General features: G+C 67.0%; 129 protein-coding genes, 3 pseudogenes and 1 riboswitch (1 of these 133 only partly in view). Of the genes and pseudogenes, 47 read left to right on the top strand and 85 right to left on the bottom strand.

Going from position 1 to position 109,359, the window contains the following annotated elements; genetic code table 11:
* Together ACFYW9_RS19715 and ACFYW9_RS19710 are read right to left on the bottom strand one after the other, a co-directional pair.
* Positions 1 to 69, bottom strand: the 5' end (the start) of a protein-coding gene (locus ACFYW9_RS19715; protein WP_351862590.1) for a hypothetical protein. 1,449 nt of this gene lie to the left of the window's left edge; 69 of the gene's 1,518 nt are visible here — the first part of the coding sequence; it begins with the start codon at positions 67 to 69; the stop codon falls past the left edge of the window.
* Positions 70 to 567: 498 nt separating this feature from the next.
* Positions 568 to 1,272 carry a GntR family transcriptional regulator gene (locus ACFYW9_RS19710; RefSeq protein ID WP_351862589.1) on the bottom strand — a complete coding sequence of 235 codons (705 nt, stop codon included), beginning with the start codon at positions 1,270 to 1,272 and terminating at the stop codon, positions 568 to 570.
* A gap of 202 nt (positions 1,273 to 1,474) precedes the next feature.
* Between ACFYW9_RS19710 and ACFYW9_RS19705 the strand changes: the two genes are divergently transcribed.
* The 5 genes from ACFYW9_RS19705 (at position 1,475) to ACFYW9_RS19685 (ending at position 5,982) form a co-directional block, all read left to right on the top strand.
* Positions 1,475 to 2,794 carry an MFS transporter gene (locus ACFYW9_RS19705; RefSeq protein WP_389151655.1) on the top strand — a complete coding sequence of 440 codons (1,320 nt, stop codon included), beginning with the start codon at positions 1,475 to 1,477 and terminating at the stop codon, positions 2,792 to 2,794.
* 56 nt (positions 2,795 to 2,850) lie between these two features.
* A complete protein-coding gene (locus tag ACFYW9_RS19700) occupies positions 2,851 to 3,645 on the top strand; it encodes a putative hydro-lyase (RefSeq protein WP_351862619.1) in 795 nt (264 codons plus the stop codon).
* Positions 3,646 to 3,674: 29 nt separating this feature from the next.
* On the top strand, positions 3,675 to 4,433 hold the full coding sequence (locus tag ACFYW9_RS19695; RefSeq protein ID WP_389151652.1) for a LamB/YcsF family protein: 759 nt from the start codon (positions 3,675 to 3,677) through the stop codon (positions 4,431 to 4,433).
* 65 nt (positions 4,434 to 4,498) lie between these two features.
* On the top strand, positions 4,499 to 5,116 hold the full coding sequence (locus tag ACFYW9_RS19690) for an allophanate hydrolase subunit 1 (RefSeq protein WP_389151722.1): 618 nt from the start codon (positions 4,499 to 4,501) through the stop codon (positions 5,114 to 5,116).
* Positions 5,113 to 5,982 carry a biotin-dependent carboxyltransferase family protein gene (locus tag ACFYW9_RS19685; protein WP_389151649.1) on the top strand — a complete coding sequence of 290 codons (870 nt, stop codon included), beginning with the start codon at positions 5,113 to 5,115 and terminating at the stop codon, positions 5,980 to 5,982. The genes ACFYW9_RS19690 and ACFYW9_RS19685 overlap by 4 nt, the downstream gene beginning before the upstream one ends.
* Positions 5,983 to 6,106: 124 nt before the next feature.
* Here ACFYW9_RS19685 and ACFYW9_RS19680 read toward each other — a convergent pair whose 3' ends face one another.
* From ACFYW9_RS19680 to ACFYW9_RS19660, 5 genes are all read right to left on the bottom strand, one after another.
* The gene (locus ACFYW9_RS19680) at positions 6,107 to 6,961 is read right to left on the bottom strand and encodes an SGNH/GDSL hydrolase family protein (RefSeq protein ID WP_389151646.1); all 855 of its coding nucleotides are present in this window, start codon (positions 6,959 to 6,961) and stop codon (positions 6,107 to 6,109) included.
* Entirely contained in the window at positions 6,958 to 8,112 is a 1,155-nt protein-coding gene (locus tag ACFYW9_RS19675; protein WP_389151643.1) for a glycosyltransferase, read from the bottom strand. The genes ACFYW9_RS19680 and ACFYW9_RS19675 overlap by 4 nt, the downstream gene beginning before the upstream one ends.
* Positions 8,109 to 9,272 carry a glycosyltransferase family 4 protein gene (locus ACFYW9_RS19670; protein ID WP_389151640.1) on the bottom strand — a complete coding sequence of 388 codons (1,164 nt, stop codon included), beginning with the start codon at positions 9,270 to 9,272 and terminating at the stop codon, positions 8,109 to 8,111. The genes ACFYW9_RS19675 and ACFYW9_RS19670 overlap by 4 nt, the downstream gene beginning before the upstream one ends.
* Before the next feature lie 139 nt (positions 9,273 to 9,411).
* Positions 9,412 to 10,830 carry a HEAT repeat domain-containing protein gene (locus ACFYW9_RS19665; protein WP_389151637.1) on the bottom strand — a complete coding sequence of 473 codons (1,419 nt, stop codon included), beginning with the start codon at positions 10,828 to 10,830 and terminating at the stop codon, positions 9,412 to 9,414.
* 300 nt (positions 10,831 to 11,130) lie between these two features.
* The gene (locus tag ACFYW9_RS19660) at positions 11,131 to 11,523 is read right to left on the bottom strand and encodes an ankyrin repeat domain-containing protein (RefSeq protein WP_389151633.1); all 393 of its coding nucleotides are present in this window, start codon (positions 11,521 to 11,523) and stop codon (positions 11,131 to 11,133) included.
* A gap of 260 nt (positions 11,524 to 11,783) precedes the next feature.
* Here ACFYW9_RS19660 and ACFYW9_RS19655 point away from each other — a divergent pair, with 260 nt between their 5' ends.
* The gene (locus tag ACFYW9_RS19655) at positions 11,784 to 11,978 is read left to right on the top strand and encodes a hypothetical protein (protein WP_103549671.1); all 195 of its coding nucleotides are present in this window, start codon (positions 11,784 to 11,786) and stop codon (positions 11,976 to 11,978) included.
* 38 nt (positions 11,979 to 12,016) lie between these two features.
* Positions 12,017 to 13,594: an ATP-binding protein gene (locus ACFYW9_RS19650; RefSeq protein WP_389151629.1), complete on the top strand. Its 1,578-nt coding sequence runs from the start codon at positions 12,017 to 12,019 to the stop codon at positions 13,592 to 13,594.
* A gap of 213 nt (positions 13,595 to 13,807) precedes the next feature.
* Here the strand turns inward: ACFYW9_RS19650 and ACFYW9_RS19645 are convergent, their stop codons facing one another.
* Entirely contained in the window at positions 13,808 to 15,307 is a 1,500-nt protein-coding gene (locus ACFYW9_RS19645; RefSeq protein WP_351862579.1) for a PLP-dependent aminotransferase family protein, read from the bottom strand.
* A gap of 63 nt (positions 15,308 to 15,370) precedes the next feature.
* Here ACFYW9_RS19645 and ACFYW9_RS19640 point away from each other — a divergent pair, with 63 nt between their 5' ends.
* The 4 genes from ACFYW9_RS19640 to ACFYW9_RS19625 all read left to right on the top strand — a co-directional run bounded on the left by ACFYW9_RS19640 (position 15,371) and on the right by ACFYW9_RS19625 (position 18,878).
* Positions 15,371 to 16,093 carry a hypothetical protein gene (locus ACFYW9_RS19640; protein ID WP_351862578.1) on the top strand — a complete coding sequence of 241 codons (723 nt, stop codon included), beginning with the start codon at positions 15,371 to 15,373 and terminating at the stop codon, positions 16,091 to 16,093.
* Entirely contained in the window at positions 16,090 to 16,857 is a 768-nt protein-coding gene (locus ACFYW9_RS19635; protein ID WP_389151625.1) for a glycerophosphodiester phosphodiesterase, read from the top strand. Before ACFYW9_RS19640 ends, ACFYW9_RS19635 begins: the two co-directional genes overlap by 4 nt.
* 41 nt (positions 16,858 to 16,898) lie before the next feature.
* Positions 16,899 to 18,248, top strand: coding sequence for an MFS transporter (locus ACFYW9_RS19630; protein ID WP_389151622.1), 1,350 nt, complete (start codon positions 16,899 to 16,901; stop codon positions 18,246 to 18,248).
* 255 nt (positions 18,249 to 18,503) lie between these two features.
* Positions 18,504 to 18,878 (top strand): RNA polymerase-binding protein RbpA, encoded by a 375-nt coding sequence (locus ACFYW9_RS19625; protein WP_003977404.1) that lies wholly within the window; start codon positions 18,504 to 18,506, stop codon positions 18,876 to 18,878.
* A 182-nt stretch (positions 18,879 to 19,060) separates the two neighbouring features.
* Here ACFYW9_RS19625 and fxsA read toward each other — a convergent pair whose 3' ends face one another.
* The 4 genes from fxsA to ACFYW9_RS19605 all read right to left on the bottom strand — a co-directional run bounded on the left by fxsA (position 19,061) and on the right by ACFYW9_RS19605 (position 23,352).
* On the bottom strand, positions 19,061 to 19,624 hold the full coding sequence (gene fxsA, locus ACFYW9_RS19620; RefSeq protein WP_351862575.1) for an FxsA family membrane protein: 564 nt from the start codon (positions 19,622 to 19,624) through the stop codon (positions 19,061 to 19,063).
* Between the two features lie 210 nt (positions 19,625 to 19,834).
* Positions 19,835 to 20,629 (bottom strand): polyprenol monophosphomannose synthase, encoded by a 795-nt coding sequence (locus ACFYW9_RS19615; RefSeq protein WP_351862574.1) that lies wholly within the window; start codon positions 20,627 to 20,629, stop codon positions 19,835 to 19,837.
* A gap of 540 nt (positions 20,630 to 21,169) precedes the next feature.
* A complete protein-coding gene (locus ACFYW9_RS19610; RefSeq protein WP_389151617.1) occupies positions 21,170 to 22,786 on the bottom strand; it encodes an amidohydrolase in 1,617 nt (538 codons plus the stop codon).
* A gap of 125 nt (positions 22,787 to 22,911) precedes the next feature.
* Positions 22,912 to 23,352, bottom strand: a complete 441-nt coding sequence (locus ACFYW9_RS19605) for an Lrp/AsnC family transcriptional regulator (RefSeq protein WP_351862572.1) — start codon at positions 23,350 to 23,352, stop codon at positions 22,912 to 22,914.
* A 270-nt stretch (positions 23,353 to 23,622) separates the two neighbouring features.
* Between ACFYW9_RS19605 and ACFYW9_RS19600 the strand changes: the two genes are divergently transcribed.
* A complete protein-coding gene (locus ACFYW9_RS19600) occupies positions 23,623 to 24,057 on the top strand; it encodes a hypothetical protein (protein WP_389151613.1) in 435 nt (144 codons plus the stop codon).
* Positions 24,058 to 24,426: 369 nt separating this feature from the next.
* Entirely contained in the window at positions 24,427 to 24,828 is a 402-nt protein-coding gene (locus tag ACFYW9_RS19595; RefSeq protein ID WP_389151610.1) for a hypothetical protein, read from the top strand.
* Here the strand turns inward: ACFYW9_RS19595 and ACFYW9_RS19590 are convergent.
* The 6 genes from ACFYW9_RS19590 to ACFYW9_RS19565 form a co-directional block, all read right to left on the bottom strand.
* Complete coding sequence (locus tag ACFYW9_RS19590) at positions 24,791 to 25,312, bottom strand: acyl-CoA dehydrogenase family protein (protein WP_389151607.1); 522 nt, start codon at positions 25,310 to 25,312, stop codon at positions 24,791 to 24,793. The two genes, ACFYW9_RS19595 and ACFYW9_RS19590, sit on opposite strands and share 38 nt — an antisense overlap.
* A gap of 258 nt (positions 25,313 to 25,570) precedes the next feature.
* Entirely contained in the window at positions 25,571 to 26,230 is a 660-nt protein-coding gene (locus ACFYW9_RS19585) for a TetR/AcrR family transcriptional regulator (protein WP_351862570.1), read from the bottom strand.
* Between the two features lie 135 nt (positions 26,231 to 26,365).
* The gene (locus ACFYW9_RS19580) at positions 26,366 to 26,512 is read right to left on the bottom strand and encodes an SCO1431 family membrane protein (protein ID WP_351862569.1); all 147 of its coding nucleotides are present in this window, start codon (positions 26,510 to 26,512) and stop codon (positions 26,366 to 26,368) included.
* Between the two features lie 374 nt (positions 26,513 to 26,886).
* Positions 26,887 to 28,239, bottom strand: coding sequence for a peptidase C39 family protein (locus tag ACFYW9_RS19575; protein WP_389151602.1), 1,353 nt, complete (start codon positions 28,237 to 28,239; stop codon positions 26,887 to 26,889).
* Positions 28,240 to 28,437: 198 nt separating this feature from the next.
* Positions 28,438 to 29,979 (bottom strand): amino acid permease, encoded by a 1,542-nt coding sequence (locus ACFYW9_RS19570; protein WP_389151599.1) that lies wholly within the window; start codon positions 29,977 to 29,979, stop codon positions 28,438 to 28,440.
* A gap of 50 nt (positions 29,980 to 30,029) precedes the next feature.
* Entirely contained in the window at positions 30,030 to 30,986 is a 957-nt protein-coding gene (locus tag ACFYW9_RS19565) for a hypothetical protein (RefSeq protein WP_389151596.1), read from the bottom strand.
* Between the two features lie 230 nt (positions 30,987 to 31,216).
* On the opposite strand from ACFYW9_RS19565, the gene ACFYW9_RS19560 reads away from it, so the two are divergent.
* Positions 31,217 to 31,870, top strand: a complete 654-nt coding sequence (locus ACFYW9_RS19560) for a uridine kinase (RefSeq protein ID WP_389151593.1) — start codon at positions 31,217 to 31,219, stop codon at positions 31,868 to 31,870.
* Positions 31,871 to 32,337: 467 nt separating this feature from the next.
* Positions 32,338 to 34,203 carry an AAA family ATPase gene (locus tag ACFYW9_RS19555; protein ID WP_351862564.1) on the top strand — a complete coding sequence of 622 codons (1,866 nt, stop codon included), beginning with the start codon at positions 32,338 to 32,340 and terminating at the stop codon, positions 34,201 to 34,203.
* Between the two features lie 77 nt (positions 34,204 to 34,280).
* On the opposite strand, the gene ACFYW9_RS19550 is transcribed toward ACFYW9_RS19555, so the two are convergent.
* From ACFYW9_RS19550 to ACFYW9_RS19505, 10 genes are all read right to left on the bottom strand, one after another.
* Entirely contained in the window at positions 34,281 to 35,366 is a 1,086-nt protein-coding gene (locus ACFYW9_RS19550) for a hemolysin family protein (RefSeq protein WP_389151589.1), read from the bottom strand.
* Positions 35,363 to 36,694, bottom strand: a complete 1,332-nt coding sequence (locus ACFYW9_RS19545; RefSeq protein WP_351862562.1) for a hemolysin family protein — start codon at positions 36,692 to 36,694, stop codon at positions 35,363 to 35,365. Before ACFYW9_RS19545 ends, ACFYW9_RS19550 begins: the two co-directional genes overlap by 4 nt.
* Before the next feature lie 198 nt (positions 36,695 to 36,892).
* Positions 36,893 to 37,360: a PH domain-containing protein gene (locus ACFYW9_RS19540; RefSeq protein WP_351862561.1), complete on the bottom strand. Its 468-nt coding sequence runs from the start codon at positions 37,358 to 37,360 to the stop codon at positions 36,893 to 36,895.
* A 14-nt stretch (positions 37,361 to 37,374) separates the two neighbouring features.
* Complete coding sequence (gene hisG / locus ACFYW9_RS19535; protein ID WP_351862560.1) at positions 37,375 to 38,232, bottom strand: ATP phosphoribosyltransferase; 858 nt, start codon at positions 38,230 to 38,232, stop codon at positions 37,375 to 37,377.
* 84 nt (positions 38,233 to 38,316) lie between these two features.
* Positions 38,317 to 38,589: a phosphoribosyl-ATP diphosphatase gene (locus tag ACFYW9_RS19530; protein WP_026249121.1), complete on the bottom strand. Its 273-nt coding sequence runs from the start codon at positions 38,587 to 38,589 to the stop codon at positions 38,317 to 38,319.
* A 34-nt stretch (positions 38,590 to 38,623) separates the two neighbouring features.
* Positions 38,624 to 39,109 carry a 6,7-dimethyl-8-ribityllumazine synthase gene (gene ribH, locus ACFYW9_RS19525; RefSeq protein WP_151468514.1) on the bottom strand — a complete coding sequence of 162 codons (486 nt, stop codon included), beginning with the start codon at positions 39,107 to 39,109 and terminating at the stop codon, positions 38,624 to 38,626.
* Positions 39,110 to 39,248: 139 nt separating this feature from the next.
* On the bottom strand, positions 39,249 to 40,586 hold the full coding sequence (locus ACFYW9_RS19520; RefSeq protein ID WP_389151581.1) for a bifunctional 3,4-dihydroxy-2-butanone-4-phosphate synthase/GTP cyclohydrolase II: 1,338 nt from the start codon (positions 40,584 to 40,586) through the stop codon (positions 39,249 to 39,251).
* Positions 40,583 to 41,218: a nicotinamide riboside transporter PnuC gene (locus ACFYW9_RS19515; RefSeq protein WP_389151578.1), complete on the bottom strand. Its 636-nt coding sequence runs from the start codon at positions 41,216 to 41,218 to the stop codon at positions 40,583 to 40,585. The genes ACFYW9_RS19520 and ACFYW9_RS19515 overlap by 4 nt, the downstream gene beginning before the upstream one ends.
* On the bottom strand, positions 41,215 to 41,850 hold the full coding sequence (locus tag ACFYW9_RS19510; RefSeq protein WP_351862557.1) for a riboflavin synthase: 636 nt from the start codon (positions 41,848 to 41,850) through the stop codon (positions 41,215 to 41,217). The genes ACFYW9_RS19515 and ACFYW9_RS19510 overlap by 4 nt, the downstream gene beginning before the upstream one ends.
* A 154-nt stretch (positions 41,851 to 42,004) precedes the next feature.
* Positions 42,005 to 42,135, bottom strand: a riboswitch (FMN riboswitch).
* 444 nt (positions 42,136 to 42,579) lie between these two features.
* The gene (locus ACFYW9_RS19505; RefSeq protein WP_389151574.1) at positions 42,580 to 43,812 is read right to left on the bottom strand and encodes an ROK family transcriptional regulator; all 1,233 of its coding nucleotides are present in this window, start codon (positions 43,810 to 43,812) and stop codon (positions 42,580 to 42,582) included.
* A gap of 131 nt (positions 43,813 to 43,943) precedes the next feature.
* Here ACFYW9_RS19505 and ACFYW9_RS19500 point away from each other — a divergent pair, with 131 nt between their 5' ends.
* A complete protein-coding gene (locus tag ACFYW9_RS19500) occupies positions 43,944 to 45,155 on the top strand; it encodes an MFS transporter (RefSeq protein ID WP_389151571.1) in 1,212 nt (403 codons plus the stop codon).
* Here ACFYW9_RS19500 and ACFYW9_RS19495 read toward each other — a convergent pair.
* Both ACFYW9_RS19495 and ACFYW9_RS19490 read right to left on the bottom strand, forming a co-directional pair.
* On the bottom strand, positions 45,115 to 45,573 hold the full coding sequence (locus ACFYW9_RS19495; RefSeq protein WP_326788961.1) for a hotdog domain-containing protein: 459 nt from the start codon (positions 45,571 to 45,573) through the stop codon (positions 45,115 to 45,117). The two genes, ACFYW9_RS19500 and ACFYW9_RS19495, sit on opposite strands and share 41 nt — an antisense overlap.
* Positions 45,574 to 45,677: 104 nt before the next feature.
* The gene (locus ACFYW9_RS19490) at positions 45,678 to 47,018 is read right to left on the bottom strand and encodes an alginate lyase family protein (protein ID WP_389151568.1); all 1,341 of its coding nucleotides are present in this window, start codon (positions 47,016 to 47,018) and stop codon (positions 45,678 to 45,680) included.
* Positions 47,019 to 47,139: 121 nt separating this feature from the next.
* Here ACFYW9_RS19490 and ACFYW9_RS19485 point away from each other — a divergent pair.
* Together ACFYW9_RS19485 and ACFYW9_RS19480 are read left to right on the top strand one after the other, a co-directional pair.
* Positions 47,140 to 47,301: pseudogene (locus tag ACFYW9_RS19485) on the top strand (nitrate reductase); the annotation flags it as partial.
* Positions 47,302 to 47,396: 95 nt separating this feature from the next.
* Positions 47,397 to 49,175 carry a recombinase family protein gene (locus ACFYW9_RS19480; protein ID WP_389151719.1) on the top strand — a complete coding sequence of 593 codons (1,779 nt, stop codon included), beginning with the start codon at positions 47,397 to 47,399 and terminating at the stop codon, positions 49,173 to 49,175.
* Between the two features lie 168 nt (positions 49,176 to 49,343).
* On the opposite strand, the gene ACFYW9_RS19475 is transcribed toward ACFYW9_RS19480, so the two are convergent.
* From ACFYW9_RS19475 to ACFYW9_RS19360, 24 genes and pseudogenes are all read right to left on the bottom strand, one after another.
* Positions 49,344 to 49,787, bottom strand: a complete 444-nt coding sequence (locus tag ACFYW9_RS19475; protein WP_389151565.1) for a deoxycytidylate deaminase — start codon at positions 49,785 to 49,787, stop codon at positions 49,344 to 49,346.
* The gene (locus ACFYW9_RS19470; RefSeq protein WP_389151562.1) at positions 49,784 to 49,972 is read right to left on the bottom strand and encodes a hypothetical protein; all 189 of its coding nucleotides are present in this window, start codon (positions 49,970 to 49,972) and stop codon (positions 49,784 to 49,786) included. The genes ACFYW9_RS19475 and ACFYW9_RS19470 overlap by 4 nt, the downstream gene beginning before the upstream one ends.
* Positions 49,969 to 50,235 carry a hypothetical protein gene (locus tag ACFYW9_RS19465; RefSeq protein ID WP_389151559.1) on the bottom strand — a complete coding sequence of 89 codons (267 nt, stop codon included), beginning with the start codon at positions 50,233 to 50,235 and terminating at the stop codon, positions 49,969 to 49,971. Before ACFYW9_RS19465 ends, ACFYW9_RS19470 begins: the two co-directional genes overlap by 4 nt.
* Positions 50,236 to 50,376: 141 nt before the next feature.
* On the bottom strand, positions 50,377 to 50,568 hold the full coding sequence (locus ACFYW9_RS19460; protein WP_389151556.1) for a hypothetical protein: 192 nt from the start codon (positions 50,566 to 50,568) through the stop codon (positions 50,377 to 50,379).
* Positions 50,569 to 50,873: 305 nt separating this feature from the next.
* The gene (locus tag ACFYW9_RS19455) at positions 50,874 to 52,670 is read right to left on the bottom strand and encodes a DNA polymerase (RefSeq protein ID WP_389151553.1); all 1,797 of its coding nucleotides are present in this window, start codon (positions 52,668 to 52,670) and stop codon (positions 50,874 to 50,876) included.
* Positions 52,671 to 52,682: 12 nt separating this feature from the next.
* Positions 52,683 to 52,865, bottom strand: coding sequence for a hypothetical protein (locus ACFYW9_RS19450; RefSeq protein ID WP_389151550.1), 183 nt, complete (start codon positions 52,863 to 52,865; stop codon positions 52,683 to 52,685).
* A gap of 349 nt (positions 52,866 to 53,214) precedes the next feature.
* On the bottom strand, positions 53,215 to 53,349 hold the full coding sequence (locus ACFYW9_RS19445) for a hypothetical protein (RefSeq protein ID WP_389151548.1): 135 nt from the start codon (positions 53,347 to 53,349) through the stop codon (positions 53,215 to 53,217).
* Positions 53,346 to 54,044 carry an FAD-dependent thymidylate synthase gene (gene thyX, locus ACFYW9_RS19440; RefSeq protein WP_389151545.1) on the bottom strand — a complete coding sequence of 233 codons (699 nt, stop codon included), beginning with the start codon at positions 54,042 to 54,044 and terminating at the stop codon, positions 53,346 to 53,348. Before thyX ends, ACFYW9_RS19445 begins: the two co-directional genes overlap by 4 nt.
* 62 nt (positions 54,045 to 54,106) lie before the next feature.
* Entirely contained in the window at positions 54,107 to 54,655 is a 549-nt protein-coding gene (locus ACFYW9_RS19435) for a hypothetical protein (protein WP_389151542.1), read from the bottom strand.
* A gap of 79 nt (positions 54,656 to 54,734) precedes the next feature.
* The gene (gene nrdJ, locus ACFYW9_RS19430; protein ID WP_389151716.1) at positions 54,735 to 56,786 is read right to left on the bottom strand and encodes a ribonucleoside-triphosphate reductase, adenosylcobalamin-dependent; all 2,052 of its coding nucleotides are present in this window, start codon (positions 56,784 to 56,786) and stop codon (positions 54,735 to 54,737) included.
* Positions 56,787 to 56,790: 4 nt separating this feature from the next.
* Positions 56,791 to 57,342, bottom strand: a complete 552-nt coding sequence (locus ACFYW9_RS19425) for a hypothetical protein (protein ID WP_389151539.1) — start codon at positions 57,340 to 57,342, stop codon at positions 56,791 to 56,793.
* Positions 57,339 to 58,145: a metallophosphoesterase gene (locus tag ACFYW9_RS19420; protein ID WP_389151536.1), complete on the bottom strand. Its 807-nt coding sequence runs from the start codon at positions 58,143 to 58,145 to the stop codon at positions 57,339 to 57,341. Before ACFYW9_RS19420 ends, ACFYW9_RS19425 begins: the two co-directional genes overlap by 4 nt.
* Before the next feature lie 9 nt (positions 58,146 to 58,154).
* Positions 58,155 to 58,334 carry a hypothetical protein gene (locus tag ACFYW9_RS19415; RefSeq protein ID WP_389151533.1) on the bottom strand — a complete coding sequence of 60 codons (180 nt, stop codon included), beginning with the start codon at positions 58,332 to 58,334 and terminating at the stop codon, positions 58,155 to 58,157.
* On the bottom strand, positions 58,331 to 58,744 hold the full coding sequence (locus tag ACFYW9_RS19410) for a DUF3310 domain-containing protein (protein WP_389151530.1): 414 nt from the start codon (positions 58,742 to 58,744) through the stop codon (positions 58,331 to 58,333). The genes ACFYW9_RS19415 and ACFYW9_RS19410 overlap by 4 nt, the downstream gene beginning before the upstream one ends.
* Complete coding sequence (locus tag ACFYW9_RS19405; RefSeq protein WP_389151527.1) at positions 58,741 to 58,941, bottom strand: hypothetical protein; 201 nt, start codon at positions 58,939 to 58,941, stop codon at positions 58,741 to 58,743. The genes ACFYW9_RS19410 and ACFYW9_RS19405 overlap by 4 nt, the downstream gene beginning before the upstream one ends.
* Positions 58,938 to 59,618, bottom strand: coding sequence for a toprim domain-containing protein (locus ACFYW9_RS19400; RefSeq protein ID WP_389151524.1), 681 nt, complete (start codon positions 59,616 to 59,618; stop codon positions 58,938 to 58,940). The genes ACFYW9_RS19405 and ACFYW9_RS19400 overlap by 4 nt, the downstream gene beginning before the upstream one ends.
* 19 nt (positions 59,619 to 59,637) lie before the next feature.
* Positions 59,638 to 59,829, bottom strand: a pseudogene (locus tag ACFYW9_RS19395) (CHC2 zinc finger domain-containing protein); the annotation flags it as partial.
* Positions 59,830 to 59,845: 16 nt separating this feature from the next.
* Positions 59,846 to 59,983 carry a hypothetical protein gene (locus tag ACFYW9_RS19390; RefSeq protein ID WP_389151521.1) on the bottom strand — a complete coding sequence of 46 codons (138 nt, stop codon included), beginning with the start codon at positions 59,981 to 59,983 and terminating at the stop codon, positions 59,846 to 59,848.
* The gene (locus ACFYW9_RS19385) at positions 59,976 to 60,272 is read right to left on the bottom strand and encodes an endonuclease VII domain-containing protein (protein WP_389151518.1); all 297 of its coding nucleotides are present in this window, start codon (positions 60,270 to 60,272) and stop codon (positions 59,976 to 59,978) included. Before ACFYW9_RS19385 ends, ACFYW9_RS19390 begins: the two co-directional genes overlap by 8 nt.
* A gap of 562 nt (positions 60,273 to 60,834) precedes the next feature.
* Positions 60,835 to 61,581, bottom strand: a complete 747-nt coding sequence (locus tag ACFYW9_RS19380) for a hypothetical protein (RefSeq protein ID WP_389151515.1) — start codon at positions 61,579 to 61,581, stop codon at positions 60,835 to 60,837.
* A 74-nt stretch (positions 61,582 to 61,655) separates the two neighbouring features.
* Positions 61,656 to 61,814: a hypothetical protein gene (locus ACFYW9_RS19375; protein ID WP_389151512.1), complete on the bottom strand. Its 159-nt coding sequence runs from the start codon at positions 61,812 to 61,814 to the stop codon at positions 61,656 to 61,658.
* Between the two features lie 54 nt (positions 61,815 to 61,868).
* Positions 61,869 to 62,651, bottom strand: a complete 783-nt coding sequence (locus tag ACFYW9_RS19370) for a PD-(D/E)XK nuclease family protein (RefSeq protein WP_389151509.1) — start codon at positions 62,649 to 62,651, stop codon at positions 61,869 to 61,871.
* The gene (locus ACFYW9_RS19365) at positions 62,639 to 63,022 is read right to left on the bottom strand and encodes a hypothetical protein (protein ID WP_389151506.1); all 384 of its coding nucleotides are present in this window, start codon (positions 63,020 to 63,022) and stop codon (positions 62,639 to 62,641) included. Before ACFYW9_RS19365 ends, ACFYW9_RS19370 begins: the two co-directional genes overlap by 13 nt.
* Before the next feature lie 371 nt (positions 63,023 to 63,393).
* Positions 63,394 to 63,879 carry a hypothetical protein gene (locus ACFYW9_RS19360; protein ID WP_389151503.1) on the bottom strand — a complete coding sequence of 162 codons (486 nt, stop codon included), beginning with the start codon at positions 63,877 to 63,879 and terminating at the stop codon, positions 63,394 to 63,396.
* A gap of 499 nt (positions 63,880 to 64,378) precedes the next feature.
* Between ACFYW9_RS19360 and ACFYW9_RS19355 the strand changes: the two genes are divergently transcribed.
* The 25 genes from ACFYW9_RS19355 (at position 64,379) to ACFYW9_RS19235 (ending at position 87,433) form a co-directional block, all read left to right on the top strand.
* Positions 64,379 to 64,699, top strand: coding sequence for an HNH endonuclease (locus tag ACFYW9_RS19355; RefSeq protein ID WP_389151500.1), 321 nt, complete (start codon positions 64,379 to 64,381; stop codon positions 64,697 to 64,699).
* A gap of 217 nt (positions 64,700 to 64,916) precedes the next feature.
* A complete protein-coding gene (locus ACFYW9_RS19350) occupies positions 64,917 to 65,285 on the top strand; it encodes a hypothetical protein (protein ID WP_389151497.1) in 369 nt (122 codons plus the stop codon).
* Positions 65,286 to 65,351: 66 nt separating this feature from the next.
* Positions 65,352 to 65,531 carry a hypothetical protein gene (locus tag ACFYW9_RS19345; protein ID WP_389151494.1) on the top strand — a complete coding sequence of 60 codons (180 nt, stop codon included), beginning with the start codon at positions 65,352 to 65,354 and terminating at the stop codon, positions 65,529 to 65,531.
* The gene (locus tag ACFYW9_RS19340; protein ID WP_389151491.1) at positions 65,528 to 65,959 is read left to right on the top strand and encodes a hypothetical protein; all 432 of its coding nucleotides are present in this window, start codon (positions 65,528 to 65,530) and stop codon (positions 65,957 to 65,959) included. Before ACFYW9_RS19345 ends, ACFYW9_RS19340 begins: the two co-directional genes overlap by 4 nt.
* A gap of 290 nt (positions 65,960 to 66,249) precedes the next feature.
* Entirely contained in the window at positions 66,250 to 67,554 is a 1,305-nt protein-coding gene (locus ACFYW9_RS19335) for a hypothetical protein (protein WP_389151488.1), read from the top strand.
* Positions 67,555 to 67,566: 12 nt separating this feature from the next.
* Positions 67,567 to 68,985, top strand: coding sequence for a phage portal protein (locus tag ACFYW9_RS19330; RefSeq protein WP_389151485.1), 1,419 nt, complete (start codon positions 67,567 to 67,569; stop codon positions 68,983 to 68,985).
* A 46-nt stretch (positions 68,986 to 69,031) separates the two neighbouring features.
* Positions 69,032 to 69,556 (top strand): hypothetical protein, encoded by a 525-nt coding sequence (locus ACFYW9_RS19325; protein ID WP_389151482.1) that lies wholly within the window; start codon positions 69,032 to 69,034, stop codon positions 69,554 to 69,556.
* Positions 69,557 to 69,619: 63 nt separating this feature from the next.
* Positions 69,620 to 70,696: a hypothetical protein gene (locus ACFYW9_RS19320; protein WP_389151479.1), complete on the top strand. Its 1,077-nt coding sequence runs from the start codon at positions 69,620 to 69,622 to the stop codon at positions 70,694 to 70,696.
* A gap of 5 nt (positions 70,697 to 70,701) precedes the next feature.
* A complete protein-coding gene (locus ACFYW9_RS19315; RefSeq protein WP_389151476.1) occupies positions 70,702 to 71,091 on the top strand; it encodes a hypothetical protein in 390 nt (129 codons plus the stop codon).
* Positions 71,070 to 71,396 (top strand): hypothetical protein, encoded by a 327-nt coding sequence (locus ACFYW9_RS19310; protein WP_389151473.1) that lies wholly within the window; start codon positions 71,070 to 71,072, stop codon positions 71,394 to 71,396. The genes ACFYW9_RS19315 and ACFYW9_RS19310 overlap by 22 nt, the downstream gene beginning before the upstream one ends.
* On the top strand, positions 71,396 to 71,803 hold the full coding sequence (locus tag ACFYW9_RS19305) for a hypothetical protein (RefSeq protein ID WP_389151470.1): 408 nt from the start codon (positions 71,396 to 71,398) through the stop codon (positions 71,801 to 71,803). The genes ACFYW9_RS19310 and ACFYW9_RS19305 overlap by 1 nt, the downstream gene beginning before the upstream one ends.
* The gene (locus tag ACFYW9_RS19300; protein WP_389151467.1) at positions 71,800 to 72,189 is read left to right on the top strand and encodes a hypothetical protein; all 390 of its coding nucleotides are present in this window, start codon (positions 71,800 to 71,802) and stop codon (positions 72,187 to 72,189) included. Before ACFYW9_RS19305 ends, ACFYW9_RS19300 begins: the two co-directional genes overlap by 4 nt.
* Positions 72,190 to 72,489: 300 nt before the next feature.
* Positions 72,490 to 72,834 (top strand): hypothetical protein, encoded by a 345-nt coding sequence (locus tag ACFYW9_RS19295; RefSeq protein ID WP_389151464.1) that lies wholly within the window; start codon positions 72,490 to 72,492, stop codon positions 72,832 to 72,834.
* 67 nt (positions 72,835 to 72,901) lie between these two features.
* Positions 72,902 to 74,182, top strand: a complete 1,281-nt coding sequence (locus ACFYW9_RS19290) for a GDSL-type esterase/lipase family protein (protein WP_389151461.1) — start codon at positions 72,902 to 72,904, stop codon at positions 74,180 to 74,182.
* An 11-nt stretch (positions 74,183 to 74,193) separates the two neighbouring features.
* Positions 74,194 to 74,517, top strand: a complete 324-nt coding sequence (locus tag ACFYW9_RS19285; RefSeq protein WP_389151458.1) for a hypothetical protein — start codon at positions 74,194 to 74,196, stop codon at positions 74,515 to 74,517.
* A gap of 101 nt (positions 74,518 to 74,618) precedes the next feature.
* A complete protein-coding gene (locus ACFYW9_RS19280; RefSeq protein ID WP_389151455.1) occupies positions 74,619 to 74,930 on the top strand; it encodes a hypothetical protein in 312 nt (103 codons plus the stop codon).
* Positions 74,931 to 74,980: 50 nt separating this feature from the next.
* Positions 74,981 to 75,334 carry a hypothetical protein gene (locus ACFYW9_RS19275; RefSeq protein ID WP_389151452.1) on the top strand — a complete coding sequence of 118 codons (354 nt, stop codon included), beginning with the start codon at positions 74,981 to 74,983 and terminating at the stop codon, positions 75,332 to 75,334.
* Between the two features lie 9 nt (positions 75,335 to 75,343).
* Entirely contained in the window at positions 75,344 to 81,493 is a 6,150-nt protein-coding gene (locus ACFYW9_RS19270) for a transglycosylase SLT domain-containing protein (protein ID WP_389151449.1), read from the top strand.
* A gap of 17 nt (positions 81,494 to 81,510) precedes the next feature.
* Complete coding sequence (locus ACFYW9_RS19265) at positions 81,511 to 82,515, top strand: phage tail family protein (protein ID WP_389151446.1); 1,005 nt, start codon at positions 81,511 to 81,513, stop codon at positions 82,513 to 82,515.
* Positions 82,516 to 82,527: 12 nt separating this feature from the next.
* Entirely contained in the window at positions 82,528 to 83,766 is a 1,239-nt protein-coding gene (locus tag ACFYW9_RS19260; protein ID WP_389151443.1) for a siphovirus ReqiPepy6 Gp37-like family protein, read from the top strand.
* Entirely contained in the window at positions 83,766 to 84,842 is a 1,077-nt protein-coding gene (locus ACFYW9_RS19255; RefSeq protein WP_389151440.1) for a hypothetical protein, read from the top strand. The genes ACFYW9_RS19260 and ACFYW9_RS19255 overlap by 1 nt, the downstream gene beginning before the upstream one ends.
* Before the next feature lie 72 nt (positions 84,843 to 84,914).
* On the top strand, positions 84,915 to 86,315 hold the full coding sequence (locus ACFYW9_RS19250) for a hypothetical protein (protein ID WP_389151437.1): 1,401 nt from the start codon (positions 84,915 to 84,917) through the stop codon (positions 86,313 to 86,315).
* Positions 86,315 to 86,578 (top strand): hypothetical protein, encoded by a 264-nt coding sequence (locus tag ACFYW9_RS19245; protein ID WP_389151434.1) that lies wholly within the window; start codon positions 86,315 to 86,317, stop codon positions 86,576 to 86,578. The genes ACFYW9_RS19250 and ACFYW9_RS19245 overlap by 1 nt, the downstream gene beginning before the upstream one ends.
* 63 nt (positions 86,579 to 86,641) lie before the next feature.
* Entirely contained in the window at positions 86,642 to 87,193 is a 552-nt protein-coding gene (locus tag ACFYW9_RS19240) for a hypothetical protein (protein WP_389151431.1), read from the top strand.
* 9 nt (positions 87,194 to 87,202) lie between these two features.
* Positions 87,203 to 87,433, top strand: coding sequence for a hypothetical protein (locus tag ACFYW9_RS19235; RefSeq protein ID WP_389151428.1), 231 nt, complete (start codon positions 87,203 to 87,205; stop codon positions 87,431 to 87,433).
* Between the two features lie 73 nt (positions 87,434 to 87,506).
* Here the strand turns inward: ACFYW9_RS19235 and ACFYW9_RS19230 are convergent, their stop codons facing one another.
* The 28 genes from ACFYW9_RS19230 to ACFYW9_RS19095 form a co-directional block, all read right to left on the bottom strand.
* Positions 87,507 to 87,758: a hypothetical protein gene (locus ACFYW9_RS19230; protein WP_389151425.1), complete on the bottom strand. Its 252-nt coding sequence runs from the start codon at positions 87,756 to 87,758 to the stop codon at positions 87,507 to 87,509.
* Between the two features lie 8 nt (positions 87,759 to 87,766).
* Positions 87,767 to 88,099: an Lsr2 family protein gene (locus ACFYW9_RS19225; protein ID WP_389151422.1), complete on the bottom strand. Its 333-nt coding sequence runs from the start codon at positions 88,097 to 88,099 to the stop codon at positions 87,767 to 87,769.
* A 347-nt stretch (positions 88,100 to 88,446) separates the two neighbouring features.
* Positions 88,447 to 89,961, bottom strand: coding sequence for a DUF6884 domain-containing protein (locus ACFYW9_RS19220; protein WP_389151419.1), 1,515 nt, complete (start codon positions 89,959 to 89,961; stop codon positions 88,447 to 88,449).
* Between the two features lie 355 nt (positions 89,962 to 90,316).
* On the bottom strand, positions 90,317 to 91,741 hold the full coding sequence (locus ACFYW9_RS19215; RefSeq protein WP_389151416.1) for a DUF3987 domain-containing protein: 1,425 nt from the start codon (positions 91,739 to 91,741) through the stop codon (positions 90,317 to 90,319).
* Positions 91,742 to 91,763: 22 nt separating this feature from the next.
* Positions 91,764 to 92,384, bottom strand: a complete 621-nt coding sequence (locus ACFYW9_RS19210) for a hypothetical protein (RefSeq protein WP_389151413.1) — start codon at positions 92,382 to 92,384, stop codon at positions 91,764 to 91,766.
* An 89-nt stretch (positions 92,385 to 92,473) separates the two neighbouring features.
* Positions 92,474 to 92,776: a hypothetical protein gene (locus tag ACFYW9_RS19205; protein ID WP_389151410.1), complete on the bottom strand. Its 303-nt coding sequence runs from the start codon at positions 92,774 to 92,776 to the stop codon at positions 92,474 to 92,476.
* Between the two features lie 20 nt (positions 92,777 to 92,796).
* Positions 92,797 to 93,153 (bottom strand): hypothetical protein, encoded by a 357-nt coding sequence (locus tag ACFYW9_RS19200; RefSeq protein WP_389151407.1) that lies wholly within the window; start codon positions 93,151 to 93,153, stop codon positions 92,797 to 92,799.
* 26 nt (positions 93,154 to 93,179) lie between these two features.
* Positions 93,180 to 93,518, bottom strand: a complete 339-nt coding sequence (locus ACFYW9_RS19195) for a hypothetical protein (RefSeq protein WP_389151404.1) — start codon at positions 93,516 to 93,518, stop codon at positions 93,180 to 93,182.
* Positions 93,515 to 93,967 (bottom strand): histone-like nucleoid-structuring protein Lsr2, encoded by a 453-nt coding sequence (locus ACFYW9_RS19190; RefSeq protein ID WP_389151401.1) that lies wholly within the window; start codon positions 93,965 to 93,967, stop codon positions 93,515 to 93,517. Before ACFYW9_RS19190 ends, ACFYW9_RS19195 begins: the two co-directional genes overlap by 4 nt.
* A gap of 69 nt (positions 93,968 to 94,036) precedes the next feature.
* Positions 94,037 to 94,339: a hypothetical protein gene (locus ACFYW9_RS19185; RefSeq protein WP_389151398.1), complete on the bottom strand. Its 303-nt coding sequence runs from the start codon at positions 94,337 to 94,339 to the stop codon at positions 94,037 to 94,039.
* On the bottom strand, positions 94,339 to 94,626 hold the full coding sequence (locus tag ACFYW9_RS19180) for a hypothetical protein (protein WP_389151396.1): 288 nt from the start codon (positions 94,624 to 94,626) through the stop codon (positions 94,339 to 94,341). The genes ACFYW9_RS19185 and ACFYW9_RS19180 overlap by 1 nt, the downstream gene beginning before the upstream one ends.
* Positions 94,626 to 94,823 (bottom strand): hypothetical protein, encoded by a 198-nt coding sequence (locus ACFYW9_RS19175; protein WP_389151394.1) that lies wholly within the window; start codon positions 94,821 to 94,823, stop codon positions 94,626 to 94,628. Before ACFYW9_RS19175 ends, ACFYW9_RS19180 begins: the two co-directional genes overlap by 1 nt.
* Before the next feature lie 75 nt (positions 94,824 to 94,898).
* The gene (locus tag ACFYW9_RS19170) at positions 94,899 to 95,219 is read right to left on the bottom strand and encodes a hypothetical protein (protein ID WP_389151391.1); all 321 of its coding nucleotides are present in this window, start codon (positions 95,217 to 95,219) and stop codon (positions 94,899 to 94,901) included.
* A 75-nt stretch (positions 95,220 to 95,294) separates the two neighbouring features.
* Complete coding sequence (locus ACFYW9_RS19165; protein ID WP_389151388.1) at positions 95,295 to 95,855, bottom strand: antirestriction protein ArdA; 561 nt, start codon at positions 95,853 to 95,855, stop codon at positions 95,295 to 95,297.
* A 2-nt stretch (positions 95,856 to 95,857) separates the two neighbouring features.
* Positions 95,858 to 96,085, bottom strand: coding sequence for a hypothetical protein (locus ACFYW9_RS19160; RefSeq protein ID WP_389151385.1), 228 nt, complete (start codon positions 96,083 to 96,085; stop codon positions 95,858 to 95,860).
* The gene (locus tag ACFYW9_RS19155; RefSeq protein WP_389151382.1) at positions 96,085 to 96,318 is read right to left on the bottom strand and encodes a hypothetical protein; all 234 of its coding nucleotides are present in this window, start codon (positions 96,316 to 96,318) and stop codon (positions 96,085 to 96,087) included. Before ACFYW9_RS19155 ends, ACFYW9_RS19160 begins: the two co-directional genes overlap by 1 nt.
* A 4-nt stretch (positions 96,319 to 96,322) precedes the next feature.
* On the bottom strand, positions 96,323 to 96,493 hold the full coding sequence (locus ACFYW9_RS19150) for a hypothetical protein (RefSeq protein ID WP_389151379.1): 171 nt from the start codon (positions 96,491 to 96,493) through the stop codon (positions 96,323 to 96,325).
* Positions 96,494 to 96,502: 9 nt separating this feature from the next.
* Complete coding sequence (locus ACFYW9_RS19145; protein WP_389151376.1) at positions 96,503 to 96,748, bottom strand: hypothetical protein; 246 nt, start codon at positions 96,746 to 96,748, stop codon at positions 96,503 to 96,505.
* An 80-nt stretch (positions 96,749 to 96,828) separates the two neighbouring features.
* Positions 96,829 to 96,966, bottom strand: a complete 138-nt coding sequence (locus tag ACFYW9_RS19140) for a hypothetical protein (RefSeq protein WP_389151373.1) — start codon at positions 96,964 to 96,966, stop codon at positions 96,829 to 96,831.
* 9 nt (positions 96,967 to 96,975) lie between these two features.
* A complete protein-coding gene (locus ACFYW9_RS19135; RefSeq protein ID WP_389151370.1) occupies positions 96,976 to 97,494 on the bottom strand; it encodes a hypothetical protein in 519 nt (172 codons plus the stop codon).
* Between the two features lie 85 nt (positions 97,495 to 97,579).
* The gene (locus ACFYW9_RS19130; protein WP_389151367.1) at positions 97,580 to 97,816 is read right to left on the bottom strand and encodes a hypothetical protein; all 237 of its coding nucleotides are present in this window, start codon (positions 97,814 to 97,816) and stop codon (positions 97,580 to 97,582) included.
* Positions 97,817 to 97,899: 83 nt separating this feature from the next.
* Complete coding sequence (locus tag ACFYW9_RS19125) at positions 97,900 to 98,079, bottom strand: hypothetical protein (protein ID WP_389151364.1); 180 nt, start codon at positions 98,077 to 98,079, stop codon at positions 97,900 to 97,902.
* 23 nt (positions 98,080 to 98,102) lie between these two features.
* The gene (locus ACFYW9_RS19120; protein WP_389151361.1) at positions 98,103 to 98,303 is read right to left on the bottom strand and encodes a hypothetical protein; all 201 of its coding nucleotides are present in this window, start codon (positions 98,301 to 98,303) and stop codon (positions 98,103 to 98,105) included.
* A 65-nt stretch (positions 98,304 to 98,368) separates the two neighbouring features.
* Entirely contained in the window at positions 98,369 to 98,560 is a 192-nt protein-coding gene (locus tag ACFYW9_RS19115) for a hypothetical protein (RefSeq protein ID WP_389151358.1), read from the bottom strand.
* A 93-nt stretch (positions 98,561 to 98,653) separates the two neighbouring features.
* On the bottom strand, positions 98,654 to 98,929 hold the full coding sequence (locus tag ACFYW9_RS19110) for a hypothetical protein (protein WP_389151355.1): 276 nt from the start codon (positions 98,927 to 98,929) through the stop codon (positions 98,654 to 98,656).
* A gap of 50 nt (positions 98,930 to 98,979) precedes the next feature.
* Positions 98,980 to 99,468, bottom strand: a complete 489-nt coding sequence (locus ACFYW9_RS19105; protein ID WP_389151352.1) for a hypothetical protein — start codon at positions 99,466 to 99,468, stop codon at positions 98,980 to 98,982.
* A gap of 1,775 nt (positions 99,469 to 101,243) precedes the next feature.
* On the bottom strand, positions 101,244 to 101,579 hold the full coding sequence (locus tag ACFYW9_RS19100) for a PCC domain-containing protein (protein WP_389151349.1): 336 nt from the start codon (positions 101,577 to 101,579) through the stop codon (positions 101,244 to 101,246).
* Entirely contained in the window at positions 101,579 to 102,340 is a 762-nt protein-coding gene (locus tag ACFYW9_RS19095; protein WP_389151346.1) for a helix-turn-helix domain-containing protein, read from the bottom strand. Before ACFYW9_RS19095 ends, ACFYW9_RS19100 begins: the two co-directional genes overlap by 1 nt.
* Before the next feature lie 62 nt (positions 102,341 to 102,402).
* Between ACFYW9_RS19095 and ACFYW9_RS19090 the strand changes: the two genes are divergently transcribed.
* The gene (locus ACFYW9_RS19090) at positions 102,403 to 102,792 is read left to right on the top strand and encodes a hypothetical protein (RefSeq protein ID WP_389151343.1); all 390 of its coding nucleotides are present in this window, start codon (positions 102,403 to 102,405) and stop codon (positions 102,790 to 102,792) included.
* Positions 102,793 to 102,855: 63 nt separating this feature from the next.
* Here ACFYW9_RS19090 and ACFYW9_RS19085 read toward each other — a convergent pair whose 3' ends face one another.
* Both ACFYW9_RS19085 and ACFYW9_RS19080 read right to left on the bottom strand, forming a co-directional pair.
* Entirely contained in the window at positions 102,856 to 103,590 is a 735-nt protein-coding gene (locus ACFYW9_RS19085) for a hypothetical protein (protein ID WP_389151340.1), read from the bottom strand.
* A gap of 32 nt (positions 103,591 to 103,622) precedes the next feature.
* The gene (locus ACFYW9_RS19080; protein WP_389151337.1) at positions 103,623 to 104,477 is read right to left on the bottom strand and encodes a helix-turn-helix domain-containing protein; all 855 of its coding nucleotides are present in this window, start codon (positions 104,475 to 104,477) and stop codon (positions 103,623 to 103,625) included.
* A gap of 604 nt (positions 104,478 to 105,081) precedes the next feature.
* Here ACFYW9_RS19080 and ACFYW9_RS19075 point away from each other — a divergent pair.
* Positions 105,082 to 106,335: pseudogene (locus ACFYW9_RS19075) on the top strand (uracil-xanthine permease family protein); the annotation flags it as partial.
* On the opposite strand, the gene ACFYW9_RS19070 reads toward ACFYW9_RS19075, so the two are convergent.
* A complete protein-coding gene (locus ACFYW9_RS19070) occupies positions 106,317 to 107,423 on the bottom strand; it encodes a glycoside hydrolase family 6 protein (RefSeq protein WP_389151713.1) in 1,107 nt (368 codons plus the stop codon). The pseudogene ACFYW9_RS19075 and the gene ACFYW9_RS19070 sit on opposite strands and share 19 nt — an antisense overlap.
* 172 nt (positions 107,424 to 107,595) lie before the next feature.
* On the opposite strand from ACFYW9_RS19070, the gene ACFYW9_RS19065 reads away from it, so the two are divergent.
* Both ACFYW9_RS19065 and ACFYW9_RS19060 read left to right on the top strand, forming a co-directional pair.
* Entirely contained in the window at positions 107,596 to 108,270 is a 675-nt protein-coding gene (locus ACFYW9_RS19065) for a DUF5995 family protein (RefSeq protein WP_389151334.1), read from the top strand.
* 92 nt (positions 108,271 to 108,362) lie between these two features.
* Positions 108,363 to 109,359 (top strand): LLM class F420-dependent oxidoreductase (locus tag ACFYW9_RS19060; protein WP_389151331.1); only part of this gene is annotated, 997 nt, incomplete at its 3' end.

Raw genomic sequence — 109,359 nt, 5'->3', positions numbered from 1 at the left:
GCCCGGCGCCGGGCGCCGACCCGCGCTGAACTGGGGCGGAACGCTGTCCGTCGATGCAGGCGAAGTCACGCTGAACAGAGTAGGTCCTCGGTCCGACAACGGTCGAAACGGCGCAGAAGCGACCGCCGTCCCCGCCGGGCCACGACCCCGCCGACCCGACCGGCCCCGCACCCCGCGTCAGGGCCCCACGCCCGCCGCGGCCCCCAGGACCCGGCCCCGCGAGCCATCGCCGGCCCCTGAGCCGGCCCTGCCCCAGCCCCCGCGCTGCCGCGGCTGCGCGGCCGGGCAGCCGCGCACGCCCGGCCCTGATGCGGCCGCCCAGCACCCGCCCTGGCCGCCCCGCCCGACCCGGACGCGCACACCCGCCCCACGTGTCCGACGTCATAACACTCGCCCCACACGCCCGACCCCACAGCACCGGCCCACGGGCCGACCCCGTGACACCGGCCCACGTGGCCGACCCCACCCGTCAGAACCGCACGGGCACACACGCCGCAGGGGCGCATGCCACGCCCACCGCGGGACCGCACGCCTCGCCCGCCGCGCGACCGCACGGCAGGCGCCGCGTCATCCGGTGCCCTCTCCCCCGTCGGCCACGCGGCGCGCGTACACCTCGACGAGGCCGGCGAGCGAGTCGTCGAGATATGCCGCGAGGAGGCGTTCCGCGCCGTCCCGGTCGCCGGCCCGCAGGGTCTGGAGGATCTCGTGGTTGCGCGCGAGGTAGGGCTCGTGGAGCCGCTGGGGGTCGTCCACGACGTGGAAGGCGAGACGCAGCTCCGCGAAGACGCTGCGCATCACCTCGTCCGTACGGGCGCTGCCGGCGAGCGCGACCAGTTCGCGGTGGAAGTGGATGTTGGCGGTCGACACTCCTTTCCAGTCACCTTCGCGCGCCGCCCGCCGCCCGTCGGAGACGGCTTCGGCGATCCCCTCCACGGCGTAGGGCGGAGCGCCGAGCCCGCGGACCACGGCGCACTCGACGAGGGACCGGGTGCGGTAGATGTCCTCGACGTCCTCGACCGTGAGCACCCGTACGAAGACCCCTCGGTTGAGTTCGTGCACCAGCAGCCGCTCGTGCGTGAGCAGCCGGAACGCCTCGCGCAGCGTGTTGCGGGAGACCCCGAGGGCGCCGCCGATGCTGTCCTCCGACAATCGCGTCCCGGGCGGGAAGAAGCCCTCGGCGATCCGGCTCCTGAGGATGTCCGAGACCCGCTCGGCGGTGCTGGTGCGGCCCAACAGGGCGCGATCGTCGGCCAGTTCCGTCAGCTCTGCCATGCCCGGAATTCAACCGCAGACACGAGAACGAAACAACACGGGTATTGAGGGATCGTTCAACGATCCTCTACCTTGTCGGACAGGCGCTCTCCGCACCACCGCGAACCGCCAAGCGCCAAGCACCAAGCACCAAGCACCCAAAGGCTTCCGCACGGCCCGGCTCAGTCCTCATGCACTCTCCGTCCCTCAATGCGAGGTGCCCATGAGCACGACCCCTCCACCCCAGGCCCTGACCCCCGGAACGCAACCCGCCACAGATGAACTCACCGACAAGGAAGGCGCGTTCGGCTGGCTGCGCGCCCTCGGCCCGCGGGGCCGGCGCGCGTTCGGCGGCGCGTTCGGCGGCTACGGCCTCGACTCGTACGACTACTTCACCCTGCCGCTGAGCATGGTCGCCCTCGCGGCGTACTTCGGCCTCGACAGCGGCCAGACCGGCCTGTTCACCACCGTCACACTGGTCGTGTCCGCGGTCGGCGGTGCCGTCGCGGGTGTGGTCGCGGACCGGATCGGACGCGTCAAAGCGCTGATGATCACCGTGATCACCTACGCGGTGTTCACCGTGGCCTGTGGTTTCGCGCCGAACTACGAGACGCTGCTGGTGTTCCGTGCCCTTCAGGGTCTCGGCTTCGGCGGCGAGTGGGCGGTCGGCGCCGTCCTGGTCGCCGAGTACGCGAGCCCCCGGAACCGCGGGCGCACGCTCGGCGCGGTCCAGAGCGCCTGGGCCGTCGGCTGGGGCCTCGCCGTGGCCGTCTACACGCTGATCTTCCAGCTTCTCGACGACGACCTCGCCTGGCGCGTGATGTTCTGGACCGGCGCGCTGCCCGCTCTGCTCGTGGTCTGGGTCAGGCGCCAGGTGCGGGACGCGCCCGAGGCGGCCGCGGCGCGCGCGAGGAGCGCCGACAAGGGGTCGTTCACCGCGATCTTCAGGCCCGGCACGGCCGAGGTCCCGGGCCTGCTGCGCACCACCTTCTTCGCGGTCCTGCTCTCCACCGGTGTCCAGGGCGGCTACTACACGCTGGCCACCTGGGTGCCCACCTATCTGAAGACGGAGCGCGGACTGTCCGTCGTCGGCACCGGCGGCTATCTGACGCTCCTGATCTCCGGAGCCTTCCTCGGCTACCTCACCGGCGGTCTCCTGACCGACAGACTGGGCCGCAAGCGCAACATCCTGCTCTTCGCGGTCCTCTCCGCGGTCTGCGTCCTCGCCTACGCGAACATCCCGAGCGGCGCCAACACCCTTCTCCTGGTGCTCGGTTTCCCCCTCGGCTTCTGCATGTCGGCGATCTTCAGCGGTTTCGGCTCGTTCCTCAGCGAGCTGTACCCGGTGGCGGTGCGCGGCACGGGACAGGGCTTCGCGTACAACACCGGGCGTGCCGTCGGCGCGGCCTTCCCCACCACGGTCGGCTTCCTGGCCGACAGCTGGGGCGTGGGCGGGGCGCTGGTCTTCGGCGCGATCGGCTACGCCCTCGCCGCGCTCGCCCTGACCGGACTCCCCGAGACGCGTGGCAAGGAGCTCCTGTGAACGACACCGTCCAGGTCCGCCCGCCCGCCCTCCCTGGGAACGGCTCACCGGGCCCGCTGAAAACACCCGGCCACGCGCGCGCGTGGACCCCGGAGAGGGCCCGCAGGCGGTTCCGTTCGGGGCTGTCGGTTCCCACCGCCGGGATCGCCGCGGGCCACGCCCAGGCCAACCTCGTGTCGGTGCCCGCCGACTGGGCGTACGAGATGCTGCTGTTCTGCCAGCGCAACCCGAAACCGTGTCCCGTCCTCGACGTCACCGACGCCGGTTCCTGGACCACCGCGCTCGCCCCGGGCGCCGACCTGCGCACCGATCTGCCGGGCTACCGGGTGTGGGAGCACGGCGCGTTGGCGGCCGAGCCCACGGACGTCGTCGGCCACTGGCGGTCCGACCTGGTGTCGTTCCTGATCGGGTGCAGCTTCACCTTCGAGTGGGCGCTCAGCTCCGCGGGTGTCCCGCTGCGCCACATCGAGCAGGGCCGCAACGTCTCGATGTACGTGACGACGCGTCAGTGCCGGCCGGCGGGGCGGCTGCGCGGCCCCATGGTCGTGTCGATGCGTCCGGTGCCGCCCGAGCACCTGGGCACGGCGATCCGGGAGAGCAGTCTGCTGCCCGCCGTGCACGGCAGTCCGGTGCACTGCGGCCATCCCTCGGGGCTGGGCATAGAGGATCTCTCGCGCCCCGACTTCGGCGATCCGGTGGTCGCGGCCCCGGACGACATCCCGGTGTTCTGGGCCTGCGGAGTGACGCCGCAGGCCGCCGTGATGGCATCCCGTCCGCCGTTCGCGATCACCCACGCGCCCGGCCGGATGTTCATCACGGACACCCGCGACGAGCAGTACCGAGTGGCCTGAACGGGCCGGAGGAGGAGGAACGGCAGCCCATGACCCCCATCGATCTCAACGCCGATCTCGGCGAGGGCTTCGGCCGCTGGCGGCTGACCGACGACGAACAGCTGCTGTCCGTCGTGACCAGCGCCAATGTGGCCTGTGGTTTCCACGCCGGGGACGCGGCCACCATGCGGCGGGTGTGCGAACTGGCGGCGGAGCGGGGGGTACGGATCGGCGCCCAGGTCTCCTACCGTGACCTGGCGGGGTTCGGGCGGCGGGCGATGGATGTGCCGCCCGACGAGCTGGCGGCCGAAGTGGCGTACCAGATCGGCGCCCTGGAGGTCTTCGCGCGCGCGGCGGGCTCGCGGGTGGCGTACGTGAAGCCGCACGGCGCGCTCTACAACCGTGTCGTGCACGACGAGGAGCAGGCGGCGGCGGTCGTCGACGGTGTCCTGCTCGCGGGCGCGGATCTGCCCGTGCTCGGTCTCCCGTCCTCGTGCTTCCTGAAGATCGCCGAGGGGGCCGGACTGCCCGTCGTCCCCGAGGCGTTCGCGGACCGCGCGTACACCGAGGAGGGCACTCTGGTGCCGCGTACGCAGGAGGGCGCGGTGATCACGGAGGCCGAGGCCGTCGTCGAACGCTCCCTGGGCCTCGCGCGCTCCGGGGTGGTCACCTCCCGTTCCGGGGAGCGCGTGCAGGTCCGCGCGCGCTCCCTGTGCCTGCACGGGGACACACCGGGCGCGGTCGGCCTGGCCCGCCGGGTGCGCGCCCGGCTGGAGTCCGCGGGCGTGCCCGTGCGGGCGTTCGCGTGAGCGCCCGGCCCGCCGGCGGCGGGAGGGCCCCGGTGCCGGCCGGCGGCGACCCGCAAGGCCCCGGCCTGAGGACCCTGCCCGTCGGCGACCGGGCGCTGCTGGTCGAGGTCTCCTCGGGGGAGGCCGCCCAGGCACTGCACGCCGAGCTGCTGCGGCGCCGCGCGGACGGCTCGCTGTCCGTGCGGGAGATCGTCCCGGCGGCCCGCACGGTGCTCCTGGACGGCCTGGACGACCCCGGCCGGCTCGCGGAGCTGCTGCCCGGCTGGGAGATCCCCCCGCTGACCGCGCGCGCGGACGACACCGTCGAGATCCCGGTACGGTACGACGGTCCCGACCTGGCGGATGTGGCGGCCCTGTGGGGGGTGGCGGTGCGCGAGGTGCCGGAGATCCACGCCGCGGCCGGGTTCCGGGTCGCCTTCTGCGGGTTCGCGCCCGGTTTCGGCTATCTCACCGGACTGCCGGCACGGTACGACGTGCCGCGCCGGGCGACCCCGCGCACGGCGGTGCCCGCGGGCTCCGTGGCGCTGGCGGGCCCGTACACCGGTGTGTACCCGCGCAGTTCGCCGGGCGGCTGGCAGCTCATCGGCACGACGGACGCGTTGTTGTGGGACCACGCGCGCGTACCGGCCGCGCTGCTGGCCCCCGGCGCGCGGGTGCGCTTCGTACCGCAGAGGTGTTCATGAGCGACCGGGCCCTCGCGGTGGTGCGGGCCGGGGCCCTGACCACCGTCCAGGACCAGGGGCGGCCCGGGCACGCCCATCTCGGTGTGCCGCGCTCCGGAGCGCTCGACGCGCCCGCGGCGGCGCTGGCCAACCGGCTCGTCGCCAACCCCGCCGAGGCCGCCGTGCTGGAGACGACGGTCGACGGCTGTGCCCTGCGCCCCCGTTCGACGGTCACGGCGGCCGTGACCGGAGCGCCCTGCCCGGTGCGGGTGGACGGCCGCCCGGTCGCCTGGGGGGCTCCTGTCCGGGTGCCCGCGGGGGCGCTCCTGGACGTCGGTTCCGCGCGCGCGGGGCTGCGGAGTTATGTGGCCGTGTCCGGCGGCGTGGCGGTCGATCCGGTGCTCGGCAGCCGCTCGACCGACCTGCTCTCGGGGCTCGGCCCGCCACCGCTGACGGACGGCGCGGTGCTCCCCCTGGGGAGTCCCGGCACCCTTCACGCGCGCGTGGACGTCGTCCCGCACCGCGCCCCGCCCGCCGAGCTGGTGCTGCGCGTGACGCTCGGCCCACGCGACGGCTGGTTCACCGAGCCGGCCCTGCGGACGCTCACGACGCGCGTGTACCGGGTCTCGTCGGCGAGCAACCGCATCGGCCTGCGCACGGAGGGGCCCTCGCTGGAGAGGGCCGTCTCCGGCGAACTCCCCAGTGAGGGCCTGGTGCTGGGTGCGGTCCAGGTGCCGCCCGACGGCCGCCCGGTCGTCTTCCTCGCCGACCATCCGACCACCGGGGGCTACCCGGTGGTCGCGGTCGTCCGGTCCGCCGATCTCCCGGCGGCCGCTCAGGCGGTCCCGGGAACCCCGGTGCGGTTCCTGGCCGTTCGCCGTCGCTGAGGCCGCCGCGGGCCGTGTGCCGACGAAGGGGCACCGGCCGCTTCGACCGGTGCCCGCCTCGCGCGCCCGCCCGGCCGCGTCCTGCCGTCGAGGCCGCGTCCTGCCGTCGGACTTCCTCCGCCCGTCAGGCCACGTCCGGCCGTTCCGCGACGGACAGGGCCGCCAGGGCGGAGGCGACGGCGTGCGAGGCGCTCAGGTCGAGGCGGGCGCTGGTGCCCCGGGCCCGGTGGCGCACCTCGGACGCGGCGAGGGTGAGCAGCTGGGGCAGCAGGTCCGTGCAGCGCCTGGCCACCCAGCCCGTTCCCGCCGTGGCCAGCCACAGAAGGCTCGCGGTGCGGGTCGGCGCGGGGAACTCGGCCTCGGCCGACGGCGTGATCCCGTCGGCGACGCCTTCCTCGGCGAGCAGCGTGTGGAAGCGCAGGGCCAGCTGACGGTGCCCCAGCTCCCCCGGGTGCAGCCGGTCGGCACTCCACACGGCGCGGTCCTCGAGCCAGTCCTCCTCCGCCGCGTGCAGATGCATCGCCCCGTGCCGCTTCGAGAGGGCGTGCACCACCGCGTTGACCGCGTGCTGACGCCGGGCCAGCGGGCGGGCCAGCGCTCCCGGGAGCCCGAGCATCGAACCGGGGTCCGGGAGGCAGGCCGTCAGCACGATCGTGTCCCGCGCGCGGAAGGCCGCGTACACCGTGTCGAGCCGTTCGGCCACCGAGTGGATGTCGAAGGTGTACCGCAGGGTGTCGTTGACGCCGATCACGACGGAGACGATGTCGGGCTCCAGGGCGAGCGCCGCCGGGGTCTGCCGTTCCAGGACGTCCCGTGTCTGCGCCCCACTGACCGCGAGGTTGGTGAACCGCACGGGCGCGTCCGCCGGGGCGAGTCCCGGAGCGAGCAGCTCGGCCCACCCCCGCCACCGGTCCCCGACGGGGTCGCCCACACCTTCCGTGAGGGAGTCCCCGAGAGCGACGAACCGAACCGGTCTCATGCGACGCCCTCCTGAAGACGCGGCCGGTTCACGGCCGCCGCGTCGTGCGCGGCGAGGAAACCCGTCACGGCGGCGTCCCAGCCGAAGCACTCGGCACGCGCGCGTGCGGCCTGCCTGCGCTCGCCCTCGGCGCGGCCGAGCAACAGCCGTACCGCGTCCGCGAAGGAGTCGCCGCTGTCGCCGGCGGTGGCTCCGGCGGAGCCGACGATCTCCGGCAGGGCGGAGATCGAGCTGGCGACCACGGGGGTGCCGCAGGCCATCGCCTCCAGGGCGGCGAGCCCGAAGGTCTCCGCGGGCCCGGGTGCCAGGCACACGTCCGCCGAGGCCTGGAGCGAACCGAGCAGGGCGCGGTCGGCGACGTGCCCGAGGAAGGTGACGGGCAGCCTCCGCTCCCGGGCGCGCTGTTCCAGCCGGGCCCTGAGCGGTCCGTCCCCGGCGACGACGAGCACGGCCCGCTCGCCGCGCCGCAGCAGAGCCTCCAGCGCGTCGAGCGCCGTACCGGGCCGCTTCTCCACGGACAGGCGGGAGCACATGACGAGCAGGACCTGGTCCGCGCGCGCGTGACGGGCACGCAGCGCCGGGTCACGCAGCGCGGGGTGCCGGTCCACCAGGTCGACGCCCAGGGGGGCTCGTACGACGTTGCGGGCGCCGATCCGCACGAACTCGCGCTCGGCGAACTCCGTGGTGCACACCACGCGCGCGTAGGAGTGCGCCGTGCGGACGTTGAGGGCGTCGGCGGTCCGCCGGGCCATCGCCTCGGACAGTCCCCAGGTCCGCAGCACACCGTCGGCGGTCTCGTGGGAGACCATCACCGCGGGCACCCGGGCCCGTCGTGCCCACACTCCGGTCCAGCGCAGGGTGGTCCGGTCGGAGACCTCCAGGCGGTCGGGGGCGAGTGACTCCAGGAGCCGGGCGACCCGCCGTCTGTCGGTGAGGACGCGATAGCCGCCGGTACCGGGCAGCAGCGGGCCGGGCAGCGTGATCACCCGTCCCTGCTCGGTGTCGCGGTCGCTCGCGCGCTCGCCGGGTATGACGAGGACCGGTTCGTGGCCGGCCGCCCGGTATCCGGCGCCCAGCTCCCGCAGTGCGGTGCGCAGTCCTCCGGAGGAGGGGGCGACGAAGTTGGCGAGCCGTACGATGCGCAGACTCATGCCGCCACCAGCTTCCGTGCGGAGAGCACGTCCTCGTAGTGAGCGATGAGCTGATCGCCCACCGCGGCCCAGGTACGGCCCTCGACCATGGCGTGCCCGGCGGCGCCGTAGGCGGCCCGCACGGCGGGATCGGCGGCCAGGGTGCGCACCGCCTCCCGTACGGCGTCGGCGTCGCGCGGCGGGACGAGCAGCCCGGTGCGCCCGTGGGCGACCAGGTCGAGCGGTCCGCCGGCGGCGGGCGCGACGACGGGCACCCCGCTGGCCATGGCCTCCTGCACGGTCTGGCAGAAGGTCTCGAAGGGGCCGGTGTGCGCGAAGACGTCCAGCGAGGCGAAGATCCGGGCGAGTTCGTCGCCGGTGCGGCGGCCGAGGAAGACCGCGCCGGGGAGCGCGCCGCGCAAGGTGGCCTCGCTGGGTCCGTCGCCGACCACGACGACGCGGACGCCGTCCATCCCACAGACCCCGGAGAGCAGTTCGACGTGCTTCTCGGGGGCGAGCCGGCCGACGTAGCCGACGATCAGCTCGCCGTTCGGAGCCAGTTCGCGGCGGAGCGCCTCGTCGCGGTGGCCGGGGCGGAAGCGGACCGTGTCGACACCGCGCGCCCAGAGCCGTACCCGGGGCACGCCGTGCGTCTCCAGGTCGTGCAGGGCCGCGCTGGACGGGGCGAGCGTCCGGTCGGCCGCGGCGTGCACGGAACGGATGCGCCGCCACGCGGTGGCCTCACCCGCGCTGATGTACGTGCGGGCGTACCCGGCGAGGTCGGTCTGGTAGACCGCCACGGCGGGGATGCCGAGCCGGGAGGCGGCCGCCATGCCGCGGACGCCGAGGATGAAGGGGCTGGCCAGGTGGACGATGTCGGCGCGGTGTTCGGTGATCGCCGCGGCGACGCGCCGGCTGGGGAGGGCGACGCGGACCTGGGGGTAGCCCGGGAGCGGAATGGAGGGGACACGGACGACCGGGCACGGCGCGAGAGCGTCGGGCCCGCTCCCGGTGAGTGCGCCGCCCTGTTCGGAGGAGGCCGAGAACTTGGGAGAGGTGGCCGGGGCGACGACAAGGGGAGCGTGACCGCGATCGACGAGGTGCCGGGCGGTCTGGAGCGCGCAGTGGGCCACGCCGTTCACATCGGGGGGAAAGGATTCGGTCACGATGACGACTCGCATACGGGTGTTCTCGCCCCGCTGGACGTGGCCGCGTCAACGTGGATCTATGCGAGCGATGAACGTCCCGTGAGCGTTGCGCTCCGCACCCGGGCAGGTCAGTCCCCGTCCACGCGCTCCTGACTCCCGGGTCACCGAACGTTCATACGGCCGGCATGTCGGGCCCGATCCGGCTCCGTACGGCTGTCTGGACTTCGGCCTCCTCGGCCGGATCCGCCGCCAGCCTGCGCAGCTGATCGACCACGCGCGCGTCACCGGTCTCGGCATGCCGGGCGGCGATCTCGCGGGTGGTCTCCTCGCAGTCCCAGAGGCACTCGACGGCGAAGCCCGCGGCGAAGGAGGGGTCCGTGACGGCGAGGGCACGTGCGGCGCGCTGCCGCAGATGTGACGACGCGGTCTCGCGGTAGATGTGCCGCAGCACAGGGGCGGCGCAGGCGATGCCGAGCCGTCCGGTGCCGTCGACGAGCGTCCACAGCGTCGGCGCGTCGGGGCCCTCGCCCCGCACCGCCTCGCGCAGGGCGGCCAGGACCGGATCGCGGTCCTTTGCGCCGCCCCGGCAGGCGAGTACGCGGCCCGCGGCGGCGCCGAGGGCGTCGGGCCGGCGCGCCCAGCCGCGGGCCCGGTCGACGGCGGCGGCGCTCCGCATCCGTTCGAAGGCGTCGACGGCGGCCTCGGCGACGGGCGTCGACCCGTCCGCGACGGCCGCCTCGATCAGGTCGAGGGCGTCCGGATCGTCGCCGTCGGCGAGGTAGCGCAGAGCTGTGCAGCGCGCGCCCTCCCCGCCGTGGCGCGCGGCCTCGACGATCTCGGGACGGTCCTCGGGTCCGGCGACGGCGGTCAGGCAGCGGGCGGCGGGGACGTGCAGCGCGGCTCCGCGTTCGATGCCCTGCTGGGCCCATGCGAAGACGGCTTCGACGCTCCACCCGGGGCGGGGCCCCGAGGGTCGCATCTGTCGTTGCCAGCGGTCGAAGGACCCGGATTCCTGGGCGGCGCGCACACGGGTGGCGACGGACGCGCGGGAGTCGTCGGCCCACAGCCGCCACGGCCGCGGCTCGAAGGAGTCGCGCACGACGGCGGCGAGGGCGGCGTCGCCCTCGGGACCGGCCGGGAACCGGGCGAGCACGGGGGCGGCGAGGGCACGCAGGCCCGCGTCGTCGTCGCGCAGGGCCAGCTCGTCCAGGGCCCAGGCCCAGTTGGAGCCGACCGCGGCGTACCGGCGCAGCAGCGCGAGCGCGTCGCGCCTGCCGTAGGAGGCGAGGTGTCCGAGGACCGCGAGGGCGAGCCCTGTGCGTGACTCGCAGTCGTCGAGGATGTCCTCGGCGTCGAAGAGGTGCCGCTCGATCTCGTCGAGCTCGCCACTCAGATCGAGATAGAGACGGGCGTAGTACAGGGAGCGGTTCTCCACCTGCCAGTCGTGGCGCGGGTCCCTGAGGACGCAGTGGTTCAGTGCCGCGAGCGCTTCGGCCCGCGGTGCGGTGAGTGCGTGCAGCGTGCCGTCGCCGCGGCCCCTCTGGAGAAGGCCGAGCAGGGTTCCGCTGGGCGCTATGACCGGATCGAACATGGGAAACAGCCTCACATCAAGCGTCGACGCAACCGGGATCCTGCATTACCTGGCCGCGTGACAACACGTCGGGGCGCCCGCCGTCTCTTGCTTGCTGTAGACCATCTTCCTCTGCCTCTCGTCGGTGGCCCATGCGGGCCGAGTCACGGCCCGCGCGGTGCGGCAACTTCTGCCCAGCCATCGCGTCCGTGAATCACGTCGTCATGATGACTCGGCGGTTCTTCCTGCCGCGACCGTATTTCCGGCGGCCCCGTTCCGCCTCCCTTTTTTCCTGCGTTTCGCCTGGTCAGGGCGTTCGATTCATGACGTGCCGAACAATTCGAGCAGGTCCGTCTTGGCGAACATGCGCGCCGTGTCGACAGCCGACGGGGTGCCCGCGGCCGGATCGGCGCCGGCGGCCAGGAGGGCCCGGATGACGGCCTCCTCGCCCTTGAAGACCGCTCCGGCGAGGGGGGTCTGGCCCCGGTCGTTGACACGGTCGGCCTCGGCGCCGCGCTCCAGCAGGGCGCGGACCGCGTCGGCGTGCCCGTGGTAGGCGGCGAGCATCACGAGCGAGTCGCCGCGGTCGTTGGTGAGGTCGGCCGGGACACCGGCGTCGACGTACGCCACGAGCGTCTCCGTCTCACCGCGCCGCGCCAGATCGAAGATCTTGGTCGCGAGCTCCACGACCTCGGGGTCGGGGGCTTCGCTCATCTGCCGGACCGCCTCTCACTGCAACCGTTCGGGTGAATCGACAGGGTACTGGCTCCGGCGGCACATCACAGGCACCCTCCGCGGCAAAGATCACAAAGCGCACATCGAGCGCAACAGGGCAGCTCAGGCGGCGCAAGACGGCTCCGTCGCGCGGGTGAAATCGGCCGTTTTTCACCCAGTTGCACCTTTTATCGTATGGATACATGCTGTGATCCTGGAACAACTCATGGTGACCGTCCCCACGAACCAGGAGAGCTCAAATGATTCTGTCCATGTCCGGCGTCGTCCTTCTCGGCATCATCGTCTTCCTCTTCTTCAAGAAGGACGGACTGAAGGCGTCGCACGCCTTCGTGGCCGCGCTCTTCGGCTTCTACCTCGCGAGCACGGCCATCGCGCCGAGCATCAAGGCCGGCGGGGAGAGCCTGGCGGGCCTCCTCGGCGGGATCAAGTTCTGACGACGTCCCCACCTCGTACGCACCTCCAGGAGACAGCAGTGGCCCGGCGCCCTCTCCCCCGCATCCTCAGCAACGGCACCGCACAGATCGCCAAGAGCCGGGAGCTGGCCCGGACGGCAGCCGACAGCGCCACCGATGTCCTCCATCCGCTGATCACGGTGACCCGTGGACTGCGCCGGCTGGCAGCCGCCGGACGGCGCAAGTGGGCCGCCACCCCCAAGGACCGTCGCGGGCCGCTGCTGTTCCTGGCGGCCTCGGTGGTCCTGATCGTGGCCCTGGTGCCGTACGGACCTCTGCTCGCCGTCATCACTCTGATGGCGGCGGCGGCCTGGGCCGGTCGCGAGCGCACCCCACCGCCCGCGACCGGCCCGGACGAGGCGCAGACCGAACGCCTCCAGTGCCTCTACGACGCGCTCGTCCCGTACTTCTCCGCGGCCGACGACCCCGCTCCCCTGTACGCCCACGGCGGCGACTGGGAGAAGGCCTTCACCGCGTACGACTTCGACGACGACGGACGGATCTCCCGTCTGCTCGTCCACTACCCCGCGTACTTCACGGACGGCGAACCGGACTCCCGCGCCCGCATCGAGCAGCTCCTGCACGCCAAGTCGGGCCGCGGCCGTGAGTACCACTTCGACTGGGACGAGGAGGGCAACGAACTCACCGTCACGGTCCTCGCGCCCCTGCCCACCGACATCGCCGCCCAGCGCTTCGTCACCGCGCCCGGCGAGACGGTCCTCGGATTCACCGATCCGGCCGACGTCCAGCGCACGCTCCCCCTCACCCACGGCGAGGAGCGGCGCGACGTTCCGCCGGTCGTCTGGCGCACGGGCGCGCGCTCCACCGAGCCGCACCTGCTGATCACGGGCGAACCGGGCGCCGGCACGACCACCCTCCTGCGCTCCATCGCCCTGCAGGCCCTCCAGCACGGCGATGTCGTCGTCGTCGACGGCGGAGGCACCGGCGAGTACGCGTGCCTGACCGGGCGGGAGGGCGTCCTGGCCGTCGAGTGCTCGACCGGCGGGGCACTCGCCAGCCTCGAGTGGGCGGCGCACGAGACCGAGCGGCGGCTGATCGCCGCGAACCGCGCCCGCCAGGCGGGGCATCCCGCCCCCGACGACATCAGGAACCCGCTGTGGATCCTGCTGGACCGGCCCAGCGCGCTCGGCCATCTGGCCGCCGCCGACGGGCGCGAGGATCCCCAGTCGCTGCTCCAGGTCCCGCTGCGGCACGGCCGCGCGGCGAACGTCACGGTCGTGGTCGCCGAGCACTTCGAGAACCTCGACTTCCTCAGCGACGCGGTACGTCGGCACACCCGCGCGCGCGTGGTACTCGGCACCGCCTCGGCCGCTCGGCTGGAAGCGGTCCTGGACGCGCCCCCGCACACCACGCCGACCCGGGACGTGCCCCCCGGCCGCGGCTACGCGCGCCTGGGCACCGGCCCCGTCCTGCGCCTCCAGGTCCCCGCCACACCGGACCCGTACGACGACGCCACGAGCGAGGCGCAGCGGCGGGCGGTGCTCGCCCTGCTGCCGGAGCGCACGACACCGGCGGACGCGGAAAAGGCGCCCTCCGAGGTCGCCGGGGTCGCCGGGGTCGCGGTGGCCGAGGGGTAAAAGTGAGGCACCGGCTCCGAGGTCCACGCGTGCGGGCGGGGCCGGAAACCCAGGCGGTTTCCGGCCCCGCCCGCATCTGTTCCCCACCCGAACGCTCCCCGGCGTCCACGCTCGCGGATGCCGTCACGGACGCGGCGCCCGGGACTCGACTCCTGACTCCGCCCCGGGGGGGGTTCCGCTCCCGAGGGTTCCGCTCCCCGGCCGCCCGTACGGCTACGCCACGAACGTCCGGGGCCCCTCGTCCCCTCCGCTCGCGCCGGTCTCCACCAGCCGGGCCGCCGCCGCCAGCCGCGTCGCCGCCTCGTCCGCGACCGCGCCGCCCACCGTGAACGGCAGCCGCACGTATCCCTCGAAGGCGCCGTCCACGCCGAACCGGGGCCCCGAGGGCACCCGCACACCCACGCGCTCGCCGACCTCGGCCAGCCGCGACCCGGACAGACCGCCCGTACGCACCCACAGGGTGAGACCGCCACGCGGGACGGAGAACTCCCACCGGGGCAGCTCCCTTCGGACGGCCGCGACGAGGGCGTCGCGGTTCTCACGGGCCTGGCCGCGCCGGATGTCGACGGCCTCCTCCCAACCCCCCGTGCTCAGCAGCCAGTTCACCGCGAGCTGTTCCAGTACGGGAGTGCCGAGGTCGGCGTAGGCGCGGGCGGCGACCAGGCTGCGGATGACGTCGGGCGCGGCCCGCACCCAGCCGATCCGCATGCCCGCCCAGAAGGCCTTGCTGGCCGAACCCACGGTGATCACGGTCGAGCCCGCCGGATCGAAGCCGCACACGGGGCGCGGCATCTCCAGATCGTCGTCCAGGTGCAGTTCGCTCATCGTCTCGTCGACGACGAGGACCGTGCCGGCCGAGCGCGCCGCGTCCACGAGCCCGCGCCGCTGGTCCTCGCCGGCGAGCGCGCCGGTGGGGTTGTGGAAGTCCGCGACGACGTACGCGAGCCGGGGCGCGGCGTCGCGCAGGACCTGGCGCCAGCGGTCCATGTCCCAGCCGGCCAGCCCCTCGGCCATCGCGACGGGCACCAGCCGGGCACCGGCCTCCCTCATCAGCTGGAGGATGTTGGCGTAGGAGGGGGACTCGACGGCGATGCGTTCGCCGCGGCCCGCGAAGAGATGACAGATCGCGTCGATCGCGCCCATCGCCCCGGTGGTCACCATGATCTGTTCGGGCATGGTGGGGATACCGCGCGCCGTGTACCGCTCGGCGAGCATGGCGCGCAGCGCGGGGAGGCCGGCGGGGTAGTCGCCGTGCGTGTGCGCGTACGGGGGCAGTTCCTCCAGGGCGCCCTGGACGGCGCGGGTCAGCCACGGCTCCGGCGCGGGCAGCGCCGCGCAGCCGAGGTCGATCATCGAACCGAGGGTCTCGGGAGGAAGGGGTTCCAGACCGCGCGCGGGCAGCGGATTCCCGGCGGGGACCGCGGTCCAGCTCCCGGCTCCGCGGCGCGACTCCAGGAAACCCTCCGCGCGCAGCGCCTCGTAGGCCGCGGCGACGGTCGTACGGCTGACGGACAGGGCCAGCGCCAGTTCCCGCTCGGCGGGCAGCCGCGCGGCGACCGGTACCCGCCCTTCGAGTACGAGCAGCCTGACACCGTCGGCGAGCGCGCGATACGCGGGCGGACGACGGGTGCCCGGGCCCGCGGGGCGCTCCTGCTGGGAATTGAGGAGCCGGGCGAGTTGCGCGGCCCCCACCGCCGAAGTCCACTGCGCCATGATTCCAGTCCACCTTCCCCGAATTGGCCATGGTTGAAGCCACTTCTCAAGCCACAGAGTGTCATGCGCCAGGCCACTACCACCACCGGGGGGCATCCCTTGTCCACACGCTCCGAGTCCGCACCCGCCGAGACTCCCGGGTCCGGGCGGCTCCCCCGCCGTCTCGTCCAGCTCTACGCCGGGCTCGCCCTGTACGGCGCGAGCTCGGCGCTCCTCGTGGAGGCGGGTCTCGGCCTCGAACCGTGGGGCGTGCTGCACCAGGGCCTCGCCGAGCTGACCGGTCTGACGATCGGTGTCGTGTCGATCATCGTGGGGGCCGCGGTGCTGCTCCTGTGGATCCCGCTGCGCCAGCGGCCCGGCCTCGGCACCGTCTCCAACGTCTTCATGGTCGGCCTGGCCATGGACGGCACCCTGGCGCTGGTCCCGGACGCCCACTCCCTGGCCCTGCGGATTCCGCTGCTGGTCGCGGGCGTCGCGCTGAACGGCGTGGCCACGGGCCTGTACATCTCGGCCAGCTTCGGTCCGGGTCCCCGCGACGGCCTGATGACGGGACTGCACCGCCGTACGGGCCGCTCCGTCCGCCTGGTGCGCACGGTCCTCGAAGTGGCCGTCGTCGCGACGGGCTTCGCGCTCGGCGGCACGGTCGGAGCCGGCACGGTGCTCTACGCCGTCGCCATCGGACCCCTGGCCCAGCTCTTCCTGAAGGTGTTCGCCGCCCGTCCGGCACCACTCCGCAGTGCCGTTGTCGCCCCAGGTCAACCCGAGCGCGCCATACTGCCCGGGTGAGCACGCGCACTCTTCACCCCTACCTCGACCACCCCGGTCCGATCCCCTTCGCCCACCGCGGCGGGTCAGCGGACGGCCTGGAGAACACCCTCACGCAGTTCCGGCGGGCGGTGAACACCGGATACCGCTACATCGAGACCGACGTGCACGCCACGGCGGACGGCAGGCTGGTCGCCTTCCACGACACGACCCTCGACCGGGTGACCGACGGCGCGGGCCGGATCGCGGACCTCCCCTGGGCCGACGTGAGCCAGGCGCGCGTGGCGGGCAAGGAACCGGTTCCCCTCTTCGAGGACCTGCTCGAAGAGTTTCCCGAGACGCGCTGGAACGTCGACGTCAAGGCCGAACCCGCGCTCGTCCCGCTGCTCGACCTGATCGGCCGCACCGACGCCTGGGACCGCGTCTGTGTCGGTTCGTTCTCCGAGGCCCGCGTGACCCGTGCCCAGCATCTGGCCGGGCCGCGCCTGGCGACCTCGTTCGGCACCCGGGGAGTGCTCAACCTGCGGCTGCGCTCGTGGGGCGTGCCCGCGGCGGTGCGCCGCTCGGCGGTCGCGGCCCAGGTCCCCGAGACGCAGTCGGGCGTGCCGGTGGTCGACCGCCGCTTCGTACGGGCGGCCCACGCGCGCGGGCTCCAGGTGCACGTGTGGACCGTGAACGAATCGGAACGCATGCACCGGCTCCTGGACCTGGGAGTCGATGGCATCATGACCGATCACATCGACACACTGCGCAAGGTCCTGGAAGACCGGGGCACCTGGTTCTGAGCCTCCTCGCGCGGTCCGTTCACGGAGAAGCGAGGGCGCGGGTGAGCACGGACACCGTGCGGGCGGGGGCGGCCGAGGAGGCCGCGGAGCGCCGGCGAGAACAGCGCGGCTGGTACTTCTACGACTGGGCCTGCTCCGTCTACTCGACGAGCGTGCTCACCGTGTTCCTGGGCCCCTATCTGACGGCGGTGGCCAAGCACGCGGCGGACGCGGACGGGTTCGTCCACCCGCTGGGGGTACCGGTCCGCGCCGGCTCCTTCTTCGCGTACGCGGTCTCCGCCTCGGTGATCGTGTCGATCGTCGTGATGCCGATGGCCGGCGCCGCCGCCGACCGCACGGGCCGCAAGAAGCCGCTGCTCGCGACGGCGGCCTACCTGGGCGCCGGAGCCACCACGGGCATGTTCTTCCTGGACGGCGACCGCTATCTGCTGGGCGGACTGCTGCTGATCGTCGCGAACGCCTCGCTGGCCGTGTCGATGGTGCTGTACAACTCCTACCTCCCGCAGATCGCCCCGCCCGAGGAACGCGACGCCGTCTCCTCCCGGGGCTGGGCCTTCGGGTACGCGGCGGGTGCCGTGGTCCTGGTCGCGAACCTGGCCCTCTTCACGGCCCATGACAGTTTCGGCGTGTCCGAGTCGACGGCCGTGCGCATCTGCCTGGCCTCGGCGGGCGTCTGGTGGGGCGCCTTCACGCTCATCCCCCTGAAGCGGCTGCGCGACCGCCGTACCGCCTCCTCCGGACAGGCGTCCGCACACGGATGGCGGCAGCTGGCCGCCACGGTGCGCGACATGCGCCGCCAGCCGCTCACGCTCTCCTTCCTGCTCGCCTACCTCATCTACAACGACGGCATCCAGACCGTCATCTCGCAGGCCTCGGTCTACGGCTCCGAGGAGCTGGGCCTCAGTCAGTCGACCCTGATCACAGCCGTACTCCTGGTCCAGGTGCTCGCGGTCGGGGGCGCGCTGGGCATGGGCCGGCTGGCCCGCACGTACGGCGCCAAACGCACCATCCTGGGCTCACTCGTCGCCTGGACGCTCACCCTCGCCGCCGGGTACTTCCTGCCCGCCGGCGCGCCCGTGTGGTTCTTCGTCCTCGCCTCGGGCATCGGACTGGTCCTGGGCGGCAGCCAGGCGCTGTCGCGCTCCCTGTTCTCGCACCTCGTGCCGAGCGGCAAGGAGGCCGAGTACTTCTCCGCGTACGAGATGAGCGACCGCGGGATGAGCTGGCTCGGCCCGCTGCTGTTCGGACTGACCTACCAGCTGACGGGAAGTTATCGGGACGCGATCATCTCGCTCGTGGTCTTCTTCGTCATCGGCTTCGTCCTGCTCGCGCGGGTGCCGGTGCGCCGGGCGGTGCGGGACGCGGGCAATCCCGTACCCGAGAGGATTTAGCGCCGGGGGCCAAAGAGCGGTAGTGTACGCGTTTGGCCTGCCTGCCGTACCGTTACTGCGCGTCAATGATACTGAAGCGTTGGGTGACATCTGATGCCAGATGTGACAAACCGGGCGACGGTGGGTACAACAAGGGGCGGCTACGACGGCGACGCATGACCCACAACGGGAATCTTTACCGCCGACCGGACGTTGACCGGATGACGACGACAGCGACACCTGTCCTGTGGGCGACAAGCCCGGGAGGCACGATTCATGAGTGAGCGAGCTCTTCGCGGCACACGCCTCGTAGTGACCAGCTATGAGACGGACCGCGGCATCGACCTGGCCCCGCGCCAGGCCGTGGAGTACGCATGCGAGAAGGGGCACCGCTTTGAGATGCCCTTCTCGGTGGAGGCCGAAATTCCGCCGGAGTGGGAGTGCAAGGTCTGCGGGGCCCAGGCACTTCTCGTCGACGGCGACGGCCCTGAGGAGAAGAAGGCGAAGCCCGCGCGCACGCACTGGGACATGCTGATGGAGCGGCGCACTCGCGAGGAGCTCGAAGAGGTCCTCGAGGAGCGCCTGGCCGTTCTTCGCTCCGGCGCGATGAACATCGCGGTGCATCCGCGGGACAGCCGCAAGTCCGCCTGACCCCTTCGAGGGTCGAGCGGCATACACCGCACGCCGAGACCGCGAGCACCGTACTTCGGGTACGGGGCTCGCGGTCTCGTGCGTTCCGGCTCATTCGGTACGTCATGGGTCCGGGCCCGAAGCCGAGGGCCCGGGGTCCGGCGGTGTGGTCCCCGGGGCCGGGGCGGCGGACCGCGTGTCGGCTAGCGGTTCAGGGGCGGGTAGGTGCCGCCGGGCTCGCGCGGGGTGTCGTCCCTGATGACCTCGCCCTGGACCACCTTGCCGTCCGGGCGGTGCATACGGGCCTGCTGAAAGGCGTCGCCGACGGTGCCGGGCGCGGCCAGCCGCATCTTGCGCTCGAAGGCGCGCTGCGCGAAGCGGCTGACGCCCTTCTGGACCGGCGGGACCAGCAGGAGCAGTCCGATCGCGTCGGAGATCAGGCCCGGGATCATCAGGAGCAGGCCGCCGAGCATCGTCAGGCCGTTGCCCCGGCCGCTGTCGCCGCCCGTCGGCGTGACACCGCCCTGCGCCTGTTGCAGCGTCTGGGAGAGATTCCGGAAGGCACGGCGGCCGGCCCGCTTGATGACCACGGCGCCGAGGACGAACCCGGCGACCAGCAGCAGGAACACCACGAAACCGCTCGTGGCACGCGCGACGAGCGTCAGCAGCCAGATCTCCAGCACCAGCCACACCGCGACACCGAGCGGCAGGAAGGTGCGCAGCCGCGAACGCTGCGGGCGGGTGGGGGTCGAAACGCCTGTCGTCATGCTCCCAGTGTGCCTGGGCGCGCCTCAATTCGGGATAAGCGGACGCTCAACCGCGTCGGCGGACGCCGGTCCCCGTCCCGGTGGCACCGCGCCCGCCCCCTGACTGCCGGCCGGCCGCCGCTCGCCGCGCCCCTCGGGCGTCGGCGCGGCTCACGGGCCCGTCGTGTCGCCCGGACCGACCGGTGAGCCCCGCCTGGTGCCCGGACCGTGTCAGGACTGCTTGCGGCGGGCGGTGATCCGGCCGACCCGCTCGCCCACACCCCAGGTGGTGACGCGCCACAGCGCCTCCACGAGGATGTCGCGGCTCATCTTGGAATCGCCCAGTTCACGCTCGACGAAGGTGATCGGGACCTCGACCACGTGGTAGCCCGCCTTCACCGCGCGGCGGGCCAGATCGACCTGGAAGCAGTAGCCCTGGGAGGCGACCTCACCGAGGCCGAGGCCTTCGAGGGTCTCGCGGCGGAAGGCGCGGTAGCCGCCGGTCACGTCCCGGATCGGCACGTCGAGCAGGACACGGGAGTACAGGCTGCCGCCGCGCGAGATGAACTCGCGGGACTTGGGCCAGTTCACCACGCGGCCGCCGGGCACCCAGCGCGAGCCGAGGACGAGGTCGGCGCCCTTGAGCGCGGTCAGCAGGCGGGGAAGTTCCTCCGGCTGGTGCGACCCGTCGGCGTCCATCTCGATGAGTACGCCGTACCCGTGCTCCAGACCCCAGCGGAACCCCGCGAGGTAGGCGGCGCCGAGCCCTTCCTTGCCCTTGCGGTGGAGGACCTGGACGTTCTCGTCGTCGGCGGCCAGCTCGTCGGCGAGCTTGCCCGTGCCGTCGGGGCTGTTGTCGTCCGCCACCAGAACGTGCGCCTCGGGCACGGCGGATCGCACCCGGCCGACGATCTTCTTGATGTTCTCCGCCTCGTTATAGGTCGGAATGATCACCAAGGCCGTGCCGAGCGGGCCGAACCGCCTCCCCTGGGCTTCCGCCGCGAGGGTCCCGTCGCCGTCGTTCACTGCTGCCCCTTCGTATCCGTACGCAGGGCTCCACCATAGTGCGCCCAGCCTGCGCCATTGCGTCGCGGCGGCCCTACAGGGGTGTCGATTCGCCAAGAGGCGGGTAAGAGCGGACGCGCCGGAGCGGAAATCGCGTCCTTCGGATCGGGGCCCGGCGCCCTTCGGGCCGGCCTGGGACCCGCTGGCTGCGGATCGACCGAAAGCCGTTGTCTACTGGACGTCCGGGCCCCACCCGGGTCGCACCTGCCGACGTGTCGGAACGTTCCCTCGCCTCGCGGCGCCGACGCTGGGCCTGGCTTCCCAGTGGCGGTGCGCCGGTGCGGCGCACCACCCCTGACCCAGCGGCGCCGCGAGGCCGTGCGGAGTTCCCCGGTCGGCCGTCCGGTGGTGGACCCGGCCGAACCTACCCGCCTCCCTCGGCAGGCTGTCAACACTGGCTTGATCTGCACCTTTTCCGACAAAGCCCAGGTCAACGCCGAGGATGCGCAGGTCGAACGACGGGGTGCCGGGCCCTGGAAGAGCACCGGGCACCCCGGGACATCACTCGTTGGGGCGTACGAATACCGTCCGTCCGCCGACCACGGTGCGCAGGCAGACGGGCAGGTCGCCGCCAGGGGTCAGATCCGGGAGTCCGGGTGTGCCGGAGCGAGGGTCGGTGGACCAGCGCGCGACCCGGTCGTCGGGGGCCTGCACCACGAGATGGCCGGTGCGCCACACGGCGTAGTCCGCGGGCGCGCCGGGCACCAGGACGCCCGCGTCGTCGCGTCCGACGGCCCGCCAGCCGCCCCGCGTGTGGGCCGTGAAGGCGGCCCGCACGGACACCCGGTGCTCGGGCGTGCGGTGGAAGGCCGCCGCCCGCACGGTGCCCCACGGGTCGAGCGGGGTCACGGGGCTGTCGGACCCGAAGGCCAGCGGCACACCGGCGCGCAGCAGGGCCGCGAACGGGTTGAGCGTCCGGGCCCGCTCGGCCCCGAGCCGCTGGGCGTACATGCCGTCCTCGCCGCCCCACAGCGCGTCGAAGGCGGGCTGCACGGAGGCGGTGAGGCCGAGTTCGGCGAAGCCCGCGACGGTCTCCGGGGTGAGCATCTCGGCGTGCTCGACGCGGTGCCGGGCGGCGCGCACACGGGCCAGGCCGACCTTCTCGGCGGCGGCGCGGACGCCCTCGGTCACCGAGGCCACGGCGGCGTCCCCGATGGCGTGGAAGCCCGCCTGGAGGCCCGCCTCGGTGCAGGCGACCACATGGGCCGCGACGGCGTCGGCGTCGAGGTGGACGAGGCCCGTGTGGTCCGCGTCGAGGTACGGCTCGTGCAGACAGGCGGTGTGCGAGCCGAGGGAGCCGTCGACGAACAGGTCGCCGGCCGCTCCGATCGCGCCGAGGGCCTGTGCCTTCTCGACATCGCGGTCGGCCCAGTAGCCGACGACCCTCGGTCCCGGTTCCTCGGCGGCGAGCCGCAGCAGTCCGGTGAAGTCGTCCTCGGAGGAGATCTCGGGGCCCGCGCACTCGTGCACGGAGCCGATGCCGAGCGAGGCGGCGTGGGCGAGCGCGGCGCGCTGGGCCGCGGTGCGCTGCGCGCCGCCGATCGCGCCGAGCGCCGCCGCGCGCACGGCGTGGTGGGCGTCACGGGTCAGGGGACCGTCGGGCACGTACCCGGCGAACGCCGTGACGCCGGGGACCAGGTCCAGGAGGGCGGTGGTGGCGACCGCGGAGTGCACGTCGATGCGGGAGAGGTACAGCGGACGTCCGCCGGTCGCGGCGTCGAGTTCGGTGCGGGCCGGGGGGCGTCCGCCGGGCCAGCGGGCCGCGTCCCAGCCGTGGCCGAGCAGTACCCGGTCGGCCGGACGGGCGGCGGCGAAATCACGGACGAGGGCGAGCGCCGCGTCCAAGGACGGCGCGTCGGACAGGTCGAGGCCGGTGAGGGCCAGTCCGGTGGCGGTGGTGTGCACGTGCGCGTCGGTGAACGCCGGGGTCACCAGGGCGCCTTCGAGGTCGACGACCTCGTCGACGCCGTCGGCGAAGGCGTCGGCCGCGCCTTCCGAACCGACCCAGGCGACTTGCCCCCGTTCCACGACCATGGCGGTGGCGAAGGGGTCGGCGGGGCTGTGGACTTCTCCACCGCGCAGCAGCACGGTGTCCGACGGGGCGGTGCTCTCACTCATGGGAACAGTCTCGCGCCTGCGGGAGGCCGGTCGTCGCCCGGGTGGGGCCGACACGGCGTGGCGGCCGGGTGCGCCCGTCCGTCCGGAGGGATCCGCGTGATCGCGCGTCCGGTCCCGGCGGTCCCTCAGATGCGGGGCGGGCGGGATTCGTACGGAGTCGACAGGACGACGGTGGTACGCGTCGACACACCGGCGAGCGCCCGCAGCCGCCCGAGGAGTTCCTCGAGTTCGTGCGGGGTCGAGACACGCACCTTGAGGATGTAGTTCTCGTCGCCCGCAACACTGTGGCAGGCCTCGATCTCCGGGACGCCCGCGAGGCGTTCGGCGATGTCGTCGGGGGCGCTGGGGTCGAACGGCTTCACCGAGATGAAGGCGGTCAGGGACAGCCCGACGGCCTCCGGGTCCACGACCGCGCCATAGCCCCGGATGACGCCGCGCTGCTCGAGACGGCGCACCCGCTGGTGCACGGCGGACGTGGACAGGCCCGTGGCCTTGCCCAGGTCGGTGTAACTCATCCGCCCGTCTGCGACGAGCAGCTGCACGATCTGTCGGTCCAGCTCCTCCATGGCGCAAGAACCTACAGGGCGGCCGATCCCCCCGGATACCTCAGCGGCGCAGGTCATACCCGCTTTGTGATGTGGACGGGCGTCGATCGCGCGTCATCCGGCCGCCAAGTTCCGCGGGGCGCCGGGCACCTGCGGACGGCATGTGACGAACGACACATGAATGCAACCGGGTCGGCGATGTTCACGTGATTACCTCGGAGACCGGACGGGAAGTGCTTGCTGTGGTCGAGGTCGCAGCGCCTTGTCGGCCCACCCGAGGGGGAGAATCCCATGCAGAGTCTTAAGCGCCCTGGTCGTACCGCACCCAAGCGGCAGCAGGCCGTTCTCGAACCCGAGCCGGAGGGCGTCGAATCCGACGACCTGGACGGTGACGAGTTCGACGCGTACGACACGTTCGAGATGTACCGGGTGATCTGCCCGGACTGCGCGCAGCCCATCGCGCTGCTCGCGGACGAGGAGGTCCTGCCGGAGCACGCCCTGTGCGCCTCCCCGTGGAACCCGTTCGGGCTCACCGTCTGTTCGGGCACGGGCCGCGCGGCCGCCGAGGCGCGGTCCGCGGACGACTCCGCGGAACCCCAGCAGCAGGACACCGCCCTCCTGTTGACGCTCCCTCAGGGGCTGGACTGGCGCACGCAGCCGTTCTCCCACGTGGGCGGTCCGGGCTCGGTCCCCATGCGGGTCTCCGAGATGCGGCGCGCGGCCTGACCGCTCCGCACGTTCAGCGGGTGCCGCCCGCTTCGTCCCAGCAGCTGCCCTGCACCATGGCCCGCAGGCCGCCGTGGTGCAGGATCAGTGTGTCCGGATCCGGGGGACGCCCACCTCGCCGAAGCGCACCTGGCGGCAGGCGACGCGCGGCATGACGATCGTCTGCCGCACGTCGCCCGGCAGGACGCGCCCCGGGCGCAGCGGAATCGACGACGCGCCGGACGCGGGCGCCGGACGCCTGCCGGGGCCGGACGCCTGCCGGGGGCCGGACAGCGCGCTTCCGCGGGGCCCTCGCAGGGGTCCCGCCGCGAACACACACCCGATTCCACGCGCGGGTGACCTGTCCGCCCGCCCGCACGTTGCCCCGGCATGAGCCCCACACCTTCCGCGACCGGGCGCCGCCGCCGGATCCTCGTCCCGGCTCCGGCGGAATCGGTTCACTGGGTACCGCCGCCACCGCCACCCCCACCGGCTCAGGATCCGCCCATCTACCGCGCCCTGATGCGCGCCTGGGCCGATCGCGGCCGCACACTGCCGGGCCACCACGACCCCGAGTGGGCGCGCCTGTCGGCGCCGTCGGTGATGTACGGGTACGGGCGGTTCGGCGCGCTCACGGAACCGCGGGGGGAGGAGCGCTTCACCCCGGGCCGGGAACCGCGCGGCGACGGCCGGTTCGACGCGTCCCGGGATCCGCGGAACGAGTTCGGCATGAGCGCGGACCCGCGCGGCGATCTCAGCCCGTCCCGGGACCCACGGGGTGCCGTGCGATGACCATGCGCTGGATCCGGTTGGCGCCCTCGACGATCTGAAGCGCCTTCGCCTCGCACAGGTACCGCTCGGCCGGGAAGTCGGCGGTGCACCCGTACCCGCCCAGGACCTGGACGGCGTCCGTGGTGACCTTCATCGCCCCGTCCGCGCACAGCAGTTTCGCCATCGCCGGCGCGTGGCAGGCCAGGGTGTGGACGCTGACGCCGAGACCCACGGTGAGGCGGGCCATGGCGAGTTCCTCGAGGACCTGGAGGTGGACCTCGTACGGCCGGCCGCCGCCACCGTGGGCGACGTCGTACGGCAGTCCGAGCAGTCCGGACTCCGAGAGCAGTCCGAAGAGCTCGCGCGGAAGGCGCCCGGCGTCCTCCTCCTCGGCCGCGTCCGGGGCGATCTCGCGGCGCGCCACGTCACGGACGAGCGCGATCAGGTCCCGGGCCTCGTCCGTGGGCGGCTGACGGTCCACCGGCCGCGGGGCGGGATCGGGCACGGCGACGTTCCTCCCCGGTCGGGCACATCGGCGTCGCTCCCCCGGGAGCGACGGCGCCGGGTCTCGCCCGGCCCCGCCGATACTCCCGGTCCCGGTCGTGGAACCCGGCGAACGGCGGCCGTGGCGCCGGGAGTACACCCGACAGGAGGACCATCCGCTCATCCGCTCGGATGCCGGCCGGTCGTCGGCCGGTCACCGAGGAGACCTGTCGATTGGTCCAAACCATTGACAGGGTGGTCTAGTCCTCATAGTGTTCCGTCAGTCGTCCCGCCGGGCGTCGGGCGGGGCCGCGTACGCGGGATCGAGTTCTTCGACGGCACGCATCGCGCCCCCCAGCATCTTCACCAGCAGTTCGCGCATGGTGTCGCGCGGCAGCACCGGGTGGCCGATCCAGTCGAGGGTGGCCCCCTCCACGCTGTGCAGCCAGCCGAGCAGGGCTATGCGGGGCAGCGGTCCGACCCTGCCCCTGCCGTACGCCCCCTCGGCGATCGTCGCGACGATCGCCTCGCGCACCCCGTCGCGGATCGCCTGCACTTCGGCGTCGAAGCCCACGCCGCCCGCGATGATCGTGCGGTACGCGGCCTGGTTGTGCTCGGCATAGCGGAGATAGCCGTCGATCGTGCGCTGGACCCGCTCCACCGGAGGGAGATCCCGACCGTCGGCGGCCCGGGAGACCAGATCCGCGACCGAGTCCTCGACGATGGCGAGGTAATAGCCGCGCTTGGACTTGAAGTAGTAGTAGATCAGCCCCTTGGCGACATGAGCCTGCCGTGCGATGTCGTCCATCGACAGGGCGTCGTACGACGTGTCGGCGAACAACTTCCGCCCGATGGCGATGAGTTCGGCGCGGCGCGCCAGTGAGCGGTCGGTGCCCCGCGCTCGGGGGCGGTCGATCTCACGCTGTTGACTATTATTCAATTCCGGCCCTGGTCTCCAACTGCCGACGGAACATCCGCAGTATGGCAGAACCGTGCCGACCGTCATCCGGGGGCGATCGCCGCCCTGGCCGTCATGCGGGGCGGCGCGCCGTGGGCCCCTGGCGCCGGCGCCGTCTCAGAGCAGACCGAGCCGTGTCACCAGCATCGCCACCACCACCACGAAGACCCAGCCCAGGACGTGTTCGAGGATCTTCGGGCCGTTGTCCTCGGGGCCTCCGGTACGGGTGCGGAGACGAGGGGCGGTGGCGGAACTCGCGGTCATGGCATCTCGCTGACGTAGTGGTGCGGTGACGTCCCCCGCCTCCTGCCGGCTCCCCACCGACCCGACCACCTTGCCACCGGAGCCGCCGTCACCGGTAGAGACCCAGGTCACCTCCGCCGGTCCGGCGGCTCCCGATCCCGCCGGATTCCACCCGTCGGGCCCGTGTGTGCGTCTCGTCACACCGCGCCCTGGACGGGGGGGGGGGGGGGGGGGGGGGGGGGGGGGGGGGGGGGCGGGGGCGGGGCGGGGGGCCCCCCCCCCCCCCCCCCCCCCCCCCCCCCCCCCGCCCCGCGGCGGGCTTCGGAACGACTCCGGCCGCCCACGGGCGGGGGTCCGGGCAAGCCCGGGCCCGCCCGGCGGGGCCGCGCCTCACATCAGCGGATGCCCACCGCCGCGAGCGCCTTGCGCTGACGCGGAGAGGGATGTGCCGGGAAGTACAGGTAGCAGACCCCGCCGGTACCGGAGACGACCTTCCCGGAGGCGTTGTAGCGCTTGGTCCGCAGCCAGATGTTCTCCCACTCGGAGCGCTTGTAGATCCTGCGCACCGCGTCGTCGCCGGGCGACGCCGGGTCGTTGGCGATCACGTCGCCGTCCGCGGTGAACCCTATGACCGTCATGAGGTGGCCCGAGGTGCCGTAACCCGCGCCCGTGAGCTCGGTCTTGAGGAACGACTGGGACGTTATGGCCGGGATGCCGGCGGCGATCAGCGTCTCCAGGTCGGTGAGCGAGCCGAGCCGGGTCACCACGCCCTGGAGGTCCTTGTACGTGGCCGCGTAGGCGGCGTTGAAGGGCCAGTTGCCGCATCCGGCGTACTGGTAGTCGTAGGTGGAGCGGGCCGCGAGGCACACCTGTGGGTCGGTGTACGTCGGGTCGACCCAGGCGAGTTGCTCGGCGGTCGGCCTGCGCCCCCAGTACTCGATGATCATCTGCGAGGAGGTGGGGCTGCACCAGGCCTCGCCGCCGTTGTCGTACTCGGGGTACTGACCGGCGTGGATCTCCTGCGAGTAGCGCGGGACGTTCAGCTCCCGGGCCAGGCCCGGGACCGAGGCGGGGACGGTGAAGCGGTCCGGGACGTCGGAGCCCATCGCGCCGAGGCGCCACACGGTGGGCGTGATCCTGGAACCCGGGGTGCGGTAGAGGGTCAGGCGCAGCCGGTACGAGACGAGGCGCAGCCCGGAGGCGGCGTCGTCGATGGAGAAGGTGTCCGTCCAGATCGTGCTGCGGCCGTCGGTCTGGTCGTCCACGGAGGTGCGCCTGATGTCCTGGTCGCCGGAGGCCCAGCGGCCCATCACGTACCAGGGCGTGTCCGTGCCGTCGGAGTAGGTGCCGGTCAGCTCGACCTGGAGCCAGGTGCCGGCCGGGGTGTGCGCGTTCCAGGAGGCGATGACCTCCGTGGAGGGGACGGCGAGCCGGTGGAGCGGCGAGGTCCAGGTCGCGTACTCCCAGGCGGCGGTCCTGCCGGTGTGCGGGTCGGTGTAGTCCGTCGTGCCGGCCGGGGCCGCGATCACCAGCCCGGGGCGGACGCCCGGCACGGCCCGCGCGCCGTGCGCGCCGCCCGCGCGCCAGTCGCTGTACGAGGTCCAGGCGCGGTTGTCGACAAGGCGGCCGGGCGCTCCGGTCCGGCGGGCCGGAGCTGCGGCGGCCGGCGGGCCCACGGCCCCCACCGTCGCCGCGGCCACCGCGGCGGCCAGGACGATTCTGCGGGACGGCTGTTCGGCTCTGCTCATCGGTGGAGAACCCCCAGGTGTCCGGAACGGGCGGGCCCAATGCTCTGTCGTGCGCCAACTATGGACGCCGGAGGGTGACTTCTGCCAGCACTTCGGCCCGTGCCACGCCCACCAATATTGGTCGGGACCACTGGCATGACCTGGGGCGCCCCGACCCCGTCCCCCGGCCCGGCGGGTGCCGGGCCGGGGGACGGGCGGTCAGACGAGGTCCATGGCGGCGACCTCGTCGGGGCGGCCGTAGCTGACGGGGCCCTGGAAGCGGCGGCGTGCCGTGGCGAACCACCACACCGTCGCGACGATCAGCACCACGGCCAGGGCGATCGAGGCGTAGTTGAAGTTGTCCCCGGTGATCGGTGAGCCCTGGGGCAGCATGAAGAGCACGCTGCTGGCGAGGATCCAGGTCACGGCCACCCAGCCGACGGGCTTGCTCCAGCGGCCCAGGTTCCAGGGGCCGGGCTGGAACTCGTCGCCGAGCCGCAGCCGCAGGAAGACCGGGACGGCGTAGGCGAGGAAGAGCCCGACCACGTTGACGCTGACGATGGCCGTGAACGCGGTGTGCGACCACCACCCGGGCAGGACGAGGACCAGGGAGCAGGCGACCGCCAGCCAGACGGCCTTGACGGGTGTACGGGTGCGCGGCGAGACGGAGTGCCACCAGCGGGAGCCCGGCATCGCGCCGTCCCGGGAGAAGGCGAAGATCTGCCGGGTGTTGCTGGTCAGGTTGGCCAGCCCGCAGAACAGCATGGAGCCGATCACCACGAGCAGGATGGCCTTAGCCATGCCCATGCCAAGCCCATCGATGAGGATCTGCACGGGCGGCGCCGACGATCCGGCGACCCGGTCATAATCGTGAATGCTGTACACAAGGGCAAGCATCAGGATGAGCCCGGCGATCGCCGAATAGGCGATCGAACGGGTGATCCCCTTTGGCGCGTTGACCGTGGCCCGCACCGTTTCCTCGGACATGTGGAAGCTGCCGTCGAAGCCCGTGAAGGTCCAGCTGGTGACCAGCAGACCGAGCATCCCTCCGTAAATCCCGTTCGTGAAACCGGTGTTGTTCGCGAAATGCGTGACGAACGAGGCCGACTGGTGGCTGTCGGGCATCACGGTGAGTGTGCTCACGATCACGACGAGCCCGACCAGCAGCCACCACACGGAGATCCGGTTGAGCACGGCGACGAGCTGGACGGTGTAGGTATTGGCCAAACCCTGGAGCACGATGATCACCGCGGTGATCAGGACCGTCTGCTGGGCGGTCGGCTCGTACGAGTCCCACTGCAGGGCGACGAACGCCTGGATGAAGGTGGCGGCCGCGTATCCGGTGGCGGCCGTGCCTCCCACCTGACCCACGAAATTCAGCCACCCCGTGTACCAGGACCAGGCGCCCTTGTGCCGCTTGGCGAGCTTGCCGGCGGAGAAATAGAGCGCCCCGCTCGTCGGATAGGCGGAGGCGACTTCCGCCATCGCGGCACCGATGAAGAGCACCATCACGGAGACGCCGATCCAGCCGAACACGAGAACGCGAGGGCCGCCGGCGTTCAATCCGAAACCGAAGGACGAGAAAATACCCGAAATAATGTTGATGATCGTGAAGGATATCGCGAAGTTGTCGAATGCCTGGAATCGACGGGTGAGCTTTCTCGGATATCCCATCGCGTGAAGCGTGGCATCGTCGTCGAAGGCGGCGGAATTCTTTCCGGCGTCGGTTCTCCGACTCGGGGCCGATATTCGTTCCGACACGGCTGACCTTTCTCTCGGGGGTCGATGAGGACATCGGGGAGGGCCGCCGGTCAGCCGGCCCCCGGCACGGGCAGGCCGCAGGCGCGGCGGGCGCGGGAGAGCTGCTCCTCGGGTTCGCCGAACACGCTCCACGGCATCCGGCAGGCGTACGGCCCCATCGCCATGAACACCGCGCGGGCCTCGAACTCGCGCTGCGCCATGAAGAGCGCGTGCGCCAGATACGCCAGGTCGAGCACCGGCGTGAAGCGGTATCCGGACACCTCCGGCAGCCAGTTCTGGTAGATCGCGAGCGCCGTGGAACGCCACTGCGGCTGCTCCCAGGTGCGGTCGACCAGCAACTGCGTGGGGTTGTAGCTCTCCACCAGGGCCACCAGCGGCAGCAGCCGAAGGGGCGAGGAGGCGGGGGCGCGCTGGCTCAGGAAGGCGGCGACGTCCCAGGCGGCGTTCACGGAACCGCCGTAGCGCGTGAAGAAGAAGGCCAGGAACCGGTGATGGCCCTCACGGTTCCAGGGGTCGAGGCGCAGGACGTGCGAGAACAGGCGCCAGGGGCCGAGAGGCTGGGTCAGCAGCCCCTGCGGGGCCGGGTCGCGCAGGTCGTGCAGCCGGGCCATGGACAGCCGGGCGACCCAGGGCGTGGGATCGGCGCGGTCCATCACCGCGGCCCGGTCGCAGGCGGTCAGCGCTATGCGTTCCAGCGCCTCGGCCCGGTCGTCCTTGGCGTCGGCCGCGCGCAACGCCCGCAGCACGGCCACGCGGGCCCACATCAGGGCGGCCTCGGGGGTCTGTTCCTCCGCCAGCCAGCGTTCGGTGAGATCGGAGTCGGCGGCCTCGGAGGCGAGGACCAGGGATCGATGGGCCCGTAATCCGTAGTCGGAGCGGGTCTCCCTCAGAGCTTCGTGGGCGCTCAGATAGCGGCCGGCCCTGATGTCCGTGCAGACGCTCGCGAGTCTGCGGTCGTCGGCCGCCGGATGCCACACATACTGCCCCTCGAATAACCCCGCGGCCATCTTCCCCAGTCCGTCCCCGTACGACGCTTGCGTTCCCCGACAGGAACCCTACTCAGCATCCACGAGTACCGGAACGCCCTATCCGAAATACCTGGTTCCGCGGGGCCGGGAATTTTCGGAGCGGGCTCTCGAAGTTCTTGAGGATTGTTCAATGAATGGTTCAACACGGCACCATCCTGAACCCATGGATCCGCTGTGGAGGGCGCCTCGATAGAATGTCCCGCAGGACCGTGCCGACCTCGCACCTCACCCCGGGAAAACCCATTCACGACCTCGCCTCACGACTGCGCCGGCTGCCGCCCTCCTGCGGGCCCGTCCGCCTCGTCGGCGTGGACGGTCACGCCGGCTCCGGAAAGACCACGTTCGCCGGGGGACTGGCGACGGCGCTGGGCGGCGCGCCCGTCCTGCACCTCGACGACATCGCCACCCACGAGGAGCTCTTCGGCTGGACCGAGCGCCTGCTGAGCGGGGTGATCGAGCCGTTCGGGCGCGGCGAGCCGGCGCGCTACGCCCCCTACGACTGGACGACCCGGGAGTTCGGACCGGTGTGCGAGCTGCCGGCCGCGCCCGTGGTGCTCCTGGAGGGCGTCGGCGCGGGACGCCGTGCGCTGCGGCCGTGGCTCGCGCGACTGCTGTGGATGGAGTTGCCCCACGAGCAGGCCTGGGCGCGGGGACGGCGACGGGACGGGGAGGCGCAGAGCGAGTTCTGGGACGGATGGGTCCGCGCCGAGCGCCGGCACTTCGCCGAGGACCCCACGCGACCGTTCGCGGACCATGTGGTGCGGCAGTGTCCAGAGGGATACGAGGTGCTGCCGGGGTCTGTTGGGACGGCTGGACCGGACCAGTTCATCACGCACCGTGATGGACCATCCGCAGCGTGCTGAAGTCGTGAAGACCCACTCCGGAGAAGTTGCCTCAGTGCCCCAACTCTGCTTGACCAGGGGGCCGTACAGGTCTTACGTTCTGAAGCAGCGGCCCTTCGGGAGCCGCCCGCAGTCGCGAAGCCCCCGGTTGTTCCCCCGTGATCGGGGGCTTCGTTCTGCCCACACCCTCTCTTTCCGGACGCCCCACGGCGTGATTCGCTCACCCTGGGTCACCGTTCGCAGTGCGCCCCATATGCTCCCACCTCGTGGAACGGGCCGTGCGGCACCCTTCGGCAGGCCCGTCCACCGCAGGTACGATGCCTCTCGGTGCGACTTTCGGACGGTTGCTGTGCCGCACCGCTTCAACTCCCGTCCGCAGCACAGTCGTTCGACCAGAGCTGCCGACGGGCACCGGCCCGGCGGCAAGGGGATGTCCTGATCCGCGAGGCACTCCCCGACCATCGGGGGCACGGTTTGTGGGGGACGTGATGGACTTCGGCACGCAGGGCCCCGAGGCCCCGGCCGACCTCGCCTGGCTGCGGGGTGTGGACGCCTACACGATGGGCGCCTACCCGCAGGCGGAGGAGGAGTTCCGCGCCGCGGTCCGTATGGACCCCGGTATGGCGGACGGCTGGCTCGGGCTGCACGCGCTACGGGTGGACACGACGACCGCGCTGCTGCGGATGTTCCGGCACCGGGACCGCTTCGGCGAGCAGCGCTCCCGCCACCGGCGCACCCTCAACTCCTGGTACTGGCTGGGCTGGTGGGTCCAGCCGGTGCTGGAGAGTCCGCGCGATCTGCTGCTCGCGCACGCCTCGCACTGGCTCGACGGGCGTCATGTCCCCGAACTGGACCGGGCGTTGGCCGGACTTCCGCCGGTCGACGCGGACCACCAGGTCCGGTTCCTGCACGCGTGCCGCGCCTATCTGGTCAAGGACTGGGAACAGCTGGTGCGGCACACCGATCCGCTGATCAACGATGCCCTGCTCGGCATCGAGGCCGGACTGTTCGGCGGCATGGCGCGGGTCCGGCTGGAGATGTACGGACAGGCCGAGCCGCTGCTGTCGTCCGCGCTGATGCGCTGCCGCAGCGAACAGCCGCAGCGCAAGGAACTGCGGTACTGGCTGGCCCGCGCCCACGAGGGCACCGGACGGTCCGCCGCCGCACTGCCCCTGTACCGGGCGGTGCACCGGGTCGACCCCTCCTTCATGGACACCTCGGCCCGGCTCGCCGCCATCGCCGAGGGGGACGGGTACGACGACGCCGCCGCCGACCTCGCGGCGATCACGCTCGCCGGGATCGGGCAGGACGTGCTGGAGGGCCCGGACGGCATGGACGCGCTGTTCGGCACCGAGGGGCGCGACCTGAGGCTCCCGGACGCCGATCCGTCGCCGCCCGGCGGGCTGCCGCCCCAGACCGACGGCTTCCGGGAGAAGGCCGTGATCCCGGTGCAGCCGATGCCGCCGGGCCCGACCGACCCCGCCCTGCTCGACGAGGCGCTCGCCGAACTGGAGCGCATGGTGGGCCTGGAACCGGTGAAACGTCAGGTCAAGGCGCTGTCGGCGCAGCTGAACATGGCCAGGCTGCGCACCGGGCAGGGTCTGCCGGTGCAGCCGCCGAAACGGCACTTCGTCTTCTCCGGCCCCTCCGGCACCGGCAAGACCACGGTGGCGCGCATCCTCGGCCGGGTGTTCTACGCGCTCGGGCTGCTCGGCGGGGACCATCTGGTCGAGGCCCAGCGAGCCGACCTGGTCGGCGAGTACCTCGGCCAGACCGCCGTGAAGGCCAACGAGCTCATCGACTCGGCGATCGGCGGCGTCCTGTTCGTGGACGAGGCGTACTCCCTGTCCAACTCCGGCTACGGCAAGGGCGACGCGTACGGCGACGAGGCCCTTCAGGTGCTGCTGAAGCGGGCCGAGGACAACCGGGACCACCTGGTCGTCATCCTCGCCGGCTACCCCGAGGGCATGGACCGGCTGCTCGCCGCCAACCCCGGCCTGTCCTCGCGCTTCACCAGCCGCGTGGACTTCCCCTCCTACCGCCCCCTCGAACTGACCTCCATCGGCGAGGTGCTGGCCGCCGAGAACGGCGACATCTGGGACGAGGAGGCGCTGGACGAGCTTCGTTCGATCGCCGGACACGTCGTCGACCAGGGCTGGATCGACGAGCTCGGCAACGGCCGCTTCCTGCGCACCCTGTACGAGAAGAGCTGCGCCTACCGCGATCTGCGGCTGTCGGGATACCCCGGCACACCGTCGCGCGACGACCTGTCGACGCTGCGTCTGCCCGACCTCATGCAGGCCTACGGGGAGGTCCTCTCGGGCCGGGGCCCGCAGGATCCGTCGGCGATGTGAGAAGGCCCCGGTCCCGCCGGGGCCGTACGACCGTCACGGGTCGCACGGCCCCCGGGAACCGGGGCCCACGCTCGCGGTCAGCTCGCCAGCGCCTCCTCGGCCTGGCCGACGCGCGGCTCCGTGACCCGTACCGGCGTGACATCGCGGTGCGCCGGGTCCCGTACCTCGCCGACGAGCAGTTCCAGTACGTCCTCCAGCGCCACGAGGCCGAGTACCTTCCCGGAGGCGTCGGCGACCTGGGCCAGATGGGTGGCGGCACGGCGCATCACGGTGAGGGCGTCGTCCAGGGGGAGTTCGGAGCGCAGGGTGGCCATCGGCCGCCACACCTGCTGCGGGACCGCACGCTCCGACCCCTCCAGGTCGAGGACGTCCTTCACATGGACGTAGCAGCCCATGGAGGCGCCGTTCTCCGCGCGCACCGGGAACCGGGAGTACCCGGTGCGCGCGGTGAGCGCGACGATCTGGCCCGGGGTGACCGAAGGGTCCACGGTGACCAGCGAGGCGCTGTCGAGCAGGACGTCGGTGACCGGACGGGAGCCGAGTTCCAGGGCGTCCTCGAGGCGCTCCTGTTCCTCGGGGTCGAGGAGTCCCGCCTGTCCGGAGTCCTCGACGAGCCGGTTGAGCTGCTCGCTCGTGAAGACCGCTTCGACCTCGTCCTTGGGCTCGACCCGGAACAGCCTGAGGATCAGCTGGGCGCAGGCGCCGAGGCCCACCGTGACCGGGCGGCACACCCGTGCGAAGGCGACCAGTCCGGGGCTGAGCCACAGGGCCGTCTTCTCGGGCGCGGCCATCGCCAGGTTCTTCGGGACCATCTCGCCGATGACGAGGTGGAAGAACACGACGAGGGCGAGCGCGATCACGTAGCCGAGGGGGTGGATCACCCCGTCCGGCAGGTGGACCGCCTCGAACAGCGGCTCCAGCAGATGGGCGACCGTGGGCTCGGCGACCGCGCCGAGCGTCAGCGAGCAGACGGTGATGCCGAACTGCGCCGCCGCCATCATCTGCGGAAGGCGCTCCAGGCCGTACAGGACCTGCCGGGAGCGGGCGGTGCCCAGCGGCTCGATCTGGCTGCGCCGTACGGACACGAGCGCGAACTCGGCGCCGACGAAGAAGCCGTTGGCGAGCACCAGCAGGCCCGCGAACAGCAGTTGGAGCATGGTCATCGGACGGCCTCCGGGGCGAGCGCGGTGCGCACGAGGCGGACGCGTTCGGCACGATAGTGCCCGACCTGTCGCACGACGAGGCGCCAGCCCGGGAGCTCGGCCTTGTCACCGGGGGCCGGGATCCTGCCGAGCAGGTCGGCGACGAGGCCCGCCACGGTCTCGTACGGTCCCTCGGGCACGTCGAGGCCTATGCGCTGCAGGATGTCGACCCGGCAGCTGCCGTCGGCATCCCAGGCGGGCCTGCCGTCCTCGGGGGGCGCGGCCGCGAGCTCGGGCGGCTCGCCCTGCTCGTCGTCGTGCTCGTCGCGGACCTCGCCGACGAGTTCCTCGACGATGTCCTCCAGGGTGACCACGCCGGCCGTGCCGCCGTACTCGTCGACGACGACGGCGATCGGCTGTTCACTGCGCAGCCGCTCCAGGAGGGGCTGCACGGGCAGGCTCTCCGGGACGAGCAGGGGGACCTGGGCGATCCGGCCCACGGGTGTGCGCAGCCGGTCGCGCGAGGGGATCGCCAGGGCGTCCTTGAGGTGCACCATGCCGACGATCTCGTCGATCCGCTCCCGGTAGACCGGGAAGCGGGAGAGGCCGGTGGCACGGGTGAGGTTGACCACGTCCTCGGCGGTGGCCGACGACTGGAGGGCGCTGACCCTCACCCGCGGCGTCATGACGTGCTGCGCGGTGAGGTCGGCCAGGGACATCGTGCGGACGAAGAGGTCCGCGGTGTCCTGCTCCAGGGCTCCCGCGCGGGCGGAGTGGCGGGCGAGGGAGACGAGTTCGCCCGGGGTGCGGGCGGAGGCCAGCTCCTCGGTGGGTTCCACGCCCAGGGCGCGGACGAGCCGGTTGGCGACCGTGTTCAGCGCGGCGATCACCGGCCGGAAGAGGCTGGAGAAGACGTGCTGCGGGCCGGCGACGAAGCGGGCCACCTGGAGCGGCTTGGACACCGCCCAGTTCTTGGGCACGAGTTCCCCGACCACCATCTGCACGGCGGAGGCCAGCAGCATGCCGACCACCACGGCGACGCCGGGCACGGCGCCCTCGGGCAGCCCGATCGCCGTGAACGGGCCGTGCAGGAGCTCGGCGAGCGCCGGTTCGGCGAGCATGCCGACGACGAGCGAGGTGATGGTGATGCCGAGCTGGGTGCCGGAGAGCTGGAAGGACAGCTCCTTGAGCGACTCGACGACCGTGCCGGCTCGTCTGTCGCCGTCGGCCGCGGCCTTCTCGGCGTCGGGGCGCTCGACGGTGACGAGGCCGAACTCCGCGGCCACGAAGAAGCCGTTGGCGAGAATCAGCAGGAACGCCGCGCCAAGGAGCAACAGGGGGATGGTCATGCCGCCGCCTCGCTATGTCGGAAGGGGGCGGCGCAGGTACTACAGGACGATCCGTCCATCGCTGGAGGGAATCACTCCTCGGGTAGCAGGGTGCCTCTGAGGGCGGGAGCACATCGGAGGCGGAGGCGCGATGAAAAACGCCTCCGCCGACAGATTAATCAAGACATGGGCTCTCAGGGCAGGGTGGAGGGCCGAGAGTCAGCCCTGATGTTCGTCACGGTGCCCGTCGGGCTCCTGGATTCCACGGGCGGAAGCCAGGGCGCGCAGGGCGCGGGCGTCCTCGATGGCGCGCTGCCGGGCGATGCCCGGCTGGATGCCGAGCGCCGGGAGACTGGTGCCGTCACTGAGGTCGAGGAACACCCAGGGGTCGCCGGGACGCAGGTTGACCTGGACGATCTCCGCCCAGTCCAGGTGCCGGCGGCTCGCGATGTTGACGACCGTGACACCGCTCTCGTCGGCGACGACCTTGGGCCGCGAGAGCAGCAGGAGCACTCCGAAGAGCAGCGCCGCGGTGAAGACGAAGCTGAGCCGCTCCCCCGGGCCGAGTTGCTCCAGAAGCATGGCGACCGTGGTGATGACCACAAGGATCGACGCGCCCGCGGTGAGCAGCACCGCCCGGGTACGGGAGGGGCGGAAGGTTATGGGAAGGGTGGGAAGGTCCGACATGTGCGTTGGTCCCGTCAGAGCCGGCAGGCGTGGATGGCCGTGGTCAGGATGGCCCGCGCGCCGAGCTCGTACAGGTCGTCCATGATCCGCTGGGCCTCCTTGGAGGGGACCATGGCGCGGACCGCGACCCAGCCCTCGTTGTGCAGCGGCGAGATGGTCGGCGACTCCAGGCCGGGAGTGAGCGCGACGGCCTTCTCCAGGTGCTCGGCGCGGCAGTCGTAGTCCATCATCACGTAGGTCCGCGCGACCAGCACGCCCTGGAGGCGGCGCAGGAACTGCTGGACCTTGGGCTCGGCGTCCTCGGTGGGGCCGGCCCCGACACGGCGGACGACCACGGCCTCGGACTTCATGATCGGCTCACCGAAGATCTCCAGGCCCGCGTTGCGCAGCGAGGTGCCCGTCTCGACGACGTCCGCGATGACCTCGGCGACACCGAGTTCGATGGCGGTCTCGACGGCGCCGTCGAGGTGCACGACGGAGGCGTCGACGCCGTGGTCGGCGAGGTGCCCCGCGACGATGCCCTCGTAGGAGGTGGCGATCGTCATGCCGTTCAGGTCCGCGATGCCCTTCGCGGTTCCCGGCTTGGAGGCGAAGCGGAAGGTGGAGCGGGCGAAGCCGAGCGGGAGGATCTCCTCGGCGTTGGCTCCGGAGTCGACCAGCAGGTCGCGGCCGGTGATGCCGATGTCGAGACGGCCGGAGGAGACGTAGATCGCGATGTCGCGGGGCCGGAGGTAGAAGAACTCGACCTCGTTGTTCGGGTCGACGATCCGCAGTTCCTTGGACTCCCGGCGCTGCTGGTAGCCGGCCTCATGCAGCATGTCCGCCGCAGGTCCTGAGAGGGAACCCTTGTTCGGGACGGCGATGCGCAGCATGAGGTCGGCTTCCTTCGCTGGAGATGTGTTCGGGTGGGTGGGAACGGACGGGCGTGCTCGGTGGGGGCGCTGCTGGGTTCGCCCCTACAGATGCGCGTACACGTCGTCGAGGGAGATCCCGCGCGCGACCATCATCACCTGGACGTGGTAGAGCAACTGCGAGATCTCCTCGGCGGCGGCTTCCTTGCCCTCGTACTCGGCGGCCATCCAGACCTCCGCGGCCTCTTCGACGACCTTCTTGCCGATGGCATGAACACCCTTGCCGACGAGTTCGGCGGTGCGCGAAGTGGCGGGATCGCCCGTGGCGGCCTTGTGCTGGAGCTCGGTGAAGAGCTCCTCGAACGTCTTCTTGGACATGGTGGTCCTCACCCTACGCGCTCGGTGCCGTACCTCAGTGCCAGGGTTCAGATACTGAGCGGAGGGTGGCCGCGGTCGCGACGGCGGCCGTCACCGCCTCGTGGCCCTTGTCCTCGTTGGAGCCCTCGATGCCGGCACGGTCCAGGGCCTGCTCCTCGGTGTCACAGGTCAGCACACCGAAGCCGATGGGGACGCCGGTGTCGATGGAGACCTGGGTGAGGCCCTGGGTGACGCCCTGGCACACATACTCGAAGTGGGGGGTTCCGCCGCGGATGACGACGCCGAGCGCCACGATCGCGTCGTAGCCGCGGCCCGCGAGGACCTTGGCCGCGACCGGCAGTTCGAAGCTGCCGGGAACCCGCAACAGGGTCGGCTCGTCGATTCCCAGCTCGCGCAGGGCGCGCAGCGCGCCGTCGACGAGACCGTCCATCACCTTGTCGTGCCACTGTGCCGCGATGACCGCGACCCGCAGGTCGCCGCAGTTGCGTACGGACAGTTCAGGTGCACCCTTGCCGCTCACGTCTCTCCTTCAGTCCCGCTGTGCCGTGTTGCCGATAGTGCTGTGTCGCCGGTGCTGCGCCGCACCGGTCGTGCTGTCGTGCCGGTTGTGCTGTCGTGCCGGTGGTGCCGTGTCCCGCAGTGGTGCCGGGTGTACGGGGTCACTGGCTCCCGCAGGCCGACACGGTGGTCGCGTCGAGCCAGGGCAGGTCGTGCCCCATCCGGTCCCGCTTGGTCCGCAGGTAGCCGAGGTTGTGCTCGCCCGCCTGGACGGGCATGGGCTCCCGGCCGGTGACGCGCAGTCCGTAGCGGACGAGCGCGTCGGTCTTGTCGGGGTTGTTGGTCATCAGGCGCAGGCTGCGGACGCCGAGGTCCTGAAGGATCCGCGCGCTCGCGCCGTAGTCCCGGGCGTCGGCGGGCAGGCCGAGTTCCAGGTTGGCGTCGAGGGTGTCCCGGCCGCGCTCCTGGAGCTCGTACGCGCGGAGCTTGGACAGCAGCCCGATGCCGCGCCCCTCGTGGCCGCGGAGGTAGACCACGATGCCCCGGCCCTCGGTCTGGATGCGCTCCATGGACGTCTGCAGCTGGGGACCGCAGTCGCAGCGGTGCGAGTGGAAGACGTCGCCGGTGAGGCACTCGGAGTGGACCCGGACCAGGACGTCCTCGCCCTCGCCGATCTCGCCGTGGACGAGGGCGACGTGCTCGACGCCGTCGGCGGTGGAGCGGTAGCCGTACGCGGTGAACTCGCCGAAGGCGGTGGGGAGACGGACCTCGGCCTCGCGCCGGACGGTGGGTGCGGCGGGGGCCGCGCCGGTCTCGTCCGCCAGGGTGCGTTCCGCGGTGCGGCGGTAGGCGATCAAGTCCTCGATGGAGATGATCGTCAGGCCGTGCTTGCGGGCGAAGGGGATCAGTTCGGGCAGCCGGAGCATCCGGCCGTCCTCGCCGGCGATCTCGACGATCGCTCCGGCCGGGCGAAGTCCCGCCAGCCGGGCCAGGTCGACGGCGGCCTCGGTGTGTCCGTTGCGGGCCAGCACGCCTCCGGGCCGGGCACGCAGCGGGAAGACGTGGCCGGGGCGCACGAAGTCGTCGGCCCCCGAGACGCCGTCCGCGAGGAGCCGCAGGGTGGCGGCGCGGTCGGCCGCAGAGATGCCGGTGGTCACCCCGTGGGCGGCGGACGCGTCCACCGACACCGTGAACGCGGTCTTCATCGACTCGGTGTTGTCGTCGACCATCTGGGGCAGGCGCAACCGGTCGAGTTCGTCGCCCTCCATGGGCGCGCAGATCAGTCCGCGGCACTCGCTCATCATGAAGGCGACGATCTCGGGGGTCGCCATCTCGGCGGCGACGACGAGGTCCCCCTCGTTCTCCCGGTCCTCGTCGTCGACGACCACGATGGGACGGCCGGCCGCGATGTCGGCGATGGCCTGCTCGACGGGGTCGAGTGCGAAGTCCGAGGCATCCTGATCGTGCCCGGTGCTGTACCAAACCGGCGCCGTTGTCATGCCGGGGCTCCTTCCATGACGGGCTGCCCGGCCTCACGGGAGCGCAGCCACCAGTCGCGCATGCCCCACAGGACGAGCGCGCCGTACAGGACGTAGACGAAACCGGAGAAGGCGTAGCCGTTGGCGAAGTTGAGCGGGACGCCCACCACGTCGACGAGCAGCCAGGCGAACCAGAACTCGACCATGCCGCGGGCCTGCGCGTACATGGCGACGATCGTGCCGACGAAGATGTACGCGTCGGGCCAGGGGTCCCAGGACAGCGTCGGGTACGCGTGGAACAGGCCGCTGACGGCGAGGGTGCCCACGAGGGCGGCGCCCGCCATGTACGCGCGTTCGCGCCAGGTGGCGAACCGTACGGAGACGCGCCCGTCCTCGCCCTCACCGCGGTTCCACCGCCACCAGCCCCACAGGGCGACGACGATGACCACGACCTGCTTGCCGGCGCTGCCGGTGAGGTGGCCGAAGAAGGCGGCGAAGAGGACGACTCCGGAGAGGAGCTGGACGGGCCAGCTCCACACGGAGCGCCGCCAGCCGAGCGCGAGGGCGATCAGACCGATCACGTTGCCGATCATGTCCGACCACATGATGTGCTGGTCGAGGAGGACGAAGGCCTCGGAGTTCAGCCAGTTCACTGCCCGGCCCCCTGGACGCCGGGCAGACCGGCGGACTGCCCGGCGCGTGCGCCCAGCAGCCGCTCGACGTACTTGGCGATCACGTCGACCTCGAGGTTGACCGGGTCGCCGGGCTGCTTGTGGCCCAGTGTGGTCAGGTCGAGGGTGGTGGGAATGAGGCTCACGGTGAAGAAGTCGGGGCCGGCGTCGACCACGGTCAGGCTGATGCCGTCGACGGTGATGGAACCCTTCTCGACCACGTAGCGCGAAAGGTCGGCGGGCAGCGAGATCTTGACGATCTCCCAGTTCTCGGACGGCTTGCGCTCGATGACCGCGCCGGTGCCGTCGACGTGTCCCTGCACGATGTGGCCGCCGAGGCGCTCGCCCACGGCCATCGGCCGTTCCAGGTTGACGCGGGAGCCGACGGTGAGGGCCCCGAGGCTGGAGCGGTTCAGGGTCTCGGCCATGACGTCGGCGGTGAACTCGTCGCCCTCGTGCTCGACGACGGTGAGACAGACTCCGTTGACGGCGATGGAGTCGCCGTGCTGCGCGCCCTGCGTGACGACGGGGCCACGCAGCCGGAAACGCGAGGCGTCGTCGAGAATCTCGACGGCGGTGACCTCACCCAGCTCTTCGACGATTCCGGTGAACACTTCCCGGGTCCTCCTGCCTCATGGGGCACGGACTCCGGGGCTGTCGATGACGACACAATGAGCGGACCGCGGCACACCGGGAGCGACGCCGAAAGGACACCCGCCCCGCAGGACGAGCAGCAACAAACGGCAGCACGCACGAAATGCCCGCCCGCCGCGCACTGCCTCCCATCCGGACTTTAACCGTCGGTCCAGGAATTCCACCTGGTCAACCGGCCGCTGGAAGCGACCGGGTCGCGGACTATAACCGCCGGTTCGGAATTACACCGACCCCGGAGTGCGCTGCTTCTGGTACATGGCCAGTGTGCCACGCCCGATCGTCGGCCACGGGGCCGTACCTCTGTGGGGTGGCTCACAGCCGGTCCCCATGGACTTCCACGGAACGGTTCCGCCGTCAACTTCCTTGGCTCCGGGCGGCCTTGCGACACGGCCCGGGTCCACCGACTGGTCCATACCTATTGACGCTCTGGTCTAGTCCTCTTAGTGTCCTCGATCAAGACTGCGTGATCATTCATTGCCGGTCCCCCCACGATCGACCCGGCGGCGGTGACGAAGGCCCTTGCCCCGCCGCCGGGTCTCCAGCCGGCCTTTCGCCGGGCCTGCCGGAACGCCGGAGCGCCGGAACGCCGGAACGAGCCGAGCCCACCGGGACCGTGCCGGAGCGACCGGACCCACCGCGACGACGGCGGAGCGAACCGGCCCACCGGGACCACGGCGGCGCAACCGGGACTACCGCGACGACGGCGGGGCGAACAGCTCGTCCTGGGCGCCGTCGCGTGCGGTCAGCAGGGCGCCGCGCAGTACCGCGCCCCCGCCCAGCGGGCTCGCGCGCACCTCGGTCGGCAGCGGCGAGATACGGGCGAGCCGTCGCGCGACCCGAGCGGCGAGCGCCGCGCCGCCCGCCTGGCCGACCTCGCCGCCCAGGACCACGCACCCGGGGTCCAGCACGGCGCTGACGGAGGCCGCCCCGATGGCCAGGCGGTCGGCGAGGGCGTCGAGGAAGCCGTCGGCGGCGGGCGAGCCCGCGGTCGCCAGCGCCTGCCGCACCAGCGCCGCGGCGTGCGGTTCGTAGCCCTCGGGCCGCGCCGGGACACCGTGCTCCGCCGCCAGCTCCGCGATCGCCGCGGACCCGACCAGCGAGTGGAAGCCGCCCCCGCAGTCGGTCGCCGAGGGGAGACTCGTGGTGCCCGGCACCGGAAGGAACCCGATCTCCCCGGTACCCCCGGAGGCGCCGCGGCGCAGGGCGCCGTCGAGGACGACGGCGGCGCCGGTGCCGTGGCCGATCCACAGCAGGACGAACGTGTCGCGGTCGCGGGCGACTCCTTCGCGCTGTTCGGCGAGGGCCGCGAGGTTGGTCTCGTTCTCGACGAGGACGCGGGCCTCGGGAAGCCGTTCCTGAAGGGCCGCGACCAGCCGCCGGTGCCACGCGGGCAGGCCGGTGGAGTTGCGGAGTTCGCCGCTGGCGGGGTCGATCAGGCCGGGCGCCCCGATGCCGACGGTGTGCAGCCTGCCCCACCCCGGGACGAGTTCGCGCGGGGGCGACGCCCCGAGGGAGCCGGCCTCCTTCGCCGCCCGCTCGACCAGCGCGACCGCCCGCTCCACCGCCGGCCCGGTCCCGGTGCCCTCGCCGATGGGCGCCGAGTCCTCGGCCAGGACCCGGCCGACCAGATCGGAGACGACGACCGAGACTCCCTCCGTACGGACGTCCAGCGCGGCCAGATGCGCGCGGTCCGCGACGATCCCGTAGACCCGGGCGTTCGGTCCGCGCCGCTGCTCCCCCGATTCCCCGACGACGGTGACGAGACCGGAGGCGGTGAGGCGTTCGACGAGGTCGGCGACGGTCGGCCGGGACAGGCCGGTGAGCTGCTTCAGCCGCGTGGCCGTCAAAGGGCCTTCCTGCTGCAACAGCCGCAGGGCGAGCCGGTCGTTGATGGCCCGTGCGGTGCTCGGGGATGCGGGCATGGCGGGAATCCTCCCAGACCGGCGAGGCCGCCGGGCGACCGGGCGGCGAGCGGTCATCTATTTATCAGGCAGGGTTCCTGATAGTTTACGGCGGCACACCGTGGAACCATCACTTGGGGAGGGGCCCGAGCATGAGTGAAGTCGTCTACGACCAGCGCGAGGTCAGGCGCGCCCGGTACGCCGTGGCGGCCGTGTTCGCCGTGCACGGAGCCGTCACCGGGTCCTTCGCGACCCGGGTGCCGTGGATCCAGGACCACGCGTCGGTCAGCGCGGGGCAGCTCGGTTTCGCGCTCGCCTTCACCGCGCTCGGCGCGTCCTGCTCGATGCCGCTGGCCGGCCGCATCACCCACCGCTTCGGCAGCCGTACGGCGCTGCGCGGGCTCATGGCCCTGTGGACGCTGGCCCTGATCCTGCCGTCCCTGGCGCCGAGCCTGCCGGCCCTGTGCCTCGCGATGTTCGTCTACGGCGCCACGGCGGGGATGGCGGACGTCGCCATGAACGCGCTGGGTGTCGAGGTCGAGAACCGCCTCGACAAGTCGATCATGTCCGGGCTGCACGGCATGTGGAGCGGCGGCGCGCTGATCGGCGCGGCGGCCGGCACGCTCGCCGCGCACCTGGGCGCCGACGCGCGCCTGCACCACGCCCTGGCCGCGGGGGCCCTCACCCTCCTCGGCCTGATCGCCTGCCGCTGGGTGCTCGATCTCCAGCCCACCGAGGACGAGGAGCCGCCGCCGCGGTTCGCGCTGCCGCCCCGGTCGGCGCTGCTCATCGGCGCGGTCGGCTTCTGCGCGGTCTTCGCGGAGGGCGCGAGCCTGGACTGGTCGGCGGTCTATCTGCGCGACCGGCTGGACAGCTCGGCCGGTCTCGCCGCGGCCTCGACCACCGGTTTCATGCTGACCATGGCGGTGGCCCGGCTGGCCGGCGACTCGGTGGTGAACCGTTTCGGCGCCGTGCGGACCGTGCGGGCGGGCGGCGTGCTGGCCGTGCTCGGCGGACTGCTGATCGTCGTCGCGGAGCATCCGGCGGTGGCGATGAGCGGCTTCGCGCTGCTCGGGCTCGGTATCGCGGTGGTCGTCCCGCTCTGCTTCGCGGCGGCCGGGCGCAGCGGCCCCAACCCCAGTCAGGCCATCGCCGGCGTCGCGACCATCACGTACACCTCGGGGCTCATCGCGCCGAGTCTGATCGGGTCGGTGGCGCAGGCGACGAACCTGATGGTGTCGTTCGGTCTGGTCACGCTGCTGGCGTTCGGGCTCACCGCGCTCGCGGGTGTGCTGCGGGCGGGAGACCGCGTCGCGTCGAAGGTCAGTCCCCCGAGCGCAGCAGTTCCCGGCCCACGGCCCTGAACCGGTCGCTCCACGGCGTCGGGCGCAGGGTCCCGGCGTCGAGCCGCACGAGCACCCGGGTTCCGTGCGCGTAGGTGACCGCGCCGTCGAGGGAGCAGAAGCGGAAGCCGTACGTCAGTCCGGTGTTGCCGAGCCTTTCCAGCCAGAGGTGGACGGCGTACGCGCCGGGGCGGCTGACCGGGGCCTCGTAGGTGATCCGCAGTTCCTTGACCGCGTTGCACGAGTCGCCCGCCGCCTCCCAGTCGCCCTCGAAGCCGAAGCCGCGCTCGTTCCACAGCGCGGTCCAGGCGCGTTCGACCATGACCGGGTAGCGGGCGTTGTGCAGCAGTCCGAGCGCGTCGAGGTCGTCGAAGTGGACGGTGACGGGCAGGAGGCGTCCGTACGGGAGGGCGGGGGCGGCGGGGGCTTCGGCGGTCACGGGCGGGGCTCCTGGGGCGTACTGCGGCACGTGGACTGGGCGGGCCTGGCTGAAACGACGCTCCCCATCCTAAGCAAACGCTCAGGAACCCCGTCCGGGCGGGATCAGCCCGCGATGGAGTCGAGCTGCTCGGCGGCCGGCCGCAGCTCCCACAGATCACCGCCGGGCGGCGCCTCGAGCCCCGGCACGGCGGCCCGCGCGGCCCGGTCCCCCGCGTCGGCCGCGGCGTGCACCACATCGCTCGCCGCGAAGCGGTGGAACTCCAGCTCGGGGTGGCTCCACGGCTCGGCTCCGGTCGCCGCGGGCAGCAGGTAGCCGACCGCCTTGAACAGGCTCTGGCCGTCCGGTCCCCGGTACGCCCACAGGTCCACGCCGACCTTCCGGCCGACGGCGGCGAGCCGGGTGTACGCCACCAGGTCGAAGGTCGAGTAGTGCCAGCTGCGGGTGCGGGCGAGTTCCTGGGGCTGACTGCCGTCGGCGGCGATCTGCGGGTCGATGCGCAGGCCGCGCGCGGCGAGCACGGTCCGCCGGGCGAGGTCCTTGTCGCCGGTCGCGTACGCGAGGGCGGCGAGCTGCATGTCGTAGAAGGTGCCGTGGTTGTTCCGCGCGGCGCCCTCCTCCTTGCCGAAGGCGCTGCCCGTCAGCCAGTCGCGGTAGCCGGTGTTCCAGGCGAGCATCGCGGTCCGGTCGCGCCGGGACCAGCCGGGGGCTCCGGTGTCGAGGAGGGCGATCGCGTCGAGGACGCTCGTGTAGGACTGCGAGAAGTCGATGACGCCGATGGCCCGGCCGTCGTACTTGCAGGGGATGAACTGGCCGTGGTCCAGGTTCGGGTTCATCCTCGTCGCCGGGTCCAGGAACCAGGTGCGCAGGACCTGGGCGGCCTTCTCGGCGTACCGCTTCCTGCCGGTGTAGTACCAGGCGAGCGCGAGGTCGTACGTCGAGTCGAAGACCTTCTCGACGTCCTGGCGGTCGGTGCCGGTGTCCACCTCGGGATTGCGCTGCCCGTCCCGCTGGACGTAGGGGCATCCCCAGGGGTTGTCGGCGGTGGCCGGCTGCGAGGGCCACCAGTAGGGAGCCTGGCTGAGGTAGTCGTGAACATCGCCGCCGGGCGCGGGTCTCGGCTTGTCGACGACCGTCCAGGGGCCCTGGTCCAGCCAGTTGTCGGCGCGGGCCGTCAACCGGCGCAGGGCGAGGGCGAGTCGGCGGTCGCCCTTCTCCACCCGGGCGCGGGTGCGCCGCAGTCGGTCACCGTCCAGGACCACGGTCTCCGGCGGTTCGGACGCGCGTGGGCCGGACGCCGCGGGGAAGGCCGGGGACGCGGCGCGAGCGGACACCTCCGGTGCGGGCGGGGACGTCGTGCGGGCGGACGCCGAAGGGACGAGGAGGGACGCGAGGGTGACCGTGGCCACCGCGATCGTCAGGCCCAGTCCGGATCGTGTACTCACAGAACACTCCGATCATACATATGAACGATGTTCATGAGATGGACCGGTTGAGCGTAGGGCTGCAGGTGGGACGTGACAATGGTCCGGACACATTCACGTACAGAGAAAGCGAACCCGCACCATGGACCTAGGCGTGCGCTGGACACTGCACGGCGACGGGCGGACTCCCGCCCCCGGAGCGGTCGTCCGCCCCGATGAACGCCTCTCCTGGCCCCGGACCTTCGGGCTCGGCGCCCAGCACGTGGTGGCGATGTTCGGAGCGTCTTTCGTTGCTCCGGCTATGCATCACTGACACGCCAAGCGCGTCGACCTGGTGTTTTACGCCACAAGAGGGACGGATGGGAAAAATTCCCCCGTACTTTGGAAGGTGTGAGCACCATGGTCCCTGCACCCGCGCCAATCCGGCTCCGGCCCTCGCCCGAGGCCGACGTCCCGGACACGTTCAAACGCAGGAAGCGCGGCGTCATCTACGTCCGCGTATCCATCGCCCGGCCCGACATGATCAGCCCCGAGCTTCAGGTGACTCACGGGATGAAGTTGGCGGAAGCCAACAATATTGACGTGATCCTCGAACCGATCATGGATCTCGGCGAATCTGGTCGAGCCTTCGAGGACCGCAAGATCGAAGAGATCAAGCAGCTGGCCCGCGACAAGGAGTTCGATGTCCTGATCCTCTGGATCTGGTCTCGTTTCGGCCGAAATCTGCGGGAATCTCTCCAACACCTCGACGACCTCATGGCCTACGGCATCGAGGTCCGAGCTGCCCGCGAAGACTTCGACGGCAAGACGACCATCGGCCGCTTCGCCATAGCCCAGATGCTCAACATCGCCGAACTGGAGTCCAACCAGAAGTCGGACCAGTGGAAGGACGCGATCGAGCGCCGCAAGACCAACGGCCTCCCGCACGGCTCCGCCGGTCGAGGAAAATTCGGCTACTACCGGTGCAACACCTGCCCGCCCCCTGAGCGCGGCAAGCCCATGGACAAGTGCCCCAAGTGCAAGGACGGCATCCTCAAGCTGGACGAGCGTCAACGCTCCTATCGTGACGTGTACCGCAGGCTCTACGAGGGATACGCACTCAAAGGCCAGTCCGTACGGAGCATGGTCCTGTGGCTGCGTGCGCAGAAGATCGTGAACTGGACCGGCAGAGAGATCGACGCAGGGGACCTCTACTCGATCCTTGACTCCGGATTCGCGCTCGGGTTCGTCCGGTACACCCTGCCCGAGGAAAAACACAAGGTCATCACCCGCGACGACGGCACCACGAGGACCGTGCGGAAGTCCGCGCACCGCGACATCACCGCATACCTGTACTACAAGGGCAAGCACGAAGCGATCTACGAGGACGAGACGGAGTGCGAGAAGGTCTGGGACGCGTATGTCGACCGCCGCCTCAGCGGCAAGGACAACGACGACAAGAACCACGACCACTCAGCGAAATACTCGGTATCGGGGTCCATGACGTGTTCGGGATGCGGCGAAAAGATGCACTCGATGCTGAGGGCCAAGAAGGTTCAACGCCCGTGGATCAATGGCGAACCTGACCCCTACGACGTGCTGTTCCGCTGCACCCGGCACATGAAGTTCAAGGACTGCCCTGGTAACGGCGTGTACGTGACGCTGAAGGTCGCCCAGGAGTCCGTCAAGAGCTGGATCGGGGCCCAGGCCGCGGCCGACCCGGAGGGGGCCCTAAGCGTCCCTGCCCGCGCCGCCCAGGCGCAGGCCGCCCTCACGGGCGACAACGGGTACGACGACGACCTGATCCGGCTCCGCGCCATCGACCACGACCTTGAGAAGATCCGCGCCAAGGAAGACACCCTCACAGACGCAGTACTCGAAGAGCTGATCAGCAACGACGCTGCTCGCCGAAAGAGGGCCAAGTACGACACGAAAAAGAGCGCCCTCCAACTGGAGAGCGCCCTAATCAAGAAGCGAATAGCTGACAAGCCTCGGATCATCGCCCGGCCCGACGCCTCCGCGTTCAGCTCGGTCATCGAGCTGTGGGACGTGGCGGACCAGGCCGACCGGCGACAGATGGTGCGCACGCTGGTACGGGAGATCCGTGTGAATCGGGGCCGCGACCCCGAGACGAAGTGCGACATCTGGCCTCTGTGGGAGGCCCCGCCCGAGAAGCCGGGCCTGCGGCCGGCCTCCTAGTCCTTCTGCTTCAGCTTGTCGGCGTACTTCACGGCAAGCTCGGCGACTGTCCGCCAGAAGGCATCCATGCAGTCTTCACGAGTGTGGACAGTGGTGTTGGACAAGTAAGGTCCTTGAAGTGCACGAAGGCCCCCTCTAAGGCCAGAGGGGGCCTTCTCGTTGAATCCTTCAGACTTTCCAGCGACCGATGTTGTGGCCCTCTCCGAGCCACACGACGTGAGAGAGGCCGTCCCCGCGGATTAGCTCCCGGCAGTCGCCGCAGGGCTCGAAAGTGACGTAGAGAGTGGACCCGACGAGATCTACAGGGCAGGCCCACATGAGGGCGTTGTGCTCTGCGTGGTACTCCACGCATCCCTCGTAGCTCGTACCTGATGGCACGTCGCTAAGGCACCGCGGGCACTCGCCCGCGAGGCAGCTCGGGCCTCCCGGATCACTGCCGTTGTACCCCGTAGAGGCGACACGCATCTCAGGGGTGACCAGGACGGCCCCGACCTTCTTACGGACACAGTCGCCCCGCTCTTTTGCGGCCTCCGCGATGCCGAGGAAGTAGCAGTCCCAGCAAGGACGGCCCTCCCCCAGCAGCTCGCAGTCGTGGAGTTCCTGACAACTCACTCAGGCCGCTCCCACGCCAGCTCCTCGACCCTCACGAAGCTGCCTACCTTGTAGATCTCAAGACGGCTCGCCTGTCGGCCCTTCCAACCGGACTGGATCTTCTTCGCGTGGCGAAGGTCGTCCGCGGTGCGGGACTCGGAGTAAGCGCCCCAGAGTCCGACGACTATGTACTGAGGCAGCTTCACTCGTCCTCGCCCTCCTCTTCCAGGTTGGAGTCAATGAGCAAAGCAGCGACCGTGTCAGCCAGCATCTCCGCTTTCCAGAAGTCGGAAGCCATCTCCTTTGCGAGGATGTAGGGGACACCGGACGCGAGGGCCACGGTGAGCACGTTCCCGGCGCAGACCGCGATGCCGGCCGCGTACTCTCCTCGATTCGCCAGATTGGTCAGTGCCATCTCACTTTCGAGCGCCGAGAGAATCTCATCTGCCTCGTTGTGCTTGTCAGTCATTCGAACCTCTCAGCGTTTTGGTCTTCAGCACAGGGAGGGCACAACCATGCTTCTGTGCCGTCCCAGTCGTAGAGCAGGGTGTTATCGGTGTTCTGGCAGGCTTCGCAGTCCTCGCCGCCTTCTATGTCCTCGTACAAGGGCTCATGCCACGACGTAGGCAATGGGGAGTGTGACGTAGTCGCCTGTCCTGTCGTCCCAGGAGCGGACGGAGTACTTTTCCACTCGCACGACAGCCTCATCGAACCCCTCGGAGTAAATGGGGGCGACTACCGGCATGTCTCCGAACTCCTTGAGCGTCCGCTCTGCGTCCGCTATCAACTCGCTCAGTTTCAAGGGCTCTCCTGACTGCTCAAGCCGTGCGAAGAGCACGAACTCTGATGCGCCCGTCCCACTCAGGATTTCGGTCGATCATCATTCGCGCGTAATGCGCACGGAAGTTGTTGTTTATCTTGAACTCGTCGCGACTCTGAGTCTTGACGGACCGGTCCCACCGGAGAACCTCACAGAGGAATCCGATTCCGACGACGCCCTTACCGGATTCGAACCACTCCCCCGCTAGCCGCTCTAGGTCGGCCACGATGTGAGGGTTTTCCGCGTGGAAGGAACGGAATCGACTTTCGATAGTCACACCTAGCCTCCTAGTGCTTGCTGTCTTCGAGCTCCATTACCGATCCCCAGGACCGGTCTCCGATCTCCCCGTCCGCGGGGATGAGGACTTCCCGGATGGTGAAGGCCATGATCCGAGCCGCTTCGCGAGTCAGCTCTTCTGCCTGATCCTTCGGGAAGGAAAAGATCAGCTCGTCGTGAATTGGGAGACGCATGAAGGGGGTGTATCCGGCCCTGTGGAGATTCAGGATCGCTCGGGCCGTGATGTCCCGAGACCCGCTCTGAATGTAATAATTGAGGGCCGAGTAGGCGCGGCTGCGGTCCACCGGAAGCCAGCGACCCGTAACGGTGTAGATGCCGCCCTGGCGCTTGGCTTGAGCCGAAAGCCTCTTAGCCAACTTGTCCACCCACGTATAAGTCTCGTTGAAAGACTTGATTACGTGCTTGGCCACTTCCTCTGATACTCCACCCTGCTCGGTCAAGGCTTTCCAACCTCCGCCGAACACGATCAAGAACCCGGCCATCTTGCCGACCTTGCGAGTGACGCCGGCCGCGTCCGCGGTGATCTGGTGCAGGTCTTTCCCGTTGAGGAATGCTTCGACCATGACCGGATCTTGCGACATCGCCGCGAGGAACCGAAGTTCCATGTTGGCGAAGTCGATAGCGACGGACACATGCCCCTCTTCTGCGAGGAACATATGACGGACGTAGCCAGTCCCCGAGGGGAATGTCTGGGCCGGCACAGCACCCGTGATGGACATGCGGGCCGTCCGTGCCTGCAATGAATTAATTGACGCCCGGACGCGACCTTGGGAGTCCCGACCGTTCAGGGCATTCTCGAACCAGGTAGCCCGCCACTTGGCGGCCTTGGTCGCCTTCTTGACGGCTTCCGCTAGCGGGTGGTCGATGGCGTCGAGCACTTCGGCGTCCATCGCCGGATTGCCCTTAGGAGTCTTCTTCGTCAGCTTGAACCCGAAGCCCGTGAAAGCGTCAATGAGCTGCTGGTTCGAGTTGACGTTCTCGACGCCCCACCTGCGGGCTTCCTCGACCCACTTCGCCTCTTCGGCCGCCAGCTCGGCCACGCGGGACGAGGCGTACTCCTCGTCCACGAGGTACCCGGTGCGTTCCATCAGGCCGGTGACGTGGTTCAGTCGGTGTTCCCAACTGAACAGGCCCTTGGCCTTGGTCCTAGCCCTCACCAGAGGCCAGGTCACATGAAAGAGCCTGTAGGCGAGAATCGGGTCCATTCCTGCGTAGAGCAGAAATTCCTCATCGAACAACTCGACTATGGGCCAGATCTCGGACTTCTTGCACTTGTACCTGCGGGCAATCGCGGTCATGGAGCCCTTGACCTCTGTTGCCACATCCCGATCGATGTAGTGGGCCGTCAGCTCTTCCAACTTCAAGCCAGGCCCGCCTTCCTTGACCTGGCGGGGGTCGACGAGGTGGGCCGTTATCTTCGTACAGATGACCTTGGGCGCGATGTCTTCAAGGGGAATACCCAAGCCGACCTCAGTCACGTGCTGGTCGAAGATGGCGTTGTGGGCGATGAGCCGTTCAGCTCGAACAATGGCGAAGACGGCGGCCTGGCGGAAAGGCTCACCCAGCTCGACGGGCAGCACCCATGATTCAAATCCGTTGCCGAACTGAGCGAGCCGCATACGGAATCCGCGGTCGGCATCCCACCAATTCAGCCCCGTTGTCTCTGTGTCGAAACCGAGGACGGGGTTACTGGCGAGCCAGGCCCGGAATGCAGGGAGATCAGCTTCGGTCTCAACTACGTTGATCCGCACTTCTTGTCGCTTGATCTTGTAGTGCAGGACCTTCACTTGATCTCCTTGTTAAGCGGGTACAGCCTCGAACGTGACGCTCTGGACGTCGTCCAGATACACGTCTGGGAATGCGAGGAACGGGTTTTCCCTCTCATCGAACTCGGCGGCATCCGCCACCGTCCGACAATCGGGGTAGTTGTCGAGATCCGGCGCGTACTCCATGACGACCGTGACGCGGACCTTTTCTGCCATTAGCGGAGCCCTTCGAGGTAGCGAGCGAAGAAGTAGACGAACAGGAAGCCGACCACGAATGCGATCGGGTACTGAAGGATTTCGAGCATCATGTCGCCTTGCAGACGTGGTCTCGGGATGCCTGGATGAGGTCCACAAGTCGGACTTCGTTACCCGCACAGCAGTCGCATCCGCCTGCCGCGAACGCTTCTCCGCAGAGCAGGCAACTGATCTCGACTCCGCCGTTTTCCCAACCGTAGACCTGAACGTTGTGGGGGTTAGTCACTCGCCTCGGGCAATCGCCGAAAGAAGAAGGATGATGTACATCGTGACCATGCCTTCAACGAAGTAGATGACAGCCATGAGGCTCCTATCGGTTCATGACGCAGCGGCCGGGGATTTCGTCGGCCCGTGCGAAGGAATAGAGGCCACAGGGGGCCGCGAACCAGGCCCACTGTCCGAGGACCAGGACGACGACGAGAACAGCAGTGGCGAGGATCTTCACGGGGCCACCCGCCCGTGACGCTCGAAGGCCTCATAGGTGGCCGGCATCAGCTCTGCGAAGTCCGCTTCCATCTTCTCGGCAACCATCTCGATCTCCCGCTGAGGGAATGAAGAGAAGGCCGAGTTCGGGCGAGTGGTCCGCAGGCTCAGGAAGTGCATGAGGCTGCGTGCATTGCACGTCGCATAGAAGCTGGTGTACGTGCCTACAGGGAGGACCGCGCGGGCGACCTCGCGAGCAATACCGGCTTCCAACATGTTCCGGTACTGAAGGTGCGCCTCGCGGTAAGCGACCTGGAAAGAGCCCATGAGGGCTCCGCGGTGCTGGAAGGTCCCCTGCTCGAAGGAGTAGGCGCCGGGCTTTCCGGTCTGAATGAGCTTCCGGTGCTTGTCGGGAACGTAGAAGCTGGGCTCCAGTTCCTTATAGCGCGCACTCTCCTCGTTGTAACTCCACCCAGCCCTGTGACGGAAGAACTCGCGGGCAACGAAGATGGGGGCTTCGATGTAGAAGGTCATCGAGTTGTGCTCGAACGGGGAGCCGTGCCGGTCGCGCATCAGGAAGTTGATCAGACCTTCGACGGGCCGGCCGTCTTCCTTGGCACCCTCTCCCAGCGTGGAGACGCGAGCTGCCTTGGCGACGTCCTGGTCCAGGCCGACGTGATAGGCCAGCTCGACAGTCATGTCAGACCGGAATTCCATGTTGCTCCCATGCAAAAGGGGAGCCAGGCCGTTACCCGGCTCCCCATCAACGTGCGGTGTTACTACTTGTTGGCCTTGAACGTGCCGGACTTCTTGTCCTGCCACAGCGGCTCGCACTTGTCGCCGTCCGGGCCGTCGCAGAAGAGGGCCGTCCAGGTCGGCTTCTTCACCAGGCTGCGGCCGTGAGGGCAGTCATCGCCGACCGTCTTAGGGGCTGCGTCGCCGCCGCCCTGGCGCTCGACCTTGCCGCCGCTGAAACGCTTCGGAGCACTGCCGCCGCCCGGATTGGCGCCGCTTCCCTTGTACTGGCCTCGGGTGTATTCCGCCGCCTTCGCCGTGAGGTCGATCAGACCCTCGGACTTCATCGCGGCCAGCAGCTCGGCGCCGCGCCGGGCGGTGTCCTCGGCGGAATGGCCGTAGACCGCGGGGGTGAGCCATTCAGCGTCAAAACCGTTTCCGGCCTTGAGTGTGAATCCGATTTTGAAGGGGGCAGGTCCGTCAGGGGCAGCAGTGGTCAAGGGCTTCGTCTCCTCGGTAGGGGGGATGTTGCTTTCGGCGTTCGGCTCTTCGTCCCAGGGGGACGTTTCGGCGAACGGATCGGGGTAACTCACTTGGTTTCTCCCTCTGCTTTCAGAATGCAATGAACGGCCCCCGAACTCAACTTTCAGGGCATGTGACAACGTTCACTCGTCAGATTGGGCAGGCTCCCGACGCACAAATCTCGTCGAAGCCGGTCTCCTCGGACTCGATGCCGAGGCCGGCCGCCAGCTCCTCGTACTGCTCGCGGGTGAGCCGCTCGTACGGGGCCTGCTCCCGAGACAGCTCCGGGAAGATCGTGCTTCCCTTCAGGTACGGCATGAACTCCAGCAGGACGTCTGCCACGTCGTCCACGGTGTACTTCTCGGGGTCGACGGAGGCCGTGTAACTCACGGCCTGGTCGGCCCAGTGCTTCTGGTAGAGCGCCTGGACGCCCAGCATGTCTTCCAGGGACAGCATCCCCGCGTGCTCGATCACCGACTTGTCCATGACCTCGCCGACCAGCGGGTCCTTGGTCGGGATCTCTACCACCATCGTGTTGGCCGCGTAGATGCACGGCTCAACGTGGTACCCGGCCGCCTTGTACTCCTCGACCTGGCGGACCTCCTCAGGCTCCACCATGCTGAAGCGGATGCGGCGAAGGAAAAAGTCAGCGAAGGGCGCGTGGATACCCTCGCCGCTAACCCCGGCAACCTTGGAGATCGTTCCCGTCGGCGCGATCACCCGCTTCTTGATGGGCACGGGGATACGCATGATGTTCGCGTACTCGACCGCGGCCTCGTCCACCTCGTCGGCCAGCAGCGACAGCGTCTGCTGAATCTGCCGACTGCCCGCAGCCTCCGAGTACTTGAGGCCGTTCTTCGCCAGGAAGTCAGCGAAGCCGGTGTGCCCGACGCCGATACGTCGGTACCGGGCGATGGCTACCGCCGACTTCGGATCGGCAACGTCCGCGCAGGTGGCCCGGATCAGGTACCGCGTCACCAGTCGGTGAGCTTCGAGGAGCCCCTCACTGTCGACGTCCCCATACTCGTCCACGAAAGCGGACAAGTTGACCGAACCTAGATTACATGGCTCATTTGGGGTCAAAAGAGCTTCGCCACACGGGTTGGTCGTGAACACGCCATCGACCTCACCAACGGCGCTCAACGAGGAGTTCCAGAAGCCGGGTTCGCCATTCTGGACCGCACCTTGAGCGAGGGTGCGGAGCACCAGCTCGGCCCCGATGTGGCCGCTGTCGGCGGCCTCGATGAACGCGTCATCGATCTCGATCGAAAGGTTCGTAGTCCAGTGCCGGGACTGGTCAACCTTGGCGGTCATGAACTCGCCGATCTGCGGATCGTCCCACCGCATGATGCTCATCCGCGCGCTTCTACGGACACCGCCACTGACTATGCAGCGCGCAATCTCGTGGTCTATCGCCATGGCATCCATGCCGGACAGGCGAGATCCCATGTAGCGAACGAGTCCACACGGGTCGGTGTCGTCCACGTCGACCTTGTCCGCGAGGATCTTGCCGATCTCGATCATCATCTCCGCAAACGGAGCTGGACCGGAGGCCGTGCCCCCAAACGAACGCAGCGGAGCGCCCTTGTGGCGGACTCGCGAGACGTCATACACGCGGTCCCGGTGGACCGTCTTCGAGTCGTGAGCCGTACTGATCAGATCCCCGAGAGCGTCAGCCCAGCCCTCACGGCTGTCCTCGACGCCGTAGGCGCCCGCCCATGTGTAGGCGTACTCCGTGGTGATGAGCCCGGCCTCCACCATGTCCAGGTAATCAGGGTGGTCCGGGTCACAGACAACGTGGACCTTCACCGGCGAGACGACGGCCGGGAAGTCGGCCAGGTAGTGATTGCTGAAGTTGCTGCCGACACCGCCGCCTTCGGCGAGGCGCAAGAGCACGAATGTGAAGTGCTCGGCAGGGTCCTCGGGGTTCCAGCCTGCCGCCCAGCAGTTGTTCAGAGCGAAGTTGTTGACGCCACTACTCTTGAGGTGCCGGCCTGCGGGCATGACCTTGAAGTCCTCGATCAGCTCGACCAGGCGCTCGCGCTCGCCGTCCTCGATGTAGCGAGGCTCGACCAGGGCCAGGTTCCCGTCAACGACGCGGCGTACGGTCTCGGGCCAGGTCTCCAGCTCACCGTCTGGTCGCGTGCGTCGGTAGGTGCGCTCGTAAACGGTCTTTGCGGTGGGCGTCTTCCAGTTGGTCAGGGTCTTACCGTCCAGTTCGTATGGTGCGATTCATTTCCGCGGTGAGGGCGTCAATGGCCCGGTATCCACGCTTGCGGTCGGCGTCGCTTTCGGCAGACATGCCGTAGACGAACTGCCGCATGATGGCCTTCTGATACTCAGGGTTCAGGCGGCCGATGGACTTTTCGGCATCCACCCGGGCCGACAGGATGTTGTCCGTGATGACGCATCGCGTCAGGTCGTCTCGCTTGCCGATCTGCTGGGACACCTCGGCATCCGTGTAGATGAACGACCGCATAACGCCTCGGACTTCATCGGGCACGTAGTGGTACTGGTCATCCATCAGGTCCAGGTACGCCCGTTCCTTGGCCGCATATCGGCGGCCTGCGGTGTAGAAGATCCGCCGAAGTAGCTCCTCGTTGCCCTGGTGCTCAGCAATGATGTGCTGCTCTTCCAGAGCGTGAAGAAGAATCTCCTGCTTCACGTCGTCGACCTCGACAATGCACCACTTGAGAGCGATCTCTCGGGCGACCTTCTCAGCCAGGAGCGTCAGGGGCTCCCAGTCGATCTCCGTCACGCGGCCTCCTTGACGAACTGACCTCGCGGGCCTCGTGTGATCTGCCCATACCGCTGGCCCTCGACCACGAACGAGCCGTCGTCCTCGACGGGGATCGCGTGGGGGGTGGCGTTGTACTTGCCTGCGTAGAAGAGCCCGAATCCACGCTGCCAATTGGCCGGGCCGTTCTTGAGGTAGTTCGCTTTCTTGACGTCCATCAAGTGCCCGGTCTCAAACCCATAGAGGGTCTTCAACTTGCCGTTGTGCCCCGTGGTGTGGGGCGAAACGGCAAGGCGGTGGGTGTGACCCATGACGACCGAGACGCCCGCCTTCACGGCCTTCAGCCGGGCAGTTGCGCCGGGTACCTGATTGAGTCCCGGACTCTCATGCCCGTGGATAGCGACCCACCCAGGGGCAAACCTGTAGTAGGGGTCGACCAACTTCACGTCGTAGGACTTGAAGTCGAGCAGGTTCTCAAACCTGTAGTAGGTGTCTTCCGCGGCGAGGGCCGGCGCCCTGCTGGCGAGATACTTTCTCGGCCGCTCGTCGTGATTGCCTTCGAGGATGTTCACCGGGCCGCCGTACACCTCGCGAAGCGGGGTAAGGAAGTTGGCCTTGGTGTACTCGCTGTCCTTGATGACATTGCCCTCGAACTCCGCGCGGGTCCCTGCGGACCAGCGGGACGGGGCCGGGTAGTCAACGAGGTCACCGATCTGGATGACCTCATCCGGCTGGTACTCCCCGATGAACTGGAGAACGTTCTTCAGAGCCCTCTTGTCCTCGTAGGGGAGCTGGGTGTCGGAGACAACAACTATTCGGCGCATACAACTCCCCTAGTAGTAGGTGGGCTTGGGGAGATCGAGCGCCGCCCAGTCCATGATGTCGCCGTCAACGACCTTGTTGAGGTCCAGCTCCGAGGGAGGGATTCCCTCGCCGTTGTCCAGCTCGAAGCCGTCGTCGTAGGCGGCCTGGATTGCGTCCGAGATGGCCTTTGCGTGCTCTTCGAGGGTCACTGCGCGGCCTCCATGCGGTTGAGTTCGAATTCGAGGTAGCGGGCGGCCTTCTTGAGGTCTTCCGCGGCGTCGCCCTTGCGGCCTGCGCGCATGATGTACTTCAGCGCATTGCCGAGGTTGAAATTGAAGTGCTGGGTGATGTCGATGACTTCGAGCCCATTGGGGAGCCAGGTGTAATGGCTCGGGTGGTCGACGGCATCGTGCTTCAGTTCCTCGGAGGGCTCGGGGGACACGAGGGAAATCTCCTCCTCAGCGAATCCGAGAGCTTGTCCACTGCGAAACGTCAGCTCGTAGGCGAACTGATCATCCGGGACAAGAGCGGTCACTATCCCAGTCGTACCGCGGAACTGCTCGGTGTAGAGCGTGCTGGGATTCGAGACAACAACCACCTGACCGACTGAATACTTCACTCCGCCTCCAATTCGCCGTCGTAGTAGAAGGCGCCGTTGCTCGACCACAGCCCGGTCGCTTCGTCGATGAGTACCGACGTCGCTTCCTGGGTCTGCGCGTAGTCGACGCGCTCAATGACCCCGACCAGTCCGGCCGTGCCATCGCTGACTGTGGCCTTTACCCGGACTCGTGTACCGGGCTCCCACTTCGACCTCACAGGCCGATCCTCTCTCGCAGGGCCTTCGGCCCGTGTTCGTGCATGAATGAATTGGAGTCGTGACCGTCTTCGAGGATGATCACCTTGGCATTCGGAAGTAGAGCGGCCAGGGCCTCGGCCGCCTTGATGCCGGGCTCATCGCCATCGGCGATGATGTAGACCGTCTCGAATCCGAGTAGCGGCGGAAGGAAGTGCTCCTTCCAAGCCCCTGTGCCCTGGTATGCGATGGCGGGGACTCCGACGGATTCCCATGCCATTGCGTCGAACTCGCCTTCAGTGATGACGACGAACGACTCTGAAGTGATCAGGGCCCGAGTGTTGAAGAGCCGGGAAACATCCCCTGGAAGTCCCCAATACTTCCCGAACCACTTCTTGTGACTGGAGTGGTCCTCCTTGCGGGTCGGAGCGAGGAAGTTTCCGTTCTCGTCCTTCACGCACTCATCGGCAATGCAGCGGAATCGGATGGTCGCAGCTCCGTTGGCCCCGCCTGCCGGCCTCAGATACGGGATGGCCAGCATCCCGCGCCTTTGCTCATGTCCAGTCAGAGCCGAACCGACGTACCCCAGTCCGAACTGATCGGCCACTTCTCCCAGGCCGCGGGCCTTGAGGTACTCCTCGGCCGGGCTGCCCTTGAGCTGCTGGTGGTAGGCCTTCGCTGCCTCCACCGAACCGGGCATGTGCCCATGCCTGGGCTTCTCGGAACCCAAGTTTTTCCTCTCGCATGATGACGTCCAGGCTGTCTTCTGACAGTCGACAGACGAAGCAGCTCCAACGCTGTTTCTCTGTGCTGGCTGAGGCGCTCGGGTTCTCTTCGGCGTGGAGCGGGCAGAGGATTTTCGTCCACCCTGCCCGCTCCTTCACCTCTATCGAGTAGTAGTGCCGAAGCACCTCAGAGATGGGCGGCTTACTTACCGCTCTGGGGGGCCGGCTCACCGATCCGCCTCACCTGAACCGGGAAGTCGTACTTGCGATAGGTGCTGACCATGAGTTCCCGCTCGCCTCGCCACTTGCGGTAATTGAAGTTGATGCTCTTCTCACTCATCGTTACCTTCTCGCATGTCCATGTGATAGCGGCGGCCGAGGAATCGGACCGCGGGAGGGTCTTCCAGGTAGTCGGCTGCATTCCGCAGCACTTCGGGGCTGTCCTTGGCGCCGGGCAGAATTCGCCGGTTGCACAGTCGACAGGTGAGGCCTCTCACGAGGCCGGTTTTGTGGTCGTGGTCGACATCGAGCCGGTATCGCCTCGACTGCTTGCAGATGGCGCACACGCCGCCCTGATAGTCCATGAGGGCCTGAAACTCCCCGAGGCCTAGGCCGTACGTGTTCGTCACGCGAGCTTCATGCGAAGAGGCTCTTCGGGTCGTCTTCCGGCAAGAAGAGCAGACCTTCCCCCGAGGGGCGAAGAACCGTTCCGCACGGTTTTTCTCGCATTTCGAACACTGCCGGTACCCGGCGCGGGGGTTAGCCACGGGACCTCAGTACTGCTTCGAGTCTCTTCAGGCCCTTGGTCGAGGCTGCCTCATCGACAAGGGACCTGAGATCGGAAAGCGGGATGACTTCCCATACGACGCCTCTGCCTGTCGGCATCGACACCGCGACTGCCTGACTTTCACCGCTCCGAGAGCGGTACTTCAGGTCCGCGGAAAGCCGTCCGAGCCGGATTCGGCGTGCACTCTCTACCGAGAGTATGAGAGCAGATTCCCCGCCGCCAGCCTGGCGGATCTGGTTCTCAGTGATTTGCGGATTCTCGTCGAGTAGAACTCCAACGATTTCCCGCTCAAGTGTGTATCCGCAAGTCCGGTTCATTTCCCCGCCCCTTTCCTATTCTCAATATAGGCCGCCATGCCCCCGAACTCAACTTCTGAAAGCTAGTTGATCTGTGATGTGCGATACCTACAGGGGATCTTCCACGTCCGTGAGCTGCATGTTAGATGCGTTGAACACGAGGCTGCTGAACGTGTTACCGCTGGGGTCGGCGAAGCCTTCCCGGTTTTTACAGGGCGAGACGTGCAGGATCGCGCCGTCCATCTCGTCCACCTCCTTGTGGATGGTCAGGATCAGGTTCGGCACACGGCCGATCTTGCCCTTCACTCCACTGAGAGGGATGGGTGCCAAGCCATCACTGAACTCCCCAACTACGTGGTGGAGAGCGAGGACATGAGACCCCGTCACGCGAGCCATGTCTGACATGTATTCACACATGGCCTCCAGCCCGAACGTGAAGCCTTCGGCGGAGTCCGCGGGGGTGTCACCGACCACATTTGTGATGTTGTCGCAGACCGTCAAATGCGGGAACATCCCGAAGACTTCGAAGTAGCTTCGCAGCTTGAGTTCGATGTCCTTGAGGGTCGGACGCGCGTCGTAGTCGAAGCGAATCCACCACCGCTTGTTCAAGCGGCCCATGTACTGATCGAAGTTGTCGCCCAGCAGCTTGGCCTTGACGTCCCGGATGTTGTCCCCGGTGAGGATGGCCGTCGACCGCGTGAGCTGAGTCGCCGCGTTGGAGTCGGCCGAGAAGTACAAGACCGGGATGTTGCCGTGGAGCGCGAGGTTCAGAGCAAAGAGACTCTTGCCGGTGCCGGGGCCGGCAGCGACGAGCGAGAACTCCCCCCGCCTGAACTCGACTTCCTGTCTGGCCAAGCCCTTGTACGGAGAAGGGAGAGGTTCCCCGGCCTCTCCCTTTTGTGTTGCTGATTGTGCCAGGCTGTAGATGTCTAGGCTCCCATGTCGCTGAGAAGGGACACGACGAGATCCCTCTCCTCGTCAGTCTCGAAGTAGTAGTTGTCGCGCGCCCCTTGGAGAGCGCGGCGTATCACGTCCAGCTCTCTGAAGCTGTACTCGACCGCGACATTCGCCTTGGTGATCATTGCCATGCCGGTTCCTTCGTCCCTATTGCCAAGCTAGATCGACGTTGCCCCGAACTCAACTTATGGAGCAAAAAAACAAGCGTGCGACACGTCACAGAACCGGCAATCGAAGCCGGGGTTCGCCGGGAAGTCGCCGCGCTTCACGCCCGCGTCCATGTCCGCGAACCGCTGACCGATCTCGTCCTCCGAAACCTCCCCGACCTTCACCGGCCTGGACAGCTTGCCCGTCTTGGCGAGGTACCAGTCCGCGGAGTCGACGTTGACGCCCCACGCTTTACGCATCGCTACGGAGTAGGTCTGAAGCTGGAACTTCGACCTCATCGTGCCGGTCTTGAGGTCGCGGACGCGTACCGTCTCCTCCCCCTCATCGAGGGCCTGGTCGATGAAGCCACGCACCTGGATGCCGCCCAGCTCGACCATGAACGAGAGTTCTAGGCCGGGCTCGCCGTCATCCGGGTTCGTCCAGATGTCAGGTTCGTTGACCTGGCTCCACGCGACGTAGGCCCGCGTGTGATCCATGCCGAGGTAGTAGCGGCGCTCGATGTCCTCGCCGCCCGTGTAGCGGCCGGCAGCCAGCCACTTGTCAGTGTCCGGCTCTTTCTCCAGGGCCGTGTTCACCAGGTCCGTGTACTCCTGGTGAAAGATCTCCGCGACGGCCTCAGGGTCAAGGGAGCGGGAAGACCGCTCCCACTCTTCCGCGGCCGTGTGGAAAGCCGTTCCGTGGTGGGACCAGGCGGCCGGCCTCGGGGTGACTCGCTCCACCCTCTGTAGGTACCAGCGCCAGGAGCACTTCTCGTACTGATCAACTTGCGAGACTGAGCGCGGTTGTGTCAGAGCGTCCAAGTACGCCTCTCTCCTGTGTCGATGAATCGCCTGATGGTGAACTGGGAAGATCCCTGGATCATGGCGTGGGGGTAGTCGAAGGTCTCCCGCCCTACCTCCAGGTCCGCCAGGTCCCCGCCCAGCTCCGTTTCGAGTTCCGCCAGCCGGGCACTGGTCTCCGCCTCCCGGTGGCGATCTGTAATGACTACGTCCACCCAGTTGGCCACTGCACCCTCGGTGTAGAAGATGAGGACGCCAAAGGTCCAGTAGTCCGCTACCTGGTTCAGAGTCTCCGCGTCCCATGTCGGGTTACGACTGGGATTCGCATCTGGGACACTGCGCTGCCTCGTTGCAGGGGCCTCTGTAGAGGCTGTGCGGCGCTGTCCGCTCATTGCGTCCCTCTGTTTTCGTGCAGCTCATGAAGGGTTACTTCTGTCTTCACAGTACCTACTTACTTGAGCGATACAAGAGGCAGCTTTGCAGCCGCTATGAGGAAAGCAACGCGACCCGCAAGTAACATCACGACGCGGTCGCAGAAAACGCGAGAGACCCTCCATGGAATGCCACGGAAGGTCTCTATATGTCCGATATGGGGTTATGTGGTCGTGACTCCCGAGACTCCAAGACTTGCCCATCGGGGACACTGGATCACTGATCGATAACAAATGGGGCTCTGGGGTTCTACACGCGTCAACCCTGTTATCACTCCGCCGGGAGAGTGATCGCCTTCAAAGTGGGGCCCATCCGAATGACAACCTTGTCTTCACACCTCAGGGAGGGTGATCGCCTTGCGGTAGGGGCCCACTGGCACCTCTCGCCCCGCCGGCCAACGGATGACCAGATTCTTGTCACTGGCCTCCCGGGGCACCCAACTCCAGGGCGTCTCCGCCTCAGGGTCGAGGGAGATGACTACGTCGTGCGCGCGCTCGTACTTCACGAGGTTCTCGGCCAAGCGGGTCTGTGCAGCACTGAGGCCAGGGTCCCCCAGGCGCCACCGCATGAATGCATACAGCTGGCGCCCGCGCTGCAAGTCCGTATACGCCTTCCGCCTCGACTCCCGAGTGGAAGGCCACCCTGCCTCAAGAATTGCAGTAGCCGCATTCGCCCACGGCCTACGCTCCAAGCCCATTGCCGCCAAACGCTTATTAACAGCCTGATAAGTCACTCCGTATTCCGCAGCAATTTCCACATCACTGCGACCTTCACGGAAAAGCTTTCTCAGTTTGTCGTTATCGGGCAACTTGCTCATCTTGGGCTCTGTCCTCTCAAGGGTTCAGCGAAGGCTACAGGCTCCATGCCCCGATCTCAACTGGTGTCTATCCCACCCAGGCCCTCCCCTCAAACATGTGACCTGAGTCTCATTAATGGTGATCATGTCCCAGACCTGCGGGTTTGACACCGACATTATTAGTAGAGAGCGAGTGAAACGAGCGAACGAACCAGCAAAGAAGCGACATGTTGAATCATGAACTTCTTGATCATAGAAGCCAGCAAACACTCCTTACTGAATCCTCACCAACCAGCTCAACCCGCTAACTGTCCAGGTGGACAGGCTTCCGCAACAGTGTGGCCAAAGCCAGGTGCGTGTAGCCGACACCTACGGGGCCGTAAGTTAGAACGCATATCTATTCACTGCCATTCATACTTCCTCGTTGACCCCCGTTGAGTACCAGCTCCGGGAGCCAGTCCGAGGATCGCCCCGGCCGCCAGACAAGGATCCGGCCGGGGCCACAAACCCTGGAGAGCACATGCCGAGAGCCAAGAGCATCTGCCTCCAAACCGGATGTACCACCCCAACCCTGCGAGACGGGCGATGCCCAAACCATCAGATTCGGAAGAGTTGGGATCGAACAAGTGCTCGAAATACTTCGAGACCTTCCGACTGGTCCAGGCGCAGAGCACGGACCTTGGCTCGTGACCGGTTCACCTGCCGACAGTGCGGAGCGAAGGAGCACCTAGAGGTGGACCACATCGTCCCGGTAGCCCGCGGAGGCTCCTGGGAGATGTCGAACCTGTGGGTCCTGTGCCGCCCCTGCCACAAGCGGAAGACCTACTCCGAGCGGGACTGAGGAGTGAAGAGGATGTTGAGTAGCCGTCGGTAGCGCGCCTCGTCCGGCGGCCCCACCTCGAAGTGCATCTCAGCCGTCCCGTCCTTCCAGCATCGGTACTCCCCTACCGCCGTCCCCTGCGGGTGCTCGCACTCAGCCGGTTCTTTTGTCATGTCCAAAGGATCTCAGTCCTCTGGCCCCCTCATCAGGCATTTCACTCATCCCCTACGGAGGTCGCATGTGGGACTACAGAGCGTCTGTCCTCAGAGTCAAGGACGGAGACACTCTCCGTGTCCGCATCGACAGGGGTTTCGCCGAGACCAGGGAGATCGATCTTCGCCTAGGCCCTGACGTCTACGCGCCGGAGAAGCGCCAGCCCGGAGGGCTTGAGACACGAGACTTCGTGGACATCTGGGTGGACGCCTACAGCGAGGGCGAGTGGCCCTTCGTCGTCACACTCCAGCGCACTAAGAGAGGGGACAGAGAGGCTGTCTCCCTCGGCCGGTACATCGGCACCCTGACCACCCCCGACGGGGAGTGCCTCGGCCAGGCCGTCAATGCGTTCATCGCCGAGCACGGCTACGGGCACGGCACTGGCGCCCGCTGACCTAGCTCCACCTAACTCACCCGGTCCCTTGTGGTCCGGGTTTTTTTGTTCCCTCTGGAGGTTCCCATGTCCGCCTGTCGTGGTGCGTGCTTCGACTGCCCCTATGACTTCTGCGCCCCCGAGACGCGGGCTCCCCGGCAGAGCGACGCTCAGCGGCGGACGGGATGGCGTCAGGACGCCCTCTCCGAGATGGACGACCTCGCTGATCTCTACGGGGTCGACCCCCAGGCAGTGAGGCTGCGATGACCCGAGGACCGAAGCCGAAGGAAAACGCAGTTCGGCGCAACAAGCACGAACATGCGCAGACACTCTCCGCGGCTGGCTCGACGGAGGGCCGAGCCCTTCCGCCCGGTCTCGGGATCTCGACGGCCGGCGCCAAGCGGTTCTGGCGGACCTGGGCGACCTCGCCGCAGGCCGCTGCATGGATCGAGACGGACTGGGCGGAGCTGGAGATCACGGTGAAACTCGTCGACGCCTTCTTCCAGGGGGACACCAAGCACGCCGGTGAGATCCGGCAGAGGACCGCCAAGTGGGGCGGGACCGTCGAGGACCGCGCTCGCCTCCGGATGGCCATCGAGGACCAGGCCCAGGCCGACGCCGCAGAGGCGCCCGCAGACGAGCCCCCCGCCACAGCAGACCTCGACGAGGAGCTGTTCCGACTCCTGAACGACTGACATGAATGAATTGAGGTGACTGCCCTTGCAGACCGGCAACCTGCCTGAGGGCGTCCCCTCTCCTAAGGAGACCTTGGGATACGAGGTCATCCGCTGGTGCAGCAAGTACATCGTCCAGCCGGACGGCGACAACGCCGGTGAGCCCTGGAAGTTCACCAAGGAGCAGTTGAGGTTCGTCCTCTGGTACTACTCGATCACCCCCGATGGGGGGTGGCGTTACTCAGCTGGCACCCTTCGGCGTGCGAAGGGCTGGGGCAAGTTAGACGCCTCTCCTCGCCACTCTGGCGATCGTGGAGTTCATCGGCCCGTGCCGGTTCAGCCACTTCAACGCGTTCGGCCTCCCTGTCGCCAAGCCGGTCGCCCTGCCAACCGTGCAGGTCGGCGCGACGGCTTTTGAGCAGACGGAACAGACCATGGAGTTCATCCGTGGCTGTCTCTCGGAGTCTCCTGCTGAGAAGGAGTTCGGCCTCGACATCGGCAAGGCCGTCATCCAGTTCAAGTCCGGCAAGCCGGGGACGATCAAGCCCAAGGCCACTGCCGGCCGCACCAACGAGGGCAACCGGCCGACCTTCGTCCTGATGGACGAGGTACACCACTGGGTCGGCAGCAACGGCGGCCCGGAGTTTTTCCAGACGCTCAAGCGCAACGTGGAGAAGTTGGCCAAGGCCGGCTCTCGCTGGGTGACTACGACCAACGCATATAACCCCCTCGAAGACAGTGTTGCCCAGCAGATCCACGAGTCAGAGATGGTCCGCATGGGCCACTGGCTCTATGACTGCCTCGAAGGCAGCATCGATCCTGACGAGCTGCGGGACGAGGCGAAGGTCCGCCAGGCCCTCAAGGAGGCCTACGGCGAGGCTAGTTGGGCTGACATTGAAGGCCTGACTCGCACAATCCTCTTTGACCGTACGACTCCTGACTCGACGTATCTCAGGTTCTTCTTCAACGCAATCGCCGAGTCGTCAGACGGCTGGATGACCAAGTCGGAATGGGACTCCTGCTTCGAGGACCAGGACCCCATCATGCCGGGCGATCAGATCGCAATCGGATTCGATGGAAGCGTCCGCGGAGACGCCACAGGGCTCTGCGGCGTAAGACTCCGGGACGGCAAGCTCTTCGTCCTGCATCTCCAGGAGAACCCTCGGGACCCCAACCGTCCCGACTGGGAGGTTGACGTCCTCGCCGTCGAGGCTGCTGTTAAGCGTGCCTTTGAGACGTACAGAGTCGAGTGGTTCTACGGCGATCCGCCGTACTGGCAAGAAGCCCTCGGACGATGGTCCATCGAATGGGGTGACGACTACGTTTTCGAGTTCTGGACCAATAAGCCAACTCGCATGGTCCAGGCCGTTGAACGATTCCGTACTGCTGCGATGGTCCAAGACCTCAAGCACGACGGAAACGAAGACCTCACCCGGCACATTCTGAACGCCGTGGTCCGGGAAGTCCCCCAGGGATTCCTGATAACCAAAGACTCACCCCGATCCAAAAAGAAGATCGACCTCGCAGTCTGTGCGGTATTGGCGTTCGAAGCCAGGGCCGACGCGATTGCGGATGGACGACTGAAGATACGCAGGAGCCGTGTAGTGGGCTTCTAGAGAGGCCCGCCTATGATCGTCCCCCCTGGAAGCCATACGGCATTCATAGGTAAGCCATCGAAGCCTGAAGAGTGGCTTCAGTACCTGTACGGCAAGCTCCCCGGCCCTAACCACCCTTCTCGGGTCTACTCGGATTATTACGAGGGGGAGCAACAGAAACTCGCTTTCTCCCAGGCCCGGTACAAGAGCGCCTTCCACGACGTGTTCGCACAGTGGCGGGACAATTTTTGCGGGATGATCGTGGACGCCACGAACGAGCGCCTTGCCGTCGAGTCATTCCGGATTCCTGGTGAGAGCATCGACGAGGACGCCCGGAAGATCTGGCAGCAGTCCAGCATGGACGCCTACTCAAATGCAGTGCACCTTGAGGCACTGATCAGTGGCCGTTCCTACATTGTGGTTTGGGCTGACGACAAGGGAGACCCGACCATCACGCCGGTCTCGGCCGAGCGTATGGCGGTCTGCTTCAAGGCCGGCTCCCTGTACGAGCTGGAGGCCGCGGCTCGTTTCGAGCTGGACTCCTGGGGTCGACAGCAGGTCACTCTCTGGACTGAGGAATACGTCTACGAGGTCGCCTACGGCGTGACCGAGTGGGATCAGGGAACTCTCAGCAAGAATCCGCTGAAGAAGGTTCCTGTCGTTGTGTTCGAGAACAGGGCCCGCCTCGTGGGCGATCCGTTCTCCGATCTGGCGAACTGCATCCCCATTCAGGACGCGATCAATAAAACCGTAATGGACGCGCTTACTGCGTCCGAGTTCGCGGCATTCCCTCAGCGTTTCGTCACAGGCCTGGAGATCCAGGAAGACGACAACGGCAACCCGATCGCTCCGTTCAACGTCGGCCTTGACAAGCTCCTCCAGGCCGAGGCTCCGGACGCCAAGTTCGGCTCCTTCGAAGCCGCCAATCTCCAGAACTACGTGGCACTCGTAGACATGCTGGTGCAGCACCTTGCCAGCGTTTCCCGTGTCCCGAGTCATTACTTCCTGGTCAACTCCACCAACGCCCCGTCTGGTGAAGCAATCATTTCCGCCGAGGCCGGTCTAGTGGCCAAGGTGAAGGAACGAATGCTCCACTTCGGGGAGTCTTGGGAGCGAGTGATCAGGCTTTGCTTCGCGGTCAAGCGGGACAAGCGCCAGGACGCCTTCGAAATGGAGACGCGTTGGCGAGACCCCGAGTACCGCACAGAAGCCCAGCATGTTGACGCTTTGCTCAAGTTGAAGCAACTCAATGTGCCTGAGGAAATCCTCTGGGCTGAGGCTGGCTTCTCCGCTTCCCAGATCTCTTCCTTCCGCGAAATGCGTAAGGAGGACGCCAAGGCGTCCGCGGAGATTCAGAAGCTCATGCCGCAGCCTGAACCCCAGAGCCCTGCCATCAAGCCTCCACAGGGCAATTCCGGGAACGTTGCCCGGAAGTTGAATGAGGCTAAGTAACCGACTCGCCGAAATGGCATAGGTCATATCCGAAATGGAATCCCACATGACGACTCAGAACGACAACGACGGCCAGCCCGGTACCGGCGAGGTAGCTCCCCCGGCCCCTCCGACTGGCCCGACGCTGGAAGAGGTCATCGCTGACCGGGACCGGTGGAAGGCTCTCTCTCGCCAGAACGAGCAGGGTTTCAACACCACCCGTACCGAGCTTCAGCAGCTCCGTGACTCGCAGCAGGCCGCACTTGAGGCTGCCAAGGCTGAGGGCCGCACCGCCGCCCTCGGCGAAGTCTCCACCGAGCTGGTGACATCGGAGCTCCGCCTCCAGGCCCTCGGGGCCGGCGCGACGCTTCCCGACCTCCAGTTCCTTGATCTCTCCCGTTTCCAGGGTGACGACGCTCGCCCGAACGGCGACACGATCAAGGCGTTCATTGAGTCTCTGCCCAAGGGGCAGTCCGGATCGGAATTTCCGCATCTCGCGGGTGCCGGTCACAACCGGGAAAGCGGATCGAGCTTTCAGTCCTTCGATCCCAGCGAGCTTGCCGACTTCATCGCCGGTGGCTCCTTCCTGTAAGCCTCACTTCTCGTTCTAGCCCTCCACTCCTGGGGGGCTTTTTTCATGCCTTCAGGAGGCGTCTTGGCCACTCAGCACCACTTTAATCTTGACCCGAAGCAGGTCACGATCGCCGCTCTCGGTCTGCTCGACCGACAGCTGACCCTCGGCGGTATTCCGGCCCGATACTCGGAGCTGAACTTCACCGGCGGCATCGGCGACGTGATCAACGTCAATCGTGAGTCGCGCGGTATTCCGGTCGTGGCGCAGGGCATTTCCTCGCCGATCACCAACCCGATCACCGGCGACAAGAATGTCTTCGCCGCGGCGACGGACCGCCCGCTTCCGTCGGCTGACCGCCGGGCCCCGAACGGCTTCATCAACGAGTCCCGTTTCCCGGTCCAGCTCACGACCCTCGCACAGAATGCAACTTCCATCGGCATGGAGCAGGTTGCATTCGACCTCCGGCAGTTCGGCTCCCAGGTTCTCAGCAAGCTCACGAGGGGCTTCGCCGAGTATTTCGATGACACGGTTGCCGCGTTCATCAAAGCGAACATCAACCGTTCCGGCCTTACCGCCGGCCAGAAGAATGCCGTGGGTGGCGACGTCACTGTCACCATTCCGCCGCAGGACGGTACCGCGGCGACGCTCACCAAGCGTGCCCTGAATCTCCGTACCGCGCTCGTCGACGCGCGAATGAATCTGAACCTCGCCCTGGTTCCCGCTTCCGAGCGATTCCTCATCGCCGGTCCCGAAGTCGAGTCAATTCTTCTGAAGGACCCGGAATTCGTGGCCGTCGATTACAGCGGTGACACGAATGCGCTTCGTCGCGCGACCGTCGGCCGTATCTACGGCTTCGACATCGTCATTCACAACAGCTTCGGCCTGGAAATGTATCTCTTCCACAAGTCGGCGCTTCTCATCGCTTCCGCCTGCCCGTCGCTCCCGATGGGTGCTGTCACCGGCTCCGTCCAGGACGTCAACGGAATTGCGACTCGCCTTCTGGTCGACTACGACTACAACAAGAAGAGCGACACGATCGGCCTGGACACCATGTACGGTCTCGCGACCGTCAAGGAGGATCCGGATTACGCGGTTCGCGGCACGACCATTGGCGAGAAGTTCGTCCGTGGTCTCAAGATCGCCATCACCGAGGCCTGATAGCAGTGGCCTTCGTAACGATTGACGATGTGGTCGCCCGTCTCGGGCGGCCTGTCGCCGACGAGGCGGAGGCTACCCGGATCACTGCCTTTATCGAGGACGCCACGGGGCTGGTGTGCGACTACTGCCGCACGGATTTCCAGCCCCCCAAGTGGTCTGTGGTCCCCGCGGCGGTAAAGGCCGCCGTGTGTTCCGAAGTGATCCGATGGCTTTCCGTCTCTCCCGGAACTGTCATGGAAAAGACCGGGGATCTCGAAGTTCAGTACGCGGCTACCGCGTATAACTCGGGACTCTCCGAGGCCGCAAAGTCGATGCTGTGCCGCTACAGGCGCACCGCTGTGGCTGTCTCCCTCCACATCTGCTGGGGGGACGAGTGCTGTTCAACGACCGAATAGAGGTCCGTCGGGCCCGGCTCGTCGCCGACGACTACGGCAAGCACCGTGACTGGGATGACCCCCTCATCGTGTGGTCGGGCTTCGGGGCCGGCGTCCCCCGCGGGGGGCCGTCCAGTCCTGATGCCGCCTCGCGTGAGACGTCTACCAGCAAAGCAACTGTCTATCTCCCGGGCGATGTTGCCGTTGATTCTGCTGACAAGGTCCTGTTTCAGGACCAGCTCTGGCAGCTCGAAGGCCGGGCCTGGAAATGGAAGCTCGGCTCTCGCCGATACACCATGCTCCACGTCAAGGCGGTGATCAAGTAATGGCCCGTCGCGTAGCGAAGCCTGGTCAGGCCAGAGGCAAGCAGGACATCCGTTTCCGGAAGGGCGGATTCACTTTCGAGACCGACAAGGGTTTCGAGACTGAACTCCTGCACTCCGCGCCCGTCAGGGAACTTGCTGAAGCCAAGGCGGCGGAGCTGGCCGTGAAGATGATTCGCGCAGCTCCTCTTGGACCTCACCGGTTCACTACTGAGTACGCCATCAAGAACAACGTCCATGCCTATGTAGAAGACATAGGGACAGGGTGGGTCGGATACGTCGTGGTCGAGGAGAACGAGAAGGCCCGGCACGCGATGCTCCAGGAGCGTGGATACCGGGACCCCTCCGGCAGACGCCACAAGGGACGCTTCTTCTTCAAGAAGGTTCTGGAACAGGAGCGCACTGATTGAGAGTTGATCCGCTCCCCCTCCTGATCGAGTTCCTTCAGTCCTCTACGGACATCCCCGAGGATGCCGTCACAGGGACCATGGTGGGCCGCAATGTCGGCGAGACCAGCGTCCTACTCATCCAGTCCGGTGGCTTCCGGATGAAGCGGGGCCGCATGGACCGTATGGACGTCCTCTATGACGTGTACGGCAGGGGCCCGGCAGAGGCCGGCGCCCTCGCTTACGTCGTTCGTGAACTTCTGCTCGAACACCTCCCGGGCCTGCGCCTAAAGGGCGCCCTGGTGCTCGACGTCGCCGAGATCTCTGCCCCTCACTGGCACCCGGACCAGGAATCCCTAGAGCCCGCCTACACGGGCGAGGTCAGCCTCTTCCTCACATCTGACGACTGACCTTCTCAACTCCTCCGCCTAGCGGCCCTTTTGGGGCCGCTTTTTGTTTCCCCTCAAGGAGCCCGTATGCCCACAGAGCCTCGCTTCGACACCTCGAAGATTCGCTTCGCGCCTTCCGGTTGCGTTTATCTGGCGCCCGCCGTCGGTGCCACTCTCCCCACTACCGTCGGTGACGGCACTGCCGCCCCGGTCGGCTTCAAGTCTCTCGGATACCTTTCGGACGCGGGCGTCCAGATCACCCCCGCCGTGACCACCGAGCCGGTAAACGTTTGGCAAAGCGCGACCCCCGTGCTTTACAACGTGACTGCTGCAACGTTCTCGATCTCCGCGACTTTCATCGAGTCGAGCGTGAACACCACGGAGCTGTTCTACGGCGCTCAGTGGGTGGAATCCCCGGGTGCGTCGGGCACGTACCGCCTCGACCTCGCGAGCACCCCGGAGCTCCAGGAACTCTCCATCGTCGTGGACTGGTCGCAGGGCGACGTGCATAACCGTGTCGTGATTCCCCGAGCCATGATCCAGGACCGGGGTTCGATCTCGCTCGTCCGCACGAGCGCGCAGGAGTACCAGCTCACCATCGAGGCCCTGGACTCGAACGGCACGCTCGGCTACGTCCTCACGGACCAGGACATGAGCGGGGCTTGAAGTTCTGGCTCCACAGGGGGCCAGGTCACGAATCGAGTCTCAATTCTGGTCTAGATAGGAGGACCACATGAGTACGTGGAGCACATCCCTCCCGTCTTCCAATGTTCACGCGGGCGATGCCGACCATGCCGGTATCCACAACAAGACCACCTCGGCTCTGGCCGAGGTACGAAACAGGGTGGCAGGGCTCACGCGTGACGAGCCCGGCTACTACATCCCGGCAGGCTGGGGCGCCAACTGGCGAGCCAAGCGGGACGCGGCGGCGGCCGGCAATGGCCTGGCCTCCGTCACCGCTGTGGGAACCAGCATCACTCAGGGATTCCATGCTTCCGATGCACTGAACAAGAGCTACATGGGGCTCATCAAGAATGGCCTTCAGGCACAGTTCGGCGATGGGGGCTCGGGCTTCTTCAGCACGGTTCGCTCGCCCGAGTTCATCGGCGCCGGAGTCGCTGTCACGGCCTGGGGAGCGATCCCCGGCACCCTGACAACTACCACCGGGACGTGGACGGTCGGTGGATCGTCCTTCGGCCCTGGTTCCCTGTACCTGTCCACTGGGACCACGGGCAACTCGATCACGTTCACTGTTCGGGGAACCAACATCCGCATCTACACCCTTACCTCCTCCGCCGGAACTCCGTGGACGTACTCCATTGACGGAGGCGCCCCCGTTGCTGGAGACGGGTCAGGAGCCGCGTCTACAACGGTTCGAGTGACCTCGGTAACGGCTGGCCCGGGAGAGCACACCGTCAAGCTTACGAGTGGCTCATCTACCAACAACCTGTATGTCTGCGGTGTCACGGGAGAAAACGCCAGCGGTGTAGTAGTGAACAACATGGGCCGAAGTGCTGCACACGCTTCACACTTCTCGTCCACCACTCCCGAAAGCGGCACTGCCAACTGGAGCGGCGGCCCGGATTACCCTGCCGATCTCGTCATCTACGACCTCGCCGTCAATGATGCCAACGACGCCATCTCTGGCGACTCCTGGGCGGCATACCTCCGGAACTATCTCCAGAGTGTCAAGGACGGGACGTCCCTTTCAGGGTCCTACAAGGCCACCGGCCAGACGGACGTTCTGATTGCTCTCCAGCACGTTGGAAAGCACGACGCCACCCATATCAAGTACCAGGACTACGCGGCACGAGCGCGAGGGATTGCTGCTTCCTACGGCGCCGCTGTCGTGGACCTTTGGGCCATCGGACGCAACTCCTGGAACTACTGGGACACGTTCGGCCGCTGGGCGGACTTGAGCAACATGGGCGCCGCGGGGACGGACAGGGTCCACCTGTCCGACGCGGGTCATCAGTACGTCGCAGACATCATGCTGCCTGTTCTCACTGCCTGATTGGAGGCCGAATGACCACTTTTTACGTCGGAGACCTCCATGCCCTCAGCGGGAACATCGGAGCCTATTCAGCCGGATACGGCATCCGTATCCGAGAAGGCTCGAACTGCAAGATGGGCCTGACTACGCTGGTTGCCGGAACCGTCACCGTGAACACCACGGCAGTAGGGGCCAACAGTCGCATCATGCTGACTATCCAGACTGCTAGCGGCTCCGTCGGCAGTGTGTATGTCAACAACCGAACCGCTGGCTCCTCGTTCGTCATCAAGTCTACGAACGCCGCGGATACGTCCACTGTCGCATGGGTCATTCTCGATCCCGCTGTGGACATCTAAGTAGCACATCCCCTTGCCGGGGAGGGTTTGTAATCCCCGGCCTCTCTCTCACCCAACCCCCGAGCCCCCTCTGCGGGGCTTTTTGTTTTCTAGGAGACCCCATGCCTGCAAAGAACACCGCCGCTGTTGAGACCGTCGAGACCGTTGAGGTTGTCCCGGACGCTACCGCCGAGCTGGGCGCCGCTGAGGCGGAAGCCTCCGGCAAGCGGGTCGAGGTCGAGCACAACGGCAAGACCTACTTCGTGCCGGCCCCGCTGGACTACCCGGTCGACGTCGTGTTCGCCGAGAACGACTTCGAGGCCATCCGCCTGGTCCTCGGCGAGGAGCAGTGGCAGGAGTACCGGAAGTCCCGCCCGACGATCCGTGACTTCCAGGAGTTCAACGCGAAGATCAACGAGGCCACGGGAAACTAAGCCGAGCTGTCTATGTCATCAGGAAATACCCCGAGGAACTGGAAGCAGACTTGCTCCAGCATTTCGGGGTTGACCTACTCGACCTGTGGCATGGGCAGCTCTCTCTCCGGCGAATCTCCGTCCTGATCAACTCTCTCCTGAACCAGCCGGGTCGTTCCGTGCTGGCGGCCGTCTGTGACGTGGCTGCCGAGTGGTCAGAGAATGAATATTTGTTGGCTCGGATCTCTGACGCCCTTGAGCTGAACAACTGGCTCTTCATCCAGGCGAATTCTGCTGAAGGTAATGACATGCCCGCACCGGAGCCGCTTCTGCGGCCGGGCCAGGAAGAACCTGAGCCTGTCGCCGAAACGCACGCCTCCACACATGAGGTGGTGGATTTCTTCACTCGAATGAATAACCTGTAAGGGGGGCCCATGGCCGAGGGCAGTATCAGGGTCGGTAACGCCTACATCACCATCACCCCCGACCTGAATGAGGCACAGCTACAGGCTCAGTTGGACAAGGCGAAGGCTTCCATCGCCAGGTTCTCCGGAGAGCGGGAGCTGCTGGCCAAGCAGACGGCCCGGCTCGAAGCGAAGCTCCAGGCTTGGGTGACTGCCCAGTACGGTGCGGAAGCCGCGAAGCGTGTCGCGGCCGAGAAGGCTGCGATCGAGGCGCGCAAGAAGCTCTCCGGTACCGAGACAGCCAGCTATCTGAAGGCTCTTGGGACGGTGACCACCGCCCATGCGGCAGAGCTGGCCAAGCAGGAGAAGCGCCAGGCCGAATACTCCAAGTACGTCCGCACCTCCAACGAGCGCATCGCCGCGCAGGAGGCTAAGGACATTGCGGCCTCCGCGAGTGCGGTTCGCGCTGGTCTCGCTGCCAAGGAGAAGGCCCAAGCCGCCTTCGAACGCTCCGTCAAGGCACACAACGCGCGTGTAGCTGCCCAGGACGCCAGGGCAACTAGGGCCATCGAGGCCGCTGAGGCGGCGTCTCTCCGCAGGAGGGAGAGGGAGCAGGCTGCGTCTCTCCGTAAGAAGGAGAAGGAACAGGCTGCGTACGCGAGGTACGTCGAGGCGTCCAACGCCCGTATCGCCAAGGCAGAGCGGGCGGCTATTGCGGAGTCTGCTGCTGCACTGAAGGCGGCCCGTGCGGAAGAGGCCACTCTCCTCAGGGCCCGTGAGGCTCGGATCACGACCATGTCCCGGCTGGTCATCCGGCAGGCGTCCATGGAGGCCGCGGCGCAGGCCGCGGCAGCTCGTACGGCGCAGGCCGCTTATACCTCGGCGTTCAACACCCGCCAGGCTCAGATCCTCTCCACGATGGAGATGCAGCGGGCTTCTCAGCTCCAGGCCACTCAGGCGACCCTCGCACAGGCGAAGGCTGACAAGCAGGTCGCTCAGAACGCGATCAGGCAGAGCAATGACACCCGGAAGGCTCTGACCTCCAACGCACGGGATGTCAATAAGAGTTGGACGAAGGCCACCCTCAACATGGGTGGCAAGCTGGGCAGGCTCGGCACTCAGATGACCGAGTTCGGCCGCACGGTGCAGCGGTCGTTCGTTACGCCTCTGGCGGCGGCGGCCGGCGCTCTGTCGTACTTCGGTATCAAGGCTGCTGACTCGATCGTCCAGTCTCAGACTGCGCTGAGCAGTATGGGAGTTGGCGGAGCTGCCAGTCAGAAGCAGCTCGAAGAGCTTCAGCGGTTCGGTACCAAGACGCCTTACAGCGTCGAGGACATGTTCACCTACGGTGCTCAGTACACGCGCGCCCTGGCCACCCACACTAAGGGGTATTACTCCGAGGACGCGAAGAAGCGTGCGGAGGCAGCCGGAAAGGCGTCTCAGCAGGCTACCGAGCTGGTTGAGGCGATCGGCAACCTCGCGGCCTTTGGCGGCGTAACCGACGCCGCTCAGGTCGAGCGCGCCATGAGTGCTGTCGCCAAGTCGATTGACTCCGGCCGGGTCAGTGCTGTCACTCTCAAGCAGCTTGCCAACAATGCTGGCCTCCCCCTTCAGGAAATGGCCACGATCTTCGGCTTCACCGACCGTGCGTACTCGGAGAAGGACCTGAAGGCTAAAAGGGCCCTCGCCAAGAAGAAGGGCGTCACCCTCAAGTTCAAGGAGGGTGACGAGTACAGCGCCGCTGCTCAGATGCGTGACTGGATCACCGCGGGCATGCAGACCGGCGGCATCTCCGGTACAGCCCTTCACGACATGCTCATCGAGCGGGGCAAGGACATCGGGTCCGGCGACCCGAACAAGGCACCGGCCGAACGTCTCGGCGGTGCGACCATCAGCGCCCGCATCGCGAACATGGGAGAGCAGGCGAAGTACAGCCTTTCCGACCTGTTCATATCGCCCGTCGGCGAGGGCAAGAACAAGAAGTACGAGTACACGGGTGCGGGCAAAGCCCTCATGGGCACAAAGCACGTGGACAAGAACGGCAAGGTCACATACGAGGGCGGACTGCTCAACACCGTAAGCGACGTCGCCAAGGACCTGAAGAATCCCTCGGGCAAGGTGGTTCAGGAATTCTTCGAGGGCCTGACCACTTTCACTGACTGGATCAAGAAGACGGTCGGTTTCCTCAAGGACCACCCCGCCATCACCGACATGGTGATCAAGGTCGGGAAGTTCGCGGCCGTCATCGGGGCCGCAGCTCTGGCCCTGGGCACGCTTGCCAAGCTGTTCGGCTTCATCACCAAGGTGATGTCTCCTCTGGCCGGCCTCGTGAAGGGCACGGCCAAGACTGTCGGTCAGGCGACGGGTATCCGCTCCCAGACCGACGCTCAGAAGGAGGCGTCGGAACTCCGGGACCACGCCAAGGCCCAGGCCAAGCGGGACCGCAAGGAAGCCCGCGGAGCGGCCAAGGCCGCCAAGCGGGACGCCATCAGGGCGGCCCGGACCGAGTCCGAGAGTGATGAGGAGTTCAACGAGCGGCGGGCGCGGGCCAAGCGTGAAGCCAAGCAGGCCCGGAGGGCGGCTAACCAGAGCGCCAGGACCACCCGTACGAACGCGCGGAACCAGGCTCAGGACATCCGGCGCCATGGGCGCGACAGCACCAGCTACGCGGACCGCTACAGGGAGCGTCGAGCCAACCTCAGCGGTGGCGACGACCGGAGCGTTGCTACTCGTGCGGTGGACAAGATCCGTGGCAGGAACAGTCAGGTCGAGAAGATCGACCTGGACACTGAGGAAGCCAAGAAGAAGATCCGGGAACTGGAATCCTTCATCGAAGGCATGAAGTCCATCATCGACAGTGTTCGAAGCAAGGACTTCAAGCCGCTTGCCGATGAACTGGCGGGCAAGGACGGCAGCGTTCAGGCGATGGCCCAGAAGGCCGAGAAGGCCTTCAAGGACTCCGAGCGTGCAGCTGAGACCCTGAAGGGCCTCAAGCTCTCGGCTCTCAACAGCGAGTTCAACTCGGCCGCGGAGAAGGGCGACAAGTTCAAGTCGTCCACGCATCAGGGCGAGGTCGCTGTCTCTGAGCTGAATCAGCAGAAGCTCAACCACGTTGGCGGGGAGTTCAACGAGACGAAGCAGCGCGTCAAGCTCCTGATTGCCGCCGTGAAGAGCGGCATGACGGAACTGAACCAGCTCGACGAAAAGACGCTCTCCAACCTGAAGTCCCAGATCAGCAATGTGAAGGACGAGGCGGAGGACACCTCCAAGAAGGTGGGTTCCGGAGAGTCTTCCCTGAACAGCCGTATCGCCAAGCTCAACTCCCTGGAGACAGGGAAGATCGTCAAGCAGATCGACAACCTGAAGGAGAAGCTGAAGGACACTGCGACGCAGGCGACGACCCTCAACACCCAGTTGGGCAACATCTCGTCTCACGCGCCGAGCGGTAAGAACCCCAAGACCACCAAGCCGAAGAAGACCAACAGCGCCACAGGCGGCGTCCTGCCGGGCTACACCCCCGGCGCGGACGTGCATCACTTCGTCAGTCCGACGGCCGGCTCGCTCCACCTGTCTGGTGGCGAAGCGGTCATGCGGCCTGAGTGGACTGAGGCTGTGGGTCCCGGGTTCGTGAACCAGATGAACATGCTGGCTCGCACCCAGGGCTCCGCAGGAGTCCGCAAGGCGATGCGTTTCGCAGGGGGCGGCGTCCTCGGCAAGCTCGGCCTGGACCAACTCACCGACATGGTGAAGAACTTCCAGATCGGGCCTGACGTGCTCGGTGCGGTCAACACCATGACGATGGACAGCACGTCCCGCGGCCTTGGTGGTGCCGCTCAGAAGGGCGTCGTGGGCTCCGGCACTGATGGATCGCACTTCATCGGCCGCGACCTGGCCGACAAGTTCAAGGGCATCTTCGACTTTATGACCCGGGACTCCTGGGACATTCTGAAGAAGATACCGATTCCTGACGGCTGGACTCAGCTCATCGGCACTATCGGCGGGGCTATCGGCCCTACCGCAGGCACTCTTTTCTGGGATGACGTCTGGAAGGGTAACGGGAACGTCCTCGATCGTGGTGGGAAGTTCCTGAACGACCTTCTCAGTTGGGATTCCGTGAAGAGCGTCGTAGGGGATCTCTTCGGCGGTGCCTGGGACTCTGCGAAGTCGCTCGTATCCGGAGGAAAGGCCCTCTTCACTGACCCGATCGGGTTTGTGCAGGATGGTGTCTCCGGCATGTGGGACATGGCCGAGGCCGAGTACAACGGCGTAATCTCCATGGTCAAATCTGCTCGGGAAATCTGGAACAACCCGATGGATTATGCGTCTCAGGTCGTCGGGGATATCTACTCCACGGCGAAGGATTCCCTCCCGAACCTGAAGGGCCTTTTCGACTTCGGGGACGGAGGTGTCTCTGCTGTAAAGCCGGACATGGCCGACAAGATTGCTGCGATGATCAGCGAGCCTGGATCGGGTGACAATGTCACGCGATGGACTCCCCAGGTCAAAATGGCTCTGGCTCAGCTCGGACTTCCGGCTGACGCCCTGAAGTTGGTCCTTCACCGAATTGGCGTGGAGTCGGGCGGTAACCCGAATGCAATCAACAACTGGGACTCCAACGCTAAGGCTGGATACCCAAGTCAAGGGTTGATGCAGACCATCCCGCAAACGTTCAAGCGGTGGGCCGGACCGTACCTTTCGCGAGGTATTACCGACCCGATGGCCAACATCTATGCAGGCCTCAACTATGCCGTCCATCGCTACTCCGACTGGCGAAAGGCTCTTTCCGGTAACAAGGGATACGCCACTGGCACCGACGGTGCCGCTAAGGGCTGGGCCTGGGTAGGCGAGGAAGGCCCCGAGCTGGTGAACTTCGGGGGCGGGGAAACCGTCCTGAGTCACCGGGACAGCATGTTGTCTTCGGCCAGGGTGCGGAGGGGTTACGCCTCGGGCACAGGGTCCACACGCACCACTGGTGTGGCGGCCGACGCCGAAAAGGGCGTCTCGTCGCTGAACTCTGCGGTGAAGAAGCTCTACGCGATCATCACTCAGGCCTTCACCTCGGGGAAGATCGGTTCTGGCACCGCCAACTCCTTGAACAAGTGGTTGGACGGTCAGAACAAGGAGCTTCAGAAGCTCGTCAAGGCCCGAGCTGATATTGCACCGAAGCTCAAGGAAGCGAACAAGAAGCTCACGGACATCAAGAAGGATGAAGCCGATATGGCGGACTCCATCTCCGATAAGTCCAAGGGCATGAGGTCTTTGACGGACATCTTCAACGATTCCGGAATCTCGACCTCTTCGGCGCTGTCCAGCCTGAAGCAGCGCCTTTCGGCGATCAAGTCCTTCCAGAGCGACATCACTGCGCTGACCAAGAAGGGGTTCTCGAAGGAAATAATTGCGGAGATCGCGCAGGCCGGCCCCGAGCAGGGCGACGCCATGGCTAAGGAACTGCTGAATTCGACCGATGCTCAGATGGCCGATTTCAACAAGACCTATAAGGCCATCGGTACTGCCTCTGACTCTCTCGGTAAGTCGGTGGCAGGTTCCTACTACAAGGCGGGTAGGGAGTCGGCTCAGGCTCTTGTCGACGGCTTGACGGAGAAGGACAACAAGCTGAAGAAGGCTATCGAGGGGATCGCTGACACGATCACCAAGACGCTGAAGAAGAGGCTCGGAGTCAACTCCAAGACGCCTGTCTCATCAGGGCTTGCGGCGCTTCTCACCTGGCTCACCGGGGAGTCGCAGGCGGTTAAGGGTGGCGGCTCAACGAGTGCGACGAAAAAGAAGACGACGACGGTAACGACGACGTATTCAACGGACTCGAAGGGTCGGAAGGTCACCACGGTCACCACGACCGTGCGGGACCCCGCCAAGGGAACGACGACCACCACGACCGAGCGCACAGTGGGTGGAAAGACGACCACGTCCACCAGGACCTCGCACACCAATCAGTACGCCTCAGGTACCCGCTCCGCGGCTCCTGGTCTCGCCCTCGTGGGCGAGCGCGGGCGTGAATTGGTGGACTTCGGCCGCGGAGGCGCACGCGTCTACACCAACCGCGAAACCGAGGGGCTGTTGGGTCCGAAGTACGAAATCCACATCCACGAGGCCAGGTCCGAGGACACGTCCAAGGCCGTGATTCGTGCGATGCAGTACGCAGAGACGATGGCCGCTCTGTAATCGACAAGGAGTGCTGAATGCCAATTCCCGCAGGTCCGTACACCCCTGAGAACGGGGAGTGGACCAAGAATCCGTTCATCCCGATTCCGGAGGACTGGCAGCACACCTACGTGTCGATTCGAGGAAGCAATGGTGAGGGGGAGGAGATCCCCCTCACCGGCTTCCAGAACCAGTCATGGCCGGCGATTGTCCTTCAGCCTGGAGTCTCGGGCCTAGACATGCCTCCGATGGAGTTGCATGCCAACGACTCCCCGAACCTGGACGGCTCGATGTATCGAGGGGTACGGACGGCCGCCAGGCCGGTCCTCCTGCCCCTCTTCGTCTACGGCATCGACCGCAAGACCTCGCGAGCGTTCAAGCGGAAGCTGGCCGACGCGCTCAACCCTAAGAACGGGTTCTGCGTGCTCACGCTCGTGGAGCAGGACGGCGTGGTCAGGCGCCTTCAGTGCTACTACGTGAGCGGCATGGAGGGGAACGAGGCCACGGGCGCCACAGGGTTCACCTGGACCTCGTACGGTATCCAGCTCGTCGCCTACGACCCTTGGTTCTACGGAGACACCGAGACGGAAGCGCACTGGTCCTTCGGCCAGGCGCTCCCGTTCCTCGGCAACCCGTTCCTTCCGCTGAAACTGTCCAGCGGAACCCCGGCATCCGGCGAGCTGATCGTCACCAACCCCGGCGACATCGAGGCGTGGCCCGTGTGGACCATCACCGGACCCCTGAAGAGCTTTACCTTCACCGGCCCGGCCGCGCCGGGCAAGACTCCGCCGAGCTGGGGCATCCCCGCCCAGCCGGGTGGGGCTGATGCCCTCCAGGCAGGCCGGACGCTCACCGTCGACTGCCGTCCGGGCTACAAGACCATCACCGACGACCAGGGAACGAATTATTTCCCCCTGCTGTCGGCCAATCCGAATCTTTGGTCGGTGCCTAAGGGCACGTCGACCGTACAAGCAAATCTCGTATCGGGCAGTGGAACTCCAACCGTGAAACTGGAGCTTTTGCCTCGCTATGCGACGTACTGACATGAGGTGTATATGGGCTATCGCGTGGAGGTGCGAGACGCTTCGCTGAACCGGATAGGCGAAATTGACACGTGGGTCTCACTGGACCTCGTGGTCCGCTACTGCCAGCAGGGATCGTGGCAGCTCCTCATGGAGGCCGGCACGCCGCAGGCGGACATGCTCCAGAAGGGCGGCGGCGTCGCCATCTACCAGGACGACGTCCCCACGCCGATCCTCACGGGACAGATTGAATCTTTCCAGCACTACTGGACGAACGACCAGCACACGAGCGAAGGAAGCCTGTACTTCGGCGGGAAGTGCGACAACAAGCTCGCCTACAGCAGGCTCGCCTACCCCGACCCCTCCAAGCCGGTCACTCAGCAGTGGGCGCCCGACAGTGAGTGGACCAGCGGCCGGGCAGTTTCCGGCCCGGCTGGTCGCGTCATCCGGGACGAGCTGAACAAGGCTCTTGGTCCTGGCGCTCTTGCTGGTCGGCGGATGGGCAACGTCGTCTTCGACGACGACGTGTTCTTCGGCAAGGCCGTCTCGGACCATCTGATCTGGGACGTCATCGGGGCCAAGCTCGAATCCTGGGTCGACAACACCGCCGGATACCGCTTCGTCTGGGACCCCAACGGCAGGTGCATCAACCTGCACTTCTTCGCTCCGCGCGACCTCTCCGCGGACGTCCGCTTCAGCCGCGAACTCGGCAACCTGCGCGAGCTGACCTGGGCCCTGACGGCCCCGAGTGTCACGCGCGTCATCGTGGCCTGCCAGGGCGCTGGAAAGAACCGGTACCTGTATCAGCAGATCGACACCGAGTCAGAGGCCGAATGGGGATTGCAGATCGAGCAGTTCCTAGACCGGCGAGATCTCCCCATCAAGGCAGACCCGGCAACGGGTCTGCCCATCAAAGCCGACCTCTCTGTCACGGACGAGGCATTCAACACGGCCAAACAAGCCGTACTGGACGCTGCCACCGAGGCCCTCACCGCAGGTGCCAAGAACGGAAACTTCCAGCTGTACCCGATCGACACCCCGACCCTCAAGTTCGGGCGGGACTACTTCGTCGGCGACATTGTCACGGTCGCGATTGACGGGGTCGAGTACAAAGACATCGTGCGCGAAGTTTCCATCACCGTGGATTCGGGCGGACAGAATTCGACAGTCTCTCCGAAGATCGGAGAACAGGGCTCAGGTAACCCTCTCAACCTGTACAAGACCGTATTTGAAATGCGCGAGAAGCTGCGCAAGCTAGAGGCGAGGATGTAATGGCAAACGAGGTAAGTTACCCATTTTCCGCCGATAGTGCGGGTGGCGGATCGCAGATGATGTCTCAGGCTCAGTGGCAGTTCATGGCCCGAGTCTTCGGCAAGGACCGCGTGGACTTCCGTCTTGAACAGACGGCTATCGACGCCTTCGCCCTCCCCTTCACGGCTGCGGTGACTGGTGCCACGACTGTCACCGTCACGCCCGGTAGGGCCGTGGTCGGCGGCTTCTACTACCAGCTCACCGCGACGGCGACCGTCACCATCACAGCCAATACCGGCTCGACGGGCCGCATTGACCTGATCGTCCTCCGGGCGGACATGTCCGCCGGCTCGGTGAACATCGGAGTCGTCAAGGGGCAGCCCGCGGCAAGCCCGAAGGCTCCGGGGCTCACCCGCAACTACGGCGGTGTCTGGGAGATGCCGCTCTATCAGGTCACCGTCCCGGCAAACAGCGGCGCACTCAGCACCCTCGGCGTCATGCCGTTCGATGCCCCCGAGCACATGGCCGTGCCCTGGAACGCGGTTGCGTCGACGGCCTACCAGACCAACGGTTCGTTCATGATCGACATGGACTCGAATAACACGGATACGCAGACGGAATACTGGATCGGCCGCGACGGCAATGTGATCTCCCGTGACCTCTCCAAGCCCCGGAGCTACACCCCGGCCCTGGTGAACACGGCGGCCCCTTCCTCGTACACCAACAGGGTTGGCCGCTGGCGCTGGATAGCCCCGGGAACGGTCTATTTCTCCGTGGAGATCGAAAACCCCTGGGAAGACACCAGTCCGAACAGCGGCTCGACTCAGATGGGATTCACCCTCCCCACTCCTGCAAGTGGCGCGACTGGCCAGACCTTCACAGGAGTTCTGTCGAACCCGTACCTCGGAAACCAGTTGCCGAACTTCGTGGAAGTGGTGGCCAAGATCAACAGGGACAGTTCCAGCCAGTCAGCCGCTTACATGTTCGTCCCTAGTCCGGTCAGGACCTCTGACGGTCTGGACTTCCTTACGTCCATTCCTCCGGTCTCTAAGCTGACGATCTCCGGGATATACGAGGCGGCCACCTTCGCCAACTAACCCGCCACTCACGAAGCAGGCTCCACGGCATCGCCGTAGGGGCCTTTTTTCATGCCCTTACGGAGGTGCCATTTGGCACGCAATCTTTTCGGCGGCACAGCCGACTCAGTAGCAGAAGACATAACCGGTGCCCGTGTCCCCAACGCGGTGGGGACCGTGTGGTCCGGCCCCTCGGCCGGCGCCTCCCAGCTCACCGACCTCACCGACATCAGCGGCGCCCCGCTCCTCCAGCTCCAGGCAGATGCCAGCGGGTTCGTCGCACCCTTCTACGGCCCCGACGGGTACGAGCGTCTGTGGGTCAACTTCGGCGGAGGCCGGGTTGCCCTGGTCTCCGTCACGGTCGGGGACCGCCTGAACTCCCACCTCTCGACTGCCGATGCTCACGGGGACAGGGCTTACACCGACTCCTCGGTGAGTGCGGCCGTGAGCACGCACAACGCGGCTACCAAGGCGCACGGCATCAACGGGGCTGTCGTCGGCACGACCGACACTCAGACCCTCACGAACAAGACCCTCAACGGCGGTGCTCTCAGCGGGACCTTCAGTGGGGCCCACACCCTCAGTGGGGCTGTTTCACTCACGGGTGGAGGGACCCTGACGGGAACCTTCAGCGGAGCCCACACCCTGAGTGGCGCCCTGTCGCTTACGGGTGGCGCGTCGTTCACCGTTGCCGCTCCCTCCAGTTCGGCAGCCACAAGCTCTACGGCCGCTTACCGGGCCGGTGTTGTGGGGGAGGGAAGCGACCGCATCCAGATCAAGGGTTCCGGCCTCATCGAGATAGGGGACGGCACCGGCTCCAGGGACACGAACATCTACCGAGGCGGGTCCAACGTCCTTGCGACGGACGACCAGTTCCGAGTACAGCGGGTCGCAACCACGGATGCTGCGTTTTCCTCCCAGCTTGCCGCGGACACCAACGCACGCTTCTACACCGCGACCGACGGCAAGCACTTCTGGGGAACCGGCACTGCGGCCCAGGACACCAACCTCTACCGCTCCGGGGTAGGCGCCCTTCAGACCGACGGCAACCTCGTTGTCGGCGGAGAACTGACTGTCGTAGGCCCGACGACGTGGACGTCATATGTGCCGGTCGTAACCAACGCCGGGTCGGCTACATGGAGCCACATCATCGGCTGGTACAAGAAGATCGGAAAGATCGTCCTCATCGAGGTCTATCTCTCGTGCCTTGCGGCAGGGTCGGGAACCACGAACGTCACTGTTTCCCTTCCGAGCACGCCTCTTCGAGACGGCGACGGAGCGGCCTCCACCCGGCAGATCCTCCCCGGATACGCAAGCGGCATGGTGGCCGGGACGAACACCACCGTTTCCGGCTCCTTCACTGCTGTATGCCTCGCAGGCGGTAGCGGCGCGGTCATCGACCAGCTTCGCGGCCCCACGGATATCCCCGTGCGAGGCGAAAACGTCGGCGCGTCCACCGTCATGACCTTCCAGGGCTGGTACAGGGAGGCGTGATGGACCTGACGAACATGTTCGAATACGCCGGTATGGCCTCTACCGCCATCGCTGCCCTGGTCCTGATCAAGGCGGCATGGCGGCTGAACACCGCGCAGGTCTGGAAAGAAGAGGCCGAAGCCCAGCGCACACGAGCTGACCGGCTCCTGGACGAGCTGTCAGACATCAAGGACCGACTGACCAGGATCGAGGACGAGAACAAGAGACTCGTCGAGCTACTGAAGGCCCTCGACCCTGAACGAATCAATTCCCTCCGCCTCTAACCCGCGGAGACGTCACGTGCAGCCCGGCCATGACCGGGCTTTTTTCATGCCCGGAGGTATGACATGGCTAGTCAGGCAGCAAAGGTCCTCTCGATCGTCAAGGACGAAGTCGGATACCGAGAGAGCTACGAAAATGGTCACTGGACCAATCATGAGAAGTACGCCGCGCAGGTGCCCGGGATGGTGTGGGTCAGCACTGGGGGCTACCCCTGGTGTGCCCTGTTCGTCTCGTGGGTCGCTCAGAAGGCCGGCCTCGCTGGCCTCTTCCCGCGCTCCGCGGCCTGCTCGTACGGAGTGGACTGGTTCAAGAACCGAGGCCGCTGGAACGAGTTCCCGGCCATCGGCGCTCAGGTTTTCTTCGGAAAGAACGGCGGCCAGCACACTGGCGTCGTAGTCGCCTACGACGCGACGACCGTGACTTGCGTTGAAGGCAACACAAACAACAGCAACTCGGCGGAAGGCAACGGGGTTTACCGGCTGGTCCACAAGCGCAAGGACGCTTGGGTCTACGGCTACGGCTACCCGAAGTTCACCGAGGGCATCACCACGGCCGACCCTTCCAAGAAGGACAAGGCCGGTTACCACTACGCCGCTTCGGCGTCGGCCCCCAAGTAAGGAGCCCACATGAATGAATTCGTTTCCCGGCACGGCGTGCGGCTCCTGGCCGTGGCCGCCGCCCTGGTCCCTGTCCTCACCGTGCTCTACCCCCAGACTCCTTGGGAAGCACTCGCCGGCCTGTTCGTCGCCCTTCTGGGCGCCGGTGAGGTCGCACAGCGACACGAGGACCTGAAGACTGCCGTCGCGCTCGACACCCCGCGCGACGAGCTGAAGGCGCTCCGCGCCACCAAGGACTGAGGTAGAGGGGTCTACCTCGGGTGATGAGAGACAGGACTGCCCCCAGCCTTCGGGCTGGGGGCTTTTCTGCGTTTCAGCCCTCTGGCCATTCCATCGCCTTCAGAGCTTCCACCGCCCGAGTTGTCTCTATGTGCGCCCCGCTGATGACTCTGAACTTCTCATCAGCTCCGGGCGTATCCGAGGTGAGCGCGAGCAACCGCGAGTGCAAGTCCGCCTCGTGAAGTTCCAGGCCCGCAAGGATCGCGTCCTTGTGCTTCCGCAGGAACCCATCCGAAGCGGACATGCGATTCAGTTTGATGCTCAGCTCTGCCAGCGACTCTTCCATGGTCAGTGTCAGCCGTTGGCCTTGTGGTACGCCTCGCGGATCGAGGCGGGGACGCGGCCCCGGTCGTTCACCTCCAGGCCGTTCTGCTTGGCCCACTCGCGGATAACCGCCGTGTCCTCGCCGGCGGGCTTGGGGGCGCCTCGTCGGGCGCCAGCAGCGGCCTTCGTGCTCTGCTTGCGGCCCGCTTCAACGAACGGGGCGAGAGCCTTACGCAGCTTGGCCGCATTCTTGTCGTTCAGGTCGATCTCGTATGACTTGCCGTCAATCGAGAATGCAAGCGTCTCGTCGGCGTCGCCGCCGGTCAGGTCGTCGGTAAGAAGTACAACAGTTCTCTGAGCCATGACTTAATTCTGCCTTCTGTATCCGCGGGAAGTGTATGGAATCACACAATTACAGGGCCCTGGGCGCCAATCACCCAGGGCCGATCTGTCAGAACCTCGTCAGGACTCCGTCGACGTACCCGAGCGGGACAGCGTCCGTGTGGGGGGCCAGCCCCTCGGGGTCATCGTGCCGATAGTGGTAGTACTGACCTCGCTCGTTCTCGGCTAGGACGAGGGGTTCAGCTCCGCACTCCCTGCACTTGAAGAACGAGAACTCCGCCATGCTGGCGGAAGGACTCACATCACTCGGGCTTATCAATGTCAGCGACAAAGCCTGCCTCCCAACTCTCTGCGCTGCTGGGATTCTGTCACTCCCCCGTCCGCTTGTACTCCTCGCATCGGCGCGTCCAGTAGCGCCGGGCGGCCTCGGTGTTGGCCTCCGCCGCCAGCTCCAGGAAGTTGGCCGGCACCTCGTACTCACCGGACTCCACCGCGGGCTCGTCCTTCGCCGGCTCGACCTCGGGGGTGTCGAGCGGAGACCAGTGGATCTGAGAGGTGAGCGAGGCCGTCAAGAGGACTTCCTCCGTGCCCAGAGCACAGATGTCGTACTTGCCTTCTCCGGTGTAGACGATCTCCGCCTTGCGCCACGTACCCGGCTCGGGGTGCTTCTTGCCAGCCTTGCCACCGAACCACAACACTCGCGTCTCGGCACGGTGCAGGCCCGGAAGGCTGCCGACGTTCCGCAGCTCCCCCTTGTAGTGGGAGACGGGGCCGTCCTCCTCCTGGGGCTCGTCCTCGACGACCGCGGCCTCGACCTCGTCCGGCTCCTGGTCCTCGTCGTCGTCCAGGGCCTCGCCCTTGTAGATCTCGGCGAGCTGCTTGAGCTGCTGCCCTATGCCGCCCGACAGAGGAGCATTGACGTTCCAGACGCGGGAAGCGAGCTTCACGTAGTCGGAGCCGCCCAGGACCGTCACGTCCGCGTCCAGGATTTCCAGGTCAAGAGCCTGCTTGGCCAGCTCCTCAGGAGTAATCGCATCCGGGTCATTGACTCGCACGTCGTACGCGTCGATCTCGTCGTCAAGGCCGACAAGCCCGTACTTCGCGCTGAGGACCATCACCCAGTCCCCGAGAGCGTCTGCCGCCTTGCGGCAAGCCTTGTGATAGCTCCCCACGTACATCTCACCGGCCGCAGCGCGGTCCGTGTCCAACTTCTTGCCCCCACAAGCCACCAGGATGAGGCGCTTCGGCTCAGAGGCCGGCGCCTCTTCCTCCTCCGGAGCCTGGTCCTCCTCGCCGGTCCCCAGGTATCCGTTGATGAGTCGCTGAAGGCTCTCGTGGGTCTCCCCGTAGGTGTCTACGAACTTCCTCGCGGACCTCTGAATGCTCGGGGTCGGGTGGCTGCGGCCCCAGTACCGGGCCCGCTCCATGAGCCACGCGAGAGTTTCCGGCCTGACTCGGCCACTGATCCCAGTGCCCCAGTTCAGACCCGCTATGTCTGCCTTCATGGCGCCACTGGCACTCAGGTTCTTGATCTCGTCCTGGTACATCCCCGCCAGGCTCTTAGGCGCCTTGATCTGGGTGCGGGTCTCTCGCGGGTCATCGGGCCGGTAGTCCAGCTCGTGAGCCTTCAGGAACGACTGCCCGGCCCGCTGGTTGTTGCCATTGCTGCTGTTCAGCCACTCACGAGCGATGTCCAGCGCGACGCCGAGTGCATCGTTCGACAGCTCGATGTCACTGGTGACCAGGAACGACTTACCGGCGTACTCCAGCCGCTCCACCTCCCTGCGGCACGTCGTCCTCAGATCCCACCCTGCACTGGTCGTCGGTGCCATCTCCTTCGCCACGTACCGGCGAAGCTGTCCGGGCACGGTAACCATGGGCATCTCGTTTTCCTCCTGTTTTCGGGCATCAAAAAGGCCGCCTACGTCGTAGGCGGCCGAGCAACAGATATGGGGGGTTAGTCAATCCAGACTTCAGTCTCACTGACGACGCGGATGCGGCTCGCGTCGCCTCCCGCAGCCCTGAGGGCTGCCTGCCACACCTCGGGATGGACACGCAGCACTGTGACCGGCCCACTCGCTGGCTGATCCTTCGTACGGGTGAGAGCAGCCCGCCGGACCTTGCGGTCCCTGCGGGCCTGCTTCTCCTCCTGGTCCAGCCGAGCCCACTCCACCGCCGCACGCTGGGCGGCGGTGGAACTGAAGTCCTTCAGGCTCGGTTCCTTGTGCATGAGATCCCTCAGAGGAGATGGGCGAGCGGGTTAGCGGGCACGACCGGCGCCGCCGGGCGGGCAGTCACGGCCTTGACCCTCTTCACCTTCTTCGGCTTCTTCACCTTCTTCGGCTTCGGAGCCGGGGAGGTAATCACTCGCAGGTGGGGGCGCTTTTCAACCGTTTCCGTCAGCGTAACGCTGGGGGTCTCCTCCTGCGGGGCAGGCGCGGCCTCCTCGACCTTGGCCGGCTCCTCGGCCTTGAGCAGCCGGTACATGATCGGCTTGGCTCCTCGACCCGGCTGGTTCAGCTTGTAGACCTCGACAGTGTCCATGTCCTCAACCGCTTCCTTGATGGCTGCGGCACTGCCACGGGTTCCAAGGGCCCGGAGGAGAGTCGTGCTGGACGCCTCCCCGCCGTAGCGGGAGAGGACGTCCGTGATCAGCTCTTCCATCGTCTTCATCGGCTTGACCTCCCCCTGAAGAGCAGCGTCTTTGACCAACTTCTCCACACTGGTCATGGAGTACTCGACAAAGGCCCACGCCGCCTCGATCGCCCCTCGGCTGATCTCGGTGCTTCTCTCCGTGGCCGCCAGGACGGCGGCGATCCGGTGAACCTGCTCCGCGGCACGCTCCATGTAGGCCGCCAGCAGTTCGGGCATCTCGGCCATGCGGTCCTCGATGACGGCCCTCAGCTCATCGAATCGCTCACCGGCCTCGCTGCTGAACGAAATAACTCGCTCGTCGGTGATGGCCCAAACGTAGGCGTCCTTCAACGCCTTCCCGTCGGCGAACTTCGGGGTGTGCCGGTAGGAGAGCATCTTGGACCGCTCGACCAGGACCGGAAGCAGGCGGTTGAAGCTACCGCCCAGGGCGTCACTCGCGGATACGTACTTGGCCCACTCACCAGGGGTGATGTGCCCGTGAAAACCGACCAGCGGGCGAATTACGGTGGTGGTGCCTTCCTTCTTCGTGGAGTTGCTGATCGTCTTGCCGTCCCACGCCGTACGGAACAGCGTCGAGAACTTGGAGCATCGCTTCTGCGTTCGCAGGACGGAGGCCCACTCCTCCTCCACGACCATGGCCCGCCCGTCGACACCGCCCTCAGTGCCTCGCGTGTCCAGCTCCAGCTGAGACAGCTGGTCGACGAGCGCGGGGCCCGACCCGATACCGCTCTTGGTCCGCCCCTCCAGGTATCCGCCAATTGCCTTGTGGAGTACCTGCCGTGCGGTTCCGAGCGCGTAGCCCTTGCGGCCGATGGCCGAGCGGCCGGCGAGCACGGTCCACACGACGACCGGCCGCTTGTTCTCCAGGACCACCCGCCGACTGATCGCGGAGGAGTACAGCGAGAGGGAAGCGGCCCACACACCGATGGGGTCGGCCTCACTGGTCGGCATAGCGGCCTCTACCGCGTCGCCGAGCGGGCCGTACTTCATCTGGTCGAACGTAATCATTGTGCTGTTCCTTTTCTCGGTTTCAGGCTGCGGCGGTGTCGGGGGTGGACTTCAGAAGGTCGGCGAAGTAGCCGCGGAAACGCTCACCGTGCTCGTCGCACATGTCGTACTCGTCGCCCATGATGTTGATCAGACCGGCGGCCTCCTTCTCGACGCCCTTCTTCGCGCAGGCGTCGCACGTGCGGATTCGGATCTCTCGACGTGCCATGACGGGCTCCTTCTCTCGTATGACGATCTCTTGCGGGGGGATTTCTTCGTAGAACTCGCGGACGCTTTCCGGAATCTCCGGGAAGGTGTACGTGACCTTCGGTAGTGGACGGCGCATACCGGCGTATCGGTTGACGGGTGCAGTAAAGGCCCGCCGCTCGATGCGACGGGCCTCCTTCTCGCCCTCCTTCTCGTGGTAGATGTACCGGTATCCGTTCCAGATGGCCCCTGTCGGCTTCTTTTTCGCCGCTCGCCGGACCGCAGCGGCTTTCGCGGCCTTCTTGGTTCCGTACGCCTCGGTCAGCTTCGCCTTGACGTTCCGCGTGTGAGCGGCTTCGAGCTGGGCTTCGGTCTGGACTCGCCCTTCCATCTCAGTGCGGACGGTGTAGGAGACTCCCCACACCGCGAGAGTCGTCTCACGGAAGTTGCTGGGCATGAATGAATTACCTCCCCTGATAGTTCCAGCGCCCATGGAAAAAGCCGGACCCGATCGGGTCCGGCCTCGCCATCAGCTATGGAGCTACGTCAGTTGCGGCGGTCGCCCTTGTAGATGTCGCCCTCTACGTACGTGACCTTCGAGCCGTCAGGCGCCTGCATGGCGAACCAGTACCGGGCCTTGGACCACAGGAATCCCCAGCCGGCCTCGTCCAAGGCGTCGGAGAAGTCGTCTCCGTCTCCGCCCGCGTAGAAGCCGTCAGCGGCTATCGAGTCGTGCTTGTAGGGGTTCCGCTCCGCGGAGAGAATGCGGACCACGTCGCCCGCACTCTTGGCCTCCTTCAGCTCCGCGAGCTGTCCACGGACGGTGATCCAGAAGGGGTCAGTGCTCATGATTCGTTTCTCTCTCTCGTTTAGCCGTAGACAATTTCGCCGAGCGTGACCATCTGCATGACCTCGTCGGCCGTGGCCGCGTCGAAGTCCGCGTTCTCGGGGTCCTTCAGGAACTCGCGGCACTCCAGCTCCACGGAATCGGTCGCGTACTTCACGTCACCTTCCGCGAGTCGTCCCATGGCTCCGAGAATCATGGAGTGCGTCACCATGACGTTTCTCCAGTCGCTGTCGCCGTCGAGGACGGGGACCATTACGTGCCAGCCGTGCGGCGCGTCCTCCCGCCGGTCCCAGTCGGGCCGGACCGGCCCCCACCACGAATGAATGTCGAAGGACGATCCAAATATGTGGTCGTAGGTGTCCTGCTGCGTTGGCGTCATGTCCGCCAGAAAATTCTTTATTGCACTCACTTGTTCGCTCCGTACTTCTGACGCTCCCGGTTGGACATGACGGCGGGGCTGATCCACTGGAAGAAGCCGAAGCCGCCGAGCGTCTGCGAGAGGCGGGCGTGAAGCGGCGCCTTGTTGGCGAGGCCGTGATAGACGGCCATGTCGAACTGCATGACCGGGGGGTCGTAGTCGAAGGGCTCCGAGGACACACCCCCGTACTCGCCTTCGAGGGGCTTGCCCTCGTGGTCCAGGAGCGCCAGCTCGTACCGGTCATCGCCCGGCGTCCAATGGACGACGGCCACGATATTCATCAGGTTCTCGGGGATCATCCCCACGGCCATGTGCGTGTGCTTCACAGTCCCTTTGCCTTCTCGTATGCCTCGATGACCTTTCGCGGGATACGGCCCCGCGTGCCGACGAAGAACCCGTTCTCAGGGCCCCACTTGCGCATGTCGCGCATGAGTTCTTTGTGCTGTCGCCATTTCTCGGCAGCGGCACGGCTCTCAGCGGCTCTACGCTCGTCTTCTGCGCGTTTCTCGCGCTCTCGCGCCTCGCGCTTCAACTCCTCCGCTCTACGTTCCTTGTAGAGGGATATGAGCTGAGGGAAGAATTCCCGCTTCTGCCAGTCCTCGTGGCCCTCGGTCATTCCGAGCCACGGTTGCCGAAGGCACCAGGCGGCCACGTCTTCCGGGTCGTAGTCGAGATCCACGACGACCGGGCGAACCGGCGGAGGAGCTACGTCACTCATTTCGTGAACGGTGACAGCACCCTTGAGCTTCTTCTTTTTCTTCTTTCCCTTTCCCATACGTCTCCTCTCCAGCGGCCATGGGAAAGGCCCGAACACTGAACCTGTTCGGGCCTCTCGGCAAAGCGGCTAGCGAGCGATCAGGCGGGCTCTCACGTGCTTCTGCCACTGCGGGCGAAGGTGCGCCATAACCATTTGGCGCGCGGGCTCATCTCGCCAGACGCGCCGATCTCCCCAGACCCAGAGCATGAGGTCGCCAGCCTCGCGAGACACGGTCACCGTTGCGTTGTCGGCATCGCGGAAGGTGACCCACAGTTCGTGCCACTCGTCGCTCCGCTCGTTCAGCCACACCGTGTCGGCCTTGGACCGGGTATAGGCCGCCGTGGCGTCCGCGAACAGGTGGGCCACATCGGGCGTTATCTGAAATTCCATTACTTGCTCTCCTCCAGGATCTTGCGGGCTTCGGCCGCAAAGTCGATGAACGTGTCTCGGGCGTCGTACGCGTAGTCCTCGTCCATCTCGTCGTAGTCGCCCATTTCCCAGTCCTCACATGCCTGATCTCCGGGAATCGGGTCATAGGTCTCCAAGTTCTCTCGGAACGCCTCCTCCCGGTTCTCCTTCCAGTGCTTGTGTGCCTTGACCAGCTTTTCCAGGAACTTTCGATCAGCTTCAGCAGCGGCCAGCTTGCGCTTGACGTGCTTGGGGAACTTGCGGGACATCAGGCCTCAACCTTCTTGAGCTTGTGGAATTCCTTCACCTGAGCCCACCGACTACCTCTGACTTCGGGGGTCCAGCAGACGTGATAGACCGGATCGACAGAGGCGAAGAAGTCCTCTTCGACCGCCATCACTTTTCCGATCCGTCCGCGCCGTCTCGGGTGCGTGACGCGGTCGCCAATCTCGAACTTGTGGGACATGGCTTTCCTCTCTGTCGGTCGTCCGTGGCGAACGGCCGGGATTCCCGGCCGCCACCAAACAGGGACCGATAGAGGTCAGGCCGCGATCAGGTCGGCATTGAGTTCGAGGTAGAGGTCGTGGTGCGGGTCGTCGTCTTCGAAGTCGGAATGGGCGTGGCCTTCGAGGAAGGCGTTCGCGAGTTCGCTCAAGCCCACAGCGCGGAGGAGTTCGACCAGGGCGTCAGTCTCGGGGCACGTGAAGTGCCCGGCGGCCTCGACCGCAACGCAGCGGCCCCATTCGTCGTCCAGGTTTCCGGCGGCAGCGATGATCCGGCCGAGGTCGAAAAACCTCATGGCATGTGCGTCTACGGTGTTAGGCATCAGCTTGTGCATGAGTCGGCGAATGAAAGTGCGCATGGTGAACCCTTCTGCGTTTGGGCATGAAAAAGGCCCGGAGAGTGGCCGGGCCGCGAAGTGGGAGGGGGGGAGCTGCTAGTAGTCGCTGCTCAGGACGTAGATCGTCGATCCGGAGTCGCTGCGGACCTGGATCGTGTGGACCGCGCCCCCGTTGATGTCGCTGTGTGCCATGTCTTCCGCGATGGCGCCCAAGTGACTGTCCTTGATGTCCTGGGGGATGTCCTTCCGCTCTTCGAGCCGTTCGTAGTGCCACTCCGAGACGGCGCGGACTTCCGACCACTCGTCCGACGTGTGGAGGAGAGCGTCATCGATCAGGTCCGGGATCTTGTCCGGCTCGTGACCGGTACCTAGGAAGTAGGCCACCACCGCGGAGGGGTGCTCGCGCAGGAGGCCAGCGATCTCGGCAACGCGCTCGATGGACTCGTACTCCGAGAGGCTGACGCCTCCGAAGCCCTCGTAATCGTGGATCGCCCATTCCTCCGCCGCGTCCCCGTACTTCAGGAAGAGCGGGGACTTCTCCAGCATCGCGGCCACCTCTTCGTGGATCGCGTCGGCGTCCTGGTCCGCATCGATCCACTCGCCATGGAGGGTGCCTGCGACGTAGTCAGCCAGGCTCGCAACGTAAATGCTCGGCACGTTCAGACCTCTTCTATCTTCCGAACCCGCATGGTGTGGAACGGGTCCCTCAGTTCCCAGTCCCCGTGCTCGTCGCAGTACGACGTGGACAGCCACCTGCGGTGCCCGTATCGCTCCATGTCGATCCAGCGGGTTGCGGGCGCCTCGCACCACAAGGAGTGGCAGCCGACCCGGTCATCCGGCAGTGTCTTGGTCTGCGAGACGCTGCCCGCGGTGCTTCCCTTCCCCATCAGAGTCCCCTCTCGCCCTTCCACTCGTTCACGTCCACCGCGTAGTTCTCCTCGATGACGTCCTCGATGGTCGCGGTCATCTCGGACGCGAGGATGGTCATGGTCGCGTTGACCATGAGTGCGAGGATTTCCTCCTGCTCGTCATCGATCTCGAATTCGTCGAGGATCATGCCCATGGCCGCATCCACGGCCTCGGACACGTAGTGCTCGGTGTAGGTCCGCACTTCGCTCATCTCGTCACCACTCCCACTTGCGTGCGTCGTCGGGGTTGATCCAGCCCTTACGGCCGGACACGTCTTTGATCTCGATCAGGCCGTGCGCGGTGTACCGCACGACCCGCACCGGCTCCCGGCACAGGGAGCTGCGGTCGTAGATGATCTGGTGCCGCCTGAACGTCTTCTCGCTCACTTCTTCTCCCTAACGGACGCGCTTGGACTGGTTCTTGTAGGTGCGCCAGATCTCGGCTTCGACCACCGGTCCGCGACCGGTGAAGTTGTAGTCGAAGGCCGTGCGGAAGACGTAGTCACGGAGGATCTTCAGCGTCTCCGTACGCGACTCCGTCGCGGTCTCACGGGAACGCAGGTTCCGCCAGACGATCGTGTAAGGCTGTGTCGGGGGCTTGCCGAACTGGACGTTGCCAACGGCGTCAATGCGAACGGTCACAAAAGATTCCTTCCGAGGACGTACGGGCAGGGAGCTGCACCTCGACGCCGGCCGAGGTGCCTCGCCCAATCCAGACGTGCTCAGCGCAGGTACTTGCGCTTGTAGAGGTTCAGCTCGACGAACACGGGTGGGAGCCCGTACGAAGCCGCGTAGGTGACCGCTGCCGCGTATGCGTCGAAGCGCCGGTGCCAGGCCGGGCCGATGTGAGCGATGTACATGCGTTCTCCTCAGACCAGCTCGGGGATGACGTGGTTGGCTTCAAGGCAGTCGAGGAGGACACGCGCCATGTACTCGTGCGTGTGAGGCATCCCGCTGCGCAGGTCGGTGCCCGCGTAGAACGGCTCGTCGTCGCGAAGCACGCGGTAGTACCAGTCACCGTCGTACGACTCGCCCACGCCCCCACCACCGGCCTTCGCGATCTCGACTTTCAGGCCGGGACGGTCCTCGGGCTCGTAGACGAACTCCGCCTCGTAGTCCCACCGCAGGTGACATGCGCCGTGGTATCCACACCCGGAGCCGTCGCAGTAGCCCGTGAAGCAGTGCTGCGTTTCCGCGGGGTTGCACTCGTCGTTCTCGCAGCCGTCGCACTTGAACGGCTCGTCGTCCAGCGGACCGATGTCCGAGACGCCGCAGCAGTCGCAGTTTCGGTATCCGTGCGGCACGTCCCGGCCGCTGATGACCTGCGCGGCGGCGCGCTTGAACGCCTGCTGCTGGTGCCAGGACATGTCGGAGTAGGGCAGGGTCATGATGTTGAGCCTTTCGCGTATCCTGAGACGCGAAAGGCCCGGATACCTCTTATATCCGGGCCTTTCACTTACCTACCTACGGGACTTACTTGGGCATGAAGAAGCGGAGTGGTTCGGGCCTGCCGAACAGGCCGCTCTCCGTCTGCCACTCCCACCACGCACGCTCATCCCGCTCCAACAGGATGTCGCTGATCATCTGCGTGGTGAACTTGTGCCAGTCCGCCTCACCCTTGGCCATGTGCACGTAGTCCGCGCACAGTTGGGCCGTGGTCCTCTTGCGGAGGTGCTGAGACAGCAGTTCCGCGTTTATGCGTTGGGGCATGTCGCCCTTTCACTACACCGGCTTCGCACGACGCTTACCGGATTCCGCCAAGCCCCGAAGGACATGACGGGACCCTGAGAGAGTCAGCGGCTGAACAGGTAGTAGTTCTTGGCCGGGATCAGTCCGCCGCCCATGGCGACGGTGCCGCGCACCATGGGTTGGGTCCGGCGGGTGAGTTCAGCCTCAGCACCCCAGCGGGCAAAGTCCTCGTCGGTGTTGCTCTCACGGAATGCCGCGTATGCCTTGCGGTCGTTGATGACCACGGTTTCCTCCCGGGTGTGGTGTGTCAGTGGTTGTTGGCGAGCCAGTCACAGGCGGGCTGGAAACCCTGGTCGCAGTCGTCCTGCTTGGAGTCCGCGAAACCGTCGTTGAACGACGAGACGGGGGGCGCGTGAGCGGGCTCGGGTGTGAAGCTCGCGGCGCCCATCAGGGCCGCGACGGTTACGACAGCGGCCACCAGGCCGCGACGGATACGCGGGTTGCGCATGGTTCTCCCTGAGATCAGTGATAGCACAGAATCCCCGAACTCAACTTTTCGGGTATGGGTGTGCGTCAGTACAGATTGCCCATGCGGTCGACCGCGACCGCCTGAAAGGCGCCCGTGATGACGTTGCGGCACAGGTAGTGCCGCTTCCCGTGGGCGTCCCTCATGGCGGTGCGGAGCTGCCACACACGACCGTCGTCCATGCCCCGCACGTGGCACATGCGGCGCAGGTTGTTGAACATGTCTCGCTCGAAACGCATGGACACTCCCGAGTTGGTTTTGGGCAGGGCACTGCTCACGCAATGGTGAAAGCGCACGAATGAATTCATTCGTGCGCCAACATCACTGAGTGCTCAGACCAGGTCGAGCGGGATGGACGTCACGGTGCTGTTCCCGAAGCCCCACTTGGGGTCCGGGTACCGGGACCCGTAGCCGCTCATCACGGGCTCGGGCTTGGCCACGATGGGCAGAGTCCTGACCTGAGGCCGGCGTCGTCCGGCCGTGAACACGAAGTTCCAGCCCTTGCGGAAGTCCTGGCGGTTGAGACGGAAGTGCTCCAGGAGCACAGCGAGCGCCTTACGGCGCATGTGGGGGCGAACGTTGGCGAGGGAGCGGGTGCAGATCTGCATTGGTACCTCCTCAGGTACTGGAATCCCCGAACTCAACTTTTGAGGCAGGGTTAAGCTGACACGTACTTCTTCAGGCGGTCCGGGACCTCAGCCACGAAGTGGTTGCCGTGGACCCGACGCCCCTTCGGCTCTTCCTCACGCTTCTTCCTCTTGGGCTTGCCGCTCATGACCCGCTTGACGTCCACCGGAGCCTTCACCTGCCGAGTGCCGGGCGTCTGCGGGCGCAGGTTGGACACGGGGAGCTGGGCACGCTGGCGCTCGTTGTGGCCGAACACGTCCCCCGCGTCGGCCTGGTCCACTCCTGCCACCATGAGGTTAGCCAGGCCGCTTACCGGGCCGAGCCGCTTCGGAGCCCCCAGGGGGCGCAGGCCGCTCACCTTCTGACGCATGGCGGACTTGTGGTCCGCCTCCAGGGCACGCCTGCGCATCTCATCCGTGATGCCCTTCGGATTGGACTTGAAGCGGGCACGCTTCGCCTCACGCTCCGCCTGGATCTCGCGCTGTTCCGCGTAGTGCGCCTGGCGCTGTTTACGGGTCATGTGGGCAACGTCCATGTGCCACCTCCGAGTTGAGAATTAATTCGTGTTGCACGGACAAAGGGCAATGCGCATGTCAGACATGCACAAAGCCCACGGCCCGTGCGGACCGTGGGTTAGGTGTTTCGTGTCTGGTCAACAGTCCAGACGCCGCTTACGCGGTTGCCAGTGTCTCCCCGCTCGCGCTCCCGCTTGCCCTCCTATGGCAAGCCTCACTGCGCATTAGTCCTCGCATCACGTTGTCTAGGTTTACAACCCGAAGGCCGTCGTCCCTCACGTGATGGCCCCAATGGGGGCCGGGTGCCAATACTGGCGTTGATTTAGCGTGCGCTGTCGTGTCATCCCCGCTCCGCCGTATTAGGTACGGGCGCTTAGGTACGTGCCGGGTACACCCGGGCTTCTCTGCACACGTCGGGCAGCGGCACCACCTTGCATGGCTTGCAAGGGGAAGCCTCCCCGGTGCTACGCACCGGATACGCCCTTTCTCACAGGTTGGGCCCGTGCCCGCTCGCCACCACCTACCAGGACCGCACCGCGTTCGGTTTAAGCGCACTCGATTGGTCTTACCCAACCTGCCCCCTCACGGATGAGGTGAGTTCCCACGGGATGTGGGAAGGGGTGACGCGCCCCGCGTCTGTTTGAATCCTGGCGGTTTGGTGGCCAACAAGTCGACACCCGCACCGCTATACATGTGGCACCTGCGCCGCTCTCACCGGCGCACCCACGGCGAGCCGTGGAGCCAGGGCATACGCCCGTTCTCAATGTCACGTGGCCTGTGGCGCTTCATCGCTTGCGCTCCCCGCCGGGCACTCCCGCTGCGCCCCCCGTGTTGCGGGGCGTTGCGGTGACAGACAGAACATTGGGGGATCCCCGAACTCAACACCAACTTTTGAATTCCTGACGGTGCGTCGGGCATTTGAATTCATTCAGACAAAGGGGCACAGAAGAGCCAAGCTCAATTCCGGCATTATTGGATAAAGGCAGGGATATGCCTGTGAGGGGCGTCACATTTAGTGGCCCCTGAATATGCGCCCATAGTGGACACGTCTAGACCAATTTCAAGAGAGGTCTAAACCAATTTAGCTAGGTAGTTAGCCTAACTAGTTATTGACCCGTTATTAAAAAGGGCCTTTTGTAATCGTTCTGTGCACCCAACCGTGATGAATTCGTTACCGAATTCACTCACTTATGCAGCCAAGACATCGGGTCAATTCAGACATTGATCCACCGTCAGTTTGCTATTCGCATTAGCAGGTCTATACCATTTGCTATTTGCGATTCGCATAAGCGTGGGTGCGAACGCGTTTGCTATTCATTTGTGCATCGTTTGCTATTTCCCCTGTCACTACCCGGCCACATAACGTGAGCCTGAATGAATGAATACACAGGGTGATAGCTATTTACGGGGAGTCATCTGAATTCACGGGGAATTTAGTTAACTCGACGTAATGTCACGCATACGGGGGTAATACTTTTATACATTCAGAAAGGACCCACCGGGGGTGCTGTCCTTCGATCGTGTACGAGTATGAAACAATCGCCCCTTCGGGCAATTTATTCATTCCCTGACACGACCACTGGCCTGCCGAGACCGACCAAAGGTCATCCTAGCATGGATCAAGGCCCTATACCTGTGACTTGAGTCTCAGTCTTGGGGGGTTTGGTCACAGATCGTCCCGTTTGACACCGACGTCTAAGTGTAGGCGGTTGGGTTTATACCCTCCCAACCGCACTCACAGGAGGGGTTGGCCCCCTCCCCCGCAGGAGGGGGCCGGCTGCTACTTGCTGACCTCGATCACGTAGGCCCTTGCGAACCAGGCTCCTACGTCTGCACTGTGAAGGTGGCCTGAGATGGCCCTATCTCCCTCTACTGCCATGACTGAATGAATGTGAACCTGGCCATTAGTGATCTCACCGGTACCAGACATCTCCGCGGGGAGAGCGTAGTTAGTGACGATGTCCTTGGAGGCATCGTCTTTCGGCATGGTAGAGACGGTAAAGGCGTCCACTGCTCCGATGAGTGAAACAATTGCCCCGTTTTGAATGCCCAGGGCTTTCACCTGCTCTGTAATTCCTGCGATCAGCTCATCATTCTTGACTTCGATGACATGCACTACATCTGCTCCTGGATCAGTAGAGGGCTCAGATCACGCAAAAGCTCAGCAGAGCACCAACGAGCCCCGGCATCTCGGGGATTTCGGGCCTCTGCTGCCAGTCTCGAAGCCATGAAGGGTGCCTCGGCCGGCATCGAGAAGGGATCGGCCACCACCAAGGCGGCCTGGGCGAAGTCCAGGCCACATGTACGTGCCAGGACAGCCGTCTTGTAGAGGCCCAGGGCCTCTGAGTCGTGTCTCAGGGAGCGAGCTACTCGGATTGCTTCGTCCTGCCCAGGCATCTTGGCGAGGATGCCTGCGGAGTTGACCCTGAGGACGGCGTCGGAGCCGTCTTCCATCCAGCCGCGGAGGCGTAGGACCGTGGGACGGTCCACCAGGGCCGCAATCACCAGATCAGTGCCGTGGGTTGTCTGTACGGTCGTCAGAGGGCCGGCGTCGGCCCCGGCCAGACTCGACACCAGCTCGGTGGCGGCTTTGCCGTGCGTTGCCGCCAGTGCAGTCAGGCTCATGAAGGCTCTGCGGTTCACCCTCGTGAGGGTAGCCTCGGCCTCTAACACCGTGCTAGGTACACCGAATACCGATGCCAGGTGGGCCAGCCAGTAGCGCCCAGGGACGACTTTGCCGCGCTCCCAGCGTTTCACCATGTCTCTGGCGGCTGGGGCATCTTCGCGCCCTGCCGCAGTGTTGAGAGCTTCCCCTAACCCGAGTTGAGACAGTCCTTTGGACAGCCTCAGGTCCCGGATCAGGTCCCCGATCGCCATGCGGCGATTATGCCCCCTCAGATGCCCCTCCCAAGCTGGTTGCGCTCAGGTAGACACAGAGGGTGAGCAAACCTCAGGGGAGATTCGTTGTGACGAGTGTGAGCGCAGAGCAAGACGTCGACGGCACCCCCCTCGACGTCGAGACGATCACTGCGACCGTCGAACTGACCTGGGAGATGAGGCTCGACACATCGACGCGCGTCGAGATCGACCAGAAGACTGCCCTCCTGATCGGGCACTTGAACCTGCTCGCCGAGGAGTGCCGGACTCTCGACAGGGAGAAGTACCCGCGGACTTGGCTGCTGCTGAAGTCAGTGGACAGGCACCTCGCGGGGGCCTCTCGGGCGGCTCGGTACGTCCTTGTGCACGACGCCTACCACTACATGCGGGACGCGGCCATTTTCACCAGCGCCCTCCTCAGCATGTACCGGCTCGCCGCGGAGAAGCAGTAGGCCATAGCCTGAATCAGGGAACCCCCCACACTGAACCTGTGGGGGGCTCTCTGCATTTCCGGCCTAGATGGAGAGCTGGAAGGTTCCGGCCTGGGAGGTCTCCGCGGCCGGTATCTCGGCACGCTTGATGACCTTCAGGTAGCGGCGGGCCGTACGGGGGGCCCGGCCGAGTGCCTTGCCGAGAGTCTCGGGGGTCACGTCCTTGCCGGCCTCTTCAAGGCTCTCGATGGCCGCATTCACCTCTTCCTCGGTCAGCCCAGGGCGACCGGGCTTGCCCTTCCGACGCGGCCCCTTGGCCGAATCGTCGTCGGCCTCGAACTCGTCGTCGGCCACATCCTCTACCTCGACCTCCGACGCGGTCGATTCAGGAGCGGCGGCCATGTGAAGCATGTGGAACGCGACTATCGGCGGGATGGCCGAAACGGCGCCGACCAGAATCCACGACGTTCCCATGTAGTCGGCCCTGATCCAGTGGGACACGTCCTGAGCAGTCAGGGCCAGGGCGAGAGCGGCCACGGCCCCTACTTGGGCCGACTTCCGGTTCGGCAGGCTCAGGCGCTTGGCCACGTCCGCTATGACGGCGGAGCAGGCCGCATAGACGGACACGCAGACCGGCATCCCCCAGGCCACATTGAGGGTGAACAGGCCGAACATGCTCACGGACTCCCACCCGGCCACTTCGGCGAGGTGGATCTCGCCGGGGATGGACATCAGGAGCGCGGTCAGAAGGACCACGGGGCGGCCGTATCTGAAGACGACCTTCGCGTACGGCGGCAGGTCGACACTGACAGTGGACATAACTCTCCCTTGGTTGGGGGTCAGGGTTTTTGTCACGCGGCTGCGATGAACGAGGCCGCGCGGTTCATCTCGGCCTGGCAGTTTCGGCAGACGCCGCCAGAGTGGCCGAGGGGGAATATGGCCTCGCAGACCTCGCAGTGAGCCCGCTCGACGGGAGCTGCTGCCTGCTGAGAGATAGCGGCCCGCACCGGCGTGAAGTGGGTCAGCCGGTGAGAGATCAGGGCAGGGACGGAATCGATCCGCTCAGGCAGGGCCGCGGTGAGGCACTGGAGGATCTCCTCACTGCGGTAGTCCTCACGGAGCCACGGCACCACCTTGGGGGCCAGGCGCTCGATCTCCTGGTCCGTGAGGCGCAGGCTCCGGTTCCCGCTCAGCCGCATCAGGATGCGGCGGGCCTCCTTGGCCATCTCGCGGTTGATCTTGCGGACGAGGTTCTTCTCCCCCTCCCCCTGCTTCTCGTCGCCCTCAGGAGCGAGCGGAGCCGCTTCCTGTCGCTGGACGGGGATGGAGGGGGTAGTGATGTCTTTCTTGCTCTTCGTCTTACTCCCTATGGGAGAGCCGCCGACGGGCTGACCAGTCGGGGAACCGACCGTCGGGAACGTGTCAGTCGGAGATTCAGGGGTGTCCGTGACAGAGGTGACGGTGACCCACTTGCCCGAGCTGGGATCCTGGAGTTTGGCGCGCTTGACGTAGCCAGCGGCTACCAGCTCGTTCATGGCCTTGGAGACAGTGCGCCGGCCATTGGAGACCTTGGCGCACACTGAATCGACCGTCGCACCAGCGCGGTCAGGGAGGGAAAGCAGGTACGTCAGCAGGCCCACGGCCTCAAGAGAGAGGCCCGCGTACCGGGCTGCCACGTTAGGTATCTGGACATAGCCAGAGGTCAACTTGCTACGATGAACGCGCATCGAAGATTGGTCCTTCGGTGTACTCGACCCCCAAGAGGTTGCCGCCTCGCGGGGGTCTAAATTTTTGGCCCCCCAGTTGAGTTCGGGGGGTTGAGTTCGGTGGAACCTAGCACGGCCCCTCAGGGGCCGGTCAAGTCTTGATCCACACGTCGTACCCGGAGCCGGGGACGAGTCGAGCGTCGCGGCGCTTCGCGCGTTGTTCGAAACCTCCAGACGCGCTCGGCCATGATCGATACCGTTAGCCCATGGATGTTGGGGAGGGCAGAACGGTCGGAGGCCGCCGCATGGCACGGCCTTCCCAGGAGCCTGACTCAGCTGCCAAGTACCTGCTGAACACCTTGGCCAACATCGCTGCATGGCGGGCATCGGAGGCTTCCCGGCGCCCGGCCAAGGACTGCGCGGCCGAGGTGGCGGTGCGCCTCACTCCCGCGGAGCTGGAGCACGTACTTCGGCTGCTGGCTGACGAGGCCGGCCCCCGGTCGGAGGCCATACTCCGGGCCGTGAGCAACGACGAGGAAGAGCGCCTGGGGGACGTTTCCACAGGTGAGTGGGTACCTCACAAGGCTAGTGATGTACTCTCTGAGCCACATTCGTCGCACCCGTCCTGATGGGACTCGACCCGAATCTCGCGATCATGATGTCCGGTGTCGCGACGGTCATCTTCCTGCTCTCCACCCGCGGCCGGGTGCCCAGCTACCTGGGCTGTTCGCTCTCCTTCGTGGGCGTCGCCGCCGTGATCCGCGCGCAGGGCGGCACCAGCGCCACGGTGACCGGCGCGTGCTTCGTCGTCGGCGTCGCGCTGTTCCTGGTGGGCCTGGCCGTCCAGCGGTTCGGGGCGAGGATCATCCACGCCGCGATGCCGCCGATCGTGACCGGCGCGGTCGTCATGCTGATCGGCTTCAACCTGGCGCCGGTGACCGCCTCCACCTACTGGCCGCAGGACCAGTGGACGGCCCTGCTCACCATGCTGGTGACCGGCGCGGCCGTGGTGTGCCTGCGAGGCTTCTGGTCACGCATCGCGATCTTCCTGGGGCTGCTCTTCGGTTACGCCGTCTCCTGGGCCTTCGACCGGATCTTCGGGCGGATCCACGCGGCGGACGCGAGCGGCAAGGTCACCGACCACTGGCGCCTGGACCTCTCCGGGGTCGAGCAGGCCGACTGGATCGGACTGCCGTCGTTCCACGGGCCCTCCTTCCAGTGGTCCGCGATCCTCGTCGCCCTGCCGGTGGTCATCGCGCTGGTCGCGGAGAACGCGGGGCACGTCAAGGCCGTCGGAGAGATGACCGGAGACCCGCTGGACGACAAGCTGGGCACCGCGATCTCCGCGGACGGCGCCGCCTCCATGCTCTCCACCGCGGTCGGCGGCCCGCCCAACACCACGTACTCCGAGAACATCGGCGTGATGGCCGCGACCCGGGTCTACTCCACCGCCGCCTACTGGGCCGCCGCCGGCTTCGCCCTGCTCTTCGGACTGTGCCCCAAGTTCGGCGCGGTGGTCGCGGCGATCCCGGGCGGTGTCCTCGGCGGCATCACCGTCATCCTCTACGGCATGATCGGCCTGCTCGGTGCCCAGATCTGGCTCAACGCCCGGGTGGACCTGCGCAATCCGCTGAACCTGGTGCCCGCCGCCGCGGGCATCATCATCGGCATCGGCGGCGTCACCCTGAAGTTCACGGACAACTTCTCGCTGAACGGCATCGCGCTGGGCACCATCGTCGTGATCACCGGCTACCACGCCCTGAGGGCGATGGCCCCGGCCCACCTCCGCCAGGAGCCGCTGCTCGACTCGGGGACCTCGGCGTACGACGGGCCCGGGGATCAGCCCGCCAGCTCATAGGCGTACTCGGCCGAGAAGGTTCCCGGTTCGCCCCGGCAGCCGTCCGACTCCCCCGGCGGCTTCACCCACAGATAGGCGTCGATCCCGGCCTCCCCGGTGCTCAGGGTCGGCGCCGGACCGATCCTGCGGCCCGGCGGATCGCACCACGCTCCGCCGGGGGCGGCGCCGTTGCCGTTGCGGCTGGTGTCGATGACGGCACCGAGGCCCGAGGGCCCGCCCAACGCGGCGAGGACGTGCCGCGCGTAGGCGATCTCGTCGTCCGTCCGGTTGAAGTTGGAGACGTTGGTGAAGACACCGTCGGAGGAGACGGCGGAGGCGGCGCCCGCCCGCCGCAGCAGCGCGGCCTGCGCGGCCGCCGGGTTCCAGTCGGAGTTGCCCGCGTCGTAGTAGACCCGGGCCCTGGGGTCCGCCGCCTTCAGGACGCGTCCCGCGCGGGCCAGGGAGGCGAGGCGGCCCGCCCGCTCCGGCCCGGTGAGGCAGTCGGACTGGGCGATCGAGTCGGGCTCCAGGACGACGACGGCCTCGCGGGAGCCGAGCCCCGCCGCGAAGCCGTCGATCCAGCCGTCGTACGCGGCGAGGTCGGGCGCCCCGCCCTCCGAGGCCCCGCCGCAGTCGCGCCGCGGGACGGCGTACGGCACGAGGACCGGCACCCCGCCCCGCTCGGCGGCGGCCGAGGTCACGGCCTCGACCCGCGCGGTGATCGTGGACGGTGAGAAGTCCGCGAACCACACCGCGGCCGGGCGGTCGGCGATCCGGGACGCGATGACCGCGCGCCGGGGGTCACCGGGGTGGCCGTCGACCCATGCGCGCACCTGGGAATCGGGGTGGCGGTAGAGGAGGGCGGGCCCCGTCGCGGCCCGTGGCCCGCCCTTGCCGGGCGAGGGATCGGCGGCCGGTTCCCGGGAGGCCGAGCGCGAAGGGGACGGCGTGGCCGAACCGCCCGCCGCCGTCCGCGCACCGGACGGCAAGGGGGCGGACGAGCGGGTCACCGGCGCTCGGGCCTCCGGCGACGGGCTCCCGTCGCCGAGCGCGGACACGGTCCCCGTCACGGTGCCGGCCACGACCACGACCGAGGCGACGGCGACCATGACACCGCGTCCCACGGATCTGCCGCGCTCCGCCCCGCGCTCGACGAGCCGTCGGACACGCAAGCCTGACACGTACGGTTCCCCCGCTCCGGCCCCGTCCGCGTTCCCCCGTTCTGGGGAAGCCGTCGGCCCGGCGGCACGCGGGCCACCCTAGGACTGGGACGCTGCCCCCATGGCGCAGTCGGCACAGTTCACCACTCCCGTTGACACGGTCGTCGCCCGTATGCGCGCCCTGGACGCGACCCTCCCCGAGCGTGACGGACTCGCGGTCTTCAACCGCGTCTACCTCACGGTCACCGAGGAGTTCGACCGTCGTCTGGACGCCGGGGTGTTCCCCGACCGACGGGCCGCGCGGACACTGGACGTGCGGTTCGCGGAGCGCTATCTGGCGGTGGCCGAGGAGGGCCGGGCGCCCGCCTGCTGGCGGCCGCTGCTGCGCTTCCGCCGCCATCCGGGAGTACGCCCCCTGCAGTTCGCGCTCGCGGGCATCAACGCGCACATCGGGCACGATCTCGCGCTCGCCGTGGTGGACAGCTGTCGTACGCTCGACTGCGAACCGGCCGACCTGGAGGACGAGTTCGACCGTGTGGGCGATCTCCTCGTCTCGCTGGAGGAACGCATCCGCGAAGAGCTGATGCCGGGCCCCGACCTGCTCCAGATCGCCGATCCGCTCACCCATCTGCTCGGCTCCTGGAGCCTGGAGCGGGCCCGCGAGGCGACCTGGGCGGCGGCGCGGGCCCTGTGGGCGCTGCGCGGGATCCCCGACCTGGCCGAGGAGTTCGGCGACCGTCTCGACGCGGCGGTGGGCCTGGTCGGCCGGATGCTGCTCACTCCCCTGCGGGCCTGATCCGGCCACGCGCCGCGGTCCTCGCCGGAACGACCGGACGCTCACTGTACGTTGACACCTCGGCACACCCCGATGCGAAGGAGTACAGCTGTATGACGACGCGACTCGGCCTCACCCTCCCGCAGATGAAGCAGTACGACCTCGGACGGGACGTGCCCGCCGTGGCACGCGCCGCGGAGGCGATCGGGTTCGACAGTCTGTGGGTCTTCGAGCGGGCCCTGTTCCCGGACCCCCCGACCCAAGGGCTGTACGGCGTCGAGGGACTGGCCTGGCCGGACTCCTACCGGGCTGTCGCCGACCCGCTGGTGACCCTGACCCTCGCGGCCGCGGTGACCGAGCGCGCCGAGCTCGGCACCAGCGTCCTGGTCGCTCCGCTGCACACCCCCTTCCAGCTGGCCAAGTCCCTCGCCTCCCTCGACGCGGCCAGCGGCGGCCGGGTCGTGGCGGGCCTCGGCACGGGCTGGTCGCTCGACGAGTACGCGGCGGCCTCCGCGCGGCCCTTCGCGGAGCGCGGCGACGCCCTGGACGAGGTGATCGAGGTGTGCCGCGCGGTGTGGGGCCCCGACCCGGTGGTCTACGACGGCACCCTCACCAAGATCGCCTCGGCCGTCGTCGGCCCCAAGCCGGCCCGGCCGATCCCGATCCTGCTCGCCGCCGACACGGGCAAGGCGCGCCGCAGGCTCGTCGACCACGCGGACGGCTGGATGCCGATCGGCATGGGTGTCGACCGACTGGCATCGCAGTGGCGTCAGTTGCAGGACCTGGCCGCCGAGCGCGGGCGTACCCGGCCGCTGCGGACCGTGCTGCGCACGAACCCGCGTTACACGCCCAAGCCGTACACGGGCGACGACCGCCAGGCCTTCCAGGGCGACGTCGGGCAGATCGTGGCGGACCTGGTCGCCCACGCCGGGATCGGCCTCGACGAGATCTTCCTCGATCTCCAGAGCGCGATGCGGGACGCCGAGGAACTGAAGGACGTGGCGGCCGAGGTGTACGAGGCGGGGGGGGGGGGGGGGGGGGGGGGGGGGGGGGGGGGGGGGGGCGCCGCGCCGGGCGCGCCCCCGGCGGCCCCGGCGCGCGGGCGCCGGG

Source organism: Streptomyces sp. NPDC002698 (assembly GCF_042888945.1).
Taxonomy (GTDB): Bacteria; Actinomycetota; Actinomycetes; order Streptomycetales; family Streptomycetaceae; genus Streptomyces.
This window is presented reverse-complemented; position numbering and strand designations above follow the sequence as displayed.

Bases quoted from the DNA above. Each gene is read 5' to 3' on its own strand.
- ACFYW9_RS19710 (WP_351862589.1), bottom strand. From the start codon at position 1,272: ATGGCAGAGCTGACGGAACTGGCCGACGATCGCGCCCTGTTGGGCCGC.
- ACFYW9_RS19705 (WP_389151655.1), top strand. From the start codon at position 1,475: ATGAGCACGACCCCTCCACCCCAGGCCCTGACCCCCGGAACGCAACCC.
- ACFYW9_RS19695 (WP_389151652.1), top strand. From the start codon at position 3,675: ATGACCCCCATCGATCTCAACGCCGATCTCGGCGAGGGCTTCGGCCGC.
- ACFYW9_RS19685 (WP_389151649.1), top strand. From the start codon at position 5,113: ATGAGCGACCGGGCCCTCGCGGTGGTGCGGGCCGGGGCCCTGACCACC.
- ACFYW9_RS19680 (WP_389151646.1), bottom strand. From the start codon at position 6,961: ATGAGACCGGTTCGGTTCGTCGCTCTCGGGGACTCCCTCACGGAAGGT.
- ACFYW9_RS19675 (WP_389151643.1), bottom strand. From the start codon at position 8,112: ATGAGTCTGCGCATCGTACGGCTCGCCAACTTCGTCGCCCCCTCCTCC.
- ACFYW9_RS19670 (WP_389151640.1), bottom strand. From the start codon at position 9,272: ATGCGAGTCGTCATCGTGACCGAATCCTTTCCCCCCGATGTGAACGGC.
- ACFYW9_RS19665 (WP_389151637.1), bottom strand. From the start codon at position 10,830: ATGTTCGATCCGGTCATAGCGCCCAGCGGAACCCTGCTCGGCCTTCTC.
- ACFYW9_RS19660 (WP_389151633.1), bottom strand. From the start codon at position 11,523: ATGAGCGAAGCCCCCGACCCCGAGGTCGTGGAGCTCGCGACCAAGATC.
- ACFYW9_RS19655 (WP_103549671.1), top strand. From the start codon at position 11,784: ATGATTCTGTCCATGTCCGGCGTCGTCCTTCTCGGCATCATCGTCTTC.
- ACFYW9_RS19645 (WP_351862579.1), bottom strand. From the start codon at position 15,307: ATGGCGCAGTGGACTTCGGCGGTGGGGGCCGCGCAACTCGCCCGGCTC.
- ACFYW9_RS19640 (WP_351862578.1), top strand. From the start codon at position 15,371: ATGCGCCAGGCCACTACCACCACCGGGGGGCATCCCTTGTCCACACGC.
- ACFYW9_RS19625 (WP_003977404.1), top strand. From the start codon at position 18,504: ATGAGTGAGCGAGCTCTTCGCGGCACACGCCTCGTAGTGACCAGCTAT.
- fxsA (WP_351862575.1), bottom strand. From the start codon at position 19,624: ATGACGACAGGCGTTTCGACCCCCACCCGCCCGCAGCGTTCGCGGCTG.
- ACFYW9_RS19610 (WP_389151617.1), bottom strand. From the start codon at position 22,786: ATGAGTGAGAGCACCGCCCCGTCGGACACCGTGCTGCTGCGCGGTGGA.
- ACFYW9_RS19605 (WP_351862572.1), bottom strand. From the start codon at position 23,352: ATGGAGGAGCTGGACCGACAGATCGTGCAGCTGCTCGTCGCAGACGGG.
- ACFYW9_RS19600 (WP_389151613.1), top strand. From the start codon at position 23,623: ATGCAGAGTCTTAAGCGCCCTGGTCGTACCGCACCCAAGCGGCAGCAG.
- ACFYW9_RS19595 (WP_389151610.1), top strand. From the start codon at position 24,427: ATGAGCCCCACACCTTCCGCGACCGGGCGCCGCCGCCGGATCCTCGTC.
- ACFYW9_RS19580 (WP_351862569.1), bottom strand. From the start codon at position 26,512: ATGACCGCGAGTTCCGCCACCGCCCCTCGTCTCCGCACCCGTACCGGA.
- ACFYW9_RS19575 (WP_389151602.1), bottom strand. From the start codon at position 28,239: ATGAGCAGAGCCGAACAGCCGTCCCGCAGAATCGTCCTGGCCGCCGCG.
- ACFYW9_RS19565 (WP_389151596.1), bottom strand. From the start codon at position 30,986: ATGGCCGCGGGGTTATTCGAGGGGCAGTATGTGTGGCATCCGGCGGCC.
- ACFYW9_RS19555 (WP_351862564.1), top strand. From the start codon at position 32,338: ATGGACTTCGGCACGCAGGGCCCCGAGGCCCCGGCCGACCTCGCCTGG.
- ACFYW9_RS19550 (WP_389151589.1), bottom strand. From the start codon at position 35,366: ATGACCATGCTCCAACTGCTGTTCGCGGGCCTGCTGGTGCTCGCCAAC.
- ACFYW9_RS19545 (WP_351862562.1), bottom strand. From the start codon at position 36,694: ATGACCATCCCCCTGTTGCTCCTTGGCGCGGCGTTCCTGCTGATTCTC.
- ACFYW9_RS19540 (WP_351862561.1), bottom strand. From the start codon at position 37,360: ATGTCGGACCTTCCCACCCTTCCCATAACCTTCCGCCCCTCCCGTACC.
- hisG (WP_351862560.1), bottom strand. From the start codon at position 38,232: ATGCTGCGCATCGCCGTCCCGAACAAGGGTTCCCTCTCAGGACCTGCG.
- ACFYW9_RS19530 (WP_026249121.1), bottom strand. From the start codon at position 38,589: ATGTCCAAGAAGACGTTCGAGGAGCTCTTCACCGAGCTCCAGCACAAG.
- ACFYW9_RS19520 (WP_389151581.1), bottom strand. From the start codon at position 40,586: ATGACAACGGCGCCGGTTTGGTACAGCACCGGGCACGATCAGGATGCC.
- ACFYW9_RS19505 (WP_389151574.1), bottom strand. From the start codon at position 43,812: ATGCCCGCATCCCCGAGCACCGCACGGGCCATCAACGACCGGCTCGCC.
- ACFYW9_RS19500 (WP_389151571.1), top strand. From the start codon at position 43,944: ATGAGTGAAGTCGTCTACGACCAGCGCGAGGTCAGGCGCGCCCGGTAC.
- ACFYW9_RS19480 (WP_389151719.1), top strand. From the start codon at position 47,397: ATGGTCCCTGCACCCGCGCCAATCCGGCTCCGGCCCTCGCCCGAGGCC.
- ACFYW9_RS19465 (WP_389151559.1), bottom strand. From the start codon at position 50,235: ATGACTGACAAGCACAACGAGGCAGATGAGATTCTCTCGGCGCTCGAA.
- ACFYW9_RS19450 (WP_389151550.1), bottom strand. From the start codon at position 52,865: ATGGCAGAAAAGGTCCGCGTCACGGTCGTCATGGAGTACGCGCCGGAT.
- thyX (WP_389151545.1), bottom strand. From the start codon at position 54,044: ATGGAATTCCGGTCTGACATGACTGTCGAGCTGGCCTATCACGTCGGC.
- ACFYW9_RS19420 (WP_389151536.1), bottom strand. From the start codon at position 58,145: ATGCGCCGAATAGTTGTTGTCTCCGACACCCAGCTCCCCTACGAGGAC.
- ACFYW9_RS19400 (WP_389151524.1), bottom strand. From the start codon at position 59,618: ATGCCCGGTTCGGTGGAGGCAGCGAAGGCCTACCACCAGCAGCTCAAG.
- ACFYW9_RS19390 (WP_389151521.1), bottom strand. From the start codon at position 59,983: ATGAGTGAGAAGAGCATCAACTTCAATTACCGCAAGTGGCGAGGCGAG.
- ACFYW9_RS19375 (WP_389151512.1), bottom strand. From the start codon at position 61,814: ATGGCAATGATCACCAAGGCGAATGTCGCGGTCGAGTACAGCTTCAGA.
- ACFYW9_RS19365 (WP_389151506.1), bottom strand. From the start codon at position 63,022: ATGAGCGGACAGCGCCGCACAGCCTCTACAGAGGCCCCTGCAACGAGG.
- ACFYW9_RS19360 (WP_389151503.1), bottom strand. From the start codon at position 63,879: ATGAGCAAGTTGCCCGATAACGACAAACTGAGAAAGCTTTTCCGTGAA.
- ACFYW9_RS19355 (WP_389151500.1), top strand. From the start codon at position 64,379: ATGCCGAGAGCCAAGAGCATCTGCCTCCAAACCGGATGTACCACCCCA.
- ACFYW9_RS19350 (WP_389151497.1), top strand. From the start codon at position 64,917: ATGTGGGACTACAGAGCGTCTGTCCTCAGAGTCAAGGACGGAGACACT.
- ACFYW9_RS19345 (WP_389151494.1), top strand. From the start codon at position 65,352: ATGTCCGCCTGTCGTGGTGCGTGCTTCGACTGCCCCTATGACTTCTGC.
- ACFYW9_RS19340 (WP_389151491.1), top strand. From the start codon at position 65,528: ATGACCCGAGGACCGAAGCCGAAGGAAAACGCAGTTCGGCGCAACAAG.
- ACFYW9_RS19330 (WP_389151485.1), top strand. From the start codon at position 67,567: ATGATCGTCCCCCCTGGAAGCCATACGGCATTCATAGGTAAGCCATCG.
- ACFYW9_RS19325 (WP_389151482.1), top strand. From the start codon at position 69,032: ATGACGACTCAGAACGACAACGACGGCCAGCCCGGTACCGGCGAGGTA.
- ACFYW9_RS19305 (WP_389151470.1), top strand. From the start codon at position 71,396: ATGGCCCGTCGCGTAGCGAAGCCTGGTCAGGCCAGAGGCAAGCAGGAC.
- ACFYW9_RS19290 (WP_389151461.1), top strand. From the start codon at position 72,902: ATGAGTACGTGGAGCACATCCCTCCCGTCTTCCAATGTTCACGCGGGC.
- ACFYW9_RS19285 (WP_389151458.1), top strand. From the start codon at position 74,194: ATGACCACTTTTTACGTCGGAGACCTCCATGCCCTCAGCGGGAACATC.
- ACFYW9_RS19280 (WP_389151455.1), top strand. From the start codon at position 74,619: ATGCCTGCAAAGAACACCGCCGCTGTTGAGACCGTCGAGACCGTTGAG.
- ACFYW9_RS19270 (WP_389151449.1), top strand. From the start codon at position 75,344: ATGGCCGAGGGCAGTATCAGGGTCGGTAACGCCTACATCACCATCACC.
- ACFYW9_RS19265 (WP_389151446.1), top strand. From the start codon at position 81,511: ATGCCAATTCCCGCAGGTCCGTACACCCCTGAGAACGGGGAGTGGACC.
- ACFYW9_RS19260 (WP_389151443.1), top strand. From the start codon at position 82,528: ATGGGCTATCGCGTGGAGGTGCGAGACGCTTCGCTGAACCGGATAGGC.
- ACFYW9_RS19255 (WP_389151440.1), top strand. From the start codon at position 83,766: ATGGCAAACGAGGTAAGTTACCCATTTTCCGCCGATAGTGCGGGTGGC.
- ACFYW9_RS19245 (WP_389151434.1), top strand. From the start codon at position 86,315: ATGGACCTGACGAACATGTTCGAATACGCCGGTATGGCCTCTACCGCC.
- ACFYW9_RS19240 (WP_389151431.1), top strand. From the start codon at position 86,642: ATGGCTAGTCAGGCAGCAAAGGTCCTCTCGATCGTCAAGGACGAAGTC.
- ACFYW9_RS19235 (WP_389151428.1), top strand. From the start codon at position 87,203: ATGAATGAATTCGTTTCCCGGCACGGCGTGCGGCTCCTGGCCGTGGCC.
- ACFYW9_RS19230 (WP_389151425.1), bottom strand. From the start codon at position 87,758: ATGGAAGAGTCGCTGGCAGAGCTGAGCATCAAACTGAATCGCATGTCC.
- ACFYW9_RS19225 (WP_389151422.1), bottom strand. From the start codon at position 88,099: ATGGCTCAGAGAACTGTTGTACTTCTTACCGACGACCTGACCGGCGGC.
- ACFYW9_RS19220 (WP_389151419.1), bottom strand. From the start codon at position 89,961: ATGCCCATGGTTACCGTGCCCGGACAGCTTCGCCGGTACGTGGCGAAG.
- ACFYW9_RS19215 (WP_389151416.1), bottom strand. From the start codon at position 91,741: ATGATTACGTTCGACCAGATGAAGTACGGCCCGCTCGGCGACGCGGTA.
- ACFYW9_RS19210 (WP_389151413.1), bottom strand. From the start codon at position 92,384: ATGCCCAGCAACTTCCGTGAGACGACTCTCGCGGTGTGGGGAGTCTCC.
- ACFYW9_RS19205 (WP_389151410.1), bottom strand. From the start codon at position 92,776: ATGAGCACTGACCCCTTCTGGATCACCGTCCGTGGACAGCTCGCGGAG.
- ACFYW9_RS19200 (WP_389151407.1), bottom strand. From the start codon at position 93,153: ATGACGCCAACGCAGCAGGACACCTACGACCACATATTTGGATCGTCC.
- ACFYW9_RS19190 (WP_389151401.1), bottom strand. From the start codon at position 93,967: ATGGGAAAGGGAAAGAAGAAAAAGAAGAAGCTCAAGGGTGCTGTCACC.
- ACFYW9_RS19185 (WP_389151398.1), bottom strand. From the start codon at position 94,339: ATGGAATTTCAGATAACGCCCGATGTGGCCCACCTGTTCGCGGACGCC.
- ACFYW9_RS19180 (WP_389151396.1), bottom strand. From the start codon at position 94,626: ATGTCCCGCAAGTTCCCCAAGCACGTCAAGCGCAAGCTGGCCGCTGCT.
- ACFYW9_RS19175 (WP_389151394.1), bottom strand. From the start codon at position 94,823: ATGTCCCACAAGTTCGAGATTGGCGACCGCGTCACGCACCCGAGACGG.
- ACFYW9_RS19170 (WP_389151391.1), bottom strand. From the start codon at position 95,219: ATGCGCACTTTCATTCGCCGACTCATGCACAAGCTGATGCCTAACACC.
- ACFYW9_RS19160 (WP_389151385.1), bottom strand. From the start codon at position 96,085: ATGGGGAAGGGAAGCACCGCGGGCAGCGTCTCGCAGACCAAGACACTG.
- ACFYW9_RS19155 (WP_389151382.1), bottom strand. From the start codon at position 96,318: ATGAGCGAAGTGCGGACCTACACCGAGCACTACGTGTCCGAGGCCGTG.
- ACFYW9_RS19140 (WP_389151373.1), bottom strand. From the start codon at position 96,966: ATGTACATCGCTCACATCGGCCCGGCCTGGCACCGGCGCTTCGACGCA.
- ACFYW9_RS19135 (WP_389151370.1), bottom strand. From the start codon at position 97,494: ATGACCCTGCCCTACTCCGACATGTCCTGGCACCAGCAGCAGGCGTTC.
- ACFYW9_RS19130 (WP_389151367.1), bottom strand. From the start codon at position 97,816: ATGCCCCAACGCATAAACGCGGAACTGCTGTCTCAGCACCTCCGCAAG.
- ACFYW9_RS19120 (WP_389151361.1), bottom strand. From the start codon at position 98,303: ATGCGCAACCCGCGTATCCGTCGCGGCCTGGTGGCCGCTGTCGTAACC.
- ACFYW9_RS19115 (WP_389151358.1), bottom strand. From the start codon at position 98,560: ATGCGTTTCGAGCGAGACATGTTCAACAACCTGCGCCGCATGTGCCAC.
- ACFYW9_RS19110 (WP_389151355.1), bottom strand. From the start codon at position 98,929: ATGCAGATCTGCACCCGCTCCCTCGCCAACGTTCGCCCCCACATGCGC.
- ACFYW9_RS19105 (WP_389151352.1), bottom strand. From the start codon at position 99,468: ATGACCCGTAAACAGCGCCAGGCGCACTACGCGGAACAGCGCGAGATC.
- ACFYW9_RS19095 (WP_389151346.1), bottom strand. From the start codon at position 102,340: ATGGCGATCGGGGACCTGATCCGGGACCTGAGGCTGTCCAAAGGACTG.
- ACFYW9_RS19085 (WP_389151340.1), bottom strand. From the start codon at position 103,590: ATGTCCACTGTCAGTGTCGACCTGCCGCCGTACGCGAAGGTCGTCTTC.
- ACFYW9_RS19070 (WP_389151713.1), bottom strand. From the start codon at position 107,423: ATGGTCGCCGTCGCCTCGGTCGTGGTCGTGGCCGGCACCGTGACGGGG.
- ACFYW9_RS19065 (WP_389151334.1), top strand. From the start codon at position 107,596: ATGGCGCAGTCGGCACAGTTCACCACTCCCGTTGACACGGTCGTCGCC.